Source organism: Paenibacillus sp. ACRSA (assembly GCF_022346845.1).
GTDB lineage: Bacteria > Bacillota > Bacilli > Paenibacillales > Paenibacillaceae > Paenibacillus.
In genome coordinates, this window is record NZ_JAKRNP010000004.1 from 346028 (window position 1) to 461370 (window position 115343).

General features: G+C 47.3%; 100 protein-coding genes (1 of these 100 cut by a window edge). 70 read left to right on the top strand and 30 right to left on the bottom strand.

The genetic code is table 11. The annotated features are described in order from the left end of the window. The 3 genes from nikC to nikE form a co-directional block, all read left to right on the top strand. Nucleotides 1-223, top strand: partial view of a nickel ABC transporter permease subunit NikC gene (gene nikC / locus MH215_RS14985; RefSeq protein ID WP_239291179.1) — the 3' end only. The gene continues 608 nt to the left of window position 1, outside the view; 223 of the gene's 831 nt are visible here — the last part of the coding sequence; its start codon lies beyond the left edge, outside the window; its stop codon occupies nt 221-223. Between the two features lie 69 nt (nt 224-292). Continuing rightward, nucleotides 293-1099: a nickel import ATP-binding protein NikD gene (nikD, locus tag MH215_RS14990; RefSeq protein ID WP_239291181.1), complete on the top strand. Its 807-nt coding sequence runs from the start codon at nt 293-295 to the stop codon at nt 1097-1099. Nucleotides 1100-1226: 127 nt separating this feature from the next. Then, nucleotides 1227-2027, top strand: coding sequence for a nickel import ATP-binding protein NikE (nikE, locus tag MH215_RS14995; protein ID WP_239291356.1), 801 nt, complete (start codon nt 1227-1229; stop codon nt 2025-2027). A 250-nt stretch (nt 2028-2277) separates the two neighbouring features. On the opposite strand, the gene MH215_RS15000 is transcribed toward nikE, so the two are convergent. Both MH215_RS15000 and MH215_RS15005 read right to left on the bottom strand, forming a co-directional pair. Next, nucleotides 2278-2856: an NAD(P)H-dependent oxidoreductase gene (locus MH215_RS15000; RefSeq protein ID WP_239291183.1), complete on the bottom strand. Its 579-nt coding sequence runs from the start codon at nt 2854-2856 to the stop codon at nt 2278-2280. A gap of 232 nt (nt 2857-3088) precedes the next feature. After that, on the bottom strand, nt 3089-3679 hold the full coding sequence (locus MH215_RS15005) for a TetR/AcrR family transcriptional regulator (protein ID WP_239291184.1): 591 nt from the start codon (nt 3677-3679) through the stop codon (nt 3089-3091). A gap of 258 nt (nt 3680-3937) precedes the next feature. On the opposite strand from MH215_RS15005, the gene MH215_RS15010 reads away from it, so the two are divergent. The 12 genes from MH215_RS15010 to MH215_RS15065 all read left to right on the top strand — a co-directional run bounded on the left by MH215_RS15010 (nt 3938) and on the right by MH215_RS15065 (nt 14432). After that, the gene (locus tag MH215_RS15010) at nt 3938-4909 is read left to right on the top strand and encodes a phosphotransferase family protein (protein ID WP_239291185.1); all 972 of its coding nucleotides are present in this window, start codon (nt 3938-3940) and stop codon (nt 4907-4909) included. Nucleotides 4910-4927: 18 nt separating this feature from the next. Further along, entirely contained in the window at nt 4928-5926 is a 999-nt protein-coding gene (locus tag MH215_RS15015) for a glycosyltransferase (protein ID WP_239291186.1), read from the top strand. Between the two features lie 50 nt (nt 5927-5976). After that, the gene (locus tag MH215_RS15020; protein WP_239291187.1) at nt 5977-6261 is read left to right on the top strand and encodes a hypothetical protein; all 285 of its coding nucleotides are present in this window, start codon (nt 5977-5979) and stop codon (nt 6259-6261) included. 196 nt (nt 6262-6457) lie between these two features. Then, nucleotides 6458-6619 carry a hypothetical protein gene (locus MH215_RS15025; protein WP_239291188.1) on the top strand — a complete coding sequence of 54 codons (162 nt, stop codon included), beginning with the start codon at nt 6458-6460 and terminating at the stop codon, nt 6617-6619. A gap of 96 nt (nt 6620-6715) precedes the next feature. Then, nucleotides 6716-8761 carry a ribosomal protection-like ABC-F family protein gene (gene abc-f / locus MH215_RS15030; RefSeq protein WP_239291189.1) on the top strand — a complete coding sequence of 682 codons (2046 nt, stop codon included), beginning with the start codon at nt 6716-6718 and terminating at the stop codon, nt 8759-8761. Between the two features lie 618 nt (nt 8762-9379). Beyond that, on the top strand, nt 9380-9859 hold the full coding sequence (locus tag MH215_RS15035) for a hypothetical protein (RefSeq protein ID WP_239291190.1): 480 nt from the start codon (nt 9380-9382) through the stop codon (nt 9857-9859). After that, on the top strand, nt 9859-10152 hold the full coding sequence (locus tag MH215_RS15040) for a hypothetical protein (protein ID WP_239291357.1): 294 nt from the start codon (nt 9859-9861) through the stop codon (nt 10150-10152). The genes MH215_RS15035 and MH215_RS15040 overlap by 1 nt, the downstream gene beginning before the upstream one ends. Before the next feature lie 4 nt (nt 10153-10156). Beyond that, on the top strand, nt 10157-11566 hold the full coding sequence (locus MH215_RS15045; protein WP_239291192.1) for a glutathionylspermidine synthase family protein: 1410 nt from the start codon (nt 10157-10159) through the stop codon (nt 11564-11566). Then, on the top strand, nt 11554-11958 hold the full coding sequence (locus tag MH215_RS15050; protein WP_056701763.1) for a DUF350 domain-containing protein: 405 nt from the start codon (nt 11554-11556) through the stop codon (nt 11956-11958). Before MH215_RS15045 ends, MH215_RS15050 begins: the two co-directional genes overlap by 13 nt. A 63-nt stretch (nt 11959-12021) precedes the next feature. After that, a complete protein-coding gene (locus MH215_RS15055) occupies nt 12022-12969 on the top strand; it encodes a nucleoside hydrolase (protein ID WP_239291194.1) in 948 nt (315 codons plus the stop codon). A 152-nt stretch (nt 12970-13121) separates the two neighbouring features. Next, entirely contained in the window at nt 13122-13448 is a 327-nt protein-coding gene (locus MH215_RS15060) for a PadR family transcriptional regulator (RefSeq protein ID WP_239291196.1), read from the top strand. 6 nt (nt 13449-13454) lie between these two features. Then, nucleotides 13455-14432 (top strand): permease prefix domain 1-containing protein, encoded by a 978-nt coding sequence (locus MH215_RS15065; protein ID WP_239291198.1) that lies wholly within the window; start codon nt 13455-13457, stop codon nt 14430-14432. A gap of 267 nt (nt 14433-14699) precedes the next feature. On the opposite strand, the gene MH215_RS15070 is transcribed toward MH215_RS15065, so the two are convergent. After that, a complete protein-coding gene (locus MH215_RS15070) occupies nt 14700-15179 on the bottom strand; it encodes a heme-degrading domain-containing protein (RefSeq protein ID WP_239291200.1) in 480 nt (159 codons plus the stop codon). Nucleotides 15180-15443: 264 nt separating this feature from the next. Here MH215_RS15070 and lspA point away from each other — a divergent pair, with 264 nt between their 5' ends. The 17 genes from lspA (at nt 15444) to MH215_RS15155 (ending at nt 35133) form a co-directional block, all read left to right on the top strand. Continuing rightward, nucleotides 15444-15926, top strand: coding sequence for a signal peptidase II (gene lspA / locus MH215_RS15075; RefSeq protein WP_239291202.1), 483 nt, complete (start codon nt 15444-15446; stop codon nt 15924-15926). A gap of 284 nt (nt 15927-16210) precedes the next feature. Then, on the top strand, nt 16211-17449 hold the full coding sequence (locus MH215_RS15080) for an ABC transporter substrate-binding protein (protein ID WP_239291204.1): 1239 nt from the start codon (nt 16211-16213) through the stop codon (nt 17447-17449). A gap of 23 nt (nt 17450-17472) precedes the next feature. After that, a complete protein-coding gene (locus MH215_RS15085) occupies nt 17473-18339 on the top strand; it encodes a carbohydrate ABC transporter permease (protein WP_056701770.1) in 867 nt (288 codons plus the stop codon). Then, entirely contained in the window at nt 18339-19166 is an 828-nt protein-coding gene (locus MH215_RS15090; protein ID WP_239291206.1) for a carbohydrate ABC transporter permease, read from the top strand. The genes MH215_RS15085 and MH215_RS15090 overlap by 1 nt, the downstream gene beginning before the upstream one ends. A 300-nt stretch (nt 19167-19466) precedes the next feature. Then, entirely contained in the window at nt 19467-20876 is a 1410-nt protein-coding gene (locus MH215_RS15095; protein WP_239291208.1) for an MATE family efflux transporter, read from the top strand. 220 nt (nt 20877-21096) lie between these two features. Next, nucleotides 21097-21975, top strand: coding sequence for a helix-turn-helix transcriptional regulator (locus tag MH215_RS15100; RefSeq protein ID WP_239291358.1), 879 nt, complete (start codon nt 21097-21099; stop codon nt 21973-21975). A gap of 269 nt (nt 21976-22244) precedes the next feature. Beyond that, nucleotides 22245-22955: a response regulator transcription factor gene (locus MH215_RS15105; RefSeq protein WP_239291210.1), complete on the top strand. Its 711-nt coding sequence runs from the start codon at nt 22245-22247 to the stop codon at nt 22953-22955. Then, nucleotides 22952-24460 carry a sensor histidine kinase gene (locus MH215_RS15110; protein ID WP_239291212.1) on the top strand — a complete coding sequence of 503 codons (1509 nt, stop codon included), beginning with the start codon at nt 22952-22954 and terminating at the stop codon, nt 24458-24460. The genes MH215_RS15105 and MH215_RS15110 overlap by 4 nt, the downstream gene beginning before the upstream one ends. Before the next feature lie 55 nt (nt 24461-24515). Then, on the top strand, nt 24516-25625 hold the full coding sequence (locus MH215_RS15115; RefSeq protein ID WP_239291214.1) for a TolB-like translocation protein: 1110 nt from the start codon (nt 24516-24518) through the stop codon (nt 25623-25625). Nucleotides 25626-25921: 296 nt separating this feature from the next. Next, nucleotides 25922-26809, top strand: a complete 888-nt coding sequence (gene trhO / locus MH215_RS15120) for an oxygen-dependent tRNA uridine(34) hydroxylase TrhO (RefSeq protein ID WP_239291216.1) — start codon at nt 25922-25924, stop codon at nt 26807-26809. A 22-nt stretch (nt 26810-26831) separates the two neighbouring features. Further along, nucleotides 26832-27461, top strand: a complete 630-nt coding sequence (locus tag MH215_RS15125; protein WP_343224584.1) for a helix-turn-helix transcriptional regulator — start codon at nt 26832-26834, stop codon at nt 27459-27461. 221 nt (nt 27462-27682) lie between these two features. Beyond that, nucleotides 27683-28576, top strand: coding sequence for an Rpn family recombination-promoting nuclease/putative transposase (locus MH215_RS15130; protein ID WP_239291359.1), 894 nt, complete (start codon nt 27683-27685; stop codon nt 28574-28576). A gap of 893 nt (nt 28577-29469) precedes the next feature. Beyond that, nucleotides 29470-30519, top strand: a complete 1050-nt coding sequence (locus tag MH215_RS15135; RefSeq protein WP_239291220.1) for an ABC transporter substrate-binding protein — start codon at nt 29470-29472, stop codon at nt 30517-30519. A gap of 89 nt (nt 30520-30608) precedes the next feature. Next, the gene (locus MH215_RS15140; RefSeq protein WP_343224585.1) at nt 30609-31535 is read left to right on the top strand and encodes an ABC transporter permease; all 927 of its coding nucleotides are present in this window, start codon (nt 30609-30611) and stop codon (nt 31533-31535) included. A gap of 2 nt (nt 31536-31537) precedes the next feature. After that, entirely contained in the window at nt 31538-32332 is a 795-nt protein-coding gene (locus MH215_RS15145; RefSeq protein ID WP_056701790.1) for an ABC transporter ATP-binding protein, read from the top strand. A 180-nt stretch (nt 32333-32512) separates the two neighbouring features. Beyond that, nucleotides 32513-33661, top strand: coding sequence for a winged helix-turn-helix domain-containing protein (locus MH215_RS15150; protein ID WP_239291222.1), 1149 nt, complete (start codon nt 32513-32515; stop codon nt 33659-33661). A gap of 119 nt (nt 33662-33780) precedes the next feature. Beyond that, nucleotides 33781-35133 carry an MFS transporter gene (locus MH215_RS15155; protein WP_239291223.1) on the top strand — a complete coding sequence of 451 codons (1353 nt, stop codon included), beginning with the start codon at nt 33781-33783 and terminating at the stop codon, nt 35131-35133. Between the two features lie 156 nt (nt 35134-35289). Here the strand turns inward: MH215_RS15155 and MH215_RS15160 are convergent, their stop codons facing one another. Beyond that, a complete protein-coding gene (locus MH215_RS15160) occupies nt 35290-35871 on the bottom strand; it encodes a hypothetical protein (RefSeq protein WP_239291224.1) in 582 nt (193 codons plus the stop codon). A 247-nt stretch (nt 35872-36118) separates the two neighbouring features. After that, entirely contained in the window at nt 36119-36661 is a 543-nt protein-coding gene (locus MH215_RS15165) for a hypothetical protein (protein ID WP_239291225.1), read from the bottom strand. Nucleotides 36662-37106: 445 nt separating this feature from the next. On the opposite strand from MH215_RS15165, the gene MH215_RS29250 reads away from it, so the two are divergent. From MH215_RS29250 to MH215_RS15190, 5 genes are all read left to right on the top strand, one after another. Continuing rightward, nucleotides 37107-37394 carry a DUF6385 domain-containing protein gene (locus MH215_RS29250; protein ID WP_156395551.1) on the top strand — a complete coding sequence of 96 codons (288 nt, stop codon included), beginning with the start codon at nt 37107-37109 and terminating at the stop codon, nt 37392-37394. 45 nt (nt 37395-37439) lie between these two features. Then, nucleotides 37440-38870, top strand: coding sequence for a DUF6385 domain-containing protein (locus MH215_RS15175; RefSeq protein WP_239291226.1), 1431 nt, complete (start codon nt 37440-37442; stop codon nt 38868-38870). A gap of 82 nt (nt 38871-38952) precedes the next feature. Then, on the top strand, nt 38953-41370 hold the full coding sequence (locus tag MH215_RS15180) for a tetratricopeptide repeat-containing glycosyltransferase family 2 protein (RefSeq protein WP_239291227.1): 2418 nt from the start codon (nt 38953-38955) through the stop codon (nt 41368-41370). Beyond that, nucleotides 41333-43228 carry a glycosyltransferase gene (locus MH215_RS15185; protein WP_239291228.1) on the top strand — a complete coding sequence of 632 codons (1896 nt, stop codon included), beginning with the start codon at nt 41333-41335 and terminating at the stop codon, nt 43226-43228. The genes MH215_RS15180 and MH215_RS15185 overlap by 38 nt, the downstream gene beginning before the upstream one ends. Before the next feature lie 34 nt (nt 43229-43262). Then, nucleotides 43263-45329 carry a glycosyltransferase gene (locus MH215_RS15190; RefSeq protein WP_239291229.1) on the top strand — a complete coding sequence of 689 codons (2067 nt, stop codon included), beginning with the start codon at nt 43263-43265 and terminating at the stop codon, nt 45327-45329. Nucleotides 45330-45431: 102 nt separating this feature from the next. On the opposite strand, the gene MH215_RS15195 is transcribed toward MH215_RS15190, so the two are convergent. From MH215_RS15195 to MH215_RS15210, 4 genes are read right to left on the bottom strand one after another with little or no spacing between them, the layout of a single operon-like run. Beyond that, nucleotides 45432-46106 carry a class I SAM-dependent methyltransferase gene (locus MH215_RS15195; RefSeq protein WP_239291230.1) on the bottom strand — a complete coding sequence of 225 codons (675 nt, stop codon included), beginning with the start codon at nt 46104-46106 and terminating at the stop codon, nt 45432-45434. Then, on the bottom strand, nt 46103-47512 hold the full coding sequence (locus MH215_RS15200; protein ID WP_239291232.1) for a glycosyltransferase family 4 protein: 1410 nt from the start codon (nt 47510-47512) through the stop codon (nt 46103-46105). Before MH215_RS15200 ends, MH215_RS15195 begins: the two co-directional genes overlap by 4 nt. 1 nt (nt 47513) lies before the next feature. Then, nucleotides 47514-48305, bottom strand: a complete 792-nt coding sequence (locus tag MH215_RS15205) for a glycosyltransferase (protein ID WP_239291234.1) — start codon at nt 48303-48305, stop codon at nt 47514-47516. Beyond that, nucleotides 48305-49606, bottom strand: coding sequence for a hypothetical protein (locus MH215_RS15210; protein ID WP_239291235.1), 1302 nt, complete (start codon nt 49604-49606; stop codon nt 48305-48307). Before MH215_RS15210 ends, MH215_RS15205 begins: the two co-directional genes overlap by 1 nt. A 401-nt stretch (nt 49607-50007) precedes the next feature. Between MH215_RS15210 and MH215_RS15215 the strand changes: the two genes are divergently transcribed. The 4 genes from MH215_RS15215 to cydC are packed head-to-tail and all read left to right on the top strand — an operon-like array spanning nt 50008 to nt 56182. Beyond that, nucleotides 50008-51423 (top strand): cytochrome ubiquinol oxidase subunit I, encoded by a 1416-nt coding sequence (locus MH215_RS15215; RefSeq protein ID WP_239291236.1) that lies wholly within the window; start codon nt 50008-50010, stop codon nt 51421-51423. Further along, nucleotides 51395-52423, top strand: coding sequence for a cytochrome d ubiquinol oxidase subunit II (cydB, locus tag MH215_RS15220; RefSeq protein WP_239291237.1), 1029 nt, complete (start codon nt 51395-51397; stop codon nt 52421-52423). Before MH215_RS15215 ends, cydB begins: the two co-directional genes overlap by 29 nt. Nucleotide 52424: 1 nt before the next feature. Further along, nucleotides 52425-54278 (top strand): thiol reductant ABC exporter subunit CydD, encoded by a 1854-nt coding sequence (gene cydD, locus MH215_RS15225; RefSeq protein ID WP_239291238.1) that lies wholly within the window; start codon nt 52425-52427, stop codon nt 54276-54278. Between the two features lie 2 nt (nt 54279-54280). After that, on the top strand, nt 54281-56182 hold the full coding sequence (gene cydC / locus MH215_RS15230; protein ID WP_239291239.1) for a thiol reductant ABC exporter subunit CydC: 1902 nt from the start codon (nt 54281-54283) through the stop codon (nt 56180-56182). A gap of 521 nt (nt 56183-56703) precedes the next feature. Here the strand turns inward: cydC and MH215_RS15235 are convergent. The 3 genes from MH215_RS15235 to MH215_RS15245 all read right to left on the bottom strand — a co-directional run bounded on the left by MH215_RS15235 (nt 56704) and on the right by MH215_RS15245 (nt 59279). Then, nucleotides 56704-57663 (bottom strand): MraY family glycosyltransferase, encoded by a 960-nt coding sequence (locus tag MH215_RS15235; RefSeq protein ID WP_056701816.1) that lies wholly within the window; start codon nt 57661-57663, stop codon nt 56704-56706. 183 nt (nt 57664-57846) lie between these two features. Further along, entirely contained in the window at nt 57847-58662 is an 816-nt protein-coding gene (locus tag MH215_RS15240) for a hypothetical protein (RefSeq protein WP_239291240.1), read from the bottom strand. Between the two features lie 308 nt (nt 58663-58970). Next, nucleotides 58971-59279, bottom strand: coding sequence for an ArsR/SmtB family transcription factor (locus tag MH215_RS15245; protein ID WP_056701819.1), 309 nt, complete (start codon nt 59277-59279; stop codon nt 58971-58973). Between the two features lie 154 nt (nt 59280-59433). Between MH215_RS15245 and MH215_RS15250 the strand changes: the two genes are divergently transcribed. Beyond that, complete coding sequence (locus MH215_RS15250; protein ID WP_239291241.1) at nt 59434-59808, top strand: nuclear transport factor 2 family protein; 375 nt, start codon at nt 59434-59436, stop codon at nt 59806-59808. 992 nt (nt 59809-60800) lie between these two features. Here MH215_RS15250 and gntK read toward each other — a convergent pair. The 4 genes from gntK to MH215_RS15270 form a co-directional block, all read right to left on the bottom strand. After that, nucleotides 60801-62351: a gluconokinase gene (gene gntK / locus MH215_RS15255; protein WP_239291242.1), complete on the bottom strand. Its 1551-nt coding sequence runs from the start codon at nt 62349-62351 to the stop codon at nt 60801-60803. 78 nt (nt 62352-62429) lie between these two features. After that, entirely contained in the window at nt 62430-63257 is an 828-nt protein-coding gene (locus MH215_RS15260) for a carbohydrate ABC transporter permease (protein WP_239291244.1), read from the bottom strand. Nucleotides 63258-63284: 27 nt separating this feature from the next. After that, nucleotides 63285-64214, bottom strand: coding sequence for a carbohydrate ABC transporter permease (locus MH215_RS15265; RefSeq protein WP_239291361.1), 930 nt, complete (start codon nt 64212-64214; stop codon nt 63285-63287). 115 nt (nt 64215-64329) lie between these two features. Further along, nucleotides 64330-65604, bottom strand: coding sequence for an ABC transporter substrate-binding protein (locus MH215_RS15270; protein ID WP_239291245.1), 1275 nt, complete (start codon nt 65602-65604; stop codon nt 64330-64332). Nucleotides 65605-65950: 346 nt separating this feature from the next. Between MH215_RS15270 and MH215_RS15275 the strand changes: the two genes are divergently transcribed. The 5 genes from MH215_RS15275 to MH215_RS15295 all read left to right on the top strand — a co-directional run bounded on the left by MH215_RS15275 (nt 65951) and on the right by MH215_RS15295 (nt 72120). Continuing rightward, nucleotides 65951-66700, top strand: a complete 750-nt coding sequence (locus MH215_RS15275; RefSeq protein ID WP_239291246.1) for a GTP cyclohydrolase II — start codon at nt 65951-65953, stop codon at nt 66698-66700. Between the two features lie 221 nt (nt 66701-66921). Next, nucleotides 66922-67488 carry a glycerol-3-phosphate responsive antiterminator gene (locus MH215_RS15280; RefSeq protein WP_239291247.1) on the top strand — a complete coding sequence of 189 codons (567 nt, stop codon included), beginning with the start codon at nt 66922-66924 and terminating at the stop codon, nt 67486-67488. A gap of 23 nt (nt 67489-67511) precedes the next feature. Then, nucleotides 67512-68999 (top strand): glycerol kinase GlpK, encoded by a 1488-nt coding sequence (gene glpK, locus MH215_RS15285; protein WP_239291248.1) that lies wholly within the window; start codon nt 67512-67514, stop codon nt 68997-68999. A 390-nt stretch (nt 69000-69389) separates the two neighbouring features. Continuing rightward, nucleotides 69390-71048: a glycerol-3-phosphate dehydrogenase/oxidase gene (locus MH215_RS15290; RefSeq protein WP_275446158.1), complete on the top strand. Its 1659-nt coding sequence runs from the start codon at nt 69390-69392 to the stop codon at nt 71046-71048. A 67-nt stretch (nt 71049-71115) separates the two neighbouring features. Further along, entirely contained in the window at nt 71116-72120 is a 1005-nt protein-coding gene (locus MH215_RS15295) for a Gfo/Idh/MocA family protein (protein ID WP_239291249.1), read from the top strand. Between the two features lie 214 nt (nt 72121-72334). Here the strand turns inward: MH215_RS15295 and MH215_RS15300 are convergent, their stop codons facing one another. Then, nucleotides 72335-72607, bottom strand: coding sequence for a winged helix-turn-helix transcriptional regulator (locus MH215_RS15300; RefSeq protein WP_056702208.1), 273 nt, complete (start codon nt 72605-72607; stop codon nt 72335-72337). A 453-nt stretch (nt 72608-73060) separates the two neighbouring features. Between MH215_RS15300 and MH215_RS15305 the strand changes: the two genes are divergently transcribed. Continuing rightward, entirely contained in the window at nt 73061-73429 is a 369-nt protein-coding gene (locus MH215_RS15305) for a DoxX family protein (RefSeq protein ID WP_056701845.1), read from the top strand. A 216-nt stretch (nt 73430-73645) separates the two neighbouring features. Here the strand turns inward: MH215_RS15305 and MH215_RS15310 are convergent, their stop codons facing one another. The 3 genes from MH215_RS15310 to MH215_RS15320 form a co-directional block, all read right to left on the bottom strand. Continuing rightward, nucleotides 73646-74164: an AbrB/MazE/SpoVT family DNA-binding domain-containing protein gene (locus MH215_RS15310; protein ID WP_056701848.1), complete on the bottom strand. Its 519-nt coding sequence runs from the start codon at nt 74162-74164 to the stop codon at nt 73646-73648. A 105-nt stretch (nt 74165-74269) separates the two neighbouring features. Further along, nucleotides 74270-74950, bottom strand: coding sequence for a CidB/LrgB family autolysis modulator (locus MH215_RS15315; protein WP_239291250.1), 681 nt, complete (start codon nt 74948-74950; stop codon nt 74270-74272). Beyond that, nucleotides 74947-75318 carry a CidA/LrgA family protein gene (locus MH215_RS15320; protein WP_239291251.1) on the bottom strand — a complete coding sequence of 124 codons (372 nt, stop codon included), beginning with the start codon at nt 75316-75318 and terminating at the stop codon, nt 74947-74949. Before MH215_RS15320 ends, MH215_RS15315 begins: the two co-directional genes overlap by 4 nt. 165 nt (nt 75319-75483) lie before the next feature. On the opposite strand from MH215_RS15320, the gene cidR reads away from it, so the two are divergent. From cidR to MH215_RS15340, 4 genes are all read left to right on the top strand, one after another. Further along, nucleotides 75484-76368: a cidABC operon transcriptional activator CidR gene (cidR, locus tag MH215_RS15325; RefSeq protein WP_145407188.1), complete on the top strand. Its 885-nt coding sequence runs from the start codon at nt 75484-75486 to the stop codon at nt 76366-76368. Nucleotides 76369-76570: 202 nt separating this feature from the next. Next, nucleotides 76571-77428, top strand: coding sequence for a carbon-nitrogen hydrolase family protein (locus MH215_RS15330; protein ID WP_145407126.1), 858 nt, complete (start codon nt 76571-76573; stop codon nt 77426-77428). Nucleotides 77429-77460: 32 nt separating this feature from the next. Next, complete coding sequence (locus tag MH215_RS15335; RefSeq protein WP_239291252.1) at nt 77461-78144, top strand: GNAT family N-acetyltransferase; 684 nt, start codon at nt 77461-77463, stop codon at nt 78142-78144. Nucleotides 78145-78206: 62 nt separating this feature from the next. Then, complete coding sequence (locus MH215_RS15340; RefSeq protein WP_128103947.1) at nt 78207-78878, top strand: GNAT family protein; 672 nt, start codon at nt 78207-78209, stop codon at nt 78876-78878. A 225-nt stretch (nt 78879-79103) separates the two neighbouring features. Here MH215_RS15340 and MH215_RS15345 read toward each other — a convergent pair whose 3' ends face one another. Further along, nucleotides 79104-81101, bottom strand: a complete 1998-nt coding sequence (locus MH215_RS15345; RefSeq protein ID WP_239291253.1) for an LTA synthase family protein — start codon at nt 81099-81101, stop codon at nt 79104-79106. Between the two features lie 159 nt (nt 81102-81260). Beyond that, on the bottom strand, nt 81261-81758 hold the full coding sequence (locus tag MH215_RS15350) for an antibiotic biosynthesis monooxygenase family protein (RefSeq protein WP_239291254.1): 498 nt from the start codon (nt 81756-81758) through the stop codon (nt 81261-81263). 157 nt (nt 81759-81915) lie between these two features. Here MH215_RS15350 and MH215_RS15355 point away from each other — a divergent pair, with 157 nt between their 5' ends. From MH215_RS15355 to MH215_RS15365, 3 genes are all read left to right on the top strand, one after another. Next, on the top strand, nt 81916-84252 hold the full coding sequence (locus tag MH215_RS15355; RefSeq protein ID WP_239291255.1) for an ATP-dependent DNA helicase: 2337 nt from the start codon (nt 81916-81918) through the stop codon (nt 84250-84252). A 200-nt stretch (nt 84253-84452) separates the two neighbouring features. After that, a complete protein-coding gene (locus MH215_RS15360) occupies nt 84453-85931 on the top strand; it encodes an alpha-amylase (RefSeq protein WP_239291256.1) in 1479 nt (492 codons plus the stop codon). Nucleotides 85932-86245: 314 nt separating this feature from the next. Beyond that, nucleotides 86246-86848 (top strand): hypothetical protein, encoded by a 603-nt coding sequence (locus MH215_RS15365; protein ID WP_239291257.1) that lies wholly within the window; start codon nt 86246-86248, stop codon nt 86846-86848. Between the two features lie 139 nt (nt 86849-86987). Here MH215_RS15365 and MH215_RS15370 read toward each other — a convergent pair whose 3' ends face one another. Beyond that, nucleotides 86988-87734, bottom strand: a complete 747-nt coding sequence (locus MH215_RS15370) for an MBL fold metallo-hydrolase (RefSeq protein ID WP_239291258.1) — start codon at nt 87732-87734, stop codon at nt 86988-86990. A 205-nt stretch (nt 87735-87939) separates the two neighbouring features. Here MH215_RS15370 and uxaC point away from each other — a divergent pair, with 205 nt between their 5' ends. The 4 genes from uxaC (at nt 87940) to MH215_RS15390 (ending at nt 93762) form a co-directional block, all read left to right on the top strand. Next, nucleotides 87940-89382 carry a glucuronate isomerase gene (gene uxaC / locus MH215_RS15375; RefSeq protein WP_239291259.1) on the top strand — a complete coding sequence of 481 codons (1443 nt, stop codon included), beginning with the start codon at nt 87940-87942 and terminating at the stop codon, nt 89380-89382. A 239-nt stretch (nt 89383-89621) separates the two neighbouring features. After that, nucleotides 89622-90164, top strand: coding sequence for a MarR family winged helix-turn-helix transcriptional regulator (locus tag MH215_RS15380; protein ID WP_239291261.1), 543 nt, complete (start codon nt 89622-89624; stop codon nt 90162-90164). Next, a complete protein-coding gene (locus MH215_RS15385) occupies nt 90161-91888 on the top strand; it encodes an ABC transporter ATP-binding protein (protein ID WP_239291263.1) in 1728 nt (575 codons plus the stop codon). The genes MH215_RS15380 and MH215_RS15385 overlap by 4 nt, the downstream gene beginning before the upstream one ends. Further along, nucleotides 91885-93762, top strand: a complete 1878-nt coding sequence (locus MH215_RS15390; RefSeq protein ID WP_239291264.1) for an ABC transporter ATP-binding protein — start codon at nt 91885-91887, stop codon at nt 93760-93762. Before MH215_RS15385 ends, MH215_RS15390 begins: the two co-directional genes overlap by 4 nt. Before the next feature lie 181 nt (nt 93763-93943). Here the strand turns inward: MH215_RS15390 and MH215_RS15395 are convergent, their stop codons facing one another. Continuing rightward, nucleotides 93944-94555, bottom strand: coding sequence for a hypothetical protein (locus MH215_RS15395; protein ID WP_239291265.1), 612 nt, complete (start codon nt 94553-94555; stop codon nt 93944-93946). 296 nt (nt 94556-94851) lie between these two features. Between MH215_RS15395 and MH215_RS15400 the strand changes: the two genes are divergently transcribed. Further along, nucleotides 94852-95748, top strand: a complete 897-nt coding sequence (locus MH215_RS15400; protein WP_239291266.1) for a diacylglycerol/lipid kinase family protein — start codon at nt 94852-94854, stop codon at nt 95746-95748. A gap of 38 nt (nt 95749-95786) precedes the next feature. Here MH215_RS15400 and MH215_RS15405 read toward each other — a convergent pair whose 3' ends face one another. Continuing rightward, entirely contained in the window at nt 95787-96371 is a 585-nt protein-coding gene (locus MH215_RS15405; RefSeq protein ID WP_239291267.1) for a GNAT family N-acetyltransferase, read from the bottom strand. 110 nt (nt 96372-96481) lie between these two features. On the opposite strand from MH215_RS15405, the gene pdxR reads away from it, so the two are divergent. Beyond that, on the top strand, nt 96482-97951 hold the full coding sequence (gene pdxR, locus MH215_RS15410; RefSeq protein WP_239291268.1) for a MocR-like pyridoxine biosynthesis transcription factor PdxR: 1470 nt from the start codon (nt 96482-96484) through the stop codon (nt 97949-97951). On the opposite strand, the gene MH215_RS15415 is transcribed toward pdxR, so the two are convergent. Further along, the gene (locus MH215_RS15415) at nt 97948-98577 is read right to left on the bottom strand and encodes a TetR/AcrR family transcriptional regulator (protein ID WP_239291269.1); all 630 of its coding nucleotides are present in this window, start codon (nt 98575-98577) and stop codon (nt 97948-97950) included. The two genes, pdxR and MH215_RS15415, sit on opposite strands and share 4 nt — an antisense overlap. A gap of 166 nt (nt 98578-98743) precedes the next feature. On the opposite strand from MH215_RS15415, the gene MH215_RS15420 reads away from it, so the two are divergent. Both MH215_RS15420 and MH215_RS15425 read left to right on the top strand, forming a co-directional pair. Continuing rightward, nucleotides 98744-100966: an MMPL family transporter gene (locus MH215_RS15420; RefSeq protein WP_239291270.1), complete on the top strand. Its 2223-nt coding sequence runs from the start codon at nt 98744-98746 to the stop codon at nt 100964-100966. 292 nt (nt 100967-101258) lie between these two features. Beyond that, complete coding sequence (locus MH215_RS15425) at nt 101259-102212, top strand: nucleoside hydrolase (RefSeq protein ID WP_128103931.1); 954 nt, start codon at nt 101259-101261, stop codon at nt 102210-102212. A 137-nt stretch (nt 102213-102349) separates the two neighbouring features. On the opposite strand, the gene MH215_RS15430 is transcribed toward MH215_RS15425, so the two are convergent. The 3 genes from MH215_RS15430 to MH215_RS15440 all read right to left on the bottom strand — a co-directional run bounded on the left by MH215_RS15430 (nt 102350) and on the right by MH215_RS15440 (nt 106445). After that, nucleotides 102350-104068, bottom strand: a complete 1719-nt coding sequence (locus MH215_RS15430) for a methyl-accepting chemotaxis protein (RefSeq protein ID WP_239291271.1) — start codon at nt 104066-104068, stop codon at nt 102350-102352. Between the two features lie 294 nt (nt 104069-104362). After that, nucleotides 104363-105106 (bottom strand): DUF3105 domain-containing protein, encoded by a 744-nt coding sequence (locus tag MH215_RS15435; RefSeq protein WP_239291273.1) that lies wholly within the window; start codon nt 105104-105106, stop codon nt 104363-104365. 409 nt (nt 105107-105515) lie between these two features. After that, entirely contained in the window at nt 105516-106445 is a 930-nt protein-coding gene (locus tag MH215_RS15440) for a hypothetical protein (protein ID WP_239291275.1), read from the bottom strand. Nucleotides 106446-106919: 474 nt separating this feature from the next. On the opposite strand from MH215_RS15440, the gene MH215_RS15445 reads away from it, so the two are divergent. The 7 genes from MH215_RS15445 to MH215_RS15475 all read left to right on the top strand — a co-directional run bounded on the left by MH215_RS15445 (nt 106920) and on the right by MH215_RS15475 (nt 114743). Further along, on the top strand, nt 106920-107264 hold the full coding sequence (locus tag MH215_RS15445) for a Na-translocating system protein MpsC family protein (RefSeq protein WP_056701897.1): 345 nt from the start codon (nt 106920-106922) through the stop codon (nt 107262-107264). Nucleotides 107265-107503: 239 nt separating this feature from the next. After that, nucleotides 107504-108574 (top strand): ABC transporter substrate-binding protein, encoded by a 1071-nt coding sequence (locus tag MH215_RS15450; RefSeq protein WP_239291363.1) that lies wholly within the window; start codon nt 107504-107506, stop codon nt 108572-108574. A gap of 61 nt (nt 108575-108635) precedes the next feature. Continuing rightward, complete coding sequence (locus tag MH215_RS15455) at nt 108636-109574, top strand: nucleoside hydrolase (RefSeq protein ID WP_239291277.1); 939 nt, start codon at nt 108636-108638, stop codon at nt 109572-109574. 489 nt (nt 109575-110063) lie between these two features. Then, nucleotides 110064-110885, top strand: coding sequence for an ABC transporter permease (locus MH215_RS15460; RefSeq protein WP_056701902.1), 822 nt, complete (start codon nt 110064-110066; stop codon nt 110883-110885). A gap of 4 nt (nt 110886-110889) precedes the next feature. Continuing rightward, entirely contained in the window at nt 110890-111681 is a 792-nt protein-coding gene (locus MH215_RS15465) for an ABC transporter permease (protein ID WP_239291278.1), read from the top strand. Between the two features lie 18 nt (nt 111682-111699). Continuing rightward, complete coding sequence (locus MH215_RS15470; protein WP_239291279.1) at nt 111700-112758, top strand: ABC transporter ATP-binding protein; 1059 nt, start codon at nt 111700-111702, stop codon at nt 112756-112758. Between the two features lie 185 nt (nt 112759-112943). Continuing rightward, nucleotides 112944-114743: an adenine deaminase C-terminal domain-containing protein gene (locus MH215_RS15475; protein ID WP_239291280.1), complete on the top strand. Its 1800-nt coding sequence runs from the start codon at nt 112944-112946 to the stop codon at nt 114741-114743. A 172-nt stretch (nt 114744-114915) separates the two neighbouring features. Here the strand turns inward: MH215_RS15475 and MH215_RS15480 are convergent, their stop codons facing one another. Further along, nucleotides 114916-115158, bottom strand: a complete 243-nt coding sequence (locus MH215_RS15480) for a hypothetical protein (RefSeq protein WP_239291281.1) — start codon at nt 115156-115158, stop codon at nt 114916-114918. Nucleotides 115159-115343: the final 185 nt, after the last annotated feature.

A 115343-nucleotide genomic window follows, 5' to 3' on the forward strand; every position in this document is an offset into this window, starting at 1 on the left:
GATGGGCTGGGCAATTATGGATATATCTGCGCTGTCCTTTCTAGGACTGGGTATTCAACCACCCAACGCAGAATGGGGCGCTATGATCCATGAGGGAACAGGCTATATTCGTAGCCATCCAGAGCTAATGATCTACCCTGGCGCACTGATCTTGTTGGTGGTCATTACCTTCAACATTCTAGGAGAATCATTATCTGAGAAGTATGGTGTTTCGAAACGGTAGGTTTGAATGCTTGATGAGGGTGAAGAAAATGAAGGCGAAGGCAAGCGGGACAAGGGGTGAACAACAACGATGGTTGATACAGCGAAAGTACTCGAGGTTCGTGACCTGCAAGTGAACCTACGAACTGCGGATGGCTCTGTTCCACTACTAGAGCCTATTCATTTTGAGCTGGAGAAGGGGCGTGTCTTCGGGCTTGTCGGCGAGAGTGGCAGCGGCAAGACAGTTACATGCAACGCACTACTCCATATGCTGGATCAGCGCAGGATGGAAGTGACCGGCAGCATTCGACTTAATGGTAGAGAGCTAAGCTCATTATCCAGTGAGGAGATGCGGCGCATCCGAGGCAAGGAAATTGGATTTATTATGCAGAATCCGATGAATGCTTTTACACCTGTATTTACGATTGGTTCACAGTTCATTGAGACTTTACGTACACATACGCAAATGACCAAAGCACAAGCCAAAGAGCAGGCTATATCTGCCTTAGCAGAGATGAATCTACCCGAACCTGCCAAGCTGATGAAACGATATCCATTCCAACTGAGCGGAGGCATGCTGCAACGGGTCATGATTGCGATCTCGATGTGTCTGCGACCGGCTCTGGTTATTGCTGATGAGCCAACGACTGCGCTAGATGTCGTTAACCAGTTGAAGGTGCTGCAAGAGCTGGATCGACTTCGCACCGAGTACGGAACGGCCATTTTGCTCATATCACATGATCTGGGTGTGATCTCACAGATGGCTGATGAAGTTGCAGTGATGCAGAAGGGGCGAATTATCGAGCAGGCAGAAGTACATCAGTTATTTGATCAACCACAGCATGAATATACACGGATGCTGCTTCATGCTCGCCCGAGAATGTCTTTGGGACGATGAGCGTGACTGATCTGTTCCGTGGGTGAACTGGAATGACGTGAAACGTGAACGGTGGTGGATTTCCAGTTTTATCGGTTTCGTTTCATAAAGAGAACCTATGCCGAGTATACGAGAGGATGGTGACCTGATGCTTCAGGTACGTGAAGTAAGCCATAGCTATGGCAAACGCAACTGGCTGGATCGTTCGGGGGCACGCCCTCCTGTGCTGGCAGACGTTTCACTTGTGATCCAAAAAGGTGAGTGCCTTGGGCTGTTAGGTACGAGTGGGGCGGGGAAAAGCACACTCGGCAAAATCATATTGGGGCTGGAGAAGCCTACCGAGGGGCAGGTTTTGTTTCAAGGTCAGGATATGTACCGTGCGAGCAAATCAGCAATGAAGGGGTTACGGCGAGATCTGCAGGTCGTATTTCAGGACTGTTACTCTGCTGTGAATCCGCTGATGACCGCCGCACAGATCATCGGAGAACCACTGGACAATTATGAGCGGCTATCCGCAACGGATCAGCGACGCGTGGTTGGAGAATTGCTTGAACAGGTGGGACTTAAACCCGAGGATGCTAGCAAATATCCACATCAGTTCAGCGGAGGACAGTTACAACGCGTCAACATTGCACGGGCAATCGCACTCAAGCCCAAGTTAATTGTACTGGATGAATCGATAAGCAGCCTGGATATGGTGCACCAGACACAGATATTATCCCTGCTTGCAGAGTTACGCGCGTCTTATGGGTTATCGTACTTGTTCATTACCCATGATATTCGAGCTGCTATGACGATCTGTGATCGCATTGGCGTGATGGATCAGGGAAGGCTGGTGTATTACGGCAGTGACAACGAAGAGATCGTGCAATCGGAACATCCGGCTGTGCGGCAGTTAGTATCATCGATTTTGCCTGAACATCCGTCCGATCGCATTCCATTCGGTTGACGAATGGCTCTCATATGATTAGGTTAGCCAGTAAGTACTGGCTGGCCTTTTTTTTGTGGTTACCTATATGTAGTTCTGAACTCAGCAGTATGACATCCAAGCCAGCAAATACCATCCGGTGACGTAAAGGAGATGTGTGATCAAAAGAGTGCACGTTTCCAATGGAAATGTTGGAGCGTTTTTACCTGGATATCTCCCCGTAGAATGGCAGAGCGGGGTGATACAGTATCAATCGTAAGGAGCCTTCTTCTTATGTTAGCGTGCGCCCCAACTGCTCAATTTTCTCCAACCATTTCTTTCGCTGTGCCTCAGTCTGTTTACCCACTTGATCTACGGTTATGGTTCGTACAGGCTTGATACCCGTGAGTCTGAAGGTGGAATATTTCATCATCTTGTGTGCGGGTTCACCCTGGAACCATTTGAAGTACCAACTCGGGCCATCCATCGTAGTGATCAAGCGAGCAGTGCGACCTTTAAGCAATTGATCTGGTAGGGGTTTGCCCTTTTGGTATTTGAAGGCATAACCAGGCATGAAGATCCGATCTATGAAACCTTTTAGCAGAGCTGGAGGTCCTCCCCACCAGATCGGGAATACCCAGACGAGGTGTTCGGCCCATTTAATGGCTTCTTGTGCTTGCAGTAAGTCAGGCTCGAGGGGCAACTTATTACGGTACCCTCCTTCCAAATTCATGTTGAACTTTAATTCGTTTAAAGTGATCATACGTACTTCGGCACCTGCGGCAACAGCGCCTGTACGATAAGCTTCAGCGAGAGCACCATTGTAACTGGGTGAAACAGGGTTACCCTGAATAATTAATACTTTTTTCATTTGAAATAACACGTCCTCGCTATTTTAGTTAATGAACACTAACCTCATGTGCAAAAAAAGAAAGGCCACGTATGACCTGTTAATAATCCGCACAATACTATTTATTTAGTGGTAAGTTGGACTGACACATTTCTCTTTATCTTATGCAGCATTGCTATTATCCATGAAACATGGACAAAGTGTAGTAGCAGTCCTACCTAGGCAGATGTCATGAGTAGGCTCCACTCGTCCGTTATGCTTGAGATGCATCCCCCAGCATCGACATAAGACGATGTATCGTCTCGTCTGTATAGGGGACGAGTCGTTCGGGTAACAGCCCTTGCATGCTGGATGCAGCCAAGTATGTTATGGCACCGATGATCATCACGCCAGTTAATTTTGAATCTTGAGCAGGCAGTTCGCCACGTACGATACCTTGATCAATCAAATCCATTAACGCATCCAGCGGTTGACGGTAACCCTCACTGCTTCCAACTTCAATGAATATTTCATGATTTTGCGAGATCAGCAGTAGTCCGTACGGATCTGTATCATGCATCTCTAATACCTCGGCAATTAATCGTTGAAAGCGCTCCTTGACCGTTCCTTCTTGACGAACATATCCATCAATTAAGGCTGTATAGTCAGCGCAGTATTGTGTAAAGGCTTCGAGCGCAACCGCATCCTTGTTCTTAAAATGTTTGTAGATCGCCGCATCCGTTACTCCAGCAGCGTCACCGATCTCTTTGACGGAAATGCCGTCAACGCCTTTGGTCGCAAACAAGCGCATGGCAGCTTGTAGAATGTCTTTCTTTTTGCTATCTGAATGAGGTTTGTTCTTCATGATTGAATAGTAAGTGATTACTAACCAAAAAGCAAGAGTAATGAAATTAGATCATGATCATTGCCTTTCGAATCCCTCTTAAACAATCCCTATATCCTACGCTTGCAGACCAGCAAGACGAAAGCGTATGATGGACAAAACATCGAACCTGTAGAAACAGATTGACGTATTAGCTTAAGGTGAATTCGTTGAACGGAATAGGCACGAGAGAGCGAATAGATAGCTGTGCGGGTGGATGCAAAATGGATGGTGGACATAATGAATAAAGACATACAAGTGCACGAATGGGTAACCCCTGAAGGTGTGCTGAATGAAGCTAATATTGTGGCTCGGGAGCAGTTGTACCAGGGGATGAATGGACGATATGTGGAGCGGTTCACCGTGCCTACGGGCGAGAGTTATATTTTCAAACCACTAACCCATGATACACAGTATGGACGTGAACAATGGGTGGCTCAGCATATATTTCCCGAGTTAGCTTTACTTGTTCCGGAACTAATTGCATCATCCGCCGCAGAGACAGTCCATGAACAGAGCTGGCTAATTTATGAGGATCTAGGGCATCTTGTCCATGATTTGAGTGAAAATACGATGCTACTCGCAGCCGCTAAGATGGCATATTGGCATACGTTATCGACATCGGCATGGACTGATCTGCCCCGAGTAGGGCAGAAGCCATCGATTGGGGATATGTTACGTGATCTGCTTGATCATCAGCAAGAGACGCAGGCACTGCTTTCTAGTCTAGGGATGAAGCTCTCGTCTGCAAACTGGGATGAACTTACGTTGCAGATTCGTAACGCAGAGAAGCATCTTCCACTCGTTCTGTGCCATGGTGATCTGCATCCAGGTAATATTGCCGAGGTGAAGGGAAGATTGGTCATTATTGATTGGGAGCATGCCCATCTGAATACACCACTATGGGATATGTATCATCTGGTGGATTTGTCCCATCCGTTGTTCCCTAGAACAGTTACTCCGCAGCTGCGGGAGCGGGTCATTACCGTTTATCTGGATCATTTACAGGAGTGTGTTGTAGAGATCGATTCGGATTCTTTTGCAGCTTGGTATCATGCGTACGCATTTGTATTTTCTTTATGGATGCTGCGTTTAATTGATCGTGATCTGAATAATGCAGATTGTATATGGCCTGAGGGACAACTTCGTGCGCAGTGGCAGGAGACGGCAGCAACGCTCCATCAGTGCATGAACCAATTGTTCACGGAATAGAAATGAGGGGTATAGCACATGCGTAAAGTAGGACTTGTTATGCGTAAAATTCAATTCACAGAAGCTCAGGGACCACGCGTGTTCGCGGATCGACTGAAGCAGATTGGACTGGAGCTGGGCGTAGATATTGTCTTTATCTCCCCAGAGCGTCACGTTAGCGGATATGATTGGTTGCCAGGTTATGAGCATGAGAAAGGCGATCTGGTAAACTATGATGTCGTGCTTGACCAGATTCATAGCCAGAATATTGAGCATGTCATTTACACGGTATCAGGATTTACATTTCTGAAGATGTTCTTGCCCAAAAGCGTGCTGTTCCCACACAGCTTTCCTGACCCCGCACTGACGGGATACGAGATGATGAAGCCGTTCTATACGATGGTAGACAAAGCGGTAGTTCAGACCGAGTTTTTGAAAAGAGAGCTCGGGCGCAATTTCGGTGTGCATGACGTGAACGTCATTCCAATTGGCTTCAATGAAGAGCTGGCGCACCGCCATTACGACCCGAACCAGGTCGTACATAACCGCGTGCTCTGGATCGGCCGAGATGAGGAGAATCGTCGACCGGATCTGGTGCTTGAGTATGCTAGACAGAACCCGGACAAAGAAGTATACATGGTGTTTGGTGGTCGACGCTACGAGGAGAGCATGAAGAAATACAACATCCCTTCCAATGTGAAACTGCAATTTGCACTGACACAGGATGAGGTATTTGCACTGATGAATTCCGCTAAGGTGTATTGGAGCTGTTCCACATTTGATACATTTGCAATGCCTCTGACAGAAGCGATGGCGATGGGCAAAATGGTTGTGAAGCCAGAGCATGCTTGTTATGGTCACATTCGATCCACACATGCCTTTGCAGGGAATGAGGATAACTGGTTTGAATTGGTGAACATGGCTGCTGCCGCTCCGCGGAGTGTGTCTGAAGATAACCGAGAGTATGCGTTTGGAGCCTTTTCGCGAACGATCATGAAGGAAGGGTATCGGAACTTTTTTGCAGATTGGTTGAAGTAAAACGTAAGAATGCGCGCGAAGTAGAGCGGTGTCATTAGAAGGAGGACTTTATGGACGTAGTCATCTTGTGGACACTCGGCATGTGGATGGTGCAGCTGCTAATTGAATGGCTTGTTTATCGGGCGCAGAAGCGCCAAATAACGTGGATTCAGTCAATCCTGCCCTGTGTGACTCTGCTCGGGGGTGCCATCATTATCATGATTAGCATCGACATTGGTGGATGGCCAGGCATCGGTTATGCATTGCTCGGCGTAGCACTGGGAACATCCGGACTATTAACGCTGATTACAGTGGCGATTACAGCTCTGGTGATTCGACGTCGAGGCGGGAATTAATCTAGGTTTTGAGTTTGCGTTCGTACAGCTGCAGTGATGAGAGTTATGGTCTAGTCTCATACATGCGGAGAAATCGGGGGCTTTCGTGAACGTTATCGTATAGATCAGGAGACAACATAAGGACAAAAGCCTGGTTGCAGAGATACAGGCGTCTGTGATATATTGGCATTAATTATGAAAAGGGAGGTGAAGACAGGTGAATCACCAGATGCTTAACAACCGTATTAGCCAGCTACCGATTGCTATGGCTGGCATTGTTCATACTTTTTCCAACAACGGGAGAAGTCTGTCCAATTTTGAATATACGGAAGTTAACATTTGCGAGAAGATGCCTGCCTTGACCTCATTCGGACAATAAGCGTAATTGCTTGATTCGGAAGAGCCGCGGAGCTAACCTCTGCGGCTCTTTTTGTGTTGCGGTCAGGATCTTCCAATCCATAGGAGGAACCTTATTATGATGATCATTAGCGCGCAACAACTGACACAATACCACGGAGCACATTTGGTGCTGGACGGCATTACTTTTGAAATTATGGAGGGCGACAAGGTTGCTCTGATCGGCCGCAACGGAAGCGGCAAAACAACACTCATGCGCTTGATGGCCCGGTTAAACCAGCCGGATGAAGGGCAACTCATGATCAAGAAAGATACCCGGATCGGCTACGTAGCTCAAGTCCCTGAAGGGATGGATGACTACACAGTGCTAGATGTACTGAGTCTTGGGTTCAGGGAGCTCATGGAGTGTCGCACACGCATGAAGGAATTGGAGCAGCAGATGTCCGATCCAGCATGTGCAGCAGATCCTGATCAATTAGACCGTTTGTTGAAACGATATGCTGCCCTACAAGAGCAGTTTGAACGTGAGGGTGGTTATGAGATGGACGCCCGAATCGATCAGGTGGCGGATGGTTTGGATCTGGCTAAGGCGCATTATGATTGGCGCTTCGGTTCGTTGTCTGGTGGAGAGCAGACCCGGGTGGTGCTGGCTTCGCAGTTGATCGTAAGACCAGATCTGTTATTGCTGGATGAGCCGACGAACCATCTGGATCTAGAGCGGGTGGAGTGGCTGGAGGGATTTTTACGAGAATATCCCGGTACAGTGGTTCTCATCTCGCATGATCGTTATTTCCTTGATCGGGTGGTCACTCGAACACTGGAGCTGGAGGATGGTGAAGCCCAGACGTCTGCTGGAGGCTATACGGCATATATGAAGGTGAAGGAGCAACGGCTGTTGCAGCAGTTCGAGGAGTTTAAGGAGCAGCAGAAGGTCATCAAAAAAATGAAAGAAACGATCCGCCAACTGGAGGAATGGGGCAGGGTTGGTGGTAACGAGAAGTTTTTCCGGCGAGCAGCTTCTATGCGCAAAGCACTGGAGCGTATGGAACAGGTGAAGCGACCTGTGCTGGAGCGGCGCAATGCTGACTTCGACGTCCGTCCTACAGATCGCACGGGCAAGCGAGTAGCCGTTCTGGAGCATGTTGAGAAGGGGTACGGTGGACGTGCAATTCTATGCGGCGTTTCCGGTCTATTGGAGTATGGCGACAAGATTGCTCTGATCGGTCGGAACGGTTCGGGTAAGACCACGCTATTCAAGCTGTTGCTTGGTGAAGAACAACCTAATGCCGGCAAGCTGGAATGGGGCGCACGTGTGGACGTAGGGTACTTGGCTCAACAGGAGGAACCGACGAATCCGAAGCTGAATGTTCTTGAATACTTCCGGTTAGAAGCTGGGGTGGAGGAAGGAGAAGCACGAGGAATTTTAGCTCGTTATCTCTTCTATGGGGCAGACGTATTCCGCTCTGTTGGGCAGTTATCCGGTGGGGAGTGGACACGTCTCCGGTTAGCTCTGTTGGTTCAGCGCAAACCGAATGTGCTGCTCTTGGATGAACCGACGAACCATCTAGACATTGCCTCCAGAGAAGCGTTAGAGGAGTCGCTTGTGGATTATGAAGGAACAGTGCTTGCAATCTCACATGATCGGTATTTCGTGAATCGCCTGGCTTCCCGTGTCTGGGAATTGGAGAATGGACAGATGACCACTTACCTTGGAGACTACGAGGCTTACCGCGAGAAGAAGCTTGAACGGAAAGCCCGGGCAGATGCCACGGCACACCTTGCCACGGGAGCATCCTCCCGTAGCAATGCGGCTTCGTCCGGCTTGGAGAAGAAATCCGACGTATCTTCTACGATGGATGGATCTGCTGATACGGCTAAGGCTAGCGGCAATAGTGATATCGCAACTACGGGAGTGAGCAACATGTCTAATTCAGTCTCAGCTTCCTCAGCTACTGTTGCCAACCGAGGTAAGAGCAATGACAGCATACGATCTGCGGAGAAGTTGGAGCAGGCATTAGCTCGGCTTGAAGCGCAGATTCAGGGCATGGATCAGCAGTTAGAGGCTGCACAGCACAACCCGGTTGAGCTGGAGAGCTTATGGAACGAGCGTGAGCGATTGTCAACTGAATATGATGGACTGTTAGAACAATGGGCTGGGCTCTAGGCTGGACTGCGATTTAACTAAGTTAAGCTAGACAGCCTAGTCAGTTAGCCGAACACCTTACGACGCAAGATAGCTAAGTTAAGAATTCATTGACGCTATATAGAAGGTAAGGTGGAGGTCAAAGGGGATATCCCATAAGTCATGAAAATGACGGGGGATATCCCCTTTATCGTGATTATCATTTAATGAATCTGACAAACGCTATTCGCTCCCATTTCCCCGGATTTGAGATCTAACGAACCACAGCGGCGTTACTTCGTCGATACAGTCAAATTTAAAGTTTTTTACACGGTTTTATGACGGAATAGCGTTACTGAGGTTCGTTAAATCTTGCATACGTAGATAAACGGCTTAATAAGATGTCGTCGGTTCGTTAGCGCTCGGAGCCAAGAGGGAGAATTCCTTTTGCGACAGCTCCATTTTGCCTTTGAGCCGGGGGCGTCCAATTCATACGTTTGTTCCGGATTACTACGCTAACGAGTGGAAGGAGGACAGCTAACATGTTCTTTTTTACATGTCATGGTGAATTGTGTAACTTTTTCTCTTCCGATGCGTTAAATACGTTTGTATGTAATGAAACGGCTCACCTAAGAGCTTGCAGAAAGGGAGGTTATCGGGATGTATTACTCATTGACGTATCGAGGCTGGTCGGATGAAAAACAGGCGGAGAGCGGCGTGCTGGAGCAGGCCTCAGTGACGAGGGATGAACTGTTCATGCGTAAGTTGGTGGATGCCACACTGGTCAAAAACAAACTGTGGGCACATCTGTCCAACGAGTGTCAGGATCAGCGGGAGCATGCTGTTTATGTGACAGCGTATGAAACGCAGATGCCGGAGGGATACGGTGGGGCAATTGCGGATGCAGCGCTGGCCATGTGCAAAATGTCCTCTATGTACAGCCCAGAGTACATGCTGTGGAATGGACATTCCTTTGAGGAGCTAACGCTCACAGAGGCTTCAGTTTACACGATGGAGATTGCCGAACAGCTCCTGGATCACTATATGGTTCGCAGTGGCAAGACGTATGAGTTCCTGTATTCGGTGCTGGATGCAGATCGTAGGAAAGTGTTGTTTTTCATGAAGGAGGTGGATCTGTGATGAACGAAGAAGAGCGCAACCACAGGGGGAGACCCGGTTCCAAAGCAAAACTGGTGGCATTCTCCCTAATGCTAGCTGTTCCTGCTGTACTGGCGGGATGTGGCAGCAACAATGATGAATGTGATCCGGAGTACGACACCGGATGTGAGTATGATTCGAGTAGTGGACATTATTATTATGGCGGTGGCTCCTCTTATCGCAGCAACAAGGACGGCAATAGCTCATATAGCTCATCCACATCCAAATCCAAATCAAGCGGGTTTGGCAGCTTCTTCCGCAGTTCGGGAGGATAACCCAATGAGACAAGTGTATTCGTTGCCGTTCAGTCATGACGAGGTCTTTGGTGGTGAAGCAGGACAGCACATTCCCTATCATCGCATGTATGGGAAGCAATATTGTGTTCCTGCACTGACGGTCTACAAACCGTCCGAAGTAGAGGAGCTTCGTTCTGCGGCTGAAGCAGTGGATGCGATCTACTGCAAGGTGATGCGATTTATCCAGCGTTATATGCCTGATTCATTTCTAGAAAATCCGTTGGGCATTCACCCTGGACTTATTCCGGCAGCACGGATGGAGGCGGTTACTGGCGGAATCACCCGTCAGGACTGGATCATTGGCGAAGCTGGACTGAAGTGTATTGAAAATAATACCGACACCCCGACGGGCATACCGGAGGCTGCTTCGCTTGAAGGTATTTTGATCGGGCTGGCTGAGGATGCTGCGTGGACTTCGCCATCTGCCGAGATGGCTGCTCGCATTCGGGAATGCTTCCAGTCATGGCTGTCCTTCTATGCAGAGCAAGGATTGCAAGGGCTGGTGACATTCACCTCTTACGGAGATCATGTGGAGGATCGAACCAATACAGCCTATCTGATGGAGCGCTGCCGGGAAGCAGGATACGAGACGTATTATGCGCCGCTGGAGGAATTGGAAATTATGCCAGGTGAGGCGCTATATCATCAGGGCAGGGAGATTCATCTTTTGTACCGTCTCTATCCTCTGGAATATTTGATCGATGATCGGGATGAGCGCACAGGTGTGGAAGTCGGGGCGGCACTGCTTGAGTTGGTACGCGAGGGTCGGTTGGGCTTGATGAACCCCGTACAGCATGTGCTAATGCAGAGCAAAGGCTTCATGGCAGCCATCTGGTCACTCTATGAACGGAACGAACAGACCCCGGAATACTGCGGGTTCACGCTCTTTAATGATGCAGAGATGGAGGTCATCTCCCGTTACCTGCTGCGGACCTATTTCTCAGCTGAGCCTTTCGAGCAGAGCGCTCTGCCTTATGTAGCCAAGAGCTATTGGGGGCGCGAAGGCCGAGGAACGCTTTTGCTGGATGGAGATACCAATCAACTTAGCCAATTACAGGATGTGCTTCAACCGCTGGACACAGTGATAGGGGCAGATTCAGGCTCTAATGCAATCGAAGAAAACGAAGTGAGTGAAGAGGAAGAGATTGCGGCCTATTATGACAACCAGCCCAAAATCTATCAGCAGATGGTCCCGATGGAGCAGGCCGTGATTCAGACTGAGGATGGGGTGTACAGTGGATATTTGCTCACAGGAGTGTTTGTCATTGGTGGGCGTTTTGCGGGTATGCTACCTCGGGTTGGAGAGAAGGTCACCGGAGATATGGCCTATTATTGTGCTGCTGTGGTACGTGAACGAATGAACGATGAGGAGGAGAAGGAATGGAGAACTTAGGGTTGAACCTGGTGAATGTTGCGGTGGGTATAGGTATTCTGCTCGTCGTACTGGTATGTGGATATTTTGCATTTAGCAAATTGACCCGCTATAACGATAGCGAAGAAATCGCTAAAGGTAATGAAGCGGCAGGCATGTACATGGGTAGCAAATTGTTAGGACTGTGTATCATTGTGGGTATGGTATCCTTCTCTACACATGCGTGGCTGGATATGCTCCTATGGTCGGTGCTGGGTATCATTATTCTGTGCCTGGTCTATATTATATTTGATTTCCTGATTCCCAAAATGCGGGTATGTGACGAAATCGCAAGAGGCAATATGGCGGTGGCACAGCTGCTTCGTTCGGTGATCATTGGTGTTTCCATCGTCATCGGTACTTTTTTGATGTAAAATAAATCCTGACGTAAACGTTAATGTAGAACGAATCTTATACGGAAGAAGGAGCATTGCATCATGAGAAGAGTCATCATCGATACAGATACAGCAGGAGACGATACGATTGCCATCCTGACTGCATTGCATCATTTTCAAGTGGAAGGCATCACGATTACAGGTGGGAATGTGCAGTTTGATCAAGAGGTCGAAAATGCGCTGTACACGGTACAAGTTGCTGGACATAGTGGCAAGGTGCCTGTATACAAGGGCTGCGAACGACCACTTATGGCATACGGGCAAGCACAGCACCGCACGGTAGAAGATGTTCATGGCGACGACGGCATGGGTGGTGCGCATTTTCCGAAGGCAGATCAGCGTCCCGAGCAGGGGCATGCGGTTGATTTTATTATTGAGAAGGTTCATGCGAACCCGGGTGAGATAGAGCTTCTTGCGATTGCTCCGCTGACCAATATTGCAATGGCAATTCAGAAGGATCCAACTATTATTCCAGAGATTGCCCACTTGTACATCATGGGTGGAACGAATAATGCACTAGGCAACATCACACCAGCAGCAGAATATAATTTCTACGTTGATCCGGAAGCGGCTAAGATCGTGCTGCATGCAGGGATTCCAATCACCATGGTGGGCTGGGAGATGTGTACGCAATATTCGGTTATGGATGATGACGATCATACAGAGATTGCTGCGCTTGGTACGTCCGGTGCTGATTTCTTCACCGCTATTAACAAGGTGGTTATGCAGTTCAACAAGTCAGTACATAAACTGAATGGTACGACACACCCGGATACACTACTGATGGCTGTTGCCGCAGATGAATCCCTTATGACGAAATCTGGTCAGTATTATGTAGATGTAGAGGCTGCGGGCGAACTGACACGTGGATACAGTGTGGTGGACATTAACGGACGTTTCGGTAAAGAGCCGAATGTACGTGTATGTGAGGCGATTGATCGTTCTAAGTTCAAATCCATGCTGCTGGACGTTCTCTCAGCTATTCAATAACTCAACAACCTCAATAAATGTAACATGAACCGTACCTTTAGCAGGTGCGGTTTTTTTTTGCCTATTTTAGGATCAACTACTTCACCTGTCGTAGTAAACATGATATACTCAGATTACTACGACAGATGGAGTAACGAGGAGGAGTATCTTTTGTGATCAGCAGTGACGTGATACGTGGCTACAATGATACGCTGATTCTCTATATGCTGCTCGAAGGGGAGTCGTACGGATACGAGATTTCCAAGAACATTAGACAGCTAACAGAGGAAAAGTATGTGATGAAGGAGACGACACTATATTCGGCCTTCACCCGATTAGAGAAGAATGGATACATTGAATCGTTCTACCAGGATGAGAGTCTGGGCAAGCGTCGTACCTATTATCGAATTACGCCGCTGGGTCTAGACTACTACCGGGCTAAGTGTGAAGAATGGAAGGTTACGCAGGAGGTTGTTAATCTATTTATCAGGGAGCTGTGAATGGGCATGGAGACAATTGTGGTGTATCTGGAGAACATGTTTGCCAATCTTCCGAGAACCTCTGAAGTAGAGCATCTAAAGCAGGAGCTCTTAACTGGAATGGAAGATAAGTACCTGGAGCTCAAACGAGAGGGCAAATCAGAGAACGAAGCGATCGGTATTGTGATCTCCGAGTTCGGTAACATTGAGGAGTTAACCGCTGAACTTGGCATAGAACCAGTTCATATGGAGGAAATGGTACCTGTACTGACGGAGGAAGAAGCCTATGCATACACTAATGCGAAGAAAAGTGCGGGATTGTGGACAGGGCTTGGTGTTTTGCTATGCGCGTCAGGCGTAGGATTCTTGATCTTCATGAGCACCTTAGCTGAGAATTATGGTATGTCAACAGCTCAGAGTTCCATTGACACAGGCAGTGTAATAGGTCTGATTGGTATGTTTCTACTCGTTGCCATTGCGGTCGGCATGTTCATTCACAGTGGTATGAAGCTTGAACGGTTCAGTTACCTGGAGGAAGGTTTCCAACTGCCATATGCACTTAAGCAGAATCTTCAACGTAACCAGGCGAACTTCGCCCTGACTTACCGAGTAGCGCTCATCACAGGTGTAAGCTTATGTATTCTAGCCCCAGCGCTTATATTCGCAGCCGCTTATCTGGGTGATAACTATGCTCCTTATGGTGTATCCTCTTTTATGGTCATGGCGGGAGTCGGTGTATTCCTATTCGTATATTATGGTAATACTCAAGGGGCCTATACCACATTGCTGGAGGAGCATCATTTGACGGCAGAGAAGAAGGAAGAAGTGCGTGCTGTGAAGGCCGTGGAGGCTGTAATATGGCCGCTGGCGATAGCAATCTTTCTATTCACAGGCTTTATAATGCATCGTTGGGACATCAATTGGGTGATATTTCCGATTGCAGGCGTATTGTCCGGTAGTTTCGGTAATCTATACCACATCATGAAGGATCGTAACCCGTCTTAAAGCGCTAGCCTTGAAGTCTCGATACTCAATTGGAAGCAACCACATTTTTACTGAAATCAATGGTACTACTGACAATAAGAGGTTTGACAATTCACGATATTACATTGTGGTTGTATCTCTTATCCTGACATATTTGTATGTTGGCTCACCTTGTGTGTAGTTTAAAATGCTCCCATCATAGTAGGCAGTGAAATCCAAACTGTATCTCTACTATGCTGGGAGTTTTTGTTTTGCATTTATCCTATATTGGGACAATATCGATTTAGTTTAACCTTGCTGCAACAAAAATGAGCGAATGCCCGTGGTGACCAGATCATGGTCTTCTTCATCGGGCAAGCCCGATACGGTGATGGTACCCACTTGTCCCTCATTCTCAACGATCAGTGGGAAAGCTCCTCCAGCCAGTACATAGTCCGCGTCAGAGAGGTCATAGTCCTGCTCTAGAGATTGGTTCTCGTTTCTCAGCCGCAGGGCGGTGTGCCAAGAGCTGGACGAGAAGTGGTTCACCACATTGTTTTTCCGTCTAATCCAATTTTCATTATCCGGATGGGTACCCTCCATCGCATGCAAAAAAAGACGATGCCCCTTCCGTGTGATATCGATGGTTACGGCTTGTGAACGACGTTTGGCTTCTTCGACGAGATGTAGACCTAGCTGAAGCGCAGTTTCTGAATTAAACGTGTGGAAGATCAAGTCCTTTTCTTCCTGCTGCATTTCCCCTAATTTCTCTGTCAGTGGTTGATTCATGCTCGGTTAGCTCCTCTTCGATTATGATTGATGTCTACATTCGACGTGGTGCGATGTAGTACCTGCATGATTCGGAGGGTGGAGAGTGCCGTACATTCTGCACTACACGATAAGCCAGTCATTTGGAGACCGTGTATCCACTGTGGTAAAGTAAGGAGAACGTCGTTAGACAAAATTTTTAATATTAATATTAGAATCTATTTTAATAAACCCTAAAGTAAGTTATCGCTCAGAATTGCGTTATAGTCAGGAGGAGAGGGTACGATGCTGTTTTATTTTGTGGCACTGCTGGTGACCTTAGTGGATCAAGGAACCAAGATTGCAGTGAGGATGTATATGGAAGTTGGAGATGTAATGAGGCTCGGCGACTCTGGCATGCAACTCCAGCATTACGAGAACACTGGTATGGCCGGCAGTTTGTTTCAGGGAAATGCACGCTTATTCGGCGTGATTGCTGTCCTGTTCATCGCAGGTATTCTATATTACCGCAGAAAAGGTGAGATTCGTGGTTTCTGGATGCAGGCTGGCGCAGGCTTCATGGTAGGTGGTGCGCTCGGTAATGCGCTCGACCGATTCATATATGCCCGGGTAACGGATTTCCTGGTGTTCCCTTCTGGACGCGGGATCTTGAATCTCGCAGATGTTGCGATCAACATCGGTGTAGTGATGATTATTATCGGCATGTTAATCCGTGCATTTCAGGGTTATCGAGCTAAACGGTTACGTAATGCTCTGCCCAAAAATTGAACGTCCGTAACGTATAGAATAACAACAGGTTGTTATAGGCCGTAGAGCTACTAAATGAGAGACATTGGATGAATTCCGATGTCTCTTTTTTGGTTCTTTTCCATCCCTTAAGCAGAATAGATCGCTTGATTCATTTTAACCGAAATCGTTTTAGAAATAAGAAAGGGTATTTTATGTCGATTGATGTAAATACAGATGGTAGTAGAGGGGATGGAAGAAATACACATGGTTCCTCCAAGTACTCTATGGGTATGTATTTACATATTACGCAAAGGAGGTACAACATGAGAACATCGATTACTAAGGCTCTTCGGGCGCTGTTGCTGTGTGGAATAATGGCTGTACTTCTATCTTCGTGTACAAGCAAAGATAGCGCGAATGGCAAAGTGCAGATTGAATTTTTCCAGAACAAGCCTGAGGCGAAAGCAACTTTTGACGAATTGATCCAAACCTTCAACGCCGCACATGCTGATATTCAAGTGACTCAAGTCAATCCACCCGATGCGGAGACAGTTCTGAAAACTAGGGTCGTTAAGAATGACATACCGGATATTATGGCGATGGGTGCAACCGATACCTATTCCACGCTCGCTCAGAGTGATATTTTCACCGATTTAACAGACAGCTCTCTACTCGAAACGATAGATCCCAATTACATACAGATGCTAAAGGATCTTACGGGAATGGATGAAGTAACAGGTATTCCTTACGCAACAAATGCAAACGGCATCATGTACAACAAAACGTTGTTTGACGAAATGGGGCTGGATGTGCCCAAGACATGGGATGAGCTGATTGCTACCGCCCAACAAATTAAGGATGCAGGCAAAATCCCCTTTTACTTCACTTATAAAGATGACTGGCAGACAAGCTTGCCCTTTAACGCGCTAGGTTCCAATCTCGCAGGCATTGATTTTTATCAGCAACGTCGGGATAACCAAGTCACTTTCAAGGAGAAGTATCGTGAGGTCGCAGAGAAACAGCTTGAACTGATGAAGTATGGTCATAGTGATAACTTCGGTAAAGCGTACTCGGATGGTAACCGGGCGTTTGCTAATGGTGAAGCCTTCATGTACATCCAAGGAACTTGGGCTATTCCAGAGATTCGTAAGGCGAACCCGAATGTGGACATTGGCTTCTTCCCGTTCCCAACTGGTAATGACACAAGTCAGATCAAGCTTGTAAACGGTATCGATTCGTTGTTTACCATTGCCGCGGATACGCCAAACCGAACACAGGCCGAGGAGTTTATTGCCTTTTTGCTGGAGCCTGAGAATATCGGAAGATATATCGACGAACAGACATTGTTCTCTGCGGTAGAGGGCGTCAAGCAGGATGATCCTGCCGTGCAGGAATTGATGCCATATATTGAGCAGGGCAAGGTCATCGACTTCGCCGATCACTATATTCCAGCCGCTGTGCAACTGAATTCCATCGTGCAGTCCTTTTTGCAAAATCAAAATATCGATAACTATCTAGATACACTTGACAAAGAATGGGACAAGGTAGCGAACCGGCGTTAACCCTTGTCGTAGGAGGATGGCAAATGAACAAGCGCATGGCACCCTATTATTGGATGACCGTTCCGGCGGTCGTATTGTTCTTCGTATTTATGACACTGCCGGCGATCCAAGGGATCTATTATTCATTCACGAACTACAATGGTTTCGGTAAACAATATGATTTTGTCGGATTCAAAAACTACTTCAATCTATTTCGGGATGACAATGTGGGTAATGCCTACTGGTTTACCTTCAAATTCGCGATCGTGGTCACGATCTTAACGAATATCCTTAGCCTGCTTATTGCACTTGGGCTCAATGCCAAGATTAAGTTCCGTAACTTTTTCCGTGGTATCTACTTTTTGCCCAATATTCTAAGTGTATTGATTGTAGGTTACATATTTAACTACCTGTTCTCCAACGTATTTCCGATCTGGGGACAGAACCTCGGCATCAACGCACTATCAACGAATATTCTGGGTAGCGAAAGCTTAGCGTGGATCGGGATCGTTATTGTGGCGGTGTGGCAGTCGGTGGCGTTAAACACCATTCTGTATTTGGCCGGTTTGCAAACGATATCACCAACACTGTATGAGGCATCAAGTATTGACGGTGCAGGTAAATGGCGTGAGTTCTGGAGTATTACCTTCCCGCTTATTGCACCATTCTTCACGATTAATATGGTGCTCGCGATGAAGAACTCGCTCATGGTCTTCGACCAAATCGTAGCTTTAACTAACGGTGGCCCCGGACGGGCAACGCAGTCGATCTCCCATCTAATCTACACAGGAGGATTCGAAGGCGGCGAATATGCATATCAGTCTGCGAACTCGGTTATTTATTTCATCGTTATTGCGGTGATTTCCATTCTACAAATCCGGTTCCTGCAAAGAAGGGAGATGGATCTGTAATGAGAAGCCGTCTAGGTACGAACTGGCTCGTGATGTTACTTGTTGTGCTAGGTACACTGTTTATCTTGTTCCCACTGTATATGACCGTTACGATTGCTCTGAAAAATCCAGAGCAGATGGCACAGTCGGTATTCGCCATTCCGACAACACTCCACTGGGAGAACTTCGCGAGTGCGATTGATATGACGAACTTCTTCCAGTCGTTCCGCAATAGTGCTATGGTGACCGCATCGACGGTTGTGCTCACACTTCTGAGCAACTCGATGGTCGCTTATGCGATATCACGTAATATGGAGAAACAGAAGTTTTTCAAAGGATTATATTACTACTTCGTTAGTGCAATGTTCATTCCGTTTCCCATCATCATGCTGCCGATTGTTAAGCTGACGTCTTCCCTTGAGATGACTAACTTACTCGGTCTTACTTTGTTGCATACGGTCTATGGACTTGCTTTCAACGTATTTGTGTATGTTGGATATATCCGTTCGATTCCGGTGACGCTGGAGGAGGCAGCATTTGTGGATGGTGCGACGACTTGGGGCACGTTCTGGCGTATCATTTTCCCGTTAATGGCACCGATCAGTGCCACAGTCGGTATTCTGACATGTCTGTCGACTTACAACGACTTCTTGCTACCACTCGTCATTATCAGCGATCCGTCGCAATATACACTGCCACTGGTGCAGTATGTGTTCCAGGGTCAGTTCAATACAGATTTCAATCTGGCATTTGCCTCCTATCTGCTCGCATTGTTGCCGATGATTATCATTTATCTATTCGCTCAGAAATGGATTATTAACGGGGTGACACAAGGTTCTATTAAATAAGTATTTCGTTGATCAAGCCTGAACCATTGGTTCAGGCTTTTTTGCTGTTCTTTGTTAACAAGATTGAATCGGAAAAATAAGCAAATCATAAGGTCCAACTTATGTAAATATTATGAAAAAGCATCTTTTTCCATTCATTTTCAAAATTTTTGAAAAAAATAAAATTATTTTCGTAAAAGCGGATGCTTTTTCAGAAAGTCTATGCTACTATACCCCTTGTTTACATGTTGAGACATCAAGATTCAATGTCGGAAGTTTAAGTACAATTATTTATTTTATGGAGATTAAAGAGGTGACATCATGAGTGCAGCCGTTACGGAAACAGGGACACAGCAACAGGGCAAATCGCTTAATCTGTTCGCATTAACCTGGCCGATTTTTCTGGAATTATTTTTGTTTATGTTAATGGGTACGGTCGATACGTTGATGATTAGTTCCGTGTCAGACAATGCAGTAGCTGGAATCGGAGCTTCGAACCAGATTATTACGATAGCGATTTTGCTCTTGGAGGTTGTCGGTAACGGAGCTGCGATTGTTGTTGCTCAATATATCGGATCGAAGAAGCTGTATGAAGCAGCAAAAATTACAGGTATGGCAATTACGCTGAACCTCATCGTGGGTCTATTGCTCAGCGGGGCGTTCCTTGTGTTCGGCGGAATGCTGCTAGAGAGAATGAATGTGCAGGGTGAGATTCTAGTCTATGCCAAAGCGTACATGCACATTGTCGGAGGCGCTATCTTCCTTCAAGCGTTGATTAATTCCTTGGCTGCGATTATTCGTACGTATGGATTTACCAAAGAGACGATGTATGTCTCCGTATTTATGAACGTGCTTCACGTTGGTTTGAACTACGTTCTGATCTTTGGTCACTTCGGCATGCCAGCACTTGGGGTAGAGGGTGCGGCAATCTCAACAATTGTGAGCCGTTTTGTCTGTCTGTTGATCTTCTTCTGGTTGATGTATCGTGTGACCGAAGTGCGGGTGGAGATCAAGTTCTACCTGCAATTTACGAAAAACTATGTAGCGAAGATTCTGAAGATTGGTATTCCATCCGCAGTAGAGCAGATTATGTACCACTCTTGTCAGCTTGTCTTTTTCTTCTACGCCACGTTCCTCGGTGCAGAAGCACTGGCTTCTCGCCAATACGCACATAATATCTCGTCTTATATCTATCTATTCAGTATGGCGATTGGTATGGGTACAGCGATTATGGTGGGACGACTGGTGGGTGCCAAGCAGCAAGAGACAGCTTACCAGCGTGTTTGGAAAAGTGTAAAATGGGCCATGATCGTGACTATCGCTGTCGATCTCGTGGTGATTGCATTCCGTGTGCCACTTGTAGGCTTGTTCACGGATAATCCGGAAGTGATTCGTATTGCTGCACAGGTCATCCTGCTCAGTATCGTGCTCGAAACGGGACGCACGACCAACATCGTGATCATTAACTCCCTTCGTGCCGCAGGAGATGCTAAGTTCCCCGTATACATGGGACTGATCTCGATGGTCTGCCTAAGCTTGCCGCTAGGATACCTGTTTGTATTCCAACTGAACATGGGTCTGGCAGGAATCTGGCTAGCGATTGCAGCCGATGAGTGGACACGAGCCTTTATTATGTACTTCCGCTGGAAGAGCCGCGCTTGGGAGAAACACGCCCTTGTGGATCATGATGAAGATGATTCGATTGGAGCGCAGCCCGTTCCAGCGGTCTAAAGTAGAAGCTAATATCATACATTCGCCAAGAATGGGATGACTTAAGTCGTTCAATAGATGAGCCGATTATGGGGAGTATTGTGCCTATGGTCGGCTTTTTTCTATGGTTTGCTGTCGCAAATCACAAATATCGCAAAAATGATCAAAACGATTACGTCTCATTTCCGTATAGTACAGATATAGAAGGGGGCTGCACTTCAATTTGAATCCATACAGTGAAATGGTACAGCAAAGTCTGTATTTTATTGAGACCCATCTGTACGAAAATATAGGGCTTGAAGAAGTGGCTTCAGGAGCTGGATTATCGCCCTATCACTATCACCGTGTATTTCGGAAAGAGGTAGGCATGACCGTTGTAGAATATATTCGCAACCGCCGTTTGAGTGACACTTCGACCATACTTAGATCCACAAATATAGGAATCTTGGACATTTCCCTGGGCTGTGGGTTTGAAAGCCAGGAGGCGTTCACACGTGCATTTAAGAAGGTGTACGGATTGCCGCCAGGTCGATTTCGCAAATTGTTTAACCTGAAATTATTCCAAGCTAAATCTAGAGGAGGAGAATTAAGGATGAACAACACATCAACTGTCCAAGGATGGATATTAACAGGAGGTCACCCACAAAATTATGAAATGGGCATAGATCCTACAATGGTACATCAAGGTAAATCCTCAGGGTATTTGAAATCCATCACACCGATGGAGATGAATGAGTTTGCTACGATGATGCAGCAATTCAAAGCAGATAAGTATGTAGGTAAACGGATGAAGTTCTCTGGATTCGTCATGACCGAGAAGGTTGAGCACTTCTGTAGCTTATGGATGCGTGTGGATAATAACGTTCAGGATGTTCTCCAGTTTGATAACATGCATGATCGGTCGATTTCTGGCACACAGCCTTGGAATCAATACCATATTGTACTCGATGTGCCGGAGGGCAGTGCAGTTATATCATTTGGGGTTATTTTATACGGGAAAGGAAAAGTGTGGGTGGATAGCTTCCGTTTCGAAGAAGTGGATCGTAATACGCCAGTTACCCACATGGATACCGAATATGAGATGATGGATGAACCGGTGAATCTGTCATTCGAAGAATAGAAGATGTGTACTATACTTTGTGCATATTATAGCCAACCTGATACACGGGGTGGCTCTTTTTGTCATCCATGGGGTATAAAACAAGGGAGACAAAGCTCAAGCTGGGGAATATGGATGTCAGGCGAAGGTATTTGCTTAGGTGTGAAGATGTGAATCAGGCTGCATAGCCAATTTGCCAAACCCTTGGTACCATATATCTATGAATCGTCTTGATATGAGTTCAATAAACACAGGAGTAACTGATGAAATAACGGAAGAGGATGAATCCGATGAATAAAAAAGTGCTGGTTGTGGATGACGAAACAAGTATTGTCAGTGCCATCTCCTATGCTTTGCGCCGTGAAGGCTATGAAGTGGAGACGGCGAATGATGGGGAAGAAGCACTGGAGAAGGTGGCAACGTTCCATCCGCAGGTTATGATTCTAGACGTGATGATGCCGAAGCTCGATGGCTACGGTGTATGTCGTAGACTTGAGGATCGGGAGGATATTGGCATTATTTTATTAACAGTTAAAAATGATATTGTAGACAAAATCGTGGGCCTGGAAATGGGCGCCGATGATTATATGACGAAGCCGTTCGAGATTCGCGAACTGCTCGCCAGAGTGAAAGCCCTGATGCGCCGTGTGGAGAAGAGCAGTCCACCACCTGAGGATCAGAAGAGCCAAGCGATTATTAATGGAGCTCTGCGTATTCATGTTGCTCATCGCACCGTCACCGTAAATGGCGAGAAGCTGGAGCTGACACCAAAGGAGTTCGACCTACTTACCATTCTGATGTCCAATCCAGAACGCGTATACACGCGGGATGATCTGCTGGATCGAGTATGGGGGATGGAGTATGCAGGAGGTACCCGTACGGTGGATATCCATATTCAGCGCCTTCGCAAAAAAATTGGTGATACGGATCAGGAGAAGCTACAAACCGTCTACGGGATCGGATATAAGGCATCTGCTCCCGAAGCGAGTGGACGGATATGAGAATTAGCATCAAATTGAAATTCAGTGTTTTCCTCGCAGCCTTGCTGATTCTCACGGTCGTTGTGCTCAGCTACCTCGTATTACGTGGTATCGAACGCAACCAGCAAACGCAGATCGAGGACATTCTGTCACAACAGACCCGTCTGGTGAATCTGAACGTGCGCCAGTCCTACTATACGGAGTCGATTCACCTGGAGCCCGGCGCATTTCTACAGCAGAGCGGTCGCCGGCTTGCTCAGGAACTCGCTAACTCTACAGGGCTTCCTATCGCTTTATATGATATGGAGGGACAACAGGTCGGCTCATCCATCACAACCGGAGAACGTACAGAAGATATGACGGAGACGTTGAATTATGTGCTTCAGAATAAGATCGTGTACCGGGAGCAGGGGGAGACGCTTCTCTATGTTGCTCCACTCGATGGACCAGATGGGCAGATGGGCGCTGTACAGATGCAATATTCTATTCAGAGTTATCACGAATTCTATGCTCGAATTCTGAATTTATTTATGTGGGCAGGAATTGCAGTTGTAGGGTTAAGCTTTATTCTCGGTTATCTTTTCTATAATCGATTTGCTGTGGCGATCACACGCTTGAAGAAGTCTGCGGATTCTATTCGCGAAGGAGACTATATTGAAGCATCGCCTGTGAAACGGAAGGATGAACTGGGGGAGCTAGGTCAGGGCATCTATTATATGAGCAACTCCATTCGTCAGAATATTACAGCGATGCACGATGAGCAGCAGAAACTGAAGCTGGCCATCGAGAAGCTTCAAGCGCTCGAACAACAGCAGAAACAATATATCGGGAACATCAGTCATGAGTTCAAGACACCACTAACCTCAATCAAGGCCTATGTTGAATTACTGAACATGTACAAGGATGATCCTCAGTTATTGGAGGATGCAACGAATAACATTGGCAAAGAAACAGAGCGATTGTATGAGATGGTAGAGAAGGTGCTGCACATCTCGGCACTGGAGAAGTATGATTTTGAGAATCAGGCTGAGAATGTCGAAGTTCGGGCATTACTGGAGGATGCTTGTGGACGGATGCGCGGCAAAGCGGAGAAATTCGGGCTCGTGATGGAACTGAATCTAGAGTCTGCAACCATTCACAGTGACCGTGAGAATCTAATGCACATCTTCATCAATCTGTTGGACAACGCTATTAAGTATAACGAACCAGCCGGTGTGATTCGTGTCTACAGTGAACCACGTGTGGAAGAACAGAAGGCGGTTATTCATATCTTCAACTCGGGCACACCGATTCCAGAAGAGTCACGTGAGAAGATATTTGAACCTTTTTACACCGTTAACAAAGATCGAGCCAGAAAGACCGGGGGCACAGGCCTGGGGCTGTCACTCGTGAAGCAATTTGTAGAAAAACAGGGCGGAACCATTCAGCTAGTACCGCTGCATAAGGACGAAGAAGAAGGAACAACGTTTGAATTGACTTTTCCACTTGTGAATCCAAGTTTACAAGTTGGAAACAATTCTGAATAACTTTGGATGTAACCCATCGGTATGATTGATCTATAGACAGCATTCAGGGGGGAACATGATGAATTGGAAACAGATGGCTTTAGGTGCGGTTGGGACGATAACACTCTTGTCTTTAGTTGCATGTGGGGGAAATACAGGAACGAACGGTAGCATGGGAAGTGGCGCAGGAGGGACAGATATCGTCGTTAAAGATAATACGAATCCATCCGTATACCAGAGCTTCAAGCTTGAGAAAATCGATAAAATCGCAAATATTCGCGGCGTGGATTGGTTATCGTCTGATTTAATTTTACTAGATAAGCCAAATCAAGATCTCAAGCCAGTCACGGTTGAGGGAGAAGAGCGGTATCCGCACAATATATATATGCATGACCTTGCAAAAGGAACAGATACGTTGATAAAAGAGAGTGATGTCAGCTTGGCGGCACCGATGGCTTCACCGGATGGGCAATATGTTTTCTATCGTGAGCCTGAGGAGAGTGTGGGTAAAGGCTTCATTCTGAATCTGAATAACGGCGAGTCTGTACAAACGGGTAAGGATATGGGATTTGTAGGTGAAGGTGCATGGCTTGATAATACACATGTTGTGTATCCGAATATGGAAGGAAATCTGGTCTCGGCCGATGTCGAAGGGAAGACGAAAGTGTTAGTCGAGGTAGGTAGCTTCAACATTCGTAGTGTAGAGGTTTCCGGCAGCGCAGTGTACTACATTACGGGTGAGGACGGTCAACTGAACGCTTACGATGCGGAGACTGGCGAAGTGAAGCAGTTACTGAAAAGCGTGGAGTGGGTCATTCCGTCCAACGATGGTACGAGACTAGCCATTGTGAAAAAGACAGCCGATACGAAGCGTGCACTAGTGCTTACTGATCTAGAAGGCAATGAGAAAGCTACACTTGCGCGCGGCACGCAAATTTTTGGCACAAGCTGGTCGCAAGATGATTCCAAAATTGCCTATACAATCAATTCCGAGAGTGATAACGAAAAAGGATTGTTTGTGTCTAACACCGAGTCGGCCGAACAATTCCAGATCTCTGCGGACATGGATAACGTGTCTGATCCGCTTGCTTGGAGCCCAGAAGGCAGTAAAATATTGCTGTCACAGTCTGTGCTGGACAGTGCAGGTTATCACTTTGAGACTTCTATCATTACGATCTCAGAGTGAGTTGAATCGATTAATGGAAGGGAAAGATCCAGTATAATTCCATAACTTGCTTGCCTTTCTATACATTTATATTGACTAAGTCCGTGCGCTTCCGATAAACTAGAATGCAGGAATTAAAGTCGAATGTTGTGCAGCAGTTCGAGACATTTGTTTCGGGCGGCTGTTTCTTTTTCTTTTTGACAAGTATGCATATGTATCGTCGATTGGAATGATTAGTTTACGAAGCAAGGGCACACCGTTGTCGGCATGCCGGGAATCCGGCCAATATCAACATGGAATAGGAACAGGTGATATACATGTGTAACAGCGCGTATCGCGTGCTTTTATATTATAAGTTCGTGAAGATTGAAGATCCTGAAGCATTTACGCAAGAGCATCTGCAATATTGTAAGGATCTAGGTGTCAAAGGACGTATTCTCATTGCTGCTGAAGGCATAAACGGCACTGTGTCGGGGACGCCAGAACAGACGGAGCAATACATGAAGGACATGCATGCGAACCCGCTCTTTAGCGATATGGTGTTTAAGATTGATGATGTAGAAGAGCATGCGTTCAAAAAAATATTTGTTCGTCACAAAGCAGAGTTGGTCACCTTCCGTGTGGACGAAGAGCTTGACCCCAATGTGGTTAGCGGCAAACGTCTCTCACCGAAGGAGTTCCACGAGCATTTGCAACGTGATGACGTTATCGTAATCGATGGACGTAATGACTATGAATACGAAATTGGTCACTTCCGCGGAGCGATCCGTCCGGACGTCGAATCATTCCGTGAGTTTCCAGAATGGATTCGAGATAATCTGGGCGATATGAAGGACAAAAAGATCATTACCTACTGCACGGGCGGTATTCGTTGTGAGAAGCTGACTGGATTCATGATTAATGAAGGGTTCCAGGATGTAGCTCAACTCGAGGGCGGCATTGTAACGTACGGTAAAGATCCAGAAGTACAGGGTCGTTTGTTTGATGGTAAATGTTATGTATTTGATGAGCGTATTTCCGTACCAATCAATCGTACAGACGAAGATATTGTGATTGGTAGCTGCTATCACTGCGGAACAACGCATGACCGATATATTAATTGTCCAACCTGCAACCTACAGCATGTTAGCTGTGAGGATTGCGAAGAGACGCATAACCGCTTTTGCTCGGATGCTTGCCGGGAGGCAGCGCCAGTACACGCATAAGCAGGGAGAGCAGGTGCTGCACGTGAAACGTGAAGATGAAATGACGACGCGTGAACGGATCTTGTTCATGCTGAAGCGACAAGGCACGTTGACCGCGAGGGAGATAACGGCTGAACTGGGGCTGACAGGTATGGCTATTCGCCGTCACCTTACGTCACTGGAGCAAGAAGGGCTAATTGAGGTTCATGAAGCCCGTGCTACAGCAGGACGCCCGTCATCGGTGTATCATCTGACGGGGCTGGGAGATAATTTTTTCCCGAAGTCTTATCCTTCGCTTACACTGGAGTTGTTAGAGGAACTATCGGAATCTGCGGGAAGCGGCATTGTAGATACGTTGTTTGAGAGCCGCCGGGATAAACTGTTGCGTAATGGTTTGCCTCAGATGGAGGGTCAGGATCTGGCTGGACGTGTAGAGGAACTGGCGCGTATTCAAAATAACAACGGATATATGGCAGATGCTTCGCAAGAGGATGACGGTACTTATGTCATTACGGAACTGAACTGTCCAATTGTGCAGGTGGCAAGTGTATATAAACAGGCTTGTCGCTGTGAATTAGAGCTATTCCGTTCGTTGCTGAAGGCTGATGTGGAGCGCACAGAATGTTATGCCGATGGTGGCAAGAAATGCACATATCAGATTCGTGAAGCATAAGGGAATTAATGATGGTGAGTTAACATGAATAGGTTAACATATACGATTGTTTCGATCTGTCGAAACAGTCTTTTTTTGATTGGGTATTACGTAAATACGTTACTTAAATACTTGTATGCGTGTTATAATGGAACAAGCATCCGGTGCTTTTCTACATCTATATATTTGTTGGAAACTCAACTCGTATATTCTGTCAACTTTGCACATAGGAGTGAACAATGATGAATGAACTGCTTGATCCCAAGAATGATTACATATTTAAACGGATTTTTGGAAGTGAGGATAATAAGGATGTACTTCTGGCTTTCCTTAATCAAACGTTTAAGAACGCAGGGGAGTCCCTACTAACAGAAATTGTATTACTTAATCCATATACGGACAAGAATACACCGAGAGAAAAGCAGTCCATACTGGATATTCACGCAAAAACAGATATGGGCAAACTAATTAATGTGGAAATGCAGTTGTTTAACCAGTATGATTTAGAGAAAAGAACTTTGTTTTATTGGGGAAAACAATTCTCCGGACAATTACTTGAGGGTCAGCGTTATAGTCAGCTCAAAAAATGTGTGACAATTAATATTATAAATTTCAGTATGCTTCCTAATGATCAGTACCACAACGTATTTCATTTAAGAGAAGATACTACACATATACCGTTGACAGATGATTTAGAAATTCACTTTATGGAGATTCCTAAGTTAAACGATACCAATATCAAGATGGAAGACGGATTAGTGCGCTGGTTATTATTTCTTAAAGGAATAACAAAATCTAGCTGGGAGGCGTTAATGATGCATGAATTGGAACCTGCATTGAAGAAGGCCATGAGTGTGTTGGAGTTTCTAAGTCAAGATGAACAGGCGCGTCAACAATACGAGGCACGGCAAAAGTTTTTGCGCGATGAGGCATCAATGATTGAAGGTGCACGTGAAGAAGGATTGAAGAAAGGCATGGAAGAAGGGATTAAAGAAGGCATGAAAGAAGGAGAAGCAGAGAGTAAACGCAAGATCGCACAAAATATGCTTTCCATGGGTCTTGACCAAGATACCATTATGAAAGCCACAGGACTAACCTCTGCTGAACTAAAAGTGATACAGGAAGAGCAGAACTAAACACACTACTATATAGAGGAATCGAATTGCATGATCGGTGTCCTTTGGTGCACAACCTCCAGCGACACTGAGAATATTAAATAAAAGTAGGAATTGTCTGAAAAATAATTATTGTAGAATAATTTGAAATAAAGCGAAGAAGGCAACGAGGAGACGAAGCATCAACGAGCCCTTCTCTCTACACCGTCGGTGTTAACGAATCTGAGAGACCTTATTCGGCCATATAACGACCAATGGAAATGGTAACGAATCTGAGAAACGTTATACGACGAAATACAGCGTAATGGATCTAATCCTAGCGCCCAAAAGGCGTATTAGCGTGTCAACGATTCGTTAGAATTTCCTGAATGCAATTTTACCGAGAATAAGGCCGACTGAGTTCGTTAGAGATGGAGCATGATCAAGAGTCGTGATTCTCACATCTGACGCTAACTTAAGTGCATTGTCCCCCTTTTATCATCGGTCATCTTCTCAATCCTACTGGATCACTTTCCCTTGATGTACCCCAGCATGCCCGCGGTAAACGTCCTTGCTTGAACCAGAAATTCATCAAACCTGCTTTTTTAAGAACCTTTCCAGTCACGTCCTAGACAGCCCATGTAACTTATGGGTTGTCTTTTTGGTTTGTGTAATGTTTTCTATCACCGATAATCAATTAATCCAAATTGGAAGCGGTTCAACCATTGACGGGAAGGAGGACGCCCCTTAATATTAGGGAAACAATAAAAGACAAACATCGGTCATGGTCATCAGTCACATGGAGGATCGTCTGCATTTGTCTGCTTTTGTCGATAAAAGCAACAATGCGTTGATGCGTTCGCTATGTCCCGCCCTATCGTGTCAACAGAGTGATGAGGGCAACAACATTTTATTCGATGGAGAGGGGTTCTCACATGAAAAAGAAATTTTGGTTGTCTCTAATGATGGTTGCATCGATGATCGTAGCAGCTGGTTGCGGTAATAATGGCGGTACAGCTACTGAATCTGAGGGCACTGGCGGCAGTGCAGGCGAAGGAAGCGCAGAGAAATCATATCGCATCGCTATCTCACAAATCGTAGAACATCCGTCACTTGATGCTACACGTGAAGGATTCATTGCAGCGCTGAAGGATGCAGGGATCGAAGAGAACAAGAACCTCAGCATTGACTATAATAATGCGCAAGGCGATTCAACGAATAATCTATCCATTGCTCAGAAAATCTCTGGAGATTCCAAAAATGATCTTGTACTTGGGATCGCTACACCATCTGCATTAGCCTTGGCTCAGCAAGTGAAGGAGAAGCCATTACTCTTCGCAGCGGTAACCGATCCACTAGGGGCTAAACTGGTGAGTGACATGGACAAGCCGGGTGGCAACATAACGGGTGCATCCGACACCAACCCAGAAGCTATTGTGCAGCTGGCTGATTTTATTGCTAAACATCTAACGGATATCAAAACGGTAGGCCTTGTCATTAACGAAGGTGAACCGAACGCAGTGGTCATGGCGAAAAATGCGGAAGAGGCTCTTGCGAAGCATGGCATTGCCCTGGTTAAAGCCCCTGTGACCAATACATCTGAAGTTAAACAAGCGACGGATTCCCTGGTGGGTAAAGTCGATGCTTTCTATATCACACTCGACAACTCTGTTGTTAGTGCGGTAGATACGATCATTCAGACGGCAAACAAAAACCAAATTCCGTTCTTCTCTAGTGACCGGGATACGGTTGAAAAGGGTGCTTTTGCAACTGTTGGCTTCAAATATTATGATCACGGATATCAAGTGGGAGAAATGGCTGCGGATATTCTGAAGAACGGCACAAACCCAGGAGATATGAAAGTAACCGTTCCAGATAAGCTGGATCTAATTCTGAACCTGAAAGCAGCTGAAGCTCAAGGTATCACAGTTACCGATGAGATGAAGGCAGAAGTGAAGGATCAGGACAATAACATTATTCAATAATTGACCGGGGCATAACCGGGTGAGTGGAACGAGGCGAACATGCAGGTCGGTTCGCCTCATTCTTTTCAGGTAAATAGGGAGGAAGCAACGTGAGTATAAGCTGGAGTTCAATTGAAGGAGCGATAGAGCTCGGTCTGTTATATGCATTAATGGCACTCGGCGTATATATTACGTTCCGAATCCTCGACTTCCCCGATCTCACCGTTGACGGAAGTTTCACAACAGGAGGAGCCATTGCGGCGGTGATGATCTCGAACGATTTCTCTCCTTGGCTCGCCTGTCTTGCGGCAATGGGTGGGGGCATGTTGGCTGGTATATGTACGGGATTGCTTCATACGAAGGGTAAAATTAATGGCTTGTTATCCGGTATCCTGATGATGATTGCCCTGTACTCCATCAACCTGCGTATTCTAGGCGGGGCACCGAATAAGTCCATTATGGGTATGGACAGTCCGTTCTCGGGTGAGCATGTCATGGTCATCATTATCATCGTTGTACTGCTATTCAAGATCATGCTGGACCTGTTTATGAAAACAGATATCGGACTTGCGCTTCGTGCAACAGGGGATAACAAACGTATGATCCGAAGCTTTGGAGCCAATACCGATGTAACGACAATTGTTGGTGTCAGCCTGTCCAACGGATTGGTTGCTTTGTCTGGAGCATTTATTGCGCAGCAAGCTGGCTTTGCAGATATTACGATGGGGATTGGTATGATCGTTATCGGACTTGCCTCAGTTATTATCGGAGAAGCGATTCTAGGGGCAAGAACTGTATTCTGGGCAACCCTGGCGGCTGTGGTCGGTTCAATCATATATCGGATTGTTGTGGCAATCGCACTTGAAGTGCCTTGGTTCGATACGTCTGACATGAAATTGATTACTGCTATTATTGTTATTATTGCTCTCGTGTTCCCTTCCCTGCGACGCTCAATGAAACAAAAGAAGCTGGCACGCAGAAGGATGCAAGAGCTGATGCAATCGACAGGTCAAAGGGCGACGAAGGGAGGCATGTGATCATGCTGGACATTACACAAGTCACCAAGCTGTTCAATCCAGGCACAACGGATGAGAAGACTGCACTGGTTGGTGTGAATCTAACGATGAACCCGGGAGACTTCGTCACCGTAATTGGCAGTAATGGAGCAGGGAAGTCCACGCTGATGAACATCATATCAGGTGTGATGAAACCGGATATGGGCGATGTGCTGATCCATGACCGTTCGATCAAAAACCTGCCAGAGCATAAGCGCAGCAGCTGGATTGGCAGGGTGTTCCAGGATCCGATGGCAGGTACCGCACCGCATATGTCCATTGAAGAAAATATGGCGATGGCCTATAAGCGTGGCAAGGGACGTGGACTTGGCTTTGGGGTTACCCGTGCAAGACGAGAAATTTTCAATGCTCAGCTAGAGAAGCTGGGTATTGGACTCGAGAAACGGCCGAATGCCAAGGTAGGTCTGTTGTCTGGCGGGGAGCGTCAAGCACTTAGTCTGCTCATGGCCACATTCACGCAGCCGCAGATTCTGCTGCTCGATGAGCACACGGCAGCACTTGACCCTTCACGGGCGGAACTGATTACGGAGCTAACCGAGACGTTAGTTCGTGAGATGAGACTGACTACGCTTATGGTCACGCATAACATGGAGCAGGCGATTCGCCTGGGGAACCGTCTGATCATGATGGACAAAGGCCGAATTATTCTGGATGTTAGCGAAGAACGCAAGCGCACATTGACCGTCTCTGAGCTGCTTGGCGAGTTCGAACGCATTAGTGGTAAGAAAATGGCAGACGACCGCGTAGTACTGGGATAGAGAACAGTGCATTTTATCTGAAAAATACCTAGTAAGATAACTTTTAGTGTATTAGGTACCTGCTTATGAAAGTATTCAAGATAAGAACCTTTTGCGAGAACGCAAAAGGTTTTTGTGTGTTAAGATGATGGAGTTTATATGATTTTGATCTCATAGAAGTTTCAGGTAGGAGGAAGACGCATGTCATTGCAGTTCGAGGAAAGTACATATACGGTCTCCCGGCGCACCGACTCGGTGTCTTTGCTCGCGAAGGAGTTTGCTTTGCTACATTTTCTCTATGAAAACAGAGGGAAAGCATTCACTCGCAGTCAGCTTCTAGATCGCGTGTGGCCGTTAGAATATCCTGTCGAGCGCACTGTGGATGATCATGTCTATCGTCTTCGGAAAAAGTTAAAGCCCTGGAATGAAGTTAGGCTGGATACAGTACGCGGGTATGGTTACCGACTCACTCTTCAAGAGAACCGATCCGCCCTACCTGATAATCCCTCTATGTACGACCAGGATATGCGGGAAGTTATACAAGGATTGTTTCGCAAATATCATTTATTTGGGCAAGGAAAGTCGCTACTTACCTTAATGAATCAGCAGGAGGTATTAGGCATTCAGATGGATGCGTACTACCGCATCTATATTCACTTTATCCAAGGTGATCTTGAATGGCTAATAACAACGGAAGAGATCACATTTGAGGAGCGTCTATACTGGCTGCTGATCTTTGTACATGCACTTGTTGAGCCTGCTGAAGCATTACGATTATACGAAATGGCTCTACATTCATCCGCATTATCACCGGAACAGCAAGAGGAGCTTCGTATTCTTAATATCATCGAAGTTTATGCAGAGGTAGGACAGTATGCCCGAGCTAAGAAGCAATTACAAGAAACGTATAGCGTCATTGAAACGGATGAGATGGTTAACTTCCAATTACCTGTAGGGCTTGCTGAGCTGTATGTAGAGTTGTGGGGCGGGAGTGCTGAAGCGGTGGAAGCACAGATTGCTCATCTCCGCTCTGGATTGAAGGCTGCTCCATACCTACGTGAAATTGGACGGTTTCAGGTCATGGAAGGACTATGGTTGCTAAGACAAGGACGAGATCGAGAGGCAGAACTCCGATTGGATGATGGCCTAGACGTACTCAAAATGACCTTGAATGCACCGTTATGTCTGAATTCATCCAAACAGGTGCTATTGTTTATGGTGCATCATCGGATTGAAGGGCGTTTATTCAAGAAATATAGTCAGCTCTATGAGGACATCGCCAAAATGTATGGGGTACCGCGATACGGCTCGCTCATTGTAGATGAAGTTCAACAATTTCTGTCCCGTTAGTCCCCTAATCACAATTCATCTGATCTTCCTCTGATATAACTCCACTATGATTACAACCAAGTACCACGTGTTCTACTCATCGCGAGTGCACGGTTGTAATCAGAGGAGGAGCTACTACAATGACGACTATTTCTAATCCATCAAATGAATCTTTAGATGGTTCCACTGTACCTAAGACACCACCCACGACATTAAAATCAAATGCTACATTTATGCGGATGTTTGTCGCCTATGCACTGGCGACATTTGGAGACTGGTTCGATACACTCGCCATTCAGGTGATGGTTGCCTATCGCTGGGGAGTCGATCCATTCATCATTGCACTTATTCCGGTATGCATGGCGGTTCCGGGGATACTACTAGGCTCGCTCGCAGGTACACTAGCCGATCGTGTACAGAAGGTGAGGATCATGTTACTATGCGATGCGATTACGGTGGTGCTGACCATTGCCATTTTATTTGCCCCAAGTGCATTATGGCTGCTCCCGCTTCTGGCGCTTCGAGCTACGATGGGTGTACTGCATGTTCCAGCCCAACAGGCATTGACGCGCCAGGTAGTGGCGGAGGAGCATCTATTCCAGGCATCTGCCATGAACGGATTCGTAGCACAGTGCTCCAAAGTTGCTGGGCCGCTGCTTGGTGCCGTGATACTTACGTTATTTTCACCTCAAGTGTGTATTGTCGTTAACGCGGTCACTCGCCTGATATCTGGTGCAATCTTATGGCCATTGCGACAGTTGTCCGAGGACGATAAGCTATCAAGTGCTCTCAGGGGTAACGCGCAGACAAAGGAAACTAAAGCTCAGCATGAACCTCGAAATGAAACTCAGCCAGAGTCGTTTCGTGCACAATGGCAGGAGGGTTGGAGATTTATTCGAGACAGCCGCAAAATTATGAGTACGTTGGTGTTTGGCTGTATGGGTCTGATGGCGATCCTGATGATCGATTATCAGTTCACCACACTGTTTCGTGAGATCAAACCAGGTCATGAAGCTATGGTTGGTTGGCTTGGTTCATCCGCAGGTGCGGGTGCGGTAGCTATCATTTTGCTCTTAAATCGATTGCCACGAATCGGCTATGGATGGGGACTTGGAGGAGGTTATCTGCTCATCGGTGCTGGCATTGCTGCCTTGGGCTGGATCGGTTCAGAGACTGCTCTATTCTGGATCGTCGTATGGGGACTATTCATTGGGGTAGGCAATGGACTCTTTATGGTTACACTGAATTACCTGTTGCAAAAGGAAACCCCTCCTGCCTTCACAGGCCGAGTGTTCGGTATTCAAAATTCTTTATCCAGTGTGGTGCTGGTTGTTGCTCCTCTTGTAGGGGGGATTTTGATTCGTTCGGCCGGGGCGAGCCCAGCGTTCCAATACATCGGTATTGCCACATTTATGATTGGGATCATAGGCATCGTACTGCAACGTGTCTTATGGGCAGAGGGGAAATCTCCCGTAGCTACCTTACAAGAATAAGTTTGACTCGCTATCGTTTGCGACCAACTTGATCACGATTGGATGCTGTAAATTAAAACATGAACAGCCGTTGCTGGTTTTTCACCAGAAGCGGCTGTTCTTTGGCATGCGTAGCGTAGCATGCAGCAGAGTAGCAAGAAGAAGTGTTTTACCAAGTTACACTTCCCACCAAGCAAAGTAAGCAGTTGAGGCTAGTAAGCCCGCAACGGAAAGGGAGCCACTAACAGTCAGATTGATCGACTGACCTGGGGGAACAACATATTGCCCCCATACACTCGATGCAAATGGCCCAGCCTGTAGAGGCATCGCCATAATTGTCGTTGCTCCGGATGGAGCGGAAGCGGAGGCACGTACCGTTGCAACGCTGGTATTACTGCTGGATAGATTGCTGTTCACTGCGGCTATAGTGGTTGGTGTGGTTAGTGTGCCATTAGCGCTTAGTATCATCGAACCACTAAAGGAAGACAGAAGGTTGAGCCCTACCGTAATCCCGCCAGAGAGTCGTGATACATATAAGGTTCGACCGCTACCCACAGGATTGGTTAGTTGTACCGTTGCAATGACGCTACCTCCTAACAATCCAAGCGTTGTTGAGTTGGTTGAACCTGCGTTATATAGGTTGCCTGTGTTACCGGCATCCGTCTCAGGTGGAGCAACAATGCCGGGGGAAGTAAAGGTGTTTGTATTGGAGGTATAGACGGGCTGACTTAAAGGATTGAATACATTATTATTCGGCACAGTATACACCACCTTTATAAGAGATTATTCAAAAAATCCGCTTTTGATTACGAAGAATGCCCTGAGGCATCTCAGCATCGAAGTTGGGATTCAGCCGAAATAAGTGGGATGCTTACGAAGTTTGTTTCCTTAGGAAACAATGTAGTTGCTCACGTAGGTTTGCCTACGCTCCGCTACTCCATTTCGATCTTCATCCCATCTTCTCGGTACTGAAAACCGTCCTTTTTGAACACGCACTATAAGTAGATTAGAATTCCCACCACGATAGATTGATCGCTGCGGTCTGATTCCCCGTACCCAGACTAATCGATAATGTCTGTCCCGGAGGAACAACGAGTGCACCATTAAAATCCAGCATGTACATACCTGCCGTTAGCGGAATACTGATGAGACTTGTGAATGCACCGCCGAGTGTGCCTGTATTTTGCCTTGTGGTGACAACACTGGCGTTGGCATTACCAAGTAAGGTATTGACTGGAACAGGTGCATTGCTGCCTGCAACTGTTCCCCCCGAATATATAACCAAGGTTGCCGCTGCTGTGGTGCCTCCTAGTATGCTTGATATCCGTATCGTTCTGCCACTGCCAGCCGCATTGATGATCTGCAACAGAAGGTTTTGGTTGGAGGGAATGGAGGAGTTATTCGTAGTCAGTGTAAAAAAACTACCAGCCGCCGCGGCTCCGCTCTCTGCCGAAGCCTCAATACCAGGAGCGGAGAACGTATTAGTCAACTGTGTGAATAAAGGGCCGTTCGACTGATTGAACACATTATAGTTCGTTATCTCTTCCACCTCCCTTACGACCAATAGATAACTCTATAGCTATAGAGATTGCTCCCAAAATCAGAATCAACAAGCCCTAGAACAAGCCTTCTCTCGTATGCTCCATTGTACTTGCATTGTATGAGGGAAAAGGTTGAAGGGTTTGGGACAAAATGAGGAAAACTGGAAATAGCGGCAGATGCCGTGCCCGTATTTTAAATAAAGGCATACGATGCGGAAGCACATTTTTTAAGGGGAAATTGAGATGAGTCGAACAGCGAAGCGATGCAAGAAAAAATCGCATCCATCAACTAAATATGCAAACCGCCGCCAACCTCGTCGTTCCTGCCGCGCTAAATTGCTGAAACCCCCTTGTTCCCGGATTACGCGTCCTCGGTTCAAGCAGGGTACTTCCTCACATACCAAACTCCCTGGTGCTACTCACTGTTTTACCGAGCATACGTATGTCGGAGCCGTGACCCAAAATACGACCCAACCTCTGCCGGCACAGGATACCTCATCGCTCAGCATGTACACATATGGCATCGTGAACCGGGGTGAACATCCGGCCCTTGTGCAGATTCAAGTCAGCCCCAATGCCGTGGATTATGCCGTGGACAGCCAGGAGGTGATCGCGGGAGGTCAGACGAAGGCTTTGGTGCCACAGCGATTTTTACACTATACTCGGCTGGTTATTCAATCGGTTCAGCCAGATCAACCAACAAGGCTCGATGTTTATTTTCAGGCACAACGTGTGCGGTAAAGGGGTATATTAAGACAGATATGACCAGGGAGGAGGACGAGGCGCATGCCTAACTTTACAACGTTTAATACCAATCCCGATAACTTGCGAACCTTGATCTTCGGTCAGGATAGCACGGGGACAGCTCAACCTGTCAGAACCGATACAAGCGGCAATATGGTTGGTATTATTTTGGACGGGACAATCAGTAACATTTCAGGTTTGACTACCGTTACGATTAATGCAGGAACGATTACAAACATTCTCAACGGAACCATTACAAGTGTACTTGGCGCAACGATTACAGCTGGTACAATCAATAGTGTGCTGGGAGCTACAGTGACGGCGGGAACACTGACAAATTTATTGAATGGTACAATCACCAGCGTGCTCGGAGCAACGATCACGGCAGGAACGCTATCGAACCTGTTGGATGGTACGATTACGAGTGTACTTGGAGCAACCATTACAGCGGGAACCATTACGAGTGTGCTCGGGGCGACCGTCACAGCAGGAACGCTGACGAACTTGCTCAATGGTACAATTACGAGTGTACTTGGAGCAACGATTACAGCCGGAACGATTACGAGTGTACTCGGCGCGACGGTAACGGCAGGGACGCTGACGAACCTGTTGAATGGTACAATCACGAGTGTACTTGGAGCAACGATTACAGCCGGAACGATTACGAGTGTACTCGGCGCGACGGTAACGGCAGGGACGCTGACGAACCTGTTGAATGGTACGATCACGAGTGTGCTTGGTGCAACCATCACAGCGGGAACGATTAGCAGTGTGCTTGGTGCAACGATTACCGCGGGAACGCTGAGCAATTTGCTCAACGGTACGATCACAAGCGTGCTTGGAGCAACCATCACGGCAGGGACGTTAAACAACTTGCTGAATGGTACGATTACAAGTGTATTAGGAGCAACCATTACCGCAGGAACATTAACAAACCTGCTGAACGGCACCATTACTAGCGTACTCGGAGCAACCGTGACTGCCGGAACGTTAACGAACTTACTGAATGGTACGATCACAAGTGTTCTGGGAGCGACCATTACGGCAGGAACGTTGACCAATCTGCTGAATGGAACCATTACCAGTGTGCTTGGAGCAACCATTACAGCGGGAACGCTGAGCAGCGTAACTTCTATATCACAGAAGAGCTTTCAGGAATCACAGTTGATTGGTACACCTACCGCGAATGCTTTTACAGCCCTTCCAGCAGTGACCACCAGTGTATTCGGAACGTATTCCTTCTTCGTATACAACCGAGGCCCAGGAGTCAATCGGGTCGATGCCCGCGTTGAGATCAGTGCTAACGGAACGAACTGGTATACCGATGTAACAACCGTCACAGGTATATTATCTGGATCGGTGGATGTATTGGTGCCACAGCGATTCCTCAAATATACACGCCTATCCTATCGTTCCAGTCTCATCGGATCACCCACTACAATTGATGTCATCTTCAATGGACAAGGCACATAACCCGATCGATCATCATATAGGTACATGGAGTCCGCTTTTGTGGGCTTCATGTATTTTTTTTGGCATAGGAGGTGATGGTGCTGTGAAGCAAGGGTTAGTCGGAATCCACATGATTGTGCAAAATGAAGAACATTACCTGCCCCGTTGTCTGGGCAGCTTCCAATCACTTGCAAGTGAATGCTTTGTTACAGATACCGGCTCCGTAGATCGCACGGTTGAGATTGCTAGACAACATCAGGCAACGGTGCTGCATGCGAAGTGGGATGAGGATTTTGCTTCTGCCCGTAATATCAGTCTGCCGCTGGCGAGTACGGACTGGATTCTGTGTGTGGATGCGGATGAATATGCCGTAGAAGGGATTGATGAGCTACTTGCGTTCCTTCCAACGGTTAAGCCTAGCATCACCAAATTGCGAGTCACCATAATCAATCGAATCGGCGAACAGGAGCAAGCGAACGTGTTGTTTCAGCCTGTCCGTCTCTTCCGAGCAGGTCGAGGATACCGGTACAACGGACGGATCCATGAACAGCTCGTTCGTAGCACCGCAGGAGATAGAGAAAGAGCGATAACTGCGGGTGCAAGTGTAGAAAGCGAGCTGTCTACTGAAATAGCAAAGGGTGTATCCGTGGAGCAGGAACCTCTCGCTCCATTGGTTATCATGCATGACGGTTACTTGCCGTCTACTATGGCGACCGGACAAAAACCAAGTCGCAATCTCAAGCTGTTACAGAAGCAGCTTGCAGAGCAACCAGAACATCCTTTTCACCTCTATAATCTCGGTGTGACGTACTGCCAGCTTGGACATGTGGAGAGGGCGACAGAAGCATTCGCGCAATCTCTTCAATCTACCCCGCTGGAAGCACCTTATCGTCCAACCTTAGTTCGAGACTATGCGAAGGTGCTTATCGTGCTGGAACGTTATGATGAAGCACATGGACTTCTGGCTGCGGAAAGACAGCATTATTGGGGTTACGCGGATCTGCATCTATTGTTCGGGGAGACGTTGCAGCAGCAGGGTTTGGAAGAACGCGCCTATCAGGTTTATGCAGAAGCAGTTGAGCATCATACAGACAATGGAACATCAGAGAACATAATGAAGATTGAATTGCAGAGCACCACTGATAAAGGACAGGGGGTTCAATCCGAGCCCGCTTATGTTACAGAGCAAGGTTCGGCTACCTATAAACCCTTTACAGCGATGGGACGGTTAGCACAGAAAAAAGGATTCCTGCAAGAAGCAGCTCAATTATATAAGCTTGCGTTAGCTAAAATGCCAACCTATACACCAGCGTGGAGAGGTTTGGCTGATGTTCTGCAACAGTCTGATGAGCCAGATGAACGGATCGCTGAACAATTGCAGATGCAATGGAAAGACCAATGGAAGGAACAACTGCACCGAGTTGCCGTTGAAGCTGATCGGGATATAACGGAGGTTATTCAAGCACTTGCCTCCTGCGGAGCATACGAACAGGCACTGCACATTCTGCAAGATCAGGATTGCAACCATAGCATACCGGAAGCTGACCTCGTGTACTGGATGCTGTGTGTGAACAGGGTGTCCGAAGTGCGAGAATGGGCAGAGAGGCAGTATCGGGATGGGAAAGATCATCTTGTATTTAAAGCGTCTGAGTTAAAAGTGGACTGGGCAGTAGCGTGCTGGGCTCATGGCTCAGCGTTATCCCCCTCGTTTCTGGCTGTAACTGACCCAGAAGAGAGCTCTACTTGGAGAGCTTTGGACCATTTACTTTGCGATCAGAGCGATACAGAGATAGAGACAGGAACGGGAACCAATACAGAAACGAAGAAAAAGAACAATATAGAGATAAGGACATCTAATAATACAGAGACAAGAGTGAAATCACACTTGAAAGATGAGGGTTGGGATCAGAATAAGCGCATCATTCAGCGAGACGAAGATAGTCAAAGGGTAACTACATCGCAAGTTGCAGCAGGCGTACGAACATTAGCAAAAACAATCATAGAACGGGCTGTACAGACAGGACAGTTATCCCTTGCGAAACGGTTGCATATGAAGATCGCAGAGCTGTATGTAGAACCTCATGAACGTTTGTTGCACAAGCAATGGATCGCCGAGGTGCTGTATCGCACCGGATATACGATGGCAGCGGCCGAGATGTTAATTCAGTGTATGGCAGAAGGGGAGCTACAGGCGCAGAGTCTATTTATTCTCGGGGAAACGGTGTATACCAGAGGGTATTACGATCAAGCTCTAGCTCTGTTCCAACAAGCGCTGGAGCAAGAACCAGGATTACATCGAGCCAGAGCAGGTACATCTCTCTGTTATTTGCAGTTGGCTAAGGAGGTCATAGAGCAGGAGGTAACACGTTCTCCTTCCGTTGCTGAACTGAAAGCTCAATTGACGGTGCTGGAGCAAAAATTGCGACTTGCTGAGGGGCTTCCTTGGCGTACGGTCTTCCATGCAAAGGAAAGGAGGAATCATATTGCCGAACAATCTCATTTCGCTATGCATGATCGTTAAGGATGAGGAACAGTGGCTGCCTCAATGCTTGGACAGTGTGCAAGCAGCGGTCGATGAAATCATTATTGTAGACACAGGTTCCTCAGATCGCAGTGTAGTGATTGCGGAGTCGTATGGAGCAATGGTTGTGCATTTGGCGTGGAGCGATGATTTTGCCGCGGCACGTAATGCTGGACTCGCGCGAGCTTCCGGCGATTGGATTCTCTTTCTGGATGCGGATGAAGCACTGGATCAGGTTGCTCAGGAGCAGATCAGGAGCTGGACGGCAGTCAGCGGATGTGACGGATTGTTTTTAAATATCCATAACTATACAGGTTCGGGTCAGCAAGGGGCTACCGTTAATCCAGTGTTGAGACTATTCAGAAATGCGCCGGAGCATCGGTTCGAAGGGCGGATACACGAACAGATTGCGGCAGCTATCTGCCGGAGGAATCCAGAGGCTGCGTTTCACCTAACCGATATGGTCATCCATCATTATGGCTACCAGACGGCTGTGGTGGAGCACAAAGACAAAGTGAATCGCAATTTACGTCTGTTAGAACAAGCGGTCAAGGAAGAGCCGGATCAGCCGTTTCATCATTATAATCTGGGTGTCGAATATTTGCGTCTAGGTGAAGCGGAGCGGGCACTAAAGACATTTGGTGTGGCTAAGGCGGGCATCGATCCAACGGTAACTAGCTATGCGCATCTGCTATGCAAGTATGAGATTCGATGTCTGGAGCATCTGAATCGCTGGCAGGAGGCATTGGAGCATATTGATGCAGCGCTGGAGCTATTCCCGGATTATACGGACTTACACCATCATCGCGGGGTATGTGAAGATGCACTTGGACATGTAGAGAAGGCAGAGTTCTGGCTACGTGAAGCTATTCGGTTGGGAGCGCCGCCACCGATGTACCATACTGAAGAAGGTCTCGGAACCTATCAGACGTGGTACACGCTGGGCAGATTGCTGGAGGGGAAGGCAGATCTGGAGGGTGCAGTAGATGCCTACGTAGAGGCTGTCCGTGCCCAATCGAGCCTGTTGCCCCCGTTATACCGAATATTCCGTATCATGCGGGTATCGGGACAAGAGCAGCAGATCCCCGAGCTGATTAGAGAACGCTTTGCACTGGAATCGGAAGAAGCAATATACAAAGTGCTGGGTGTGATGGAGCAAAGTCGCTGTTATGAGGCAGCAGTCGAGTGGATAGCGGAACTTTCATCATCGGCAGATCCAGTTGAGAAGCGAGAACGACTATCCATGGCAGAGGCTCTGCTTCAGATTCAACGTGGGAAATGGAAGGCTGCCAGACTCAAACTGGAGCCAATTCAGCGTAAAAAAGGTCTGTACGCAGAGCAAGCATCCAGCTGGCTCGATCGATTACATTGGGCTCAAGGAAGATCGATAGAAGGAACCGATAGACTATACAATTGGCTTTATCGTCATTCCCAGCCGGATGGACTAGGAGGAGAAAGGCATGAAGGCAAGGCTGAGGACAGTAACACACCTGTGACTAAAGGGGAATCAGCTAACGGCGGGTATGACGGATGGCAGGCATTTGGGTTGCTGATGGAAGGATGTGTGCAATCAGGTCAATGGCAGGAGCTTCATACACTCATTCAGATGGGTCGGCAACAGCTCGCGACTGGGGTCTCACCGGGGGGAGAGACGCATCAGGAGCAAGCAGAGGAGCCTTTTGCCGGGGCAGCTAATACGGTAGCGGGCACGAGTTGGCTGGTTCGTGGGCTCGTGAGTGCTGCGGATGAACAGCTTCGTGAGTGGGGTGAAGGCGTAAATGGACAACGACAGCGGTGTTGGCCGCTGGTGCAACGGCTTCGATTGGAATTGCCGGGACCGGATGGTTTCGGGTCATAAGTAGAGTAGAGGCGGATAAGGGCGGGGATAAAACATGCGGATGGGAATCAGCTTGTGCATGATCGTTAAGGATGAAGCGCAGCATCTTGAGCGGTGTCTGGACGCAGTCCGTGATGTGGTCGATGAGATCATCGTTGTGGACACAGGATCAACCGATGATACGCCTGATATTGCCCGTCGCTACGGTGCAATCGTAATGCATGCCACCTGGTCAGGGGATTTCGCTAGAGCACGCAACCAATCCCTCGCCTTAGCGACAAATCCGTGGATTTTAGTGCTGGATGCAGATGAAGTATGGCTGCCAACCGAGTCAATGCATACTGAGATGGGGCGTCTAGTATCAAGTGATCAGGATGAGATATGGGGATATTGGATACAAGTTACAAGCCTGCTCGGTCACTCCGGTGAAGAACGAGTAACAGATGTGGTGTGTCGTCTATTTCGGAACGATCCTCGGATTGCCTTTAAAGGGACGATTCATGAAGAGGTCGCTTCTTCGATCTATGCCTTCGCACCACAGGGGATTGCAGCGTGTGAGCTAGAGATTCTACATGATGGATATCTAGATAGGGTCATTACGAGCAAAAATAAAATAGAGCGGAATATGCGGTTAATCCGCTCCGCTCTGAATCAAACCCCAGGCCAACCTGAATTGTTGTATGCACTCGCTGCCGAGTGGTTTCAACAAGGAAATTATGAGGAAGCATTGCGGTTATTAGTTCCTCTACTGGCAGAACTAGAACCAGGGTGTGGCTACCACTCTGATCTGGTGCTCAAGACGGCGTATGCCTGGCGAGAATACGGACATCCCGAACGGGCGCTAGCTATTGTGCAAGCCTGGGCACCGGTGTATGAGGACTTTCCTGATCTGTTGGAGCTTGGAGCTGTGCTCCAGCTGGATCTGGGACATGAAGAAGATGCGCTGGATTGGTTGCGACATGCCAAGTCCGTTGCTGGATCAGGCTCAAAGTACACGTCCGTTTCGGGAGCTGGATCATATCGCAGCTTGATCTTAGAAGGCATGGCGTATGAACAGCTAGGTCAGTGGCAGCAGGCAGAAGAAGCCTACACTGCCGCAATTGCGACCAAGTCAGACAGCGTGGCCGCATGGCAGCGGCTACTGTGGTTAGCTGCGGTTACAGAGCGGCCTAACGCGGTGGCACGCGTTGTTGTAAGGCATCACCTGCCATTAGTGGCATGGCAGGTGATGCTCCAGACTGCGCTGGATGTACACCGGCCAGAATGGCTGTTGCGCCATGCGGGCTCGCTCGCCGGTGTGATGCAGGCACAGCCGCTGGCATCGGGGCTTGCACTGGCTCAGCTCGGCGAAGATGCTGCCGCCGAGGTGGCGCTGCGCCCTTGGGCGTCGCATGCGCAGCACGGGCCGGCAGCAACGCTGGCGCTGTGGGCGCTCGCCTGCAAGCGGCGTGGTTTGCCTGCCGCAGCGCCAAACGAGGCAGCAGGCAAAGTAGGCGAGTCAGCAGGCGAGGCAACAGGTGGTGCGCGTGCTGTTGGCCTCGCGCACTGCCATGCGGCTATGCCGCCGTGGCCTGCGGCAGCCTGCGCAGCGGAGGCGTTGCTACGCGAGCCTGCGCCCGCCGCCGCAAGCCCAGCGCAAGCGCCGCAGGCCGCCGTGCACGCCGCCGCCGATGCGCTTGCGCGCGTGGGCGCCTGGCCAGCGTGGCTGCGCCTGCTGACGGCATTGCCGCCGGGCGCCGCACCGGCGCTGCTCGCGGCGCTTGCGCCTGCGGCACGCTGCGGGGTGCTGCGCGCACCCGCGAGCGTCCGCGAAGGGCTGCTTCAGCTCTGCGGCGGCGAGCCTCCAGCCGCAGGGCAGCCCTTCGCGGACGAAGTGCCCGCCGCCATCCGCACAGCGGAGGCACTTGTGGCGGGCACGCTCGCGTTGCTCGCAGGGCGGCGGCATGCCGCGCGTGCATGGGCCGAACTGGCCCAGTGCAGCTCGCTGCAAGCCACCGCCGCAGGCCGCCCGGCGACGACCGTTACGCCGGGCGTACGTGCATTGTTGCGCCTGACAGCTCCTGGCGCAACCACTGCTGACAGCTATGCAGCGCAATGCCAGCTGCTATGGGTACACTTATAGAGGGTGTTCCCAAAGTCCGTTACTCCATTTCTATCTTCATCCCATCTTCTCGGTAAACCGATCTGTTTGAACACGCACTTATAAATCCCGGCGTTTAATCGGTTAACTTTTACGAATGACTGCCCGAAAACAACGAATGGGGGTGCCATACATGTCAGACCAGATGGCATCCTCAGGCTCTTCCACGCTCAGCTTCCCATCAATCGTTAATCCGGTAACAGCCATGATGGTCTCCAGCAGGTCAGGGCGCATCTCGGGCACGTCAAACGTTGCGATTAACCTTCCATCTGGCTTCATGACTCGGGCGAATTCTCGAAACGCACGTAACATCGTGCCTGTATCTAGATGCTCCAATACAGAGATGCAGAAGACGCGGTCGAATGTGCTTGCTTGATAGGGTAACTGAGCAAGATTAGCCTGTGCACGGTGCAGTTTGGTTAGATAGAACTCAGGAAAATCACGTGCGGCTTCTTCGCCAAAGTCTGAGATGATATCCAGCAGGATGGCTTCCTCCGATAATATGCGATCATCCCAATCGCAGGCATGAACCTCCTGACATTGCTCTGCGAGCCAGAATTTGAAGGGGTGTGAGATGCCACAGGCAGCGTCTAGAACAACGTCACTCGGACGAGCGAATTGACGAGCCCATTCGTATTCATAAGGTCTGCTCCACCATGCCGGATGTAAGGGGAATATCAGTGTATCGGTCTTAGGATCATTACGTCGAACATATCTAGATTCCATTAATTCTGTCTGATCCGCTGCATCCATCATCATCGAACCCCTTCCTTCATATCTGCGTCAGCAAGAAATGTACGGAGTACCTCACTCCATTTGCGTTTCCATCGGGATAGATCATAGGCGAGTGCTGTTTCGCGTGCATAGATGCCAAGACGTTCCCGCTCGGCTCTGTCTTGGACAAGTCGGACGAGAGCAGCAGTCAACGCTTCTTGGTTTGGCGGAACGAGCAATCCGTTGAATCCGTCCTGAATTAGATCGTTTAGACCACCCACATTAGAGGCGACCACAGGTAACCCGCAGCTCATTGCTTCCAGGCAGGCATACGAGGTGCCCTCCGAGAAAATCGTAGGAATGACCGCAATATCGACATGATGGTATGCCTCACGAATATCCCTGAAATCATACGTACGGTGAAATATCCGCTCGGCATGCGGGTGTGTGCGGTGCCAGTAACGGAAGGAACGGCCTACGGTACTGCCTTCAACCAGTTCTCCGGCGAACTCGATCTCCAGATCAGGAAAGGCTCCAAGCAACTGATCTGCCGCCAGCATCATCGGAATGATGCCACGTTCCAGGCTGACACGACGAGGATAGAGGATACGTACAGGGCGGGAGCTGGCATCTGGTTCGTTCAACTTATTCGCTACAGCCAACCCTGCAGGCTGTTCTTCACTTTCTTCACTTTCTTCATCCTCTTCGTTCTGCACCTCCGGCTTCTGTGTAAACATGTTCTTAGGTACATCCCCATCTATATGCTGATCTCGCTCTAGCTCAGGAGATGGGGAATCAGACGTGCTGGAGATGACGATACGATCTAAACTATCTTCATGCTGCTCTAGGTCTTCCTTCCACTGGGATAGCCACTGTGCCTCCTGTTCTTGCTGCATCTGACGCCGAGGAGGAGCAGGGGTGAAGTATGAGGTATCGACTGCATTCGGAATTAAAATGAGCTGTGCAGGGTCACTGAACGTGCATGAAGCACGACAATAAGTCTGAAAATGAGAATCCACAGATACGATATTCAGCAGTCCATCGACAGCCTGCTGAATATGCTCGGCAACCTGTTGCTTTGTTTCAAGCGGTAGGCCAGGACGATCCCAATTAATACCGTGGCAGATACCGAGACTGCCTGGTTTATAAGCAATCGGTTGCCAGATGCAGCTAGCATAAATGATAGGGCCGCGTGCAGCATCGGCCATTCGGGCGAAGGCTTCAGGCACATCGTTCATATCGTATGGGTAACCGAAAACGTCAATCTGTTCTGTACGTGTCTGAAAAGCTTCGAAATAGGATAGTTGATGCACTTCAGGGATATGTCCCATCTCATGTATGACACTGCATAGATCCAAAATATATCGTTCCAGTCCACCCCCAAACACCCGTGCAAACTCCCGGTTGTACCCGTCTGTGAAGCTGTGCGTTAGAATGCTGACTACCCCCATGTCACTGCTCCTCCTTCCAAGGAACCAGCCGGGGTTCCGGATCAAGAATAGACTCATAGTGTTCGAGACTGCCCCATTGTCCATCAGGATCAATGCGCTTGTAACGCAGATATTTACGCACCCGATCTTCCAGACTACCTGCCCAGCCGAGGTGTTGTACTTTTAATTCGGTATGGATGCCAGGCAAGACCATGCAGGATAGGGGGAGACGGGGAACGTGATGATTTTGCTGTGGGTAGAAGTAGGGATATTCAGGTATATATCGCACAAGTGAGGCTGTGTGCCTCTGGTGTAGGTTCCATAGTTCATCCTCTCGATAGTGAGTACGTCCACCCCACATATCGTAGAACCGAAATGCAACCCAGTCCGCATGCTCCTGGTTAATGAGCTCCCGCACGGCTTGTTTGGCTTTTGTCCCGTACAACTCATCAGCATCAACAGATAGGAGCCAGTCTGGTGAGGTACTCACAGCCGCTTGCCATAAGACGTTACGTAGACGCCATTCCTGAGCAAATAACGGTTGTTCAAGCACCTCTAAGCGGACAACCTTGGGATAAGACCGGCAGATATCTGGCGTTCCATCTGTACTAGCATCATCCACGATCACGATCTCATCTACAAAATCACTCAGATTGTGCAGCACTTCCTCCAGATATCGCCCACGTTCGTTTCGAACCTGAAGCATTGCAGTCAGTTTGTTGTTTTGGCTTTTGCGGATTCGCCGGATGGAGGCTGGCTCTGTCTCGAGGATTGGCTCCCGCATATGCTGTCTGCGTTTCTTTGGATCAAACATTAGGGCACCTCCCCAAGTAGCTGTTGTATCGCTTGATCCAGCAGTTCCATTTCGACAATTCGGGCAAGAGCATGCTCATCATCTAGAGCTGATTCTAGAAATAATGTAACTGCTCCATGGCGTTCTCCCCGCAGGGCTAGAGCGGTAGCGGACAATTGGCGGTAATCTTGCTGGCTGGCTTGATCCACAATATCTGCGGCATGAACCAGTTTAAGTGCTTCCTCTACACGTCCGGTTTCTTGGAAAATGCGAAACTTCCAGTGCCGGGCCGTTTCTCCGCCGAGCTCATCGAGTACTTTTAGAGCCGTTCCATAATCATCATTCAGACGTAGTAATTCTGCCTGCACGAGCTGATGCTCTCCAGCCTCCAGCCAGCGACATAACTGCTCATAATGATGCCGTTCCTGATCCGTGGCGGCAGTCGTTCCATACACTTGCAGAGCGTTCTCCACTTCCCCGGCTCTTGCTTGAATGGCGGAGAGGAAGCGGTAGTGTGATTGAACACAGTCAGAGCGTCCACTTGAGATCGCATGGGCAAACGCTTCTTGAACGGTTGCAGCCGCCCGCGAGTCTTCCAATATATATTCATAAGCAGCGAGCAAAAAGGAGATCGTCTCATGTGCGCCTGTTTTGGAACGGAGCTTCCGATAATAATCCGCTCTTAGCTTACATTGAAGCTGGGTAACGGTATCTGTGGCACTGCTATGGATCTGTTGGAGTGCATGCAGGAACAGCATTTCGTAATCCAGCAGTGGAATTTCAAGCTCATCTTTTTGCATCATGCCAGTAGGTGTAGGGTCTTCCCCGCCTAGCCAGACAGTGCGGACACCTTGAAATACCAGTTTCATATAACGTGTCTCTGAGGACGTACATACCAGATTAGAAATGCCAACCAGCTTGCTAATACAGCTCTCCCAGAGCGGCGAGTCGGCTTCCTCTTGGACAGGTTCTGGCAGGAGCGTTATCAACAGATCAGGCTGAATGGAGGCTACTGCGGTAAGCCAGTACGGATGCGCAACGACTGCAACAGTACGAGGCTGTTGTAGCAGTTCTTCCGCCTCCAGTAAGGATATTAGCGTAATTGCTGCAGGTAGATCGTCTGACCGTTCCAGATGGCTAACGTAGTAGACTGCTCCTTCAGCAGCCAGTAGTGCAGCAATGTCTGGATAAGGAAATGACGACCATCCCCCTTTACGGGGAAATAGAACGTATTGAATTGGAGAGAGGGACGTCTCCTTATATTTTTGAGCTGTCTCGTTCGGATGAATCTGACTCTCGCTGGATTGTACAGGTTCTTCCACGGGCTGGATCACCTCACTTTGTTTGCATTTAGACTCGGATAACACGGATATAATTCGTTGGACTCACTCCATATGTAAAGCCTTTGTCGCACAAGGAATAGGTTGCCTGACATTAACATATGGGCATTCCGTCTCAAACATGAGCAACTTCCGTGAATAGACGAAGTTGACAAGCGTTCAAAATAACAGAGAATCATACTTTAAATTGGCACTAATGTGTGACCGTCGTCACATTTTTGTGGATTTTTCGATTAAGTTTGTGATTATTATCACATGTATAAAATAGGTAATCTGGCACAATACGTTCATCAATGTATTTGGTGGACAGACAGCGAAGGTGCAGCTTCAATCCCAAGTACATACATAATCATGCGAATAGAAGAGAAAGAAGGGGTAACGGTATGGATCCGATCATGCTATCGCGAATCCAATATGCGCTCACAACGATTTTCCATTTCTTTTTTGTGCCGCTGTCCATCGGTCTAGTGCTGCTGGTAGCGATCATGGAGACGTTGTACGTCATGAAGGGAAAAGAAATTTACAAAACGATGGCCAAGTTCTGGGGCAAATTGTTCCTGATTAACTTTGCAGTTGGCGTCGTTACAGGTATCCTGCAAGAGTTCCAGTTCGGTATGAATTGGTCGGAGTACTCCCGCTTTGTTGGGGATGTATTCGGTGCGCCCCTGGCTATTGAAGCCTTGCTGGCGTTTTTTATGGAGTCTACCTTTATTGGGCTATGGATATTTGGCTGGGATCGTTTGTCCAAAAAAGTCCATCTGGCCTGCATCTGGCTGGTGTTTGTCGGCACCTTCTTATCGGCACTGTGGATATTAGCAGCGAATTCATTCATGCAGCATCCAGTGGGCTTCGAGATTAACAACGGCCGAGCCGAGATGAATGATTTCTTCGCACTGATTACCAATGGTCAGCTGCTCGTTGAGTTCCCGCATACGATCTTTGGAGCATTAATGACAGGAGCGTTTGTTGTAACAGGAATCAGTGCCTATAAATTAATGAAAAAACAGGACGTTGAGATTTTCCGCAAATCATTCAATATTGCGATCATCATCGGTCTTGTATCCTCCTTCGGTGTAGCCTTCTCTGGGCACTTCCAGGCACAATACCTGGTTGAGACCCAACCGATGAAAATGGCAGCCAGTGAAGGAACGTGGACAACAACAGAAGACCCTGCACCATGGACGGTGGTTGCTTTCATCGATCCGGAGAAGCAGGAGAATTCAGGGGAGATCAAAATCCCAGGATTGCTGAGTTACCTTTCCTACAGTACATTTTCGGGCAGCGTCAAGGGTATGAAAGAATTGAATGCAGAATACCAGCAGACTTACGGCCCTGGAGATTACATCCCACCGGTACGTACGACCTTCTGGAGCTTCCGCATTATGATTGCGGCAGGTGGTTTGATGATTGCACTGGCTCTATATGGTACGTACCTAGCTATGCGCAAGAAGCTGGAAGTGGCGAAGCCATGGTTTATGCGTCTCATGGTATTTGCCATTTCTCTGCCGTTTATCGCGAACACCTCCGGATGGATCATGACCGAGGTTGGACGGCAGCCTTGGACGGTATTTGGCTATATGACGACGGAGGCTGGTATTTCACCGAATGTATCGGCAGGTATGATCTTGTTCTCTACCATTGCATTCACGGCTGCCTACACCGTGCTAGGTATCGTGATGGTTTATCTGTTTGTGCGTGAGATCAAAGCAGGGCCATATGCTGTAGATAAGCCAGAAGATCAGGACGAATCGGCCGATCCGTTCGGCGTGGATGGGGGGTATTCCGTTGTCACTAAGTGAGCTTTGGTTTTTGCTGATCGCCGTGTTATTTGTCGGTTTCTTTTTCCTTGAAGGCTTCGATTTTGGTGTAGGGATGTCATCAGGTATCATCGCCAAGACAGACCGGGAGCGTCGTACACTCATTAATTCGATTGGCCCGTTCTGGGATGGAAACGAGGTGTGGCTGATTACGGCAGGGGGCGCCATGTTTGCGGCCTTCCCGCACTGGTACGCCACGTTGTTCAGTGGTTTTTACCTGCCGCTAGTTGTGGTGCTGTTAGCTCTGATCGGACGCGGGGTAGCATTTGAATTCCGCAGTAAAGTAAAGCAGCAACAGTGGCGCAAAACGTGGGATATCATCATCGTTGTATCCAGTGCTTTGCTGCCCTTCTTGTTCGGCGTTGTGTTCGCTACGCTGATGAAGGGTCTGCCGATTGATGGAGAGATGCAGCTTCGTGCAGGTTTTCTAGACATCGTTAATCCATATACGGTCGTAGGTGGTTTAAGTGTGACCTTATTGTGTCTAGTTCATGGACTATTATTTGTCTCACTGCGCACTGTTGGCGACCTAAGAGAGCGTGCTCTCCATACAGCGCGCCAATTGATGCTTCCGCTTGCGGCTATGCTTGCCATTTACGCGGTGATGACCTATCTTATGACCGATATTTTCACTGTACGGGGTTGGGCACTCTGGATCATGGTGATCCTTGGGGCAGCAGCACTGGCTTTAGCGAATTATTTCGTTCGTCAGAAACGGGAAGGCTGGGCTTTTGGTATGACGGGAGCTGTAATCGCGATTTCTTTTGCTTCGGTATTTATCGGTCTGTTCCCAAGAGTGATGATTAGTTCGTTAGGCTCTGCATTTGACCTGACCGTATATAATGCTTCCTCGGGTGGGTACTCCTTGAAAGTGATGACGATTGTAGCATGCACCTTACTGCCGTTTGTCCTTGGCTATCAGATCTGGAGTTATTATGTGTTCCGCAAACGCTTGAACGAGCAGCACCACCTGGAGTACTGATATGGGACGCGGGCTGATGAAGCTGCCGGGCATCCGGCCAGTACTAGCGCTGGCTTCAGCGCTGGTGCTGCTGCAGGCGATGACGATCATTATGCAGGCCAAATGGCTTGCACAGGCCATCACAGCTATGTTTGAAGGTTCATCCATAACAGAGCAATACTCGGTACTGCTGCTGTTCCTGGCTGCTTTTGCTGCCCGCTATGCTATATCTTACTGGCTGCAGCTTGTGACCTCACAGTATGCGGAGCGAACGGGAACCGATCTACGAAGACAGTTGGTGGAGCAATGGTTTCGGTTAGGGCCACGCTTTGCCAAGACGGAAGGTACAGGGCATCTGGTGACTTTGGCACGAGAGGGAATAGCCCAATATAAAACGTATTTGGAACTAATCATTCCTCGAATGTTAGGGATGGGATTTATACCGATTGTGCTGTTGTTATATGTGTTTAAATTGGACGTAATGTCCGGGGTGATTCTCATGCTGACCCTTCCTATTCTGATCACGTTCCTCATCCTGGTTGGTCTGGCTGCGCAACGCAAAATAGATGGTCAGTTCAGATCGTATAAAGCACTAGCCAATCATTTTGTCGATACCCTGCGTGGGTTAGAAACATTAAAAACCTTGGGACAGAGCGAGCGGCATGCACAGACAATTACTCAGGTTAGTCAGCGTTACCGCAAAGCTACAATGTCTACGCTACGAATGGCGTTTCTCTCATCATTTGCACTCGACTTCTTCACGATGTTATCGGTGGCTTCGGTGGCGGTTGGCCTGGGACTGCGTCTAACGGAAGGCCACATGCTGCTTGGCCCTGCGTTAACGGTACTTATTCTGGCGCCGGAATATTTCTTGCCGGTACGGATGGTCGGTGCGGATTATCATGCAACATTGGATGGTAAGGAAGCAGGAGAAGCAATTCATCGGATGATTGAACGAGGTAAGCAAGCTGAACGTGAGCAAAAACAAGCCTACGATCAGGTAATCTTGCATACCGAAAGGGAGAACAAGTCATCAGCAACGATGAAGTTTCATCTTGCAGATTCTCAGCGATCGGCAGATCGGCAGAAGCAATCAACCCAAGAGGCTGAGCCTCCAACCTACGATGGGCTATGGAGCAAGACGAGCCGGTTGGCGTTAACGGATCTACAGGTTCGACATGAAGAGGGTGCACCTCCTTCGCTTACGGACGTGACGTTTCAGGTTTCAGGCACGAGCAAAGTTGGCATTATCGGAGCCAGTGGAGCGGGCAAATCCACCTTGATTGATGTATTAGCTGGTTTTCAATTGCCCACCTCTGGTCGTATGGTCGTGGATGGGAGACCGATATCCCCAGATATGGTGAAGTCGTGGAGAAGTCAGACTGCGCTCATCCCGCAGCATCCCTATATTTTTAGCGGTAGTTTAGCGGATAACATTCGTCTCTATCGACCTGAGGCATCGAACGTAGAGCTGGCTGCAGCGATTAGTGCAGCAGGATTAAGTTCACTAGTGTCGTCATTGCCTCACGGAATGGATGAAATGATTGGTTCTGGTGGTCGACAGCTCAGCGGTGGACAGGAGCAGCGTGTGGCTCTGGCGAGAGCTTTGTTAGGTGCAAGACCCATGCTGCTGTTAGATGAACCGACGGCACACCTGGATGTCGAGACAGAATATGAACTGAAGCAGACGATGTTGCCGCTATTCGAAGACAAGCTAGTCTTCCTCGCTACCCACCGACTACACTGGATGCCACATATGGACTGGATAATTGTCATGGAAGCTGGAACCGTGGCGGAGACAGGCACGCATGCACAATTGATGGCTCGTCAAGGCGTGTATTATCAGATGATTCAGGCCCAGATGGAGGCGGTGTAAGGATGAGAGCTGGATATCAATCAATAGAGACGGAACGTTACCTCCGCTCGGAGAAAAAATGGGAGTGGATCACGCCTTATGTGAAGCAGTATCGTTGGAGGTTCGTAGGGGTCATAGCACTGGGCACGGCTGCGATGCTGTGTGCCGTATTATTGCTCTTCACTTCAGGATACCTCATCTCTGCATCTGCTCTTCGTCCTGAGAATATTCTGATGGTTTATGTGCCGATTGTAGGCGTACGTGCCTTTGGGATCTTCCGAGCGGTGTTCCGGTACGTCGAGCGATTGGCCGGGCATGATGCAGTACTGCGCGTGCTTGCGGATCAACGCGTGAAGCTGTATCGGATTTTGGAGCCACAGGCGCTATTTCTTCGTTCCCGCATGCAGACAGGAGATGTACTAGGGGCGCTTGCAGAGGATGTCGAGCGTCTTCAGGATATCTATCTGCGAACCATATTTCCAGCGATTACGGCGCTTGTGATCTACGGTGCTGCAGTGATTACTTTTGGTACGATAGATGTTGGATTTGCGTGCTGGATGGGACTATATATGTTGTTTCTAATCGGTGTATGGCCTGCGATATCACTCCAAGTCACCTGGAAGTTAAACGTGAGGCTGAAACGGGAAAATAGTAAGTTGTACACTCGCCTTACGGATGGCGTTCTTGGTCTAGGAGATTGGATGGCAAGTGGTCGTGCTACGGAATTTGTGCAACAACACGATGAAGCAGAGGTACAAGCAGATGCCATTCGTCGAAGGTTGCGACAGTGGAGAAGATGGCGTGATCTTGTCGCCCAGCTCGTCATTGGGCTTATGGTTGTGTCCGTCACGGTATGGGCGGGCGGTGAAGTGGCGGCGATGCAACTGCCTGCGGTTATGATTGCAGCCTTTGTTTTGGTGTTATTCCCACTCACGGAAGCTATACTGCCTGTGGCAGATGCTGTGGAGCACATTCCACAATATCGTGAATCGCTGAATCATCTGCATCAGCTTGAAGCTCATGAGGAGCAAGTCTTTTCAAAAAGGACGACGAAAGGCCAAGAGCAGGAGCAGGAGCAGGAGCAGGAGCAGGAGGATGAGAACGAGACGAATCGACGTATTCGCTTGCGCATAACTCCTAAGCTGAGAGCAGACATTGAGATTAACCGTGTCAGTTACCGTTATACCTCCAGTGATGCCGATGCTGTGCAGGAAGTGTCTCTCGATCTCCCCCAAGGGAAACGATTAGCCATTCTAGGACGTAGCGGTGGAGGCAAATCTACGCTTTTAAAGCTAATTCAAGGTGTAATCGTACCGACGAGTGGACATGTGCTCATCAATGGTTTAGCTGTGCCAACGCTTGGTGAAAACATGACGGATGCCATTGCTGTATTGAACCAAAGTCCACATCTATTTGATACAACGGTGGCGAATAACCTACGAATTGGGCGTCCGGATGCTACGAATGAAGAGATTCGGCAAGTGGCCGCACAAGTAGGTCTAGCTGAGCTGATCGAGTCTTTGCCACAGGCGTATGATACGCCGATGCTGGAGACGGGTTTACGTTTCTCGGGTGGGGAGCGGCAACGAATTGCGCTCGCACGGGTTCTGCTCCGTGAGACACCCATCGTTATTTTCGATGAACCAACCGTAGGGCTTGATCCGATGACGGAACGTGCACTAATGCGTACGATCTTAGACAGCATGCAGGGCAAAACGATGATCTGGGTGACCCATAACCTGATGGGTGCAGAGCAGATGGATGAACTTATTTTTATGGAAAAGGGAAAGATCGTCATGCAGGGTTCTCACGAACAATTGCTGGCAAGGGAAGAGCGCTACCGGCGGCTTGTTGAACTTGATCGACCCGGATGGGCAGACCGGCAGAAACGGGAAAGCCAATTATCACCTGTAGCTTCCAGATAAGATTACTGGAGGTGATCTGGTAGGGATGGTATGTATGAAGTGATAGATAAAAAAAAGGGCTGTCCCATAATGAAGTGCATCCCATATCATTACAGGCTATTATTATTTCACCTGTTTACGATATGGGGAGCACATCAGACGGGGACAGCCCTTTAGTTGCTTTTGAAATAATGAATCTGACACACGCTATTAACTATCATTTTTCCGGATCAGAGAGCTAACGAATCACAGAAACGTTATTTCGTAGATTCAGTCAACTTTGGAGAATTTAACACCGTTTTATGACAGGATAGCGATACAGAGATTCGTTAAATTTTGCATACGTAAATGATCGACCTGTTAAGATGCGGTAGGTTCGTTAGCACTTGGAGCGAACAGGAACATCTTTTGAGACAGCTCTATATGATCCATAGCTATCTGCTGGTTTGGACACTTCACCAATACCCCGACCTAGAAGGTATTCTGTTCTTGTCATAGTTAGAGTCACATAGGCGATAGCTTGTAGCTCAGCTTATTTTAATTTACGTTTCTACCAGCAGTAGAATAATAGACGATAGACAGAGGCATGTACTGATCAGATACAGGACAGCTACCACCTGTTTGTGATTTAAGCCTGCACGGAGAAGTCGGTAATGCGCCTGACTTGCATCTGCTTGATAGATTGCTTTGCCTTGGATGAACCGTTTGATGACAACAAAGATATTGTCAAAGATCGGCACGCCAAGCGCTAGAATTGGGATAAAGAGCGATAGTGTAGTGGCTTGCTTGAATGCTCCATCCAGAGCGATAACAGCCAGAATAAAACCAAGGAATGTAGCCCCTGCATCCCCCATAAATACTTTTGCCGGAGGTTTATTGTATTTAAGATAAGCCAAGGTTACACCCACTAGAATAATAGACATGAGCGCAGAATCACTCTGCCCTTTGACGACTGCAACGATGAACAATGTAACTGCCGAGATTGCCGATAATCCCCCCGCAAGTCCATCCATACCATCGGAGAAATTAATGACAGTAGTTACACCGAAGATCCACAGAATCGTCAGTATGAACTGAAGCCAGATGGGAAGCATGATGTACTCAGAATTCAGTGGGTTAACGAACCCAGTAAACGCAATTCCCGAAAGGAACACAAGCACAGCTGCAGAGATCTGAATAATCATCTTAGGTAGCGCAGGAAAGTCTTTCCCTTTGGTTTTGTACCAATCATCAATGGTACCAATCGTTAACAGAAGTATACCGCCGGCCACGAGAGCCGCCGTTTCCCATGAGAGTTCTTTGGTAAACATAATATATGTAAGGAAAAATCCGACGAATATCGCGTAACTAGCTGTTAGTGGAATAGGCTGTCTATGTAGTTTTCTCTCCACGTCTTCACGTGGCTTGTCTACAAAGTCCAGGCGATGAGCCAAACGACTGAGCGGCGGAATAAGCACCAGCACGACAGCAAAAGACAACATAAATGCCACAAGATATATCATAACTTCTCTTGGTTCACTCCTATCTTCACATTTCCTCTTATTATACGAGCTTGGCAGGAAATCTGTCGATGTCATTATTGTAACCAGTAAATTAAATGCGTGCCGGGCACTTCATGGGAAAATGACGCAGCAGGGTGCAAAAAGGCGGTAAAAGATGCACTTCAGCGAATTTTGAGAAACGCCCTAGCGACTCTGAGGCAGATACGGGGCAAAGTAACGATGGGCAGCATCTGTATTGTAGCCGTCATCTCCTTGCCAGGTTGCGACAAATATAAAGTCGCCGGAGCCGCCTTTGCCTCTTCTCGGCTTATCAGTGGGAACGAGCAGACCAGCTGCCGCCCAAATTTCTAGTAGTGCATCTCGTTCTTGTTTGCTGGAAGGAAAGAGACCTTTCCACCGCTTCTCAAGTGAACGAGCGCTATCCTTCGGATCCCCAGTCTGTGCAGCTTCCAGAAGGCTCACCAAGATGGCTTGATCTTCAGGGGTAACCTCGGAGATTGCATCAGTGTCCTTATATAGAAGCTCTAGATCCATCAGGCAGTAGAGGAGCCAGCCGTGGCGAACGCCACCCCACTTGATCCGTTCAAAATTCAGTACATTCAAATCTGCGTCTACGTATTCTTGATCCGATTGAAGTCGCAAGAAATTACAATCTCCGCAGGCACTAGTATTGGCGTGTACAGCTCGCCGCTCGAGATAGGTATGCAGAGGAAGCTGTGAAGTCAATGCCCAACTGGACAGGGCACTGCGTAAATGTACCTTTTTGGTGGACAAACTATGTAGAAATGCAGTAACCACTCGTTCTGGGAGTGTATCGTCTTGATGAATTTCATGCAATCGTTGCACAATTTCGTCATGCGTAATCGTCAGCGGGTCGAACATAACGCCTTGGCTCTTGGCATATTCAAAGTCTTCCCCCGAGAAGGGAGTGGACACGGATCTCCAGCCTCCGCCGCCCCAGAACGTACTCATCAGTATCTTAGCTGCTTTCTTGTCCATACAGGATGCCTCCTTATTGTAGATGTAATTCAAAAAGTCCGCTTTTGATTACGAAGAATGCCTGACGGCATCTCAGCATCAAATATGGAATTCAGCCGAAATAAGCGGGATGCTTACGAAGCTTGTTTCCTTCGGAAACAATGTAGTTGCTCACGTAGTCCTGCCTACGCTCCGCTACTCCATTTCTATATCCCATCTTCTCGGTACTGAAAACCGTCCTTTTTGAACACGAACTTATAGTAGATGTAATTCAATCTAGGCTTTTTGATAAATAGGTTACGTCGGTTAGTTTGGATCGGTTAGGTTACTTATTCTTCTGTTGTATTCAGAATCATGTCGACAAGACCAGGAAACTGCGTATTCAAATCGTCCTTTCGTAGGGAATAAAAGTGCTGTTTGCCTTCAATGCGTGGTTGAATTACACCAGCTTCACGCAAAATTTTGATGTGATGGGACAACGTGGATTTTGATATATGATCTACTTCGAAAGCGGAACAATTCTTCTCGCCAGAGCTGGCTAAACAATGTGCAATTTTCATGCGGATCGGATCACCGAGTGCATTACACACTGTAGTCAACTTCATTTCCGAAGCCATAGGAATAGTAGGAGTTCTCATAGTTATGACGTTATCATATTCAGCGTGTTCTTTCAATGTTCGAAAAAATTCGAACTAAGTATTGTTATAGATTGTAAAGTGTGTTACATTTCTTTTTGTTCATTTCGAAAAAAATCGAACTAAAATATAAAGTTAGTCTACTAGGAGGATTACAATGACCACATTATTAAACAACTATTTCCGCTTATTCGACGCTTCAAGAGCAGATGAGCGTGCGATGCAAGATCTATTGTCCCTATTTACACCTGATGCCGAGATTGTATTGAACGGAACGAGTAGAAAAGGGTTCGAAGGATTCATGAAGGCATTCTACGAGTACAATAGTGATGTCAAACATATGTGGGAGAAATGGGAGCTACAGCCGGACGGCAGCTATCAGACCAATTGGGCGGTATGCGGGCAGTCTGCGGACGGTAAGGTATATGCCAAAACAGGGATTGACATTGCCCGACTGAATGATGCGGGACAGATTATATATCTGGAGAATGTACAAGATGATAAAGATGCTTTTAGTAAATATAATCAGTAATGTGGGTTAATTATTGTCGTACAGCTAGGCTTTGCGTAGAAGCTATTCTTCGAATTTGCTTTTGATAAGAAAAGTAGGCCTAACGGAACGATCCTTATCAATTTTTGAAACTTAGCTGAATTAATCCTAAGAAGACTGCCTGCATAGGCAGTTTTTTTGTATGCTCTTCTTAGGTGAGCTTGAGAATTCGAGAGAGCTACTAGGGAGTTATGAGGTAATCGTAGCTGCTGTAAAAGAGATTCAACGAAGTTGTATGATATAATATGGACTAAATATATACATCGGAGGTCTGAATTGGATAAAAACATAAAGTGGGGATTAGTCATTTTGGCGATGGGGGCAGGTAGTTTTTTTCTATCGCGAACTTCTTATGATGTGTTGAATGTGATCTATGATGTTGCTGTTATTATAACGATTATCCTTATTTACGTTTTAGTTTTTAGGAAGAAAAAACAATAAAAGCCTGAAGAATGGATCCCAAAGGTTCATTAAAATGATGATTAGAATCACTATACGCAAGACGTACGCAAAGCGAGGACGTTAACAAGAGAGTGGGGTTAACATGTATCTTATCGCGCTGGTCACACTTGTTATTACAGGCTTGGTAGCCATACTGCATATCATATTTGATCTCAAGGCACTGGGCGATAGCATTGCTCTGTTCGTGAAAATATCTGATTTGTTGTTTTGGTTATCCTTATTATTCTTTGTTCATAAAATGCCCACGAAACAAGAGAAAAAGAATTCAAAGAAATCTTAAATTACGCTATGGTTAGTTAGGGAGTTATATCACCGTCATATGAGCGAGATAGCGTGCTTGAATTTGGATTATTGGATTACAAAAGGGTGACGAAGAGATCCTCTGCATAATAAGTATACTAAACACAACATAAATAACAGGCTCCACTGTTCATAAACAGGAAGCCTGTTATTTATGTTGTTCAGTTATTCATATAGTAGATATCCGTTCTTGTAGTAAGGTTCCTACTGTCCTACGGATGCATCGTTTTATTCTGAAAAGCAGCAATGTCCGCGTATTCTTCCTCGAACTTACGGGATATGCGGATGAAGATCGGCAGCAGTTCCCGATACACCCGAACATGCTCCTGATCTGGCTTATGCCGATGTGTCGAGCCAATCATATTGGATACAACGCTGAGAGAATCAATCCTTCCAAGAGCATACAGTCCCAGCACCGCTGCTCCAAGGCAAGAGCTCTCAATGCTCTCGGGAATGATTACATCCTGATCGAAGATATCTGCCATCATCTGACGCCAGAGCTCGGAACGAGCGAATCCGCCAGTGGCTTGAATTTTGGTGGGGCGACCAATCTTCTCTTCTATGGCAAGCATAACAGTATATAGGTTGAAGAGAACGCCTTCTAGTGCAGCGCGAATCATATGTTCCTTCTTGTGATGCAGCGTCAGCCCGAAGAAGGAGCCTCGTGCACTTGGATTCCAGAGCGGTGCGCGTTCACCTGTCATGTAAGGATGGAATAGTAACCCCTCCGAACCTGCAGGTACATTTTCCGCAACACGGGTTAGCACTTCATACGGATCAATCCCCAGACGTTTCGCTGTCTCAACTTCAGCAGCGGCAAACTCATCTCGAATCCAGCGGAAGATCACGCCGCCATTATTCACAGGGCCACCAATCACCCATTGATCTTCTGTAAGCGCGTAACAGAAGAAACGACCCTTGGGGTCAGTTACAGGTTGATCTACAACCGTGCGGATCGCTCCACTTGTACCGATGGTGACAGCGACAACCCCAGGATCAATCGCATTTACCCCCAGATTGGAAAGCACCCCATCACTAGCTCCAATGACAAATGGTGTGGTCACCGCAATCCCCATTTCTTTAGCATACTCTGGGTGTAGTCCCTGACGGAGCACATGTGTTGTCGGTACGAGATGGGATAGGTGCTTCGGCGTAATGCCTGCTACTTGCAGTGCTTCCTCATCCCAATCTAGCTTCTCCAGATTCATAAGCCCAGTCGCTGAAGCCATGGAATGATCAATCACGTATTGGGAAAATAATTTATAGAAAACATATTCTTTCATGGAGATCAATTTGTGTGTCTGTTTAAACAGTTCCGGTTGATCACGAGTGAGCCACATGATTTTGGTCAAAGGCGACATCGGATGAATGGGTGTCCCTGTTCGAAGATAAATGTCATGACCATTCATATCGGACTGGAGCACTTTCGTCCATTCGGCGCTGCGATTATCCGCCCACGTCATGGCTCGCATCAATGGTTTACCGTGTGCATCCACAGGCAGAATGCTGTGCATGGCAGAACTAAATGAGACAAATAGAATCTCATCCGGCTTCACTTTCGCCTTGGAGGTAGCCTGTTTAACCGATGCGATGACGGCTTGGAAAATATCCTCCGCATCCTGCTCTGCGATGGCAGGTGTCGGGGTGTGCAGCGGATAATTCGCACTGCCTTGAGATACAATGGTTCCATTTTGCTCGAACAGAACCGCTTTGGTAGAGGTTGTGCCGATATCTACGCCGATCATATAGGGTGAAGAAGCCATTTTGTCATCCCTCTTTCTGCGGTATTTATCTACAGATAAGAATATCAGAGTTGAGGGATGGATCAAAATGTATCATTCTTAGTCCTTCACCGCGCCTGCGGCAATATCTGAAATAAACTGACGGCTGATGAATAGAAACATAATGATCAAAGGGATGACGGCAAGCAGTGTACCTGCAATGACCATGGAATAATCCGTGTTGTACAGACCATTCAATTGAGAAAGGGCGATCTGTAGTGTATATTTTCGCTCATCTGTCAGTACGATCAAGGGCCACAGATAATCATTCCATACCCCAATGAAGGTGAAGGCGCCAAGGAAAGCAAAGGCAGGCCGCAAAATGGGCAGAGCGACATTCCAATACAAGCGGAAGAAGTTGCAGCCGTCAATTCGACCAGCATCCAGCAAGTCGTTCGGAATAGACTCCGTCGCATACTGGCGAATCCAGAATATACCGAAGGCATTCACCATGCCCGGAATAATGAGTGCTTTGAAGGAACCGACCCAGCCAAACGTCGCCATGAGCACGAAGGATGGAACCAGGGATAGCTGTGAAGGTACCATCATGGTGGCGATGAGCAGCACGAAAAGCCATTTTTTGCCCGGAAATTCAAACTTCGCAAACGCAAACCCTGCCAAAGAATCAAAAAACAGTACCAATATAGTGACCATTCCAGCTACAAATAACGTATTGAGAAAAGCACCCCAGAAGTCAATCTGCTGCAATACGCGCGTAATATTGTTCCACATCTCGCCCCCGAACCACAGCTTGGGTGGGAAGCTATAAATATCCGACGTTGTCCGTGTAGACATCACGATTAGCCAATAGAACGGGAACATGGAAATGATCATGCCCCCGATGAGTCCGATATACAACACTACCGATTTGAGAGATCTGGACGTCATGAGCACTACCCCCTTGTCATGGTCACATCAGGATGATTTGCCTTGAACGAGCTTCCAGTTCACTATTGAGAATAGAGCGATAATAAGGAACATTCCCCAACCTACAGCAGCACCATATCCAAAGTAATTGTTGATGAACGATTCGCGGTAGAGATAGAGGACAATCGTCATACCAGCAGCGCCTGCACCACCATCGTTGCCTACGAGAATCTGCGGTTCGGTAAATAGCTGCATGCCCCCAATAGTGGAGGTGATCACGGTAAACAGAATGACAGGTCGTAGCATTGGAATGGTGATTCGGAAAAAGGATTGAATTCCAGAAGCTCCATCGATCTTGGCAGCCTCATATAAAGTGTTGGGAATGCTCTGTAGTCCAGCTAGGTAGATGACGGCATTGTATCCTGTCCAGCGCCAGACAACCATGGATGATATGGCTACTTTAATGCCCCATGGTGCATTTAGCCATTCGACGACTGGAAGCCCGACCGATTGTAGCAAATAATTGAGGAAGCCATAGTTGTTGGCAAATAACGCGCCAAATATGATAGCGACAGCAACAATAGACGTTACGTTGGGGAGGAAGTAGCCCACCCGGAAGAGGGTTTTGAACTTCACAAACGGTGCATGTAGCAGGAAAGCTATGATTAAAGCAAAGAAGAGCATCGGAATTGTCGAGTAGATCCAGATCATGAACGTGTTGCCCACCGCTTGCCAGAACTCCACATCGGACAGCAGATATTTAAAATTGTTCAGCCCGTTATACGTCATGACTCCGATGCCATCCCACTTATGGAAGGCTAGGTATAGCGAGAAACCAATCGGAAATAGACCAAAGACAGCAAACAATAGGTAGAATGGAGAGATGGCAATATATAGTGCCCGATGCTGCCAGATGCGTGACAGGAGTGACTTCTCTTGATGCAGATCTGGACGTGCTGCCCCAGGGTCTGGATTCATTCGCGTCGTTTCGGTTGCGGCCATATCAATTCCTCCTTTGCGGATCACAATGACTTAGGTAAGACGATAATGTTACTTCAACGTTGATCAACGTGGTCAACGGAACCCAGCCAATTTATCGCTGTAATTCTCGTTCAACGCGCTGTACCGTATCTGTCCACACTTGCTGAGGATCACTATTTTGCTTCGCAATGTCATTCAACCGCCGAGTAATGATATTGTGTACCGATGGATAACGCTCCCCAAAGAAAGCATCCGGAACCTGCTGCGCTGAGGCAGCAAATACAGGCCCTGTCGCCTGCCCACCGAAGAAAGGCTCCTCCTCCTTCATAACCGGTTGATCAAATACCCCCGGTGCCGATGGGAATAAGTTTAACGTTTGATATTGCTCAAGTTGATTTTCAGGGCTTTGCAGCCAGTGAATAAGTTCAAATGCTTCTTGGGGATGTTCGCTGGATTTCAAAATAGATAGAAACGAGCCACCGTTATTACCATCACCGCCAGGTGCTCGTGTTACACGCCATTGACCCGTTGTATCAGGAGCAGCCTCCTGCAACACCTGCTTCATCCACACCGCACCGACAAATGAGGCAATCTCACCATTATTCATCGCCGCATTCCAGGTTGGCGTCCAGCCATCTGCATTGGCGAGCAGACCTTTTTGCTTGAAGGCTACCGCAGTATCCCAGCTTTTGCGCACGAGGGGGGAATCCATGCCGATAAATGAACCGTCAGGCCGGAAGTAACGCTCCGTACCTTGGGACAACACCTGGTTGTAAACGCTTCCAATATTATCGGTCAGAAAAACCTTGCCTCCGAATGCATCCTTAATCTTCTCTCCCGCTGCAGCGTAAGCATCCCAGCTATCCAATTGACGAGCAACCTCTTCCGGTTCTGAAGGGAGCCCGGCTTCCTTGAATAGATCAGCTCGATAAAATAGAGCGGTCGGTCCGGTATCCATAGGGAACCCAATCATCTGTCCACTTGGCGTGACGCCTTGTTTCCATTTCCACTCTAAGTATTGATCCTCTATCTCACCTGCTCCAAGGTCATACAAATTATAAAAGCGATCTTCACTAGGGAAAAGCTCCATGATCCAATCGTTTAGGGCTACGATATCCGGCTCGCCTGAGCGTGCAGCAAGTGTCGTCTTCAGCTTGGCTTTGAAATCACCGCCAATTTTCTGGGCAGTCAGCTCGATATTAGGAAATTTCTCTTTGGCCTTGGCAATCAGCTTGTCGTCGATGGAACGATTCCAATACCATAATGTAAGCGCCACCTTTTTGTTGTTCGCTGAATCGCTTGGTTCCGACCAGATGGAGCATCCGCTCACCAGCAGGACGCAGACCAGGATGACAGCTACCCAGCATGTTCTTTTCCGGCGGATCATGTGCATAACCCCCTCATCGATATGTTCAAGGCATAATGTTACTTTGGACTACAACATAAGTGTATGAGTAGTTTCTAAACTCATACCCAATATTCCTCGAATGAAACAATAATTTGTGACGATATAAGAAGTTGTTCGGAAAGTTCATTGCACTAATTTTTATCAGTTACTTTAAATTTAAAAGTTACTTGACACATGATAATTTTTATTCTAAACTAACTTACATAAAGTAACTAATGATGATAACAAAAATATAGATACGTACTGTATAATTTTCGAGTGATCCATTTTGGGATCTGTTACGAATGACTAAATACGATAAGATGGCTTAACAGGAGGAACGACCATGATTAATTCACATATTATAAAGCTACTTGCCCCTAAAATTCAGACTTTTCCGAGTGGAAAAGACTTCATATACCTCGTAGGACCGATTAAGCTTCCGGTCAACTTGGATGGAGAGACACACACATTCCAGTGGTATAGCTGGTTGAAGTCTGATCAAGCAATGGAAAGTGGCGAACTGATTGAATCACTCGCCTCGGCAGAGCTTGCAGAGCGTCAACAATCCAGCGTATTGGTATACGGTGATTTCGCTGAAGCACAAGAAGCCTTGATTCGGATGCATAGCATCTGTCATACAGGCGACATTTTTGGCAGCAAACGTTGTGACTGCGGCTTCCAATTGGAGCAATCCATGAAGATGATCGCTGCTCACGGTGCGGGTGCATTATTCTACCTTGCCAACCATGAAGGTCGCGGTATAGGTCTGTTCAGCAAAGCTATGGCTTATCTGTTACAAGAAGAAGGCTTGGATACGGTCGATGCGAATTTGCAACTTGGATTCACTGACGATTCACGTAATTATGATGATGCCATTGCTGTATTGCGTGCGCTTCGTTCAACACCGGTTACCTTGATCACGAACAATCCTCGTAAGCTTGCTGCACTACAAGAGGCAGGATTGAACGTGGGTGGACGTGTTCCGCTGTGGGGCGATCGTTCAGCCTTTAACGAAAAGTATTTGCAAACCAAAGTGAGCCGTTCTGGTCACTTGGCTGATGCAGATACGCTGCTTCCGCACGCACAAGCTTAACGTTTACGTTTAGGCTGATACCGTTTTTGGAATGATCGACAAGGGTTCCAATGATGGAATGCTTATCGTTAGAGTGAAGTGAGTTAAGGATAACTGCTGCTGTCGTCCCTTCTTTGCGAAGGGGACGGCAGCTTTTTTGGTTCTGAACAACATGCATAGCTTGCCGTTAACAGAGCATGGAATATACAATATAGGCATCTGATTTACGTAGGGGGAGCCGCATGCCTTTTCAGGGACAGCGTATTTTGCCAGCTGCCAAGAGTATGAAGCAATTTGAAGCGATAATTGAAGGACCATATCGATATGGGGTAATGTTAGATACCCATATTGCGCAGCTTCAGAGCTTGCTGGATGAAGCACGGCGGCGAGATAAGCAAATACTGCTGCATGCTGATCTGATCCAGGGACTCAAAAATGATGAATACGCTGCGGAGTATCTATGCCAGCACATTCGCCCAGCAGGGCTGATCTCAACACGAGCTAGTGTTATACAGAAAGCGAAGCAAAAAGGAATTACGGCCATTCAGCGAATATTCTTGCTCGATACCAATGCGCTGCAGAAGAGCTATCACTTACTGACGAAGACCCAACCTGATTTTATAGAGGTGCTGCCCGGCATTATTCCGCATATTATTACGGAGGTATCTAATCGAACAGGCATACCGATCATTGCAGGTGGGTTAATTCGTTCGGCTCACGAGGTGGAGCTTGCACTACAAGCCGGAGCAACAGCTGTTACGACGTCCAATACGGACTTGATCCGTCATTTTGGGGAATCGCTTACATAGTCATTAAATAGGAGGTTGTTTCGATGGAAAAATATATCATGGCGCTGGATCAGGGGACAACAAGTTCCCGAGCCATTTTATTTAACCGGAACGGAGAAATTGTGCATAGTGCTCAACAGGAGTTTCCGCAATATTTTCCTAAGCCCGGATGGGTTGAGCAAAATGCGAATGAAATCTGGAGTTCCATTCTAGCCGTTATGGCATCATGCCTTGCAGAGAGTGGAATCAAACCAGCCCAGATTGCTGGAATTGGAATCACGAATCAACGCGAAACGGTCGTTGTATGGGACAAAGAAACGGGACGTCCGATCTATAACGCAGTTGTGTGGCAGTCCATACAGACAGCTGAGATCTGTGATGAGCTAAAAACGAAGGGGCTAGGCGATCTCTTCCAACGCAAAACAGGTCTACTCATTAATCCATATTTCTCGGGAACTAAAGTGAAGTGGATTCTGGATCATGTGCCTGGTGCACGAGAGCGTGCAGAAGGGGGAGAATTGCTGTTTGGCACGATTGATAGCTGGCTGATCTGGAAGCTAAGCGGGGGCACACACATCACCGATGTATCCAACGCTTCACGTACACTCATGTACAATATTTATGAATTACAATGGGATGAAGAAATATTGGATATTCTAGATATCCCGAAGGTTATGTTGCCGGAAGTACGCGGATCTTCCGAAGTGTATGCATACACGACAGAATATCATTTCTTCGGTCATAAGATTCCGATTGCAGGTGCAGCAGGTGACCAACAGGCAGCGTTATTCGGGCAGGGTTGCTATACCAAGGGCAGTATGAAAAACACTTATGGCACAGGCTGCTTCATGTTGATGAATACAGGTGAGGAGCCTGTGCAATCCGACCATGGGCTTATTACAACGATCGCCTGGGGGATTAATGGTAAGGTAGAGTATGCCTTAGAAGGCAGTATATTTGTTGCAGGCTCAGCGGTGCAATGGTTGCGAGATGGCCTTAGAATGCTGCGTTCATCTCGAGATAGTGAAGATTATGCTGCGCGTGTTCCATCGACGGATGGTGTGTACATGGTGCCTGCCTTTGTTGGACTAGGTAGTCCTTACTGGGATAGTGAAGTGAAGGGTGCCGTATTTGGTCTGACACGTGGGACGACGAAAGAGCATTTTATCCGGGCTACGCTTGAAGCACTGGCCTACCAGACCAGAGACGTGCTTGCTGCAATGGAGACCGATTCAGGAATTGTAGTAAATGAACTGCGAGTAGATGGCGGAGCGGCAGCCAATGATTTCTTAATGCAGTTCCAAAGTGATATTCTGGGTATTCCTGTCGAACGCCCTACCGTGAATGAAACGACTGCATTAGGTGCAGCCTATCTGGCAGGGCTTGCTGTCGGTTATTGGAATAGCACGGAGGAATTGAAGGACCATGAGAACACGGAGCGAGAATTCCAACCGGTGATGGCACCTGAGCAACGAAACGAGCTATATGCAGGTTGGCAGCGTGCAGTAGCGGCAGCAATGGCTTTTAAATAAGTGGCAGTAGGGAAAAAATACATTTGCACTTTGTCATTAAACATATGGAATAACTTCTATTTACTAGTGGAAAATGATGCATAAATTACAGGGTATATCTTCCTGTGTAACGAAAACCATATACCCACTATTAGGAAAAGATAAGTCTTAGTGGATCAGTTTGAAAATACATCCTTGTCATTATGAAAAATTTAAAATTTTTTTGAATAATGTGTCATTTCAGGACTTCACGCCATTCAAAATGTGTGATAGGATTGGGTTACAAGTTAAAAAATGATGTCTGGAGATCGGGAGAGACCACGTACCGCTCAGCAATTGCTGTAGCGAATGACGTGGTCTTTTTTTTGTTCTTTTGCGGCTAAATATAGGGAATGAATGGGAGTGTAACGGATGACAGCTTCTTTCTCAGCGATAAATCGTACGGAATATTTGCAAGATATGGCGAATGCACATTTTGACATCTTGGTCATTGGAGGTGGCATCACGGGGGCAGGTATTGCACTAGATGCAGCCTCTCGTGGATTGAAGACAGCCGTTGTGGAAATGCAGGATTTTGCAGCGGGAACCTCCAGTCGCTCCACCAAGCTGGTGCATGGTGGTCTACGGTATTTGAAGCAGTTTGAAGTGAAGATGGTCGCTGCGGTAGGTCGTGAGCGAGCCGTCGTTTATGAAAATGGACCCCATGTGACCACACCGGAACCGATGTTGTTGCCGATCTATACGGCAGGCACTTTCGGTCGGTTCAGCACCTCCCTTGGATTGATGGTGTATGACCGATTAGCTGGGGTGAAGTATAGCGAACGGCGCAAGATGTTAAATGCCGGGGCAACAGCAGACATAGAGCCTTTATTGCGTAAAGAGGGACTGCTAGGCAGCGGACTTTACGTTGAATATCGCACGGACGATGCAAGGCTGACCATCGAGGTAATGAAGGAAGCGGTACGTTATGGGGCACAGGCTGTGAACTATGTAAAGGCAGACGGATTCATGAAAGAAAACGGTCAGATCATCGGCATCCAAGCGACGGATCAAATTCATGGTCATTCTTATCAGTTTCGGGCAAGCAAGGTCATCAATGCTTCTGGTCCATGGGTGGATGAGCTGCGTAAGGCGGATGGTTCGCGTGAAGGCAAGACATTGCAGATGACCAAAGGCATTCACTTAGTGTTCGACAGTTCACGATTTCCGTTAAGGCAGGCGGTTTATTTTGATACACCTGACGGACGAATGGTATTCGCGGTTCCACGAGATGGCAAAACCTATGTAGGTACAACAGACACTGTTTATACGGATGATCCGGCACATCCATTGATTTCTGAATCTGATCGAGATTACGTGATCCAAGCGATCAACGGCATGTTCCCTCAGATGAATATTCGTGCGGAGGATGTAGAGTCTGGCTGGGCAGGGGTGCGCCCGCTTATTCATGAGGAGGGTAAGGGGCCATCTGAGATTTCTCGTAAGGACGAGGTCTGGGTATCAGCTTCAGGCCTGATTACGATTGCTGGAGGCAAATTAACGGGATATCGTAAAATGGCTGAAATGGTCGTAGATTTGGCTGCCCGGCAGTTGGAGAAGGAAACAGGTCAATCGGTTAAGGCGTGCTTGACCAAAAAGATGCCGATCTCCGGAGGCCATGTGGACGGGTCTGCTGGATTCGAGTCCTATGCAGAACGTAAGATTAAGGATGGCGTTGCACTTGGTTTAGAGCGTCGTGCGGCTGAACGGCTGGCACGTACCTATGGCTCGAATGTGGACGCTCTCTATGATCGGATGCCGGCTCCACGGACAAAAGCAGAGTGGCATGGGTTACCACCGGAGCTGTTGTTAATGCTCAAGTACGCGATAGAAGAAGAGATGACTGTGACTCCTGCCGATTTCTTCGTTAGGAGAACGGGAGATTTATTTTTCCGTATTAACGAGGTCCGAGAGTGGAAGAACACTGTTATTTGTTATATGAGCGAACGTTTATTGTGGACAGATGAACAGACGGAAACATATAGGCAGGAACTGGATCGCTTGCTGCTGGAGGCATCTGGAAAAAAGTAAGGCAGGATTTCGACACTGGGGGTCGAATGGAACATGTAAGCGCGTAATTTAGAAAGGGGTTACATCCATGACATTGCAGATCGGAATCATTGGAACAGGCTGGTTCAGTAAAGTTCATGCAGATATTCTGGCAAGAATGGAAGGTGTACGTGTCGCTGCGGTTCTTGGCACAACACAAGAGAAAGCGGAGGCAATGGCTTCCGTATATGATGCTGCTGGTTATGGTGAGCTAGAGCATATGTTGGATGGGGAAAAGCTAGATGCGGTTTACATCTGTGTGCCTCCCATGTCTCATGGTTCAATAGAAGCTGAACTGATACGTCGTAACATCCCATTCCTAGTGGAGAAACCACTCAGCACAGGCATGGATATCCCGAAACAAATCTTGTCACAGGTACAAAATACGGGGTTACTAACTTCTGTAGGCTATCACTTCAGATACCAGGAGGCAGCTCAGGTACTACGGGAAGCGATACAAGAGCAGACGGTCGGTATGGCGCTTGGACGCTGGATGGGCGGTATGCCTGGCGTAGCTTGGTGGCGTAGACAAGAGGGTTCTGGAGGTCAATTTGTAGAACAGACTACACATATTGTGGATTTATTAAGGTATTGTGCGGGTGAAGTGACTGAGGTGTATGCTGTTGCCGCTCAGCGTATCATGCATGAGAAGCACGACCATGTTACGGTATCGGATGTAGCTAATGTATCCATCAAGTTGCAGAGTGGTGCGATTGCCAGCATTGCGAATACTTGCTTACTACCTGATGGTGAGGGTGGTGCAGGTCTGCAATTTTATACAGAAGCAGGTGTGTGGGATTGGACACCGGAACGTCTTCTGCTTCCGAGTGCGGCTCGTCATGCCATGGCAGGTCAGGAAATTCCAGCAGGGCATAATCCATATGAACGGGAAAATGAAGCATTCATCCATGCTCTTCGCACAGGCGATCGTTCACGCATTCTCTCCGATTATGCAGATGCATGTCGCACCCAAGAGATTACGACCGCAGCTTTAGCGTCAGCTGAATCTGGATTGCCTGTGAAATTGCAGCCCTCGAAAGAGCTTTCTCATTAAGGCTCATTAAGTGTAGTTCATATTTTCTAGGTATCAATAAACTTACATTGTTGAATATAAAGGTAAAGAAAGACGCCTGACAGCGGAAGTGATCCGAGGATCTAGCCGCAGTCAGGCGTCTTTGTGTTGCACATATTCATTCAGCCAATCACTAAGCAAACTCAATAACGATAATTGCTTTAACGGAGATGCTGGCTTAACCAACTGGATGATGTTATCGTTTCAACCATTCAGACGACCATCCATAAATCTGGTTGATTACGGGCTCAATGGCTCTGCCTTTAGGTGTCAGCTCGTATTCAACCCGAGGAGGGATTTCAGGATACATATGCCGTGTGACAATGCCTTCCGTCTCCATCTCTTTCAGACGCTCGGACAATAGTCGTCCGCTAATAGCCATCTCCGCTTCAAGCTCGGTAAACCGTTTGGGTCCGGATAAGAGTTGATACATGATCAACAGCACCCACTTCTTACCGATAATATCCATGGCTTGTGTGATCAGACAGGGACTTGGCGACTTCACTTTTCTCAATTTCAACGTGTTCACCTCGATTCAAGAAAGATTGATGACATAGTTCATGTATATAAAGAATTGGCTCTCTGCCACTCTAACAAAAATAAAGGACAATCAAGTCAACGCAAGTTACTACTAATAATACTGTAACATACCTTTTGTACGTATTATACACTATATATCAAAAAATTACTTGATTAAATAATCTTATTATTATATACTCACTTCATAAAAGTAAGTTAATGATTTTTAGTCTGTATTGTATGTATACATATAAATTATGCTGGAATGTATCACCTTTAGCTGAAGCGAAAGATAGAGTTACCTCGGTAGCCTTTACATAGGATGAAGACGAAGAAACCTTTAGATTGAAGTACGATTAGTACAACATTCAACATGACATATAAAAAATGGAGGAACATACATATGAGAATTTTAGGTTACATTTTATTGGTTGTGCTTGCAGGTGTATTTGTAATGACAGGGTATAACAAGGTTGTGGGTGCGGATATGATGGTACAGACCTTTGATAGCTTCTCTTATCCAAAATGGACCATGTATCTGATCGGTGGTGTTGAACTTCTGAGTGCGGTTGGTTTATTAATTCCACGTAGCCGGGTTCTGGCTTCAGGTGCACTGACGTTTATCCTAATCGGAGCTGTAGGAAGTCACTTGATCTATGGACAATATGGAGCTATTCCTTTCCCAGCGGTGCTGCTGGTGGCTAATATTGTTGTTCTGATTGTGAGTCTGCGTCAGATGGAAGATACGGATATTGAAGCGGTACAGGCTTAACCTTCGGTTGATGAGAATGCTAAGTATATGCAATAAGCTAAGAGGATCACTGTTCTTACAACGGTGATCCTCTTTTTTGTGCGTGACAAAGTATACAGTAAGTTCGTAAACCAATATGCACAAAAAAAAGAACCCACAGTAATCAACGGGTTCTCTTGCAGCGGGCTTCCAGAATCAGAAGGTCTCCAAACAATATTAATAATATATGCATTATATTTATAGCAGTTTTTTGAGCTGAGAGACGCGTCCTTGGCTTATGCCTAACTTCTCGGCAATTTGCTGTTGGGCCAAACCTGGATTCTGTTCAACAATTTCCTTCATTTGTTGCAGCATACGTGCCGTTTTCGGACGAAGATCCGGGTATTCGGTTCCTGTAGCTGCTTGGCCTTCTTCCCATTCCGAAGATGAGCTAGTAGCAGGTTTGCCAGCAGGACGCTCCACGGGTGCAGGAGCCTGTTTGTTCTGAGGTACGAACCAGTCGGGAGTGTCATCTGGGTGTTTTAATTGAATTGCACAAGTCCGGCAGATGAATTGCTCTTTGAAATACATTTCCGTATCCACGTCACCGCAAAAAATACACAATGTTGATTTGTACTTTCTCAAAATCAACTCTTTCCCTTCAATGAAAAACTCGAGAGGATCGCCGATATGGATTTCCATCGTATCCCGCATTTCTTTGGGAAGGACAATTCGTCCAAGGCGGTCCAGAGATCTCTTCATTCCGGTTCTTTTCATCGCATCTCCCCCGCAATATTAGCAATTAAAACCTGTCCTTATTGTAAGGAAGAAAGGGCTTTAATACAACAATAATATTTCAAAAAATAGGGATAATTCCATCTATTATGGGAAAATAAGACTGGAAAGTATGGGAGCAACGGCTAAAGTGAACAATGCGGCAAGCACCATGGAGATACTTGATATGGTTCCAGTCAACGAACTAAGCTCAAATGCCTTAGAAGTTCCCGTCCCATGGGCACCGGTTCCAAGCAGTGTTCCGCGAGCAATCTCTCCATCAATGCGAAGCATTTTAACGATCGAAGGCCCCATAATCGCGCCAAGTAGCCCTGTGATGATCACGAATACGGCGGTCACTGCCGGAATTCCACCAATCGTAGCCGAGACATTCATGGCAATCGGTGTGGTGATGGATCTTGGGATAAGGCTGTGCACCAGCCCGGGATCAAGACGCATCCATTTGGCGAGCAGAGCAGAAGAGAGAACGGCAACGACAGAGCCTGTCATGACACTGAAGACAATTTCGGAAATATGTTTTTTGAGAATATGGAAAAAGGTATAAAGCGGAACAGCAAAGGCAACTGTTGCAGGTTGTAATAATAGGCTAAGCCACTTACCGCCACTGCTGTAGGCAGCGTAATCTGTGCCTGTTGCAAGTAGTACACCCACGACGAGAAGCGGTGTAATCAGTAGCGGAGACAGATAGACTTTGGGCAGGCTGCGATACATACGTTTGGCAATCCAGTAAATTCCGACGGTTAACAGCAAGCAGAGAAATCCAATCATCCGGTGTGACGCTCCTTTCGTTTGGCAATTTGAGTGGCAACGAGGCCTGTGCAGACCATAACTAGAAATGTGCTAAGTAGTACGATAAATAAAATTTGCAATCCATCATGCTCTAACATAGGCATGTAATTCATAATCCCGACGGCGGAAGGTATGAAGAACAATAGTAGCTCACCCAGCAACCAGGCGGCTCCGACCTCGATCCAGCGCAGTTTCACAACTCCGGTCTGAAGCAGCAGGAAGAGGACAACCATACCAAGGATTGAGCCGGGTATAGGCAGATGGAGAGCACCAGCAAGCTGGTTCATGAGCAGTGAGAAGGCCATCAAGATGGCAACTTGGAGAATACCGAGACCCCATTTCTTCACATGAATCCCTCCTTATATGATCAACGTGGGTGCATTCGTTTTTTTTATGAAAATGAATGAAACATGACTTGATATCACAAATTTTACATTGCATCCTTTCATGAGTAAAATGCATATTAAGAATGTTTTCTATTCCATTTATCTATGAGAGGCTGGAATCAGACAATGGATATCCGCCATTTGCAATACTTTCTAGAAGTTGCTCGACAACAGAGCTTCACCAAAGCCGCTGAAGTCTTGTTCATAACACAACCGACGATTAGTAAGACGGTCAAAAGTTTAGAAGACGAATTAGGTGTCACCCTGCTGGATCGTTATGGCAAAAAGGTTCAACTGACAGATGCAGGACATGTTTTTTTTCGTCAGGCTGTGGAGATTGAAAAGTCGTTCCGCAGTCTATCGTCCGAATTGGACGATCTGATGAACCTGAAGAAAGGACATTTGCGGATTGGTCTACCGCCGATGGTTGGTTCTAGCTTTTTCCCGATGATTATTGGTGAATTCCACAAAGCATATCCGCAAGTGAGTATTCAATTGTTTGAAGACGGGGCGAAAAAGGTTGAGGCTGACGTCATTAGTGGTGCGCTTGATATTGGGGTGGCTGTATTGCCTACGATGGATGAGGTTTTGGATCATTTTGTGTTTGTAAAAGAGAAGCTGAATCTGTTGGTTCATCCTACACACCCACTTGCGGGCAAACCATCGGTTGCGCTTCGTGAACTGGAGCAGGACGCATTTGTGTTGTTCCGAGAGGATTTTGCGTTACATGATCGCATTATTGCGGCTTGTCAGGATGCGGGGTTTCAGCCACGGGTTGTCTATGAAAGCTCCCAGTGGGATCTACTCAGTGCGATGGTGGCAGCCAACCTGGGCGTAGCATTACTACCGGAGACCATTTGCCGAGAGGTCGATCATATGCGTGTTCGAATCATTCCCGTGACGGAGCCTGTGATCCCATGGCAGCTTGGCATGATCTGGAGGAAGGATCGGTATCTTTCTTTTGCCACGAGGGAGTGGATCGGGTTCACGAAGTCTATGCTGAATAAGTAGGGCGCTTGTACAAATGAAAATAGAAATTAGGGCATTTCGTTGTTACAATGAGAGCAGAATAGAATCCAATTCATAATACCTTTCAGCAACGTCAATTAAGGCTAGATATAGATCAAAATGGTTCAACCTGTCTATGGCTAGGCACATCGTACTCATGTTGATACGTTATGAAATGGATTCGACTAATTTTGGAGGTGGCGTCATGAAACTGCGGGTATCCGCTGTACAGTATCAATTACAGACCATTAGCTCGTTTGAGCAGTTCGCTGCACAGGCAGAGCATTACATACGGACAGCTGACGAATTCGGAACCGAATTTGTGCTGTTCCCCGAATTTTTCACTACCCAATTAATGTCCATTGGGGACGAACAAGGAAATGCATTAACGATTGAGGATCTACCAAGCTTTACCGAACAATATGAGCAATTGTTCACGTCGCTCGCTGCCAAATATGGCATGCATTTGATCGGCGGAACACACGTTATTCGTCGTGAAGGCAAGCTGTATAACACGGCTCACATGTTCTATCCAGATGGTCGTATCGCCCGCCAGGCGAAGATTCATATTACGCCAACAGAAGTGGAAGAGTGGAATATGGCTGCTGGGGATGGACTAGAAGTGTTTGACACAGATAAAGGCCGCATTGCGATGCTAACCTGTTACGATATCGAATTCCCAGAGATCGTGCGTATGGCTAAGGCGAAGGGTGCCGATGTGATTTTCTGTCCTTCCTGCACGGACGACCGTCATGGATTCTACCGTGTGCGCTATACAAGTCATGCTCGTGCGGTAGAGAATCAAGTCTATGTGGTGCTGACTGGAACGGTGGGTAATCTGCCGACGGTAGACTTCATGCGTGCCAACTATGGACAAGCTGCAATCATTACACCGAACGATGTACCTTTCCCACCACGCGGCATTCTAGCTGAAGGTGAGATCAATAACGATATGATCGTAACCGCTGATCTGGATCTTGACTTGCTGTATGAGGTGCGTGAGCGCGGCTCGGTAACCACGTGGCGTGACCGCCGTACAGATCTATATACCGATTGGGAATAGATTGAACTGCCTGAGAGGAGGAGTCGGTCAGGATGTATAACAAAGAAATACGAATCACCGGCCCGGATCGCCAGCGCAAGCCAGTGAGAGCGGTCATTCGTACTTATGCGGAAGCGGACTTTGATGAATTGATCCGTATTCAGGCAGAGAGCTTCCCTCCACCCTACCCGGAGGAGCTGCTCTGGAACCACGAACAACTGGCGAGTCATGTTGCGCATTATGCGGACGGAGCCATCTGTATTGAAGTGGATGGGGAACTTGCAGGATCCATGACGTCACTTCGTATGCAATGGGACCCGGCTCAATCGGACAATCATTCGTGGAATGAAGTAACAGATGATGGTTATATCCGCAATCATCAGCCCGATGGTAATACGTTGTATATCGTGGATCTGTGCGTGCGTCCCAAGTATCGCAAATGGGGACTTGCTCAGTTAATGATGCAGGCGATGTATCAATTGGTTATTCATCAAGGAATGGATCGACTGCTTGGTGCTGGCAGAATGCCGGGATACCATCTCGTGGCAGAGCAGATGTCTGCGGAGCAATATCTGGAGCAAGTCGTTGCAGGAGAACTGCATGATCCCGTAATATCATTCCTGCTCCGTTGTGGACGGATGCCGGTAGGTGTCACTGCTAACTATCTGGACGATGAAGAGTCCTGTGATTACGCTGCATTAATGGAATGGAGCAACCCATTTACAGAGGTTGATTAAAAGTCCGCTTTTGATTACAAAGGATGCCTGAGGGCATCTATATTAAGGAGGCATATTATCATATGGAATTTACACGTATAACATCGATTAAAGACCCATTGTTCGCCCAGATGCATAAGCTGATGCAAGAGATTTTCCCGGCAGAGGAAGTATTGGACTTCCCGCTCTGGGAAGAGCCGCTGGAAGATCCGGGCATTCGGGTGTTCGTTGCTGTCCATGAAGGGAATGTGGTGGGCGCTACAGAATACCGCTACTACGAGGATTGGAACGTGGCCATGACTGATTTTACGATTATCGGTCGTGAAGGGTTGGGCATTGGTAGTTTCCTTGCTCGCCATCGTGAGCGTGATCTGAAGAGTCTGGCAGCGGCGAATGGCAAGGAGCTATTCGGTATGTTCGCTGAGATTTACAATCCTTATCTAGATCAGGATCATGAGTTTGGTGGCATTAAACCGATGAATCCGTATGTCCGCCGTGAAGTGCTGTCACACCTCGGTTACCAACGCTTAGACTTCCCTTACGTTCATCCTTCTTGGCAAGGCGATGGCGAAGCTGTAGGCGGACTCGATCTATGCTTCATGCCAAGTGATGAGAACCAGGGTGAACTGCCAGCGAGCTTAGTGGCTGATTTCTTGAATCGTTACTATGCGGTATTGCCGAACAAACCGAAGGAATGGCTGGAAATGGTGGACAAACTGTCTGCACGTACAACCGTTCCATTGTTGCCTTTGTAATAAGTCGAATAACCCGAGCCCTGACTTTTTAGGGTTTGGGTTATTTTTTTGCTTTTTCAAATGAACATCATTCATTCCCCGCTGTAATCTGTAACACGTCTGAATAATAGATAACAAAATACGAAGAAGCGCTCTGACTTTGCTCTATAAAATAAAAAAGCAACCCGTCCCCCATGAACGGAGGGAGGGTCACTTATACATAAGCTCTGTATCAAAACTATTTAGCTATTGCGCTGCATGATGCTCAGGTAACTGAATCAGATAACTATTGGATAAGTGCATAAGCTGTAGTGCGCGGTCATATTGATCCTTGGTTACATATCCGGCAGAAGATGCAGAGGATAACTCACTAGGGTTGGAGCTGGATGAGCCACTTAGCGTGGTCGAAGCTTCATCCCTTCGATGATGAGACTTTGTCTCGCTCAGAATATTCCAATGAGGTGCTTCCTGTCTACCTGCATTTGCAAGGGAATAGTGCGTCCCATCCCCATACCCCGTAGCAGGAACGAATAAGGAAGTATCATTCAGGACAGAACCGGAAGGTAGGTAATATCGCTCTGGCAGCAGATTTCCCCCTTCTCGGAGCAGATCTTGTCCAAAATGAAGCTGATCTTGCAGAGATACGCCAGTAAGTCCCGCAATCGTTGGCAAAATATCCACTTGTCCCCCAAGCTGTTCCAACTGCATAGCAGGGGTGATGCCAGGTGCGTTAACGATGAGCGGAATATTAATCATGTCCACAGAAGTATAGGCTCGTCCGTAGATTTCTTCCATTAACACTTCGTCCTCTGGATCTAAGGAATAGATGGGAAGTCCCAGGTGATCTCCATATACCACGAGCAGACTGTTATCCCACAGTCCACGTTCCTTGAGCCCGCTAATAAATGCCCCAACCGCTTGGTCCGCATAATGCTGGGAGATCAGATAATCGCCAGGCAACGTATCTTGATATCGATCAGGCAATTCTAAACTAATCTTGCTGTCTGGCAAATGATACGGATGGTGCGCCGACATTGAAATAATATGAGCGTAATAGGGTGAGCCAGCGGACTGCATAGTCTCTAGTTGATCCAGCGTCTTGTCATATAACACATCATCTGATGCAGAGAAGGCGATGGTATCATTCGTACCGAAGTAATTGATATCATAATAGTTGTCGAAGCCTAGAGCCTGATAGAGCTGATCTCGATTCCAGAAACGGACGTCGTTGGTGTGAAAAGTAGCCGTTTGATACCCATTGGCAGACATGAGTTTGGGTAGGCTAGGGAGTGCTTTGTCTGCATACACGGTAGCTGCTGCACCATTAGGCGGGATATAGAACGACGTGTTCACCACGAATTCTGCATCCGACGTATTCCCTTGTCCAACCTGTTGATAGAAATTCGGAAAATACATGCTATCCCTTACCAATTGGTTGAGATGAGGTGTGACCTCTTGTCCATCCACTTGAAGTCCAATCAGGAAATTCTGAAACGATTCCAACTGCAGCATGATTACATTACGACCTTTGGCTGCTCCTGATAGATTGATCGCCGGCAAGTCGGTGGTCTGCTTCAGTTCCTCAATTCGATCTTGAGTAATCTGGTTGATGGGTACAGGCTGATCTGGACGATCTGCCAGAATGGTAAAGGCTTCGTAGCCGAGAATGCCCATCTGTTCTGCTTGGGTAATCTCACTCATACTCGCTCGGTTAGGATAAATGTTAAGCATGCCTATGACGAGTGACATGACTAGAACAACGGACGCGATCCGCCTTCTCGTCTTTCGCTCCACCAGCTTCTCAGCGGGGTGCTCCGGTTTACCGAATTTCATACGACGACGGATTAACAAGCCACCAATAATAACGATATCTGTGAAAATAAAGAGATAATATGGATCAAGCAGAGAGAACATGCTGCTCTTAACAGACGTAACTTGGTTCACCTGTGCCAGGGCATGATAGTTGACGATGACACCGTAATATTTGTAATACATAATCGCGGCGAAGAAGATGCCTGACAGCAGTAGATTAAGCCCGAGGTATAACCACATTCGCCGCTTGGCTGCAAACCATTCAATCAGACAGAAGCAAGCCCAGATCATGGGTAGTTCCGTGAGTAAGGGTTTCCACAGCGGGATATCATCGAAGATGACGATCCAGGCAAGTGAGCTTTTGAGGATCATAATCAGGGTAAACCATATAAACGGTCCCTTTAGAAACCGGGTGAGTGAACTGCGTGACAAACATACCGCCTTCCCTTCCGAAGTTTCGTTTACCCAGTATTATCCTATCTTGAGGGTTACTGTGTCAAAAAAAGGGTCTAGTTCTACATAACCCGAAAAACCCCATCCGAATAGGATGAGGTCATCTGGATAACATGCGTAATGTATATCATGTACTAGTTACGTTATGGAATATGTGGTCACAAAGGAAGGTCGCGGAAACATGTTAGGCTTCTGAGCAGTGAGCCCTTCGCTCGTACTCCGGTTACGATGGGCGTGGCTATAGGCTTGAGACTCCTGCCAGCCTTTGAAATGCGCTTCGGATTGCCAGAGCGTAAGCACAACATATGTGTCATCCTTGAGTGGACGAAGTACACGAATACCGACAAAACCGGGCTCTTCTTCCACTTTGCGCGCACGGTTTTTGAATCGTTCCTCGAAGTCGCTGCGTCCGTCTTCAGTCACAGGAATATTATTCAGTACAGCAAATCCACCGCCTGTCCAGCTTCCTGCGGCATCAAACGCCTCATAGGCTGCAACGTGATCATCGGATTCGATGTTCACCAGTCGTTCGGATGACTCCAGCGCGAGTCGAACCTCGTCTTCACTGCGCAGCGTGAGGTGTGGATATGCAGCGAGAACATCTGGGATAGGGGAAGGAACCAAATAAATGTACATTGTAACGGCCTCCTTATTATAGGGCTTGTATCAACACGCCCTAGTCATATCTTCCACAACATAGCACATCGAAATAGGACGAGTCCAATGATGAGATAGACGGGGACGTGTCTATTTATGATAAAGTATAGAGAATACTATGAGAACGGGTGATCGCATGACAACTACTATTCGAATATCGGTGCGTCCTTTGGTGGAATATGTGTATCGTAGTGGCAGTATCCGGCCAGGGTTCCGCACCAATGCATCCATGCAGGAAGGAACAAGAATCCACCAGCGAGTTCAGAAGGGGTACACTGAGGAAGACCAGAAGGAAGTGGTGCTAGAGGCAGAACTTCAACATGGTGACCTGACTTATATTGTTGAAGGGCGCTGTGATGGCATCATCCGCCTTGAAGGGCAGCTAACGGTGGATGAGATCAAGTCCACCGCGGGTTCTCTGGAAGAGCTGGGTGAAGGTCTTCCGGTGCATTGGGCACAGGCGATCATGTATGCCTATATGTATGCAAGGGTGAATGATGAGCCAAGAATGCAGGTGCAATTAACATATGTGCACACGGTGAACAGCGAAGAGCGGCGATTAAGGCGCATGATGGAGCGGCATGAGCTTGAGCAATTCGCCGCAGAGGTTATCGCTGGATACGCTCCTTATGCTGAGATGATTGCTGCGTATGAAGAGAAGCGTGATGTTAGTGTACGCGCGCTGGGGTTCCCTTTTCAGAAATACCGGGAAGGACAACGAAAGTTAGCAGGAGCCGTGTACCAGACGATCCGTGAGGGCAAGGGGTTGATGGCGAAGGCACCAACGGGCATTGGCAAAACGATGTCGGTGCTTTTTCCTGCGGTCAAAGCAATTGGAGAGGGCGAGGCGGAAAGGCTGTTCTACCTGACGGCAAGAACGACAACAAGGGCTACCGCTGAAGAAGCCTTCGCACGGATGCAGGCTCAGGGATTAAACATTCATGCGATTAGCCTAACCGCCAAGGACAAAATTTGCTTCAAAGAAGAGGAGTCCTGTGATGCAGGGCAGTGCAGCATGTGTGAAGGGTACTATGATCGTATCAATGGAGCAGTACTGGACATGCTGGAACATGAGACATTAATGACGCGCCCTGTCATTGAGCAGTATGCTCGCAAGCATCGTGTCTGTCCGTTTGAATTCTCACTCGACGCAGCCTATGCTGCTGATGCAGTCATCTGTGATTACAATTATATTTTTGATCCACGGATCTCGCTGAAACGCATGCTGGAGGAACAGAAGCGCAGAACCGTCGTTCTGGTGGATGAGGCGCACAATCTGGTGGATCGTGGCCGGAATATGTTCTCGGCTGAGCTGGTGAAGTCTGTTTTTCTTGAACTAAAAAGAGAATTCAAAGAATTAGCCAGCAGTGTGCCTGCGGCTAAAGCCATCTCTGATCGTGCCGGTGGTGTGGATACATACCTTCTAACCATCCGCAAGAATGGCGGAGATGAGGATAAATTGTATAACCAAGAAATGCCGGAAGAGCTTATTGATTTGCTTGAACCGTTTGTGATGGCTGCCGAGCAGTGTCTTCTGGAGGGAGGATCGGGGCATGCTGAGATAGATGAATTGCTGCTGGGTGGCTATTTCACCGCTCAGAATTTCCTGCGCATCGCCAAGTTGTATGATGAACGGTTCATGACTTATGCGGAATGTGAGCGAAGTGAAGTGCGAATTAAGCTGTTCTGTCTGGATCCTTCCGCCCTGCTTCGTCAGACGGCGAAAGGTTTCCGCAGTGTCGTCCATTTCTCAGCAACGCTATCTCCGATGAGCTATTACCGGGATATGCTGGGAGCAGGGGAAGAGGATTATACGTTACAGGTGCCTTCCCCGTTCTCTCGCGAACAGTTGGACGTGCGCCTCATGCCATTGTCTGTCCGTTATAAGGATCGAGAAGCTTCTCGTCTTGCCATTGCACAGCTACTTGATCAACTTGTTACTGAACGCCCGCGTCATAATTTATTGGTCTTTTTCCCTTCCTATCCGTACATGCGTGAAGTGCATGAGACGTATATGCGAGTGTTTGCAGGGAGCCAGGTGGATGCTGTCATGCAGGAACAAGGCATGAGTGAAGCGGAGCGAGATCAGTTCTTGAACGCGTTCCAGCCGAATCCTGAGCGAACTCGACTGGGCTTTGCTGTTCTTGGTGGCGTATTTGCCGAAGGTGTGGATTTACCTGGTGATCGACTGAACGGCGTGGTGGTGGTCGGTGCAGGGTTGCCGCAGATTGGTCTGGAGAACAATGTGCTGAAGGATTATTTTGATCGCACAGGGCGAAGAGGGTTCAACTATGCTTATATTTTCCCAGGTATGAACAAAGTGCTGCAAGCAGGCGGCAGGCTCATACGTACGGAGCAGGATCACGGCATATTGGTATTGATCGACGACCGGTTCACTCAGGAACCGTATCATTCGCTGTTGCCGGAGGAGTGGAGAGACTACACGCTTATTCATCCAAACAAGGCCAGGTAAGCTGAAATGAAACGGAATAGAAGGCAACAGTGACCTTCATATGTGCTTTGCCATACCATGGCTGGTGTACACATTTTTTTGGCTCGCATGATTGAATAGGGGGTCTAGCGGGTTATTACTTGGTTAGCAACCGAACGAACTACGGGATACGTATACACTCCGAGGTCCGCTTCGTAAGCACTAAAGGAGGTCTGTTTGTAATGAAAAGAAACCATACGATGATGCAGTTTTTTGAATGGCATCTTAGCGCAGACGGAAACCACTGGAAGCGATTGGCCGAGATGGCTCCTGAGCTAAAGGCCATAGGAATTGACTCGGTGTGGGTACCCCCTGTAACCAAAGCAGTGTCGGCCGAGGATACCGGATACGGTGTTTACGATCTATACGATCTGGGCGAATTTGATCAAAAGGGAAGTGTACGCACGAAGTATGGCACCAAGCAAGAACTGGTTGAGGCGATTGCCGAGTGCCAGAAGAGTGGGATTGCCGTCTACGTTGATTTAGTGATGAATCATAAAGCAGGTGCGGACGAGACGGAAGCATTCCCAGTCGTTGAGGTCGATCCGAATGACCGGTTGAAGGAGATATCTAAGCCTTTTGAGATCGAGGGCTGGACCAAGTTTGATTTTCCGGGTCGGGGAGATCAGTACTCCTCCTTTAAATGGAACTATAAGCATTTCAATGGAACGGACTTTGATGCAAGACAAGAGCGCACAGGTGTATTCCGTATTGCCGAAGAGGGTAAGAATTGGAATGAAAATGTCGACGATGAGTTTGGCAACTACGATTACCTCATGTTCGCCAACATTGACTACAATCATCCTGAAGTCAAAGAGGAAATGATTGAGTGGGGCAAATGGCTGATTGATACGTTGCAATGTGGTGGATTCCGCTTGGATGCGATCAAACACATCAATCATGAGTTCATCAAAGAATTCGCTGCCGAGATGATCCGTAAACGGGGTCAGGATTTCTACATTGTAGGCGAGTTCTGGAACTCTAATCTGGATGCTTGTCGTGAATTTTTGGATACAGTAGATTATCAGATCGATCTATTCGATGTGTCCCTTCACTATAAATTGCATGAGGCTTCTCTGGCGGGTAGAGATTTCGATCTCTCCAAAATTTTCGAAGATACACTAGTACACACACATCCTACGCATGCTGTAACCTTTGTTGATAACCATGATTCCCAGCCGCATGAGGCACTTGAATCCTGGGTTGGGGATTGGTTCAAACCAAGTGCATATGCACTGACGCTGCTGCGTCGTGATGGGTACCCGGTCGTCTTTTATGGAGATTATTACGGCATTGGTGGCCCCGAACCTGTAGAGGGGAAAAAGGAGATCTTGGACATTCTGCTCTATGCACGCTGTCATAAGGCGTACGGCGAGCAGGAAGACTACTTCGACCATGCGAATACGATTGGATGGGTACGGCGTGGCGTGGAGGAATTCGAAGGCTCCGGCTGTGCTGTGGTAATCTCCAATGGAGACGATGGTGAGAAACGGATGTACATCGGTGAACATCGGGCTGGTGAGGTCTGGACGGATCTTACACATAGCCGCGAGGAAAGTGTAACGATTGAGGAAGATGGCTGGGCAACGTTCCGTGTGAATGGTGGAAGTGTAGCGGTATGGGCTCTGCCAGACGACGAACACACCTCAACGTCATCCTAATTGTTAGTACTGTAATAGCCTTGCAGCAAGGATAATAGCTCAAGTGTAGAAGGGGTTGCCCGTTAGCCTGGATGGCTGGCGTGGAGCCCTTTTTGTGCTGGTTAAGTGCGAGCCTTGAGAGGAAAGAGAAGAGAAGAAGGTGATGGGCGATCAGGAAAGGATCAGATGTAGTTAAGGGTCATACGCATAGTCATACGCGTAAAAAGTAACCCGTCCTCGTCTAATTATGATATCCTTAATTTGGTAGTATAAACCAGAATTATAAACGGATTAAGTATAAATGGACACCAATGAAGATGCGGGGAGGAAGAGTATTGAGTAGACAAATATGGACAGCATTATGCATGATCATGCTCGTACTGTGCTTAACTGCATGTACCTCTGATTCGGCGATGGGTCAGGTGAAACGCACCGATTCCTATACACTAAATAGTGAAAGGAGAGATCTCGAAGAGCGCATCAAGAACAATCGAGATTCCTTTAAGCAGACTGTGCCTGAGAAATACACGCTGACGGCGACCGTTAATGTGAGTCATGAGGCAGATGGAGATCGGATCACCTATGATGTTCTTATGAATGATGCGCAGATCCCACTTGCCAACGTCATTCAATCCTTTACGCTTGCACCCGCTATGATGAAGGTGATCGACGCACCGGATCTGCTGAACACCAATACATCGAATGATTATGAGACCAACTTAGAACCGAATAAGGAACCGCTCGGATTAAGCTTAGGTCGGAGTTATATATTGAAGCCCAAGGTAGATATCAGTCGGAGCGCTCTTACTGACTATCAGAATATGTACATTAAAATTTCGTATGGCTCAGATGACGAACGAACGGAAGATTATTTTTATATCCAAGCAGAACCATCTACCGAGGCTCAGGCATACATAGAGTCACTCTCTAATGAATAAGAAGAGACACTTGTCTCGCTCCAGTACAGCAATGGAATGGAAGACAAGTGTCGGTGTAGCATGTATTTTAATAAGCAGGCTGGCGTGTTGATGTATAGGGAAAGTAAGTTTGCGGAAAAACGCAATCGTCTATACTTATCTACGTATCAAGCTCGAACGATTCCAGTGTACCTGCCATTCGTAGGTCATGCTGTTGATTGAATTCAGCTCGTTTGTCGGCATTCGCGTATTCATCGTGATAATGCATGAGCACAGTCTTCGCTCTGACCTGAGCAGGCAATTGCTCCAGATCGTTCAATGAGGTATGCGACTTGATAACGAGGTCATGCATATGGCATTCATGGAATATAAGCTGCACATCCTCGGCAACCTCTTCCAAGCCCTTCTGGTCAAGTGTGCTGTCTGCACTGTAATAGAAGTAAGGTTTGGCAACCAGCCCATTGCTGACCATCCCCGGTACATGCTGTGTGCGGAAAGTTTCAAATGTAACACCGCCCAGCTCGAACGTACCTCCATCGGGTAGTGGAACCACATCGTAATAATCACTCATCGTACGTTCCCCATCTGTCGTATAACGCATACCAGGAGAGAGAATGCTCCACAGCGGATCGACCAGCTCTTCATGAATAAATAGACGTGGCTTCCTGTCCCCCACAATCTGAGCATAGTACCCAAGCATCTGTACCCCGTTAATATGGTCTTCGTGCAAATGCGTAATGAAGACGTTATGTATATCCGTCATCGGCAAGCCATATTGCTTCAATGCCTTCGCGTTCGATTCTGGAAAATCGATCACGAGATGGGTATCACCGAATTCAGCCAATACACTGTTATGGTGTTGGTCTACACTGAACATGTCTCCTGTACCGAGAAATGTAATTTTCATGTCTTCATCTCCTTACATGCGATCTTCAGATCAGCATAATTGTGATTAAAATTAGTATACCTTGTTCAACCGGATATGCCTAAATCAACCTTTTTTGATAACGCTATCATTTTATATTGAACTTTGGTGGTAAACAGTGTAGCGTACAAGGTGGGAAGTGAACCCATATGAACGTAAACTCACCTAAAGGGAGCGTGCATGATACATGAAATCTTTTCTTGATGAACAATTTCTGCTGCACAACGAAACGGCGGTAAGACTATATGAGGACTACGTCAAAGACATGCCGATTATTGACTATCACTGCCACCTCAGTCCTCAGGAGATTTATGAGAATAAGACCTTTGGCAACCTCACAGAAGCCTGGTTATATGGAGATCATTACAAATGGCGTCTTATGCGCGCAAACGGAATTGAAGAGCAATATATTACGGGCGGCGAGGGTGTTACGGACTACGATCGTTTTCTGGCATATGCCAAAACCGTACCGATGATGATTGGCAACCCATTGTACGCTTGGTCTCATCTGGAGCTACAGCGCTATTTCGGTGTCTATGAAGTGTTGAACGAGAAGAGCGCACCATCCGTCTGGGAAAAGGTAAATGCCAAACTGAACAGTGAAGGGTTTGGTGCGCGAGACTTCATCACGAAGTCCAATGTGACCGTAGTATGTACAACGGATGACCCGTGCGATTCCTTGGAATATCACCTCATGATTAAGGAGATCGAGGGATTTGAAACGGCTGTGTTGCCATCTTTCCGTCCTGACAAAGGGCTGGAGTTGAATCGTGATACCTTTACCGAATGGGTGGGCAAGCTATCTCAAGCGTCAGGCGCCACAATTGAGGACTATGATTCCTTCCTTGCCGCACTAGAATCCAGAGTGGAATTCTTCCATTCTGTTGGCGGCCGTGTGTCTGACCATGCGCTCGATTATGTCCCATTTGGCGAAGCAACACGTGAAGAGGCAGGAGCGATTTTTGCCAAAGCACTTGCGGGTCAGAAAGTCACCCGTGAGGAAGAGGATAAGTATAAGACGGTGACGCTGACCTTCCTAGGGAAGCTGTATGCCGATCGGGGCTGGGTGATGCAGTTCCATATCAATGCCGCTCGTAACAATAACAGCCGGATGTTTGCGAAGCTGGGGCCAGATACCGGATATGATTCCGTGAATGATACACCACTTTCTTCGGCGGTAATCGGTCTACTGGATGCACTTGAACAAGAGCAGGCACTGCCCAAAACGATTCTGTATTCTCTGAACCCGCGTGATAATGAAGTGCTCGCTGCAATTATGGGCAGCTTCCAAGGTGGAGGCATTCCAGGTAAAATTCAGCTTGGTGCAGCTTGGTGGTTCAATGATACCAAGGACGGCATGTTAGCTCAGATGAGAGCACTTGCGAATGTAGGCTTGATCAGTCGATTTGTCGGCATGCTGACCGATTCACGCAGTTTCTTATCCTACACTCGGCATGAATATTTCCGCCGCTTAGTATGTAATCTAGTCGGCGAGTGGGCTGAGCAGGGCGAGGCTCCGCAAGATATGGAGCTATTAGGTGAGATTGTACAAGGCATTGCCTACAACAATGCTAAGACGTATTTCCCGTTCTCCCCTGCACTGCAGACGGCTTCGGCTTCCCAAAGCTAATTCGTACGCATACGATTAACGCAACCATTTAAAATTACATTTCCTAACCACGGCGATCTTATGCCGTGGTTTTTTGGTGTTTTGGAACAAAATAGAACAGAGTTGACTTTCATATTTGTCGGAAATATAATTAGGTTACCTAATTAATTGGTCATCTATTTAATTGTAGTCCTATATAATAGGCATGCTATGGTAATTGAATTCAACAGGCATGATTGCCTGATAAGGAGGAAGACAATATGGCTGGTATAGATCCGGTCGCTCAGAAGCTTTTATATTCCATCATGCAGTTTAATAAGGGCAAATGGAGACAACATAAACCGCATGGGCGCAATCACAATGAAATTATGGTGCTGGGTTGTTTGCTTCACGGTATGCATCCGGGAGAACGCCTGAATTGGCAGGATAATCCGCCCGACTTCAATCACACGATCGAATCCAATCATCCGGGACTGAAGGTTTCGGAGATCAGTGCTTTGCTACGCGTGAAGTCACCAACCATTACACCCGTCATACGGGGACTTGAGGATGAAGGGTTAGTTGAACGTACGATGGATCTAGAGGATCGACGTGCAGTGCGCATTACGATTACTGAAGCAGGCCGGGCAATCATTCGGGCTGCTCATGAAGAGCGCATGGAAATTTTCAACAAGCTTGTCGAGCATCTTGGCGAGGAAGACAGCCTTCAGTTAGCAGCGTTGCTTACGAAGGTGTACTCCTTTTTTGATAGCAAGGTTCCCCAAGAATCAGAAGCAAATGAACAAGGAGATGATACACCATGATGAAACTGTTTCGTATGCTGAAGCCATACCAAATCTCCGTCTATTTCATTCTAGGTCTGGTACTAATGCAGTCCCTGGCTGAACTATACCTGCCTACCCTGATGGGAGACATCGTGAATAAAGGGATCATTAGGGGAGACATTCCTTATATCTGGAGAATCGGTGGCTTTATGCTACTCATCGCCATTGCCGGAACCGCCTGTTCCATTATTGCCAGTTACCTGTCTTCGCGCACGGCAGGTGGATTTGCCAAACAACTTCGTAGCAGAGTGTTCCGCCACGTAGAGAATTTCTCCCTGCAGGAGTTCGATAAGATGGGTACGGCTTCGCTCATCACCAGAACTACGAATGATATTACACAGGTTCAGAATGTGTTAACGATGATGCTACGTATGATGATTATGGCTCCATTGATGTGTATCGGTGGTATTGTCATGGCGATATCCCAGGATGCTAAATTATCTACCATTTTCCTCGTTGTGCTTCCTGTGTTGGGTGGTGCCATTGCACTGATTGGTTCGAAGGGGCTGCCACTATTCAAAAAAATTCAGAAGAAGCTGGATCGACTCAATTTGGTGTTACGTGAGCAATTAACGGGTATTCGGGTTGTTCGATCTTTCAATCGTGGAGCACATGAGCGTGCTCGCTTTAATGGAGCCAATACCGATCTAAGAGATGTCTCCATTAAGGTCAATGTGCTTATGGCAACACTTATGCCTATCATGATGCTTGTTATGAACTTCTCAATGATCGCCATTCTATATTTTGGTGGTATGCGAATTGATAGCGGGAATATGAATATTGGTTCACTGATTGCATTTATCCAGTATGCGATGCAGATTATGTTCTCCCTCATTATGGTCTCCATGATCTTTGTCATGATTCCAAGAGCATCGGCTTCAGCAGAGCGGATTAATGAAGTGCTCGACATGCAGCCAGATCTGAGTGATCCGGCGCAGCCGCGTAAGATGAATGCACTTCAAGGAACGATTGAATTCGATAATGTTACATTCCGTTATCCGGGTGCAGAGAATGCTGCGTTATCCAATATTTCTTTTACGGCTCGTCCTGGGGAGACCACGGCAATTATCGGTGGTACGGGTTCAGGTAAATCAACATTACTCAGCCTTATTCCTCGATTCTATGACGTTACCGAAGGTACTGTGCGAGTGAATGGGACGGATGTGCGTCAACTGAAACAGGAGAATTTACGAGCAATTATTGGATTTGTACCGCAAAAGGCAGTGCTGTTTACCGGAACCATCGCAGAGAATATCCGTCATGGTAAGGACGATGCCACAATGGAGGAGGTTGTGCATGCGGCTCAAACGGCGCAGGCAGAGAACTTCATTTCCGAGATGAAAGATGGCTATGACAGCATGATTGCACAAGGTGGTAATAACGTTTCGGGTGGACAAAAACAACGTTTGTCCATTGCACGCGCACTAGTGCGTCGCCCTGAGGTGTATATCTTCGATGATAGCTTCTCTGCACTCGATTTCAAGACAGATGCGAAGCTTAGAGCCGCACTGAAATCAGAGACGACGGAAGCAGCAGTGCTGATCGTTGCTCAACGGGTGAGCACGGTTATGGATGCTGATCGGATTCTTGTCATGGATGAGGGTCGTATTGTTGGTTCAGGAACACATCAAGAGCTGCTCGCGAACAACGAAGTGTATCGTGAAATTGTATCGTCCCAGCTTACAGAGGAGGAAATCGCATGAGTGAACGTACAGAACGCAAGGCACCCAAATCCGGTGTGCCCGGCCCTCCTGGTGGCGGCATGGGAATGCGTCCCCCAGTGGAGAAAGCGAAGGATTTCAAAGGTACACTTCGTCGGTTGGTTCGCTATCTGCATCCACACCGTTTCCGACTCCTAGGGGTTCTTATCGCAGCCATTTTAAGTACCGTCTTCAGTATTATCAGTCCCAAAATAATGGCAGAAGGTACGAATATATTAAGTGAAGGCGCTATTGCCATTTATCAGGGCGTACAAGGCGCAGGTGTTGATTTTCCTGCATTAATCAAAGTGTTGTATCTGCTTGTGGGGTTATATCTGTTCAGTGCTGCATTTATGTATGTCCAGCAGTACTTAATGGCTGGCGTGGCACAACGTGTTGTGTATGACATGCGTGAGCAGATCAGTGCGAAGGTCGGACGCTTGCCTCTCAAATATTTTGATTCCCGTACTCACGGGGAGACATTAAGCCGGGCAACGAACGATGTCGATAACATTAGTAATACGTTACAGCAAAGTTTGGCGCAGTTTATTACCTCTGTCGTTACGATTGTTGGGGTCATCATTATGATGCTAACCATCAGTCCGTGGATGACATTAATTACCCTTTTAACTCTGCCGCTGAGTGTTGTGGTGGTGGTTGCTGTAGCTTCCCGTTCACAAAAGCATTTTGCCGGACAGCAGAAATCACTCGGTGAGCTGAATGGGCATGTAGAGGAAATGTATACAGGACATAAGGTCGTCAAAGCATTTGGGCGTGAAAACCAATCTGTCGAACAGTTCGAAAAGGTCAATGAAGAGCTGTATGAATCAGGCTGGAAAGCCCAGTTTATCTCGGGTATTATTATGCCGCTGATGTCGTTTGTCGGTAACTTAGGTTATGTCCTGATCTGTGTGGTCGGCGGAATCTTTGTTACACGAGGCGCAATTACCATCGGGGATATTCTTGCCTTCACGCAATATTCACGCCAATTCACACAGCCGATTAACCAGATTGCCAACATCTCGAACATTATTCAATCCACCATTGCTTCGGCAGAGCGGGTATTCGAATTGTTGGATGAAGAAGAAGAGGTGCCTGAGTCCAATAAACCTGTAGCATTACAGCAACCACAAGGTGCTGTAGCTTTCCAAGGTGTGAATTTTGGATACAAAGACGATGAGTTACTCATCCGTAATATGAACATTGATGTGAAGCCAGGTCAGACAGTCGCTATTGTTGGGCCAACGGGTGCTGGTAAAACGACATTGATCAACCTGCTTATGCGTTTCTATGAAATACAGGACGGGCAGATTACGATTGATGGTGTGAATATTCAGGATATGGAGCGCAGCAAGCTGCGTAGCTTGTTTGGGATGGTGCTGCAAGATACCTGGTTGTTCAACGGAACCATCCGTGACAACATTGCTTATGGACGTGAAGGGGCAACGAGCGAGGAAGTATATGAGGCTGCAAGAGCCGCGCATGCCGATCATTTCATTCGAACTCTGCCTGACGGGTATGATACGGTGTTGAATGAGGAAGCGTCGAACATCTCCCAAGGACAGAAGCAATTGCTCACGATTGCTAGAGCGATTCTGGCTAATCCAGCTATTCTCATTCTGGATGAGGCAACAAGTAGTGTCGATACACGGACAGAAGTGTTCATCCAGAAAGCGATGAATGATCTGATGAAGGATCGCACCAGCTTCGTCATTGCTCATCGACTGTCCACCATTCGTGGTGCGGATCTCATCCTCGTGATGGATCACGGTAACGTCATCGAGCAGGGTAACCATGAGGAGTTAATGGATCGACAGGGCTTCTATGCGGATCTGTATAATAGCCAGTTCACAGAGCAACAGCCGCAGGCGATATAAGATAGCTAAGTTGATGTAGAATCGTTGATATCAAATGAAACATACTAAACAAACAAGACTGAGCAACCCTAGTGGGAGCTCAGTCTTGTTTGGCTTTTTATACAATTAATCATGTTTCTATTAAAGCTCCGTTCAACATGAAAGATACATGCATGAATTCGTTTATCAGACTATTGATATACTAGTCTTGCTTGGCTTTACCCGTAACTGCGCTATTCTTAGCATTGTTCTCTTCCGTGTCTTCTGGAGAGTCATGCAATTGAAGCGTGACTTCATCCTTATCCGATGTACTCAGCGCAGAAGGAGGCATTTCCCCCGGAATGGCTTCGCGTTGTTCAATCATACGTTTAACGACCTCATAGCAGTCATCGACGTGTTTGTTCCCAACATAGCGCATTCCTGTATAGCTAAGCGTTGCAGCCAGTCCTTGACCGGCGAGCGGCACAAATTTGGCGACCGATTTGGTAGCTACACGTATGCCAATGCGCTTCAGGATTTGGACTACCAGTTCTTTGGTAACCATTCGTCCAATCACTTTGGAGCCGATGGACATCACGAATCCGTAGATCATGGATTTGGTCTCTGGATCCATGCCTTCAAGCTGTTTTTGTGATAACCCGAATTTATTGTTAATGGCAGGCAAGAGCTGCATGAGCATTCCTACATCGGCGAGCACATCTGTACCAGGCAACGGAACGAGTGTCGTGCCGAAGGAAGCGGTGGCTCTTTTTCGAACCATAGTGCGGCATTCTTTGCGAATTTGCTCCAATTGTTCCAATGTTGCTGGAATCATAGCAATCCCTCCATTCGTATATGGTATACATATAACCGTTTTGAATGAGTTTGAATGGTACTTCTACGATTGAAAATTGTAGAATGGCACGTGAGGACCTTGTTCCCAATAAGGTGCGGAACATTCGTTGTTCTCATACATGAGCATAGCAAAAATAGATATGCTTATCCATTGCATATAAGAGTTCTCCATTTTGCACATACACGATAATCAGTGTATAGCTGAAGTTACATTTTTCATCTCAACGGGTAAAGGGTTAACAGGTCGATACATATCCTAGAATGGAGGAAACAGCGATGGAGTTTAACAAAGCCTTGTTAATTCATCATCAGCACGCGGGAAAAGCTAATCGGGTTGATCCAGTAGGCATTGTATCAGGCATACTAGCACCAGCAGTTCGCGAGCTTGTTATTGTTCGAACGGACGAGCCTGGTGAGGGTGAGCGTCTATGCCGAGAGCGTGGGGAAGAGTTCGACGTTGTGTTTATTCTTGGCGGGGATGGTACAGTTCACGAATGTGTGAATGGATTGGCGGATCTTCGACAACCTCCACTTGTGGGCGTACTACCAGGAGGCACTTGTAACGACTTCGCCCGATCTCTGGGCATTTCGCCAGATGTGGAAACAGCCGCACAGGAGATGTTGAAAGGACGCCAGATGTCTATTGATCTGGGACGAGCTAATGATCGAATATTCACTAACTTTTATGGAATCGGATTAATCAGTGATACATCACAAAATATAAATGATCAATTAAAAGGTGCACTCGGCAAGATTAGTTACTTCATCAGCACCTTACAAACGATAAGTCATGCAGAGCCATTCCACTATCAATTGGAGGCAGACGGGGAGAAAATGCAGGGTGAAGCGGTTATGATCTATATTGCGAACGGGCGTTTTCTCGGCACCAACGCGTTGCCCTTTGCAGCTAACTCTCTTCAAGACCGTAAGCTGGATGTGCTCATTATCCATGATACAGGGATCCCTTTGTTACGGGAGATCTTGGCACATAAGCCAGAGGGAGAATGGCAGCCTCAGCATGAGAACATCAGTTATTTTAAGGCAGTCAGTTTGAAACTGGAGACTACAACGCCTATGTTGGCCGATACCGATGGCGAATTATATATGAAGACACCCGCCGAACTGTCGGTGTTGGCGGGTCATCTGACTTTTCTGGCCGGAGATGAATTTTAACATCCCGGTTTCTTTCTTTTGCTCATAATGGGGCTTATCTATGCTTGATCTACGCAGTATCTTTCTCGAAATTCATCTTCTAACATGCTCATGCGAATTGCATCATGATACTGATGGTTATAGAACAGCACGTCTCGGCTGATTCCTTCACGCTGGAACCCGAGCTTTTCATACGTCTGAATGGCGCGTTCGTTGAAGGCGTACACCTCAAGTTCAATCCGGTGCAGATTGCATATGCCATAACCATAATCAAGCATAAGCAGCATAGCTTCGCTACCATAGCCTTTACCTTGATGCTCCGCGTTGTCGATGGCAATTCGAAGATGTGCACTACGATTTTTGCTATGCATGTCCATCAGGACGATGTCACCGATGACTTGATCCGTTTCTTGTAAAGCGATCAACAACATGAGCCTGGAATCATCCTGGGCTGCATTCTCTACATAACGTTCGACTTGTGCACGTGTAAAACTATTTTGTGTACCCGTAAGCCGGCGAGCCTCGCTGTTGAATAACCCTGGAAAATAGGTATCTACATCGCTCTGCTCGAATGGACGTAGATAGACACGCTCACCCTCTAGAAGACGTGGGATATGTGTTGATGATTGGGTAGCTTGAGACATGGTTATTCCTCCTATTTGTGAACTGACTCCCCTGAGTATATCCCAATACTGTATACTGCAAAATGTGCAGTTATTAAAATTCAAGCAGGACAGATGAGGAGTATGGAATCATGAAGCAGATGCCAACATTGGAGGAGAACACGAGCAGGCCCGTCTACGTGCAACTCTCGGATCATATCAAACGGGAGATTATGCGCGGTGAATTGGCCGAGAATACCAAGCTGCCTTCCATTCGTAAACTGGCCGAAATGCTTGGAATCAGTTCGACTCCAGTGGAATGGGCATATCAGCAATTGATTGCAGAAGGATATGTGTACAGCCAGCCACGTAGAGGCTTTCATGTACGTGCTTTGATGGATGGGTACGGGGCGATTCAGCTTCCGATGGATAATAGTTTGCATCATGGGATCATGCCGGATCAACACCAGTATCCAGACTCGGATCAGGCTGCAATTCGTCCAGTCAAGAATATGGAGTATGACTTTCATATGTCACGCAATGATTTTAGTCTGTTTCCGTATGCCAAGTGGCAGCAATATACGAATCGAATCTGGCGCGAAGAGGCGGATGAGTTGTTGTTTTATGGTGATCCCCAAGGAGAATGGGGGCTACGATGTGAGCTTGCCACCTACCTTGGACAGTTCAGGGGTGTGAGATGTTCGCCAGAACAGGTCGTGGTGGGTGCGGAGCAGCATTTGTTAATGACGTTGCTTGTACAAACGCTACTTAAGCTGGGTGGTGTAAATTCGATTGGAGTTGAACGTCCTGGTTATCGCTTGTTGCCGGGCACATTCCGCCATTATGGTTATCAGGTTGTGCCAATTCCACTTGATGATGGTCTGGATATCACAGCATTGGAACGTGCGGGAGTGAAGTTAGTAGGTGTGTCGCCCTCCCATCAATTCCCGATGGGCATGACGATGCCGATTGCCCGAAGATTAGCATTGCTAGATTGGGCGGAGCGGGAACAAGCCTACATCATTGAGGATGATTATGACGGCGAGTTTCGATATCATGGACGTCCAATTCCATCGATGCAAGGACTGCGCGAGGATAGTCGTGTCATCTATATGGGCGGTTTCTCCCAGGTGCTTGCCCCTACCTTGTGTGTACACTACATGGTACTTCCAATGGAATTAATGCCTGGCTTCCGAGAGATGTACCGAGACGTCCTGTTTGAACAGTCAGCTTCCCGGTTCATCCAGCGAACGTTAGAAGTATTCATGCGTGAAGGGGAGCTTGGCAAGCATATCCGCAAAATGCGAAACCTTTACAAACGGAAACATGATCTCCTCGTTCAATCCATCCGGAGACATTTTGGTGAGCAAGCTGAGATTAGCGGACAGAATGCAGGCTTTCATCTGGTATTGCGCATAACGTCATCTCAGACAGCCACTGCGTTGGTACGTGCAGCGGCTGAGAAGGGTGTACATGTGAGTTCTACAGAGTATCTATGGGGAGAAGCAAGCAATCCGAAGGATAGCAAAAAGGAGTTTATTATTGGTTTTGCTGGCATTGATGTAGCCAAGATCGATATGGGTATTGAGGCACTTGCGAAGGCATGGAGCTGTTCTCCTTAATTTAAGTTCTCTTGAACAGCGCCATCCAGAAATAAGCCAACAAGTTGCTGTGCGAGTTCCGCAATGCTTGCATGCATGTTGCGCACATCTTCCCGGTTCGCAAGCATAAGCAGGGACGTGAATGCATGAGCGAGCAACATGGGGTTCGCAGGGCGGAGGTATCCATGATCCATTTCTCGCTGAAAATGTACAGCCAGCACCTCATAGATCTGTATCTCCGCCCCGCGGATCTGGGTGAGCTGCTCTTCGTTCAGATAGGTTTCGGCTTCGCGCATCATCGTTTCTGTATCAATATGAGATTGCTCCATTTTCACCTCGGCTACATTCTCAAGCCGTTGCCGCAGTGATCCGGGCTCATCTAGCCGACGTGCGGTCTGCTGCATTGCCATAGCCATCATTCGTGTGATGGCTGTCGTGAACAGCTCCGGTTTGCTGGAGAAGTGGTAATAGATAGATGCTTTGGTTACCTGACATTGGGACGCGATCTGTTGCAGGGATACAGGTTCATATCCTTGTTCCATAAATAGCTTGGATGCCGTCATCAGAATTTTCGACTGCGTTGATGCTTGATCAGAGCCAGCTTTCGGTCTGCCTGGTGAACGGGGATTACGTTGTTTAGAATTCATTGTGTATACCTCTTTTTACGTAAATTGTTACTGTTTAAAATTGTTCATAAATTAAGTATTGCAAAATTAACCTTCCGGTATATATAATTAATTCGATTATACAATGACCCACGGTTCATTTCTATAATAAGTTCTTTATATATCAGGATAGGGAGATGAGAAGAAAATGCAAGAAGGTTCGGGATACGGCCGCTGGGTTGCTGGCAAACGAAGTAAGTGGGTAACACTTCTGGTATGGATCATCATAGCGGTAGTACTCGGTCTAGTCTGGCCGGCTGTAAATGATCGGGAAACGAATAATGCTCAGGATCTGAGTGATTCCAAACCATCTGTTCAAGCTGCTGCAGTAGCTCAGAGAGAATTCCCTGGTGGGGAAGGCTTGCCAGCATTGATTGTATGGCATCAGGCTGGTGGACTCACGGATGAACATATTAAACAGATTCAAGCGCTGACAGAGCGACTGGATCAAGACCCTGTGGAAGAGCAGCAAGCGGTAGTACCGCTGTATCAATTGCCACCACAGGCAATTCAAGGGCAACTGTCTGAAGATGGTAGCACGCTTGTTATGCCGCTCTTCTTCAACGAAGGAGCCGATGCGGAGCAGCTGGAGAAAGGCATCGATGCACTGAAGGAGAAAACGGAAGAGATCTTCGGAGTGAACCCGTTTGAAGTTGCGGTTGATGATACAAGTTCACTCAGCGCACGCGTTACAGGGCCAGTCGGTATATCAATTGATGCTAGTGGATTATTCTCTTCTGCTGACGTATCGCTGCTCATTGCAACAGTCATACTCGTGCTAGTGTTGTTGTTACTGATATACCGTTCCCCGGTACTTGCGATTATTCCGATTATCGCAGTAGGGTTCGCATATATGGTGACCAGTCCGATTCTGGGATTCATGGCAGATCAGGGATGGATCACCGTTGATGCTCAGTCTATTTCAATTATGACGGTACTCTTATTCGGAGCGGGAACGGATTACTGCCTGTTCATGATCTCTAGATTCCGCCAAATTCTCTATCATGAGCCGGACAAAAAGAAAGCCCTCTTCCAGGCAATCACGGGTTCATCCGGTGCCATTGCCATGAGTGGTTTCACTGTCGTTGCGGCCTTGCTTGTACTGTTACTTGCTGAATACGGGGCATATCACCGTTTTGCCGTACCATTCAGTTTGTCCATCTTCATCATGTTTATTGCAAGTCTAACGCTGGTTCCAGCCTTACTCGCTATCTTTGGTCGTGGGTCGTTCTACCCGTTCGTACCGCGTACACATGAGATGGAAGTAGAACGTGCCAAGAAAAAAGGCAAACCAGCTCCAGCTCCACGCAAAGTGAAAGAAAGCTGGATTGGGCGTACAGTTGTTACGAAGCCATGGACTGTGCTGGCAGTAACTCTGGTACTCCTAGGTGGACTAGCGGTGTTCTCAACACAGATTAAATTCACATATGACTTGTTATCTTCCTTCCCGGAAGATGTTCCTTCTCGTGAAGGCTTCACCGTTATTGGAGAACAGTTCTCCCAAGGGGAATTGGCTCCAGTGAAAGTTATCATTGATGCTGAGGGTCAGGAGACGGATCTCCAATCCAAACTTGAAGCACTCGATTATGTAAGCAAAGTTGGCGATGCACAGCAGGGTGCGGAGAATGCGAACATTACAGCCTATGATGTAGAGTTCAATCTGAATCCGTACTCAATGGAAGCAATGCAGCACATTCCTGATTTGCGAGCTACTGCGGAGCAGGCATTGACGGATGCGGGAATAGCGAATGCCGATACTCACGTATGGATTGATGGCCAGACGGCTGAGCAATATGACATTGAAGTAGCTGGAGAGCGCGATGCTAAGATCATTATTCCAGTGGTCATCGGCATGATTACATTGTTATTGCTGCTCTACCTGCGTTCTGTAGTCGCTACAGCATATCTGATTGCAACGGTCGTTCTTTCCTTTTTCTCAGCATTGGGACTGGGTTGGCTCATTATCCATTACGGTCTTGGTGCCGATGCCATTCAGGGAGCGATTCCACTGTATTCCTTCGTATTCCTTGTGGCACTAGGTGAAGATTACAACATTTTCATGATCTCAAGCATCTGGCAGAAACGTAAAACGATGCCGCTTCGCCAAGCCATCAAGGAAGGGGTAGGCGAGACTGGATCGGTCATCACCTCTGCGGGTCTGATCCTGGCAGGAACGTTCGCGGTACTGGCAACATTACCAATTCAAGTACTGGTACAGTTCGGGATTATTACGGCAGTGGGTGTCATGCTAGATACCTTCCTCGTTCGTCCGTTCATGGTACCTGCAATTACAACATTGCTTGGCAAATGGGCGTTCTGGCCAGGAAAATACGTTCCGATTCCGGAGAAACAGGAAGAGAAGCAGGCGTAGTCTCTCTATCCTATGATTCGGTTTTATAGCATGGATGGCGGTTACGATTTAACCGCTATCCATGTTTTTTTGAATGATAAATAGATATATGGTCCAGTTTATATCACCGAATCTGTGATGGACTGGTGGAACTGTAAATTATGCGGTAGATCTAAGGATGAATAGCGCTCTCTTCGAGTAGGAAGGTTTACGTACACACAAGTTTTGGGACATAATAGAGTGAACGTTGGTCTAGAATGGGCCGAATGTAATCAACATCAATGAGACAACCAGGGGAAGGATGAAAGCTAGCATGACGAATCAACTTAACGTGTATTTTAACCATGACGGCGGTGTGGATGACCTCGTATCGCTGTTCATGCTTCTGCAGATGGACAATGTGAATGTAACTGGGGTATCTGTTATTCCGGCAGATGGATATCTGGAGCCGGCAACGGACGCCAGCCGCAAAATCATCGATCGTTTCGGAACATATTCCGTAGAAGTGTCCAAGTCGAATTCCAGAGGGAAAAACCCATTCCCGGCAGCATGGAGATTACACTCCTTCTATGTAGATGCACTTCCCGTATTGAACGAGTCTGGCAAAATGGAAGCTCCATTATCCACTCTTCCTGCACATAAGCACTTGATTGAGAAGGTTCGCAATACAGAAGGCAAAACATTGCTTCTGTTCACTGGACCGTTGACTGATCTTGCACGTGCGCTGGATGAAGCACCAGATATCGAAGAGAAAATCGACAAACTAGTGTGGATGGGCGGTACGTTTGAAAAGGGTAACGTCGAGGAACCAGAACATGACGGTACAGCAGAATGGAACGTATTCTGGGATCCAGAAGCAGCATATCGTGTATGGGAGAGCGGCATTCAGATTGATCTAGTTGCACTCGAAAGCACGAACAAAGTGCCTCTCACTCCAGCAGTTCGTAACCGCTGGGCAGCAGAGCGTCGCTTCGAGGGTGTGGACTTCTTGGGGAACTGTTATGCAGGTTGTCCGCCACTCGTGTACAGTGAGACGAACTCCACTTATTATCTGTGGGATGTACTGACAACAGCTTCCGTAGGTCGCGAGGATATCGTGAAGAAGAAAACGGTGAACTGCATCGTGATCCCGGATGGCCCTAGCCAAGGTCGTACTGTAGAGCAGGCTGATGGACGTCCAGTACAATTGGTGTACGATACAGATCCAGAAGCATTCTTTACTTATATGACGGATCTGGGCAAAAAAGCTGCTCCGCAGCGTTATTAATTCAGGCAGCCGGTAGGCTAGTCTCCATCTAATAAATATAATAAGCCGCTCAGCAGAGAGGAAGGGATTCCTTTCTCTGCTGAGCGGCTTATTTCACATGGAGGTGCAGCTTCCCATGCAATGTTTGTTGTCTCGCTCTATATTTTAAAGCGGGCAATCAGTCCGTTCAGTTCACTGGACAATACACGCAGACTCTCGGCAGACGCGCTGATCTCACCCATCGATTGCAATTGGCCGCCAGTTGCGGCAGACACCTCTTGAATGCTGGATGAGGATTCACGCGAGATGTGCTCCATATTTTCGACAGAGGCTGAGATTTCTTCTGCACTGGCAGATAGCTGTTCTGAAGCTGCAGACACCTCATGTAAACGCTCGTTGATCGTATCGATTCCCGAGTGAATGGAGGTGAACGAACGTCCCGCTTCCTGTACAACGACGAGTCCTGACTGGACTTCGGTTGTACTTGCGCTCATATGGTCAGATAAGACTTGAGTTTGGAGCGTAATTTCGGCAATTAGCTCTGACACATGCAGGGAAGACTGTTCAGATTCGGTGGCGAGCTTACGCACTTCGGAAGCCACCACGGCGAATCCATTGCCATGTTCCCCGGCACGAGCAGCTTCAATGCTGGCATTAAGTGCAAGCAAACTGGTCTGGGACGCAATTCCCTTCATCAGATGAGCGACAGATTCAATCTTGCTGGAGTATTGCTCCAACTGTAAGGTGGATACGGACATTTGCGTATTGGCCTGATGAATTTTGTCCATTCGATCAATCGCAGTGTTAATGTTTGCTTGCCCTTGTACCGCATTATGGGTTGTTTCCTGAGATACACCCGCAACGAGCGATGCGGAGTGAGCGATATGCTGCATGCTACGTGTGATTTCCTCCATGGCAATGGTAACTTCGCCTGCTCGGGCAACCTGTTCAGCGGCTCCCTGAGCCGTATGGTCTGTGTGCTTTGCGATCCGCTGGCTGGCTTCGACCGTTGCTCTAGAGTGAACAGACACACCTTCGGCGGCTTTGAGCAAGGAATCGGAGCTTTTGCGAATACCAGCCATCACATTGCGGGTATCGGTGACGAGATGTTTGAACTCGGTAGCAAGTTGACCGACCTCATCCTTACGTCCTAGCTCCACATCGACCGTTAGATCGCCTTTTCCTACTTGGGCGATGATCTTCTTGAGTCTGACGAGAGGGCGTGTCAGGTAATGAGCGAATCCATATACAAGTAGTACGCTGAGCAAAACAATGACCAGTGCCGTCCAGATCATCGTCATGCGATTACGTGTCATCAGCTCATAGACAGCCGTGGAGTCTAGGTCTGCACCTACAATGCCGAGTACTTCCCCGTTTGTACCGTGAATTGGTACATAGGCAGTAATGGTCGCCCCATACTCGTCCTGCGTTAGTTCCCCATGTACAGACTCGTTATTGGCAAAAGCCTGAAGCATGCCATCATAGTGAGTTTCTTCTTCTGATCCGTAGGGAGAAAAGTCGTCCTCTGATACGTCGGCAGCCGCACCGTCGACCACGTAATAATACGTGGATGTTCCGTTCTCTTCTCGTTTACCAAGAGTGTACAGATACTTCAATCCATTGGCTTCACGAAGCTGGCTAAGCTGTTCGCGCAGGGTTCCGTAATAGGCCGTTTCATTCTGTCCCGTACTGAGTGGTGCATATTGAGTCACGTCTATGGATTGTGCCGCTCGTTCGGCAACAGCCTGAGCCTGCATTCCCATAGATTGTTCAACAAGTTCAGCGGATGAACGGTACATCGTCACACCAAGCACGGCTCCAGCCGCTAGCATGAGGCATGAAAAAAACAAAAAGATACGCATAAACAAACTGTTCATTAGTTGTATACTCCCCCTTTTTAACGGTAAACGGTTGTAGCTATTGATCGATATTGAAACGACCTTCTAGATATGGGTCAGACGTGCATTGTGCTGGGTTGAACATGGATAAAACGAATATGTATGTATATTGCTGTATTTGATGTGCTGGCTTCATATGCGTGTTCAAAAAGGTAGGTGCTATGAAGTAGCCGTCCACCTTCAAATATCGGCATTTCAGGGATAAAGAATTAGCCCCCGAATGCAGTTCACCCGGGAGCTTGTTGATCCTGATTAGATTGAAGCTATATTATGTTACATCGTTCCCCCGCCTTGGCGAATTGAAGCTGGGATCTTCTCTGGCCCTTGATTAATGTACTTTTGAATAAAAGCACCTACCTTCGCATCATCAAACGTGGTGAGTTTCATCGTCTTGGTCCAGGCAGTCACAACGACCTCGCTACCTTCGGGAATGTCCTTGTTAGGAACGGCAAGGATCCCTGCGCCTGCTTCACGGAACTTGGTTAGGTATTTCAGGTGATCTTTGAGCTGATCGGTCGCATCTTCATGATAATAAATAATGATATCCCCATGCTCCAGATTGTGTACCAGATAGGGATAGCCAGGGAAGTCGGTATAGAACCCAAACTTGATATCATGTGGATTATGAGGCCCTGAGGTGGGAATGGTCATCTCATAGTTGATCGGGTCTTCCGTATGGCTAGCTCCATAATACGGGTCGTCCGTCACATCAATGGTGGCATTGGCGTTCAGATCAGCAATATTGTATTTAGTAAATGCGCCCTGCATGAAGAAGAGAGCGATCACAACGATGGATACTCCTAGCATAGCGTGTGCTGTGGTTCGGATAACTCGACTTTTCTTTTTCACGATGACCCGCTCATCCTTCTTCATATGGGCAACAATAGAGCCTTGCGTGCGTGAAGCCCAGACGTAGGCGATGATAGACAACAACAGAATGACTGCACCGATGATGAGCCACAGATAGGATGTGCCCGCCTCGTGATTCATCTGCATGTGATCCATATGTGGATCCATAACTATCCTCTTCTTTCTTCGTTAAAATAAAAACATCGTTCATTAACACTACACTATGTAGTGTTAATGGCGTTACACACTCTATTTCCGATCCAGTACACTAGGATGTACCGCAGATTAGATATGAAAACGAAAGACGAATGGGTATCTCCTTTAGATATCCAAACGAATACCCAATACGTAAATACAACCATATCCAATTTACACTACACATTATAGTGTAAGCATGTAGATGATGCAATCTTTGTGCGAGATATACGATATGTTTTTTTAAAGAATTCATAAAGCCACATATGGTCTCTTCCACACTATAGTTACTCTATGTTATAGCCAAAAGGCTCTCGTTGCCTAAGCAAGAGAACCTTTTGGAATGTTGTATTTATATAATCTACTACCTCTAAAGAGATAGTTACATACGCCAGAACGAAGAGTAGAACAAGCTCAAGATGCCAAGCAACGTCTCCACGAGCAAACGATACACGACATAAATTAGCACGATGTTTGCGATAAGCACCGTATACATGCTGTCAATCGCAGCTTTGGAACGGTTCAACGGATATTGTAACACCACTACGTTCATGCCTACGATCACAATGGTATAAGCAATAGCGACAAAATACATCGAGAAGGACAGAGAGATGATGGTAAATACGTTTGCCAGAACGAGGGCAGCCACCGCAGGAACCAACAATGCTCCATACTGGGCTACTAGAATTTTAGGACGGAACGTAAGCTTCTCCACTTTCAAAATGATATACATTAACGCAACTGCAATGATTAGCATGATGGCTGTAAGCAACAGGGGTCTAATGAACCCACTTACGAATATACCGGGAATATCCATAGAGCTAAAAGCAATTAAGAAGTATGTAGAGGATAAAACTGCGATTAAAGCCATCGTCAACCATGCATTAAATGAGTGCTGTTCACCAACGCTTTTCATCGCTTGGTAAGGACGGACAAGAATGCTAAGGAAATAAGATGCATATTGTTTGCTTACTTCTTTGGCTTGCTGTACTTTCTCATTTTGCATCATATTGTTCCATTGGTTGTTCTGAGGATCCCCAGACGTTTGATTTTCGGTAGCCTGCGCTTGTTCTTGTGGTTGCCGAATCGGAATTGGTGCCGACGGGTTCGAGCTGGAATCCTGAGGTGCATGATTAGGAGAGTCTTGTTTACTGGACCAACGCGTATATTCGGACTCTGATGCAGCAGCAGATTCGTGATCTGGTGAAGCGCCAGCAGGGGAAGAAGTCGAAGCAACCTCGGTTAGGTTCGATCCGCACCTCTCGCAAAAGCTAGCATTTCCATTTTCATGATTACATACTGGGCATTTCATGATATAAGCCTCCATTTCATTTATTTAGACATTTTGTCTTATTTTAAGGGTTAATGCAGAAGTTTGTCCATGACTTCCATTGAATTCTACAGCACATTTATGAAAATGAAGTTTGTATTTATGATCATATTTAGCTCTTATACAGTTTATGTTCGTCGTCAGTATGATGGTTTTTTTGACAGTGACAGTGCTTATTTATTATCGGGTCTCCCGGTTGCTCGGAGAGAATATTCATAACTGCGATTATCGCAGTGGATAGAAAACATAGTCTGGTGGCATACTTTTACTACATCCATTATGTGTTTAGGCATGTTAGATCACAGATATAAATACGTTTCAATTCATGTAATGTTCGCTTTTATAAGATATTTGTAGGTGAAGTTCATCTTTTGGGTTGCTCAATACAGAACATTTATGTATAATCAGACGTGTTAATACGTTTAATGTACGGTAGTAAATGATGTAGGTGAGTTCATGGAACTGCTGGACAGTAATGAGAGCAAGAAGAAGATGTGCCAATACTATAATGAAATTTCGAAGGAACTGTTCGGCTTCGGGACAACTCTCCTGAGAGTGACCGTAGATCAGAATATTGTAACCTTCTTCGCGAAGCACCGACGTTCGCCGCGCTCTGACGCCCTGGAAGGGGAGGCCCCCGGCTTGAAGCTGGAAGTGGACTTCCGCATGTCTGTCTTATATAAGAAGAAATTCAGGGAGAAGTTAGAGCAACACATGGGTTTGCCTATTGAAGCTGTATTAAGGGATTATGATGCGTCCACGCAGTGGGCCATTACGAATGTGATTTTGGAGCAAGCATAGTTGGATTAGCGGGATACTCCTGTTAATCATGCTCAGCATGCCTGAGATTCATATGGATTCTGACAATTTCATACGATGGCGTCTGTCTTTGGATTGATTCTGAAGCAGAAATCGATGATGTACCGGCTACGGGTGTCGCTTTCCTTTGTTTACGAAGAAAAGTGTTCTTGTTCACACAAGAATACTTTTCTTTTTGTTTTTTTATACACATCACATATATCAGGGGGATTAGGATCATGATGAAAAAATGGATGAGTGGTTTGGCAGCAGTAGCAATGACTTCGGTATTACTTGCAGGTTGTGGCAGCAGCACGGATGATGCAGCAGGTGGATCAGGTACGGGGGGAACAGCACCAACGAAACTCGTTATCTCCACATGGGGCTTCTCGGAAGACTTCTTCAACCAAGAAGTATTTGGTCCATTTGAGAAAGAGCATAATGTAGATATCGTGCTCGAAGTCGGCAATAACGCAGAACGCTTAAACAAAATCCGTCAAGGTACATCCAGCGTAGATGTGATCTATCTGTCAGACTACTATGCACAGCAAGGAATTGACGAAGGCCTGTTTGAGAAAATTGACCGCTCCAAAATCCCGAACATCAATGATATCTATGAGATTGCCCAAGCTCCACTTGGTGAAGAATACGGTCCTGCTTACACCGTTGGACAATTGGGGATTGCGTACAACCCAGACATGGTTGCCAAAGAAGTTACTTCTTGGAGCGATCTGTGGGATCCCGCTTTTGAAAATAACCTAACGATTCCGAACATTACAGCAACCGCTGGCCCAATGGTATTGGATGCAGCATCCCGTGTTGCAGGTAATGATACGTTTAATGAAGATGCTGCATTTACTAAGCTGAAAGAGCTTAGTGGCAATGTCGTGAAATTCTACACGCAAACTTCGGAGTATGTGAACATGTTCTCCCAAGAAGAGATTGCAGGCGGACCGATCATGGAGATGTACTTCAAAGATTTGAAAGCAGCTGTGCCTAATGCGAAGTTTGTAACGCCTAGTGAGGGTGCTTATGCCGTTATGAATACAATCAACGTAGTTAAAGGCAGCAAAAACAAAGAACTGGCTGAAGAATTCATCAACTGGCAGCTGAGTCAGGATGTTCAAGCGAAATCAGCTAAAGCTAAAGTGGATTCTCCAGTAAACACAAAAGTCGAACTGAATGCTGAAGAAGCCGAAGGTGTGACTTACGGTGCAGACGTGGTTGAGAAGCTGAACAAGCTGGATATGGAGTATGTAAACCAACAAGCTAAAGGCTGGACAGATCGTTGGAACCGTGAAATTGCTCAATAATTGTAACGAATAAGCTAAACGTACAAGCAACTATATACCACAGCAGAGGAGTGGAGCATAGATGAGTAAAGCGTCTAATCCCATCATCTTGGATGTAGATACAGGTATTGATGATGCGCTGGCGATTCTACTTGCTGTCAAAAGCCGGAAGCTAGATATTCTCGGCATTACAACCGTCTGTGGCAATGTATCTCTAGCGCAGGCAACGGAGAATACGTGCAAAATACTGGAGCTGGCAGGTGCGCCTGCCATTCCGGTGATTGCTGGAGCAGCGGGTCCGCTGACTCGGAAGTCTCATTATGAGCATCGCGTGCATGGACAGGATGGATTGGGCGGTGCGCTGCCTGATCCGGCAGTGTCCAAGCAGGCAGATCCAGGATTCGGTCCAGACTTTATCGTGGAGCAGGCTAAATTGTATCCTGGTGAACTCACCCTGATTATGACGGCACCACTCACGAATTTGGCGCTAGCGCTAATCAAATGTCCGGAGCTGCCTTCTTTATTGAAGGAAGTCATCTTCATGGGTGGCGTTGTACGAGGTCACGGAAATGTGACACCAGTAGCGGAGTACAATACGTACGCCGATCCAGAGGCTGCACGTATCGTTGTGCAGGCAGGAATTGAGAAGCTTACACAGGTAGGACTGGATGTTACACGCCAGACGTTGCTGAATGAAGAAGCTATTGCACGGTTAACCGATCCAGTGCTGCGCGATTATGTGGCACAGAGCACAGCGATTTATATTAAACGGTACGAAGAAATGAACGGTGTACGAGCATGTGCGCTGCATGATCCATTGGCTGTTGGCGTAGCCCTTGCCTCGGAACTGGTTGGACGCAAGTCGTATTACGTGGATGTCGAAACCGCAAGCCGTCTATGCGACGGTCAGATGGTGTGTGATTTTCAAAACCGGTTGGGAAAACAACCTAACACCCTCGTATGCGAAACGGTAGATGCGGAAAGTTTCCTTGAACTGTTTATCAACGCATTAAATTCGTAAATATAGAGGTTGTTCAAAAAATCCGCTTTTGATTACGAAGGATGCCTGTCGGCATCTCGGCGTCGAATATGGGATTCAGCCGAAATGTCCGTTGCTCACGTAGTTTTGCCTACGCTCCGCTACGTCATTTCTATCTTCATCCCATCTTCTCGGTACTGAAAACCGGATTTTTTGAACTCGTAAATATTTTTATCCAAAGAGGAAAGTTAAGTTCAATATTAAAATAAGTTCTTAACTTGATTCCCGCTTAGTGGAGGGGACGAAATCGATTCTGAAGAAGCGAAGCGCTCGCCTACAAGCTTTCTGTAAGAAAGCTGCTTCGGAAGCATTTGCTATCCTTGGATTTTTCCTTCTAAATAGAAGGAGATCAAGAAAATCGAAGGATAACAGCGATCGGAAGAACGATTCGTACCCGGAACGGCTGATGCGGAGATAGCCAACACTTGTTTTTGGAATGACTCAAATTTTTCTTATGTCAGGAGTAGAACGATGAAAAAATCAGTAATCTACTGGCTATTGCTGCCGGGATTCATATTTTTGGCGGCATTCATGATCATTCCGATTGTCCTGACGATCGGGTCGACCTTTTTTCAGGAAAACTCCTTCACGTTTGAAGGATATATGCATTTTTTCAGAGACCCTTACTTTTTGAAAATATTGCTTACCACCCTGCAGGTCAGTGTGGTCACCACGATTGTCTGCGTGGTGCTCGGATTCCCGACAGCTTATTATATTTCACGGAAAGCGCCGCGCCGCAAAGGCATTTTGCTGGCACTAGCGATCTTCCCACTCTTGACGAGCCCAGTTGTGCGCTCGTTCAGCTGGATGATTATCCTTGGACGTAAAGGGCTGATCAACAACGCACTCGTTGGCCTGGGGATCGTGGACAAGCCGCTGGATATTTTGTACACGCCGGCAGCGATGATGATTGGTCTGACACATCTGTTCTTGCCACTCATGATTATTTCCTTGGTCGGCGTACTGGAGAACATTGATGGTGACCTACTCAAAGCAGCTCAAAGCTTGGGTGCATCCCGCTTCACTGCGTTCCGCCGGGTTGTGTTCCCACTGGCTGTGCCAGGGCTTGTCATCGGAGCCGTGCTTGTATTTGTCGGCAGTCTGACGGCTTATACGACACCTGCCCTCCTTGGAGGTAAACAGCGTGTAATTGCCACGTTCCTGTATCAGAACGCCATGACTCTCAACGACTGGTATCTGGCCTCGGTTGTTGCCGCGATTATGATTGTGATTACATTTGTCGTGGTCGGTGTCATGAACAAAATGGCCAAAACTTTAAATCCGAAGGGGTAGACATATGCGGGAGAAACATATCGGGCTGGGCCTGTTCAGTCTGCTGGTCTTTATCTTTCTGCTGGGCCCGCTTCTGATCATATCGGTCACTTCGTTTGAACCGGGAACGGTACTCAAATTCCCACCGGAGGGATTCTCCTTCCGTTGGTACGAAAATATTTTTAACACAGGCGGTTTCCTCCGCACATTCCAGACGTCCATCATCATCTCCTTGCTAGGGAACTTGCTGGCGCTGTTACTGGGGATTCCGGCTGCGTATGCACTCAGTCGTTACGATTTCAAAGGCAAGTCGGTATTGAATGCGGTGTTCTTATCACCGGTATTGATTCCGGGCATCGTGCTTGGTTTCACGTTAATGAAATATCTCATCGTGATCTATCACCTTCCCATGTATCTGGGATTGTTGATTGGACATACGATTATTATGCTTCCGTTTATCATTCGCGTTATTGCTTCAAGTCTGTCGAGCTTTGATTTTGCAGTGGAGGAAGCGGCATTAAGTCTGGGTGCTGGACGTCTAAGAACGTTCTTCCAGGTGGTGCTGCCTAACATTCGCTCCGGTATTCTGGCTGCCGTTCTGATTGCCTTCCTGGAGTCGTTCAACAACGTGGATATTTCCGTGTTCATGACTGGCCCGGGTGTGAGTACATTGCCGATTCAGATGCTGACGTACGTGGAGAATTATTTTGACCCAACGATTGCAGCCATTTCCGTGCTGCTGATGGTACTGACAGGACTCTTAATGTTCGTGATCGAACGGATCATGGGCGGATTTTCATACTTTACTAAACGTTAATTGGAGGCGCAGAACGCTATGGCATTGCTGACACTAGACCACGTATCCGTGGCATACGATAAGCAGACAATCCTGAAGGATTTTCAGTTGGAGCTGGAAAAAGGTAAGCTGCTCTCCCTGCTCGGACCGAGCGGTTGCGGCAAAACAACTACGCTGCGCCTCATCGCCGGATTCCTGGAAGCATCACAGGGCAAGTTTATGTTCGGCGGCAAGGATTACACGAAGGTTCCGGTGAACAAGCGGAACTTCGGATTTGTATTTCAGAGTTATGCGCTGTTCCCGCATCTGTCTGTCTATGACAATGTGGCCTTCGGCCTGCGGATGCGCAAGGTGAAGGACAAGGATATCTCCTCACGTGTGATGCGCATCCTTGAAGTGGTTAACTTGATTGGATTTGAGAAACGTTATCCAACAGAGCTGTCCGGGGGACAGCGTCAACGTGTGGCGATTGCCCGCGCACTGGTGATTGAACCGGATCTGCTTCTATTTGATGAACCTCTCAGTAATCTGGATGCTAACCTGCGACTCAACATGCGGGTCGAGATTCGCCGGATTCAGCAGGAGCTTGGCATCACTACGCTCTATGTGTCTCATGATCAGGAAGAGTGTTTCTCGATTTCCGATCAGGTAGCGATCATGAACAAAGGCGTGGTCGAGCAGCTCGACCGCCCAGAGACGATTTTTAAATATCCGGCAACGGAGTTTGTAGCACGATTTATCGGATTCCATAACTTTATTGAGTTTGCAGATCGCACGGATGCAGGGGATATGATTACACTGCATGCCGGAGGCCGTACGTTTAATGCTACCGCACATCCGGGTACCGCTCGTGCCGGTGCTCGCAAAGGCGCGATTCGCCCGGATGATCTGATCGTGAGTGGAGACACATCTGCGGATCTTGCAAATGCATTGCCAGGCATCGTGAAGGTGAGTACGTACCTTGGTCGTAGTTACCAGTATGTTATTGAGACGGAGCTTGGCGACTTCACAGCCAACCAAGAGATGGAGACGCCTTATCTGAGCGGACAGCGAGTGAGTCTTATTTTCCCACAGGATAAACTTGTGCTGGTGGAGTAGTCATTGAATGTAATCGACAGCAACAGGAAGTAGAGCAGCAAAGAAGGCATGTTGTGCAGTGAATCCGGTTGGGGCAAGGTGTACCGTAGGTGCGGAACTGTAGATAAACGTGCAGTGCAGCACGTTGCAGGTGGACTGCTCATCCGGATCACGCTGAGATGCGTGTGAAGAAGGAGATTATGCCGATGCGTGCAGATCAACTAATTGTGAATGTAAATGTGTATAACAGTTATTATAAAAGATTCGAACAAAATAACGTCGCTGTATTGGACGGTCGATTCCTATATATCGGTTCAGGTGGATCGGAGCTCATTAATGCGGATGAAGTCATCGACGCACGTGGTCGTTATATGATTCCAGGCTTGATTGATATTCATCTGCACATTGAGAGTACGATGGTAACGCCAGCGACATTTTCACACGGACTTATCCGCTCTGGGGTGACTTCCATTGTCCCTGAGCCACATGAGATGGCTAATGTGTTCGGTCTGGAAGGTGTGCAGGAGATGATGGCAGCAAGTCGGGAGACACTCGTGGATATGTTCTATGCGATCCCAAGCTCTGTGCCGGCGACTCCAATGGAAACAACAGGTGGTTCCATCGAGATCGAAGATATGGATACGTTATTGGCAACGGGAGAGATCATCTGTCTGGGTGAGATTATGAACTATGTGGACGTTATTCGCGACCCGGAGTGCAAAACCAATCAGATTCTTCGCCACATTCGGAAGCACTACCCGGAACTTGTCATTGAAGGGCATACACCGAAGCTACTAGGTCTGGATCTACACCGACTGATCTATGCTGGGGTTGATTCGGATCATACACACCAGAGTATTGAGGGATTACAGGCTCGTATTGCTGCGGGCATGTTTATTGAAATCCAAGAGAAATCCATGACACCAGAAGTGATGGAGTATCTGATTCAGCATGATGTGAAGGAGCATTTCTGTTTCGTGACAGATGATGTTATGCCTGATAGTCTGGTGGAGCGAGGACATCTGGATCATCTTGTACGTAAGGCGATGCGTATGGGAATGCGCCCAGAAGATGCGATCTATGCGGCAACGTCTACTCCTGCAGCTCGGATGAAAATGACGGATCGTGGCAGTATCGCACCAGGTAAGGTAGCAGACTACGTCCTATTGTCCGACCTTGAAATGTTGCGTATTGATCAGGTCTACAAAAAAGGTCGTAAGGCTTACGACGACTACGAACCGTATACACAAGAACGGATCATTGGGCAGTTCCCAGCTCATTTCTACCATAGTGTGCAATTACAGCAGCTTGGTGAAGAGGATTTTGCGATTCGTTTATCCGATCCTAAAGTTAGTGGTTCAGGAGAAGGTACGGGTAGTGTTGTAGACGCTGTTCAGGCAGAAGACAAGCCGAAGGTGAGTGCAGATCTTGCTGGTGAAGCCTCGTACCCATGCCGGGTGATGATGGTGAAGGACGGCTCAACCTTTGTCGAGGAACATATTGCGCAGATCCAGGTAGCGGGAGATGAGCTCTTGTGGGAAGAGAGTGAATATGGACAGATTGCCACCTTTGAGCGTTATGGGGTGAACGGTAATCATGCACATGGTCTGATTGGTGGAGATACGATTAAACGCGGTGCCATCGCGACAACGTACTCCCACGATAATCACAACCTTCTCGTCGTTGGACGTAACCGTCAAGATATGATTATCGCAGCTAACAAGGTGATTTCGAGCCAAGGGGGATTCTGCGTCGTTGAGGATGGCAAGGTGCTCAGTCATCTGGAGCTTCCGGTCGGTGGCATTCTGACTGAGGAACCGCTAGCTGTTGTATCCCATCAAGTGAAGGAATTACGGGCTGCAATGTTATCGCTCGGTTATGTGCATTATAATCCGATTATGTCGATTAGCACCCATTCCCTTGCCGTGAGCCCAGCGCTCAAAATCACCGATCACGGGCTGATTGATGTGAACGCAGGTAAGGTTGTACCACTGGTCGTGCAATAGTGTAATGGTTTCAAAATAGCTTATTGAAGAAAAGCCAGAGGAATCATCACTATTCAATATGGATTTCAATTGAAGCGGAGTAACTGGATTCTAAAATATAGAAAAAGGTAAGTGCAGGGTAGAAAATACCGTGTACTTACCTTTTTTTGACGACTATATAATAGGATGACATTTATAGTTCAGATGCAGAACTCTGGGCGGTTCTCATTTTCTTGAGCTTTACGGCATAGTATACTGATCTTACTGCGCTACCTGCCATAGGTATGGCAATGATTACGTAATTAAGTGTTGAAGCAGAAGGGAATTGATAGAAAGCATAGAGCATTACTACAGCGGCAAATAGCAGAAGACTGCAGTTTAGAATTAGATGGTACACAATACGCTTATATTCAGCAGGGAATGAGAAGAATTTCATGCATATACCTCCTTGTAGAATGCCTCGAAGTCGTTACCCAAGGTATGCTTTGAACTTTAATTATAACATTCAATAGGATGCATTCCCACAATATTCTAAATATATGGATGAATTCATTCATCCGCTCGCTATGACTTTATTAAATAGAAGAAAAGGAATATTGCTTCATACACATTTAACTAGAT

Bases quoted from the DNA above. Each gene is read 5' to 3' on its own strand.
- nikD (WP_239291181.1), top strand. From the start codon at position 293: ATGGTTGATACAGCGAAAGTACTCGAGGTTCGTGACCTGCAAGTGAAC.
- nikE (WP_239291356.1), top strand. From the start codon at position 1,227: ATGCTTCAGGTACGTGAAGTAAGCCATAGCTATGGCAAACGCAACTGG.
- MH215_RS15000 (WP_239291183.1), bottom strand. From the start codon at position 2,856: ATGAAAAAAGTATTAATTATTCAGGGTAACCCTGTTTCACCCAGTTAC.
- MH215_RS15005 (WP_239291184.1), bottom strand. From the start codon at position 3,679: ATGAAGAACAAACCTCATTCAGATAGCAAAAAGAAAGACATTCTACAA.
- MH215_RS15010 (WP_239291185.1), top strand. From the start codon at position 3,938: ATGAATAAAGACATACAAGTGCACGAATGGGTAACCCCTGAAGGTGTG.
- MH215_RS15015 (WP_239291186.1), top strand. From the start codon at position 4,928: ATGCGTAAAGTAGGACTTGTTATGCGTAAAATTCAATTCACAGAAGCT.
- MH215_RS15020 (WP_239291187.1), top strand. From the start codon at position 5,977: ATGGACGTAGTCATCTTGTGGACACTCGGCATGTGGATGGTGCAGCTG.
- abc-f (WP_239291189.1), top strand. From the start codon at position 6,716: ATGATGATCATTAGCGCGCAACAACTGACACAATACCACGGAGCACAT.
- MH215_RS15035 (WP_239291190.1), top strand. From the start codon at position 9,380: ATGTATTACTCATTGACGTATCGAGGCTGGTCGGATGAAAAACAGGCG.
- MH215_RS15040 (WP_239291357.1), top strand. From the start codon at position 9,859: ATGAACGAAGAAGAGCGCAACCACAGGGGGAGACCCGGTTCCAAAGCA.
- MH215_RS15045 (WP_239291192.1), top strand. From the start codon at position 10,157: ATGAGACAAGTGTATTCGTTGCCGTTCAGTCATGACGAGGTCTTTGGT.
- MH215_RS15050 (WP_056701763.1), top strand. From the start codon at position 11,554: ATGGAGAACTTAGGGTTGAACCTGGTGAATGTTGCGGTGGGTATAGGT.
- MH215_RS15055 (WP_239291194.1), top strand. From the start codon at position 12,022: ATGAGAAGAGTCATCATCGATACAGATACAGCAGGAGACGATACGATT.
- MH215_RS15065 (WP_239291198.1), top strand. From the start codon at position 13,455: ATGGAGACAATTGTGGTGTATCTGGAGAACATGTTTGCCAATCTTCCG.
- MH215_RS15070 (WP_239291200.1), bottom strand. From the start codon at position 15,179: ATGAATCAACCACTGACAGAGAAATTAGGGGAAATGCAGCAGGAAGAA.
- lspA (WP_239291202.1), top strand. From the start codon at position 15,444: ATGCTGTTTTATTTTGTGGCACTGCTGGTGACCTTAGTGGATCAAGGA.
- MH215_RS15080 (WP_239291204.1), top strand. From the start codon at position 16,211: ATGAGAACATCGATTACTAAGGCTCTTCGGGCGCTGTTGCTGTGTGGA.
- MH215_RS15085 (WP_056701770.1), top strand. From the start codon at position 17,473: ATGAACAAGCGCATGGCACCCTATTATTGGATGACCGTTCCGGCGGTC.
- MH215_RS15090 (WP_239291206.1), top strand. From the start codon at position 18,339: ATGAGAAGCCGTCTAGGTACGAACTGGCTCGTGATGTTACTTGTTGTG.
- MH215_RS15095 (WP_239291208.1), top strand. From the start codon at position 19,467: ATGAGTGCAGCCGTTACGGAAACAGGGACACAGCAACAGGGCAAATCG.
- MH215_RS15100 (WP_239291358.1), top strand. From the start codon at position 21,097: ATGGTACAGCAAAGTCTGTATTTTATTGAGACCCATCTGTACGAAAAT.
- MH215_RS15105 (WP_239291210.1), top strand. From the start codon at position 22,245: ATGAATAAAAAAGTGCTGGTTGTGGATGACGAAACAAGTATTGTCAGT.
- MH215_RS15110 (WP_239291212.1), top strand. From the start codon at position 22,952: ATGAGAATTAGCATCAAATTGAAATTCAGTGTTTTCCTCGCAGCCTTG.
- MH215_RS15115 (WP_239291214.1), top strand. From the start codon at position 24,516: ATGATGAATTGGAAACAGATGGCTTTAGGTGCGGTTGGGACGATAACA.
- trhO (WP_239291216.1), top strand. From the start codon at position 25,922: ATGTGTAACAGCGCGTATCGCGTGCTTTTATATTATAAGTTCGTGAAG.
- MH215_RS15130 (WP_239291359.1), top strand. From the start codon at position 27,683: ATGAATGAACTGCTTGATCCCAAGAATGATTACATATTTAAACGGATT.
- MH215_RS15135 (WP_239291220.1), top strand. From the start codon at position 29,470: ATGAAAAAGAAATTTTGGTTGTCTCTAATGATGGTTGCATCGATGATC.
- MH215_RS15145 (WP_056701790.1), top strand. From the start codon at position 31,538: ATGCTGGACATTACACAAGTCACCAAGCTGTTCAATCCAGGCACAACG.
- MH215_RS15150 (WP_239291222.1), top strand. From the start codon at position 32,513: ATGTCATTGCAGTTCGAGGAAAGTACATATACGGTCTCCCGGCGCACC.
- MH215_RS15155 (WP_239291223.1), top strand. From the start codon at position 33,781: ATGACGACTATTTCTAATCCATCAAATGAATCTTTAGATGGTTCCACT.
- MH215_RS15175 (WP_239291226.1), top strand. From the start codon at position 37,440: ATGCCTAACTTTACAACGTTTAATACCAATCCCGATAACTTGCGAACC.
- MH215_RS15190 (WP_239291229.1), top strand. From the start codon at position 43,263: ATGCGGATGGGAATCAGCTTGTGCATGATCGTTAAGGATGAAGCGCAG.
- MH215_RS15195 (WP_239291230.1), bottom strand. From the start codon at position 46,106: ATGATGATGGATGCAGCGGATCAGACAGAATTAATGGAATCTAGATAT.
- MH215_RS15200 (WP_239291232.1), bottom strand. From the start codon at position 47,512: ATGGGGGTAGTCAGCATTCTAACGCACAGCTTCACAGACGGGTACAAC.
- MH215_RS15205 (WP_239291234.1), bottom strand. From the start codon at position 48,305: ATGTTTGATCCAAAGAAACGCAGACAGCATATGCGGGAGCCAATCCTC.
- MH215_RS15215 (WP_239291236.1), top strand. From the start codon at position 50,008: ATGGATCCGATCATGCTATCGCGAATCCAATATGCGCTCACAACGATT.
- cydB (WP_239291237.1), top strand. From the start codon at position 51,395: ATGGGGGGTATTCCGTTGTCACTAAGTGAGCTTTGGTTTTTGCTGATC.
- cydD (WP_239291238.1), top strand. From the start codon at position 52,425: ATGGGACGCGGGCTGATGAAGCTGCCGGGCATCCGGCCAGTACTAGCG.
- cydC (WP_239291239.1), top strand. From the start codon at position 54,281: ATGAGAGCTGGATATCAATCAATAGAGACGGAACGTTACCTCCGCTCG.
- MH215_RS15235 (WP_056701816.1), bottom strand. From the start codon at position 57,663: ATGATATATCTTGTGGCATTTATGTTGTCTTTTGCTGTCGTGCTGGTG.
- MH215_RS15240 (WP_239291240.1), bottom strand. From the start codon at position 58,662: ATGGACAAGAAAGCAGCTAAGATACTGATGAGTACGTTCTGGGGCGGC.
- MH215_RS15245 (WP_056701819.1), bottom strand. From the start codon at position 59,279: ATGAGAACTCCTACTATTCCTATGGCTTCGGAAATGAAGTTGACTACA.
- MH215_RS15250 (WP_239291241.1), top strand. From the start codon at position 59,434: ATGACCACATTATTAAACAACTATTTCCGCTTATTCGACGCTTCAAGA.
- gntK (WP_239291242.1), bottom strand. From the start codon at position 62,351: ATGGCTTCTTCACCCTATATGATCGGCGTAGATATCGGCACAACCTCT.
- MH215_RS15260 (WP_239291244.1), bottom strand. From the start codon at position 63,257: ATGACGTCCAGATCTCTCAAATCGGTAGTGTTGTATATCGGACTCATC.
- MH215_RS15265 (WP_239291361.1), bottom strand. From the start codon at position 64,214: ATGAATCCAGACCCTGGGGCAGCACGTCCAGATCTGCATCAAGAGAAG.
- MH215_RS15270 (WP_239291245.1), bottom strand. From the start codon at position 65,604: ATGATCCGCCGGAAAAGAACATGCTGGGTAGCTGTCATCCTGGTCTGC.
- MH215_RS15275 (WP_239291246.1), top strand. From the start codon at position 65,951: ATGATTAATTCACATATTATAAAGCTACTTGCCCCTAAAATTCAGACT.
- MH215_RS15280 (WP_239291247.1), top strand. From the start codon at position 66,922: ATGCCTTTTCAGGGACAGCGTATTTTGCCAGCTGCCAAGAGTATGAAG.
- glpK (WP_239291248.1), top strand. From the start codon at position 67,512: ATGGAAAAATATATCATGGCGCTGGATCAGGGGACAACAAGTTCCCGA.
- MH215_RS15290 (WP_275446158.1), top strand. From the start codon at position 69,390: ATGACAGCTTCTTTCTCAGCGATAAATCGTACGGAATATTTGCAAGAT.
- MH215_RS15295 (WP_239291249.1), top strand. From the start codon at position 71,116: ATGACATTGCAGATCGGAATCATTGGAACAGGCTGGTTCAGTAAAGTT.
- MH215_RS15300 (WP_056702208.1), bottom strand. From the start codon at position 72,607: ATGGATATTATCGGTAAGAAGTGGGTGCTGTTGATCATGTATCAACTC.
- MH215_RS15305 (WP_056701845.1), top strand. From the start codon at position 73,061: ATGAGAATTTTAGGTTACATTTTATTGGTTGTGCTTGCAGGTGTATTT.
- MH215_RS15310 (WP_056701848.1), bottom strand. From the start codon at position 74,164: ATGAAAAGAACCGGAATGAAGAGATCTCTGGACCGCCTTGGACGAATT.
- MH215_RS15315 (WP_239291250.1), bottom strand. From the start codon at position 74,950: ATGATTGGATTTCTCTGCTTGCTGTTAACCGTCGGAATTTACTGGATT.
- cidR (WP_145407188.1), top strand. From the start codon at position 75,484: ATGGATATCCGCCATTTGCAATACTTTCTAGAAGTTGCTCGACAACAG.
- MH215_RS15330 (WP_145407126.1), top strand. From the start codon at position 76,571: ATGAAACTGCGGGTATCCGCTGTACAGTATCAATTACAGACCATTAGC.
- MH215_RS15335 (WP_239291252.1), top strand. From the start codon at position 77,461: ATGTATAACAAAGAAATACGAATCACCGGCCCGGATCGCCAGCGCAAG.
- MH215_RS15340 (WP_128103947.1), top strand. From the start codon at position 78,207: ATGGAATTTACACGTATAACATCGATTAAAGACCCATTGTTCGCCCAG.
- MH215_RS15350 (WP_239291254.1), bottom strand. From the start codon at position 81,758: ATGTACATTTATTTGGTTCCTTCCCCTATCCCAGATGTTCTCGCTGCA.
- MH215_RS15355 (WP_239291255.1), top strand. From the start codon at position 81,916: ATGACAACTACTATTCGAATATCGGTGCGTCCTTTGGTGGAATATGTG.
- MH215_RS15360 (WP_239291256.1), top strand. From the start codon at position 84,453: ATGAAAAGAAACCATACGATGATGCAGTTTTTTGAATGGCATCTTAGC.
- MH215_RS15370 (WP_239291258.1), bottom strand. From the start codon at position 87,734: ATGAAAATTACATTTCTCGGTACAGGAGACATGTTCAGTGTAGACCAA.
- uxaC (WP_239291259.1), top strand. From the start codon at position 87,940: ATGAAATCTTTTCTTGATGAACAATTTCTGCTGCACAACGAAACGGCG.
- MH215_RS15380 (WP_239291261.1), top strand. From the start codon at position 89,622: ATGGCTGGTATAGATCCGGTCGCTCAGAAGCTTTTATATTCCATCATG.
- MH215_RS15385 (WP_239291263.1), top strand. From the start codon at position 90,161: ATGATGAAACTGTTTCGTATGCTGAAGCCATACCAAATCTCCGTCTAT.
- MH215_RS15390 (WP_239291264.1), top strand. From the start codon at position 91,885: ATGAGTGAACGTACAGAACGCAAGGCACCCAAATCCGGTGTGCCCGGC.
- MH215_RS15395 (WP_239291265.1), bottom strand. From the start codon at position 94,555: ATGATTCCAGCAACATTGGAACAATTGGAGCAAATTCGCAAAGAATGC.
- MH215_RS15400 (WP_239291266.1), top strand. From the start codon at position 94,852: ATGGAGTTTAACAAAGCCTTGTTAATTCATCATCAGCACGCGGGAAAA.
- MH215_RS15405 (WP_239291267.1), bottom strand. From the start codon at position 96,371: ATGTCTCAAGCTACCCAATCATCAACACATATCCCACGTCTTCTAGAG.
- pdxR (WP_239291268.1), top strand. From the start codon at position 96,482: ATGAAGCAGATGCCAACATTGGAGGAGAACACGAGCAGGCCCGTCTAC.
- MH215_RS15415 (WP_239291269.1), bottom strand. From the start codon at position 98,577: ATGAATTCTAAACAACGTAATCCCCGTTCACCAGGCAGACCGAAAGCT.
- MH215_RS15420 (WP_239291270.1), top strand. From the start codon at position 98,744: ATGCAAGAAGGTTCGGGATACGGCCGCTGGGTTGCTGGCAAACGAAGT.
- MH215_RS15425 (WP_128103931.1), top strand. From the start codon at position 101,259: ATGACGAATCAACTTAACGTGTATTTTAACCATGACGGCGGTGTGGAT.
- MH215_RS15430 (WP_239291271.1), bottom strand. From the start codon at position 104,068: ATGAACAGTTTGTTTATGCGTATCTTTTTGTTTTTTTCATGCCTCATG.
- MH215_RS15435 (WP_239291273.1), bottom strand. From the start codon at position 105,106: ATGGATCCACATATGGATCACATGCAGATGAATCACGAGGCGGGCACA.
- MH215_RS15440 (WP_239291275.1), bottom strand. From the start codon at position 106,445: ATGAAATGCCCAGTATGTAATCATGAAAATGGAAATGCTAGCTTTTGC.
- MH215_RS15445 (WP_056701897.1), top strand. From the start codon at position 106,920: ATGGAACTGCTGGACAGTAATGAGAGCAAGAAGAAGATGTGCCAATAC.
- MH215_RS15450 (WP_239291363.1), top strand. From the start codon at position 107,504: ATGAAAAAATGGATGAGTGGTTTGGCAGCAGTAGCAATGACTTCGGTA.
- MH215_RS15455 (WP_239291277.1), top strand. From the start codon at position 108,636: ATGAGTAAAGCGTCTAATCCCATCATCTTGGATGTAGATACAGGTATT.
- MH215_RS15460 (WP_056701902.1), top strand. From the start codon at position 110,064: ATGAAAAAATCAGTAATCTACTGGCTATTGCTGCCGGGATTCATATTT.
- MH215_RS15465 (WP_239291278.1), top strand. From the start codon at position 110,890: ATGCGGGAGAAACATATCGGGCTGGGCCTGTTCAGTCTGCTGGTCTTT.
- MH215_RS15470 (WP_239291279.1), top strand. From the start codon at position 111,700: ATGGCATTGCTGACACTAGACCACGTATCCGTGGCATACGATAAGCAG.
- MH215_RS15475 (WP_239291280.1), top strand. From the start codon at position 112,944: ATGCGTGCAGATCAACTAATTGTGAATGTAAATGTGTATAACAGTTAT.
- MH215_RS15480 (WP_239291281.1), bottom strand. From the start codon at position 115,158: ATGAAATTCTTCTCATTCCCTGCTGAATATAAGCGTATTGTGTACCAT.